93 protein-coding genes, 2 tRNA genes and 1 pseudogene (1 of these 96 running past the window's edge) are annotated in these 115,343 nt (G+C 70.6%); 27 read left to right on the forward strand and 69 right to left on the reverse strand.

Going from position 1 to position 115,343, the window contains the following annotated elements:
- The 31 genes from AC5P1B_RS20885 to AC5P1B_RS21035 form a co-directional block, all read right to left on the reverse strand.
- The coding region (locus AC5P1B_RS20885) for a biotin carboxylase N-terminal domain-containing protein (RefSeq protein ID WP_493888841.1) at positions 1-209 on the reverse strand (209 nt) is incomplete at its 3' end.
- 594 nt (positions 210-803) lie between these two features.
- Positions 804-1,028 (reverse strand): acyl-CoA carboxylase subunit epsilon, encoded by a 225-nt coding sequence (locus AC5P1B_RS20890; protein WP_493888842.1) that lies wholly within the window; start codon positions 1,026-1,028, stop codon positions 804-806.
- Positions 1,028-2,635 carry an acyl-CoA carboxylase subunit beta gene (locus AC5P1B_RS20895; protein ID WP_493888843.1) on the reverse strand — a complete coding sequence of 536 codons (1,608 nt, stop codon included), beginning with the start codon at positions 2,633-2,635 and terminating at the stop codon, positions 1,028-1,030. The genes AC5P1B_RS20890 and AC5P1B_RS20895 overlap by 1 nt, the downstream gene beginning before the upstream one ends.
- Before the next feature lie 29 nt (positions 2,636-2,664).
- Positions 2,665-3,723, reverse strand: coding sequence for an ACP S-malonyltransferase (fabD, locus tag AC5P1B_RS20900; protein WP_493888844.1), 1,059 nt, complete (start codon positions 3,721-3,723; stop codon positions 2,665-2,667).
- An 11-nt stretch (positions 3,724-3,734) separates the two neighbouring features.
- The gene (locus AC5P1B_RS20905; RefSeq protein WP_493888845.1) at positions 3,735-5,309 is read right to left on the reverse strand and encodes an MFS transporter; all 1,575 of its coding nucleotides are present in this window, start codon (positions 5,307-5,309) and stop codon (positions 3,735-3,737) included.
- Between the two features lie 23 nt (positions 5,310-5,332).
- Complete coding sequence (locus AC5P1B_RS20910; protein ID WP_493888846.1) at positions 5,333-6,115, reverse strand: alpha/beta fold hydrolase; 783 nt, start codon at positions 6,113-6,115, stop codon at positions 5,333-5,335.
- A gap of 26 nt (positions 6,116-6,141) precedes the next feature.
- Positions 6,142-7,206, reverse strand: coding sequence for a beta-ketoacyl synthase N-terminal-like domain-containing protein (locus tag AC5P1B_RS20915; RefSeq protein ID WP_493888847.1), 1,065 nt, complete (start codon positions 7,204-7,206; stop codon positions 6,142-6,144).
- A complete protein-coding gene (locus tag AC5P1B_RS20920; protein WP_493888848.1) occupies positions 7,203-8,417 on the reverse strand; it encodes a beta-ketoacyl-[acyl-carrier-protein] synthase family protein in 1,215 nt (404 codons plus the stop codon). The genes AC5P1B_RS20915 and AC5P1B_RS20920 overlap by 4 nt, the downstream gene beginning before the upstream one ends.
- A 5-nt stretch (positions 8,418-8,422) precedes the next feature.
- Complete coding sequence (locus AC5P1B_RS20925; protein WP_493888849.1) at positions 8,423-8,899, reverse strand: 3-hydroxyacyl-ACP dehydratase FabZ family protein; 477 nt, start codon at positions 8,897-8,899, stop codon at positions 8,423-8,425.
- Complete coding sequence (locus tag AC5P1B_RS20930) at positions 8,869-9,348, reverse strand: 3-hydroxyacyl-ACP dehydratase FabZ family protein (protein WP_493888850.1); 480 nt, start codon at positions 9,346-9,348, stop codon at positions 8,869-8,871. Before AC5P1B_RS20930 ends, AC5P1B_RS20925 begins: the two co-directional genes overlap by 31 nt.
- Entirely contained in the window at positions 9,345-10,127 is a 783-nt protein-coding gene (fabG, locus tag AC5P1B_RS20935; RefSeq protein WP_493888851.1) for a 3-oxoacyl-[acyl-carrier-protein] reductase, read from the reverse strand. Before fabG ends, AC5P1B_RS20930 begins: the two co-directional genes overlap by 4 nt.
- Before the next feature lie 85 nt (positions 10,128-10,212).
- Complete coding sequence (locus tag AC5P1B_RS20940) at positions 10,213-10,395, reverse strand: hypothetical protein (protein WP_493888852.1); 183 nt, start codon at positions 10,393-10,395, stop codon at positions 10,213-10,215.
- A 14-nt stretch (positions 10,396-10,409) separates the two neighbouring features.
- Positions 10,410-11,048: a 2-hydroxychromene-2-carboxylate isomerase gene (locus AC5P1B_RS20945; protein ID WP_493888853.1), complete on the reverse strand. Its 639-nt coding sequence runs from the start codon at positions 11,046-11,048 to the stop codon at positions 10,410-10,412.
- Entirely contained in the window at positions 11,045-12,817 is a 1,773-nt protein-coding gene (locus tag AC5P1B_RS20950) for an alpha/beta fold hydrolase (RefSeq protein WP_493888854.1), read from the reverse strand. The genes AC5P1B_RS20945 and AC5P1B_RS20950 overlap by 4 nt, the downstream gene beginning before the upstream one ends.
- Positions 12,814-13,749, reverse strand: coding sequence for a beta-ketoacyl synthase N-terminal-like domain-containing protein (locus AC5P1B_RS20955; RefSeq protein ID WP_493888855.1), 936 nt, complete (start codon positions 13,747-13,749; stop codon positions 12,814-12,816). Before AC5P1B_RS20955 ends, AC5P1B_RS20950 begins: the two co-directional genes overlap by 4 nt.
- Positions 13,739-14,860 (reverse strand): beta-ketoacyl synthase N-terminal-like domain-containing protein, encoded by a 1,122-nt coding sequence (locus AC5P1B_RS20960; protein ID WP_493888856.1) that lies wholly within the window; start codon positions 14,858-14,860, stop codon positions 13,739-13,741. Before AC5P1B_RS20960 ends, AC5P1B_RS20955 begins: the two co-directional genes overlap by 11 nt.
- Entirely contained in the window at positions 14,844-16,028 is a 1,185-nt protein-coding gene (locus AC5P1B_RS20965) for a beta-ketoacyl synthase N-terminal-like domain-containing protein (protein WP_493888857.1), read from the reverse strand. Before AC5P1B_RS20965 ends, AC5P1B_RS20960 begins: the two co-directional genes overlap by 17 nt.
- Positions 16,025-17,236, reverse strand: a complete 1,212-nt coding sequence (locus AC5P1B_RS20970; protein WP_493888858.1) for a beta-ketoacyl-[acyl-carrier-protein] synthase family protein — start codon at positions 17,234-17,236, stop codon at positions 16,025-16,027. The genes AC5P1B_RS20965 and AC5P1B_RS20970 overlap by 4 nt, the downstream gene beginning before the upstream one ends.
- A 5-nt stretch (positions 17,237-17,241) precedes the next feature.
- Positions 17,242-17,502 carry an acyl carrier protein gene (locus tag AC5P1B_RS20975; protein ID WP_383705785.1) on the reverse strand — a complete coding sequence of 87 codons (261 nt, stop codon included), beginning with the start codon at positions 17,500-17,502 and terminating at the stop codon, positions 17,242-17,244.
- A 366-nt stretch (positions 17,503-17,868) separates the two neighbouring features.
- Complete coding sequence (locus AC5P1B_RS20980; protein ID WP_493888859.1) at positions 17,869-18,813, reverse strand: ApeI family dehydratase; 945 nt, start codon at positions 18,811-18,813, stop codon at positions 17,869-17,871.
- The gene (locus AC5P1B_RS20985) at positions 18,813-19,406 is read right to left on the reverse strand and encodes a 3-hydroxyacyl-ACP dehydratase FabZ family protein (RefSeq protein ID WP_493888860.1); all 594 of its coding nucleotides are present in this window, start codon (positions 19,404-19,406) and stop codon (positions 18,813-18,815) included. The genes AC5P1B_RS20980 and AC5P1B_RS20985 overlap by 1 nt, the downstream gene beginning before the upstream one ends.
- Positions 19,403-19,795: a hypothetical protein gene (locus tag AC5P1B_RS20990; protein ID WP_493888861.1), complete on the reverse strand. Its 393-nt coding sequence runs from the start codon at positions 19,793-19,795 to the stop codon at positions 19,403-19,405. The genes AC5P1B_RS20985 and AC5P1B_RS20990 overlap by 4 nt, the downstream gene beginning before the upstream one ends.
- Positions 19,795-20,208: a hypothetical protein gene (locus AC5P1B_RS20995; protein WP_493888862.1), complete on the reverse strand. Its 414-nt coding sequence runs from the start codon at positions 20,206-20,208 to the stop codon at positions 19,795-19,797. Before AC5P1B_RS20995 ends, AC5P1B_RS20990 begins: the two co-directional genes overlap by 1 nt.
- On the reverse strand, positions 20,208-20,522 hold the full coding sequence (locus AC5P1B_RS21000) for a DsrE family protein (RefSeq protein WP_493888863.1): 315 nt from the start codon (positions 20,520-20,522) through the stop codon (positions 20,208-20,210). Before AC5P1B_RS21000 ends, AC5P1B_RS20995 begins: the two co-directional genes overlap by 1 nt.
- Positions 20,523-20,549: 27 nt before the next feature.
- On the reverse strand, positions 20,550-21,089 hold the full coding sequence (locus AC5P1B_RS21005; protein ID WP_493888864.1) for a hypothetical protein: 540 nt from the start codon (positions 21,087-21,089) through the stop codon (positions 20,550-20,552).
- Between the two features lie 8 nt (positions 21,090-21,097).
- Positions 21,098-21,475, reverse strand: coding sequence for an ApeI family dehydratase (locus tag AC5P1B_RS21010; RefSeq protein ID WP_493888865.1), 378 nt, complete (start codon positions 21,473-21,475; stop codon positions 21,098-21,100).
- Positions 21,476-21,727, reverse strand: a complete 252-nt coding sequence (locus AC5P1B_RS21015) for an acyl carrier protein (RefSeq protein ID WP_493888866.1) — start codon at positions 21,725-21,727, stop codon at positions 21,476-21,478. It lies immediately after the preceding gene.
- Between the two features lie 200 nt (positions 21,728-21,927).
- Positions 21,928-23,043 (reverse strand): hypothetical protein, encoded by a 1,116-nt coding sequence (locus AC5P1B_RS21020; protein WP_493888867.1) that lies wholly within the window; start codon positions 23,041-23,043, stop codon positions 21,928-21,930.
- Positions 23,040-24,197 (reverse strand): beta-ketoacyl-[acyl-carrier-protein] synthase family protein, encoded by a 1,158-nt coding sequence (locus tag AC5P1B_RS21025; RefSeq protein ID WP_493888868.1) that lies wholly within the window; start codon positions 24,195-24,197, stop codon positions 23,040-23,042. The genes AC5P1B_RS21020 and AC5P1B_RS21025 overlap by 4 nt, the downstream gene beginning before the upstream one ends.
- Before the next feature lie 196 nt (positions 24,198-24,393).
- A complete protein-coding gene (locus tag AC5P1B_RS21030; RefSeq protein WP_493888869.1) occupies positions 24,394-25,272 on the reverse strand; it encodes a recombinase family protein in 879 nt (292 codons plus the stop codon).
- A 559-nt stretch (positions 25,273-25,831) separates the two neighbouring features.
- Positions 25,832-26,653, reverse strand: coding sequence for a helix-turn-helix transcriptional regulator (locus AC5P1B_RS21035; RefSeq protein ID WP_493888870.1), 822 nt, complete (start codon positions 26,651-26,653; stop codon positions 25,832-25,834).
- A gap of 802 nt (positions 26,654-27,455) precedes the next feature.
- Here AC5P1B_RS21035 and AC5P1B_RS21040 point away from each other — a divergent pair.
- A complete protein-coding gene (locus tag AC5P1B_RS21040; RefSeq protein WP_493888871.1) occupies positions 27,456-28,010 on the forward strand; it encodes a GNAT family N-acetyltransferase in 555 nt (184 codons plus the stop codon).
- Positions 28,011-28,037: 27 nt separating this feature from the next.
- On the opposite strand, the gene AC5P1B_RS21045 is transcribed toward AC5P1B_RS21040, so the two are convergent.
- Positions 28,038-30,281: an alpha-N-acetylglucosaminidase gene (locus tag AC5P1B_RS21045; RefSeq protein WP_493888872.1), complete on the reverse strand. Its 2,244-nt coding sequence runs from the start codon at positions 30,279-30,281 to the stop codon at positions 28,038-28,040.
- A gap of 730 nt (positions 30,282-31,011) precedes the next feature.
- Here AC5P1B_RS21045 and AC5P1B_RS21050 point away from each other — a divergent pair.
- Entirely contained in the window at positions 31,012-33,894 is a 2,883-nt protein-coding gene (locus AC5P1B_RS21050; protein WP_493888873.1) for an ATP-binding SpoIIE family protein phosphatase, read from the forward strand.
- A 67-nt stretch (positions 33,895-33,961) separates the two neighbouring features.
- On the opposite strand, the gene AC5P1B_RS21055 is transcribed toward AC5P1B_RS21050, so the two are convergent.
- The 12 genes from AC5P1B_RS21055 to bldG form a co-directional block, all read right to left on the reverse strand.
- The gene (locus tag AC5P1B_RS21055) at positions 33,962-34,555 is read right to left on the reverse strand and encodes a GNAT family N-acetyltransferase (protein WP_493888874.1); all 594 of its coding nucleotides are present in this window, start codon (positions 34,553-34,555) and stop codon (positions 33,962-33,964) included.
- A 343-nt stretch (positions 34,556-34,898) separates the two neighbouring features.
- Positions 34,899-34,972, reverse strand: a tRNA-Thr gene (locus AC5P1B_RS21060).
- 97 nt (positions 34,973-35,069) lie between these two features.
- The gene (locus tag AC5P1B_RS21065) at positions 35,070-36,701 is read right to left on the reverse strand and encodes an alpha/beta hydrolase (protein ID WP_493888875.1); all 1,632 of its coding nucleotides are present in this window, start codon (positions 36,699-36,701) and stop codon (positions 35,070-35,072) included.
- Positions 36,702-36,929: 228 nt separating this feature from the next.
- Positions 36,930-38,294, reverse strand: coding sequence for a DNA polymerase III subunit delta' (locus tag AC5P1B_RS21070; RefSeq protein ID WP_493888876.1), 1,365 nt, complete (start codon positions 38,292-38,294; stop codon positions 36,930-36,932).
- A gap of 376 nt (positions 38,295-38,670) precedes the next feature.
- Complete coding sequence (tmk, locus tag AC5P1B_RS21075) at positions 38,671-42,423, reverse strand: dTMP kinase (RefSeq protein ID WP_493888877.1); 3,753 nt, start codon at positions 42,421-42,423, stop codon at positions 38,671-38,673.
- Between the two features lie 791 nt (positions 42,424-43,214).
- Complete coding sequence (gene topA, locus AC5P1B_RS21080; protein ID WP_493888878.1) at positions 43,215-46,088, reverse strand: type I DNA topoisomerase; 2,874 nt, start codon at positions 46,086-46,088, stop codon at positions 43,215-43,217.
- Between the two features lie 262 nt (positions 46,089-46,350).
- The gene (locus AC5P1B_RS21085; protein ID WP_493888879.1) at positions 46,351-46,548 is read right to left on the reverse strand and encodes a hypothetical protein; all 198 of its coding nucleotides are present in this window, start codon (positions 46,546-46,548) and stop codon (positions 46,351-46,353) included.
- Positions 46,549-46,923: 375 nt separating this feature from the next.
- Entirely contained in the window at positions 46,924-48,636 is a 1,713-nt protein-coding gene (locus tag AC5P1B_RS21090) for a DUF7059 domain-containing protein (protein ID WP_493888999.1), read from the reverse strand.
- Between the two features lie 463 nt (positions 48,637-49,099).
- Positions 49,100-49,693, reverse strand: coding sequence for a small secreted protein (locus AC5P1B_RS21095; RefSeq protein WP_493888880.1), 594 nt, complete (start codon positions 49,691-49,693; stop codon positions 49,100-49,102).
- Between the two features lie 476 nt (positions 49,694-50,169).
- Positions 50,170-52,578, reverse strand: coding sequence for a sodium-translocating pyrophosphatase (locus tag AC5P1B_RS21100; RefSeq protein WP_493888881.1), 2,409 nt, complete (start codon positions 52,576-52,578; stop codon positions 50,170-50,172).
- An 825-nt stretch (positions 52,579-53,403) separates the two neighbouring features.
- Entirely contained in the window at positions 53,404-53,856 is a 453-nt protein-coding gene (locus AC5P1B_RS21105; protein ID WP_493889000.1) for an ATP-binding protein, read from the reverse strand.
- A 141-nt stretch (positions 53,857-53,997) separates the two neighbouring features.
- Entirely contained in the window at positions 53,998-54,339 is a 342-nt protein-coding gene (gene bldG, locus AC5P1B_RS21110; protein ID WP_030392670.1) for an anti-sigma factor antagonist BldG, read from the reverse strand.
- 54 nt (positions 54,340-54,393) lie between these two features.
- Here bldG and AC5P1B_RS21115 point away from each other — a divergent pair, with 54 nt between their 5' ends.
- Positions 54,394-56,937, forward strand: a complete 2,544-nt coding sequence (locus AC5P1B_RS21115; RefSeq protein ID WP_493888882.1) for a DEAD/DEAH box helicase — start codon at positions 54,394-54,396, stop codon at positions 56,935-56,937.
- A 147-nt stretch (positions 56,938-57,084) separates the two neighbouring features.
- Here the strand turns inward: AC5P1B_RS21115 and AC5P1B_RS21120 are convergent, their stop codons facing one another.
- The 7 genes from AC5P1B_RS21120 to ssd form a co-directional block, all read right to left on the reverse strand.
- The gene (locus AC5P1B_RS21120) at positions 57,085-57,468 is read right to left on the reverse strand and encodes an Rv3654c family TadE-like protein (protein WP_493888883.1); all 384 of its coding nucleotides are present in this window, start codon (positions 57,466-57,468) and stop codon (positions 57,085-57,087) included.
- A gap of 103 nt (positions 57,469-57,571) precedes the next feature.
- Positions 57,572-57,961 carry a TadE family type IV pilus minor pilin gene (locus AC5P1B_RS21125; RefSeq protein WP_493889001.1) on the reverse strand — a complete coding sequence of 130 codons (390 nt, stop codon included), beginning with the start codon at positions 57,959-57,961 and terminating at the stop codon, positions 57,572-57,574.
- Positions 57,962-58,022: 61 nt separating this feature from the next.
- A complete protein-coding gene (locus AC5P1B_RS21130; RefSeq protein ID WP_493888884.1) occupies positions 58,023-58,232 on the reverse strand; it encodes a DUF4244 domain-containing protein in 210 nt (69 codons plus the stop codon).
- Positions 58,233-58,475: 243 nt separating this feature from the next.
- On the reverse strand, positions 58,476-58,997 hold the full coding sequence (locus AC5P1B_RS21135; RefSeq protein ID WP_493888885.1) for a type II secretion system F family protein: 522 nt from the start codon (positions 58,995-58,997) through the stop codon (positions 58,476-58,478).
- A gap of 401 nt (positions 58,998-59,398) precedes the next feature.
- Complete coding sequence (locus AC5P1B_RS21140; protein WP_493888886.1) at positions 59,399-60,517, reverse strand: type II secretion system F family protein; 1,119 nt, start codon at positions 60,515-60,517, stop codon at positions 59,399-59,401.
- The gene (locus tag AC5P1B_RS21145; RefSeq protein WP_493888887.1) at positions 60,514-61,671 is read right to left on the reverse strand and encodes a TadA family conjugal transfer-associated ATPase; all 1,158 of its coding nucleotides are present in this window, start codon (positions 61,669-61,671) and stop codon (positions 60,514-60,516) included. The genes AC5P1B_RS21140 and AC5P1B_RS21145 overlap by 4 nt, the downstream gene beginning before the upstream one ends.
- Entirely contained in the window at positions 61,668-62,774 is a 1,107-nt protein-coding gene (gene ssd / locus AC5P1B_RS21150; protein WP_493888888.1) for a septum site-determining protein Ssd, read from the reverse strand. The genes AC5P1B_RS21145 and ssd overlap by 4 nt, the downstream gene beginning before the upstream one ends.
- A gap of 452 nt (positions 62,775-63,226) precedes the next feature.
- Here ssd and AC5P1B_RS21155 point away from each other — a divergent pair, with 452 nt between their 5' ends.
- Positions 63,227-64,096, forward strand: coding sequence for an HAD family hydrolase (locus AC5P1B_RS21155; RefSeq protein WP_493888889.1), 870 nt, complete (start codon positions 63,227-63,229; stop codon positions 64,094-64,096).
- 441 nt (positions 64,097-64,537) lie between these two features.
- Here AC5P1B_RS21155 and AC5P1B_RS21160 read toward each other — a convergent pair whose 3' ends face one another.
- Positions 64,538-65,383: a Fic family protein gene (locus tag AC5P1B_RS21160; RefSeq protein WP_493888890.1), complete on the reverse strand. Its 846-nt coding sequence runs from the start codon at positions 65,381-65,383 to the stop codon at positions 64,538-64,540.
- A gap of 101 nt (positions 65,384-65,484) precedes the next feature.
- Here AC5P1B_RS21160 and AC5P1B_RS21165 point away from each other — a divergent pair, with 101 nt between their 5' ends.
- Entirely contained in the window at positions 65,485-66,474 is a 990-nt protein-coding gene (locus AC5P1B_RS21165) for an ATP-binding protein (protein WP_493888891.1), read from the forward strand.
- On the opposite strand, the gene AC5P1B_RS21170 is transcribed toward AC5P1B_RS21165, so the two are convergent.
- Positions 66,455-67,792: a polysaccharide deacetylase family protein gene (locus AC5P1B_RS21170; RefSeq protein ID WP_493888892.1), complete on the reverse strand. Its 1,338-nt coding sequence runs from the start codon at positions 67,790-67,792 to the stop codon at positions 66,455-66,457. The genes AC5P1B_RS21165 and AC5P1B_RS21170 overlap by 20 nt on opposite strands.
- Positions 67,793-68,275: 483 nt before the next feature.
- Between AC5P1B_RS21170 and AC5P1B_RS21175 the strand changes: the two genes are divergently transcribed.
- From AC5P1B_RS21175 to AC5P1B_RS21200, 6 genes are all read left to right on the forward strand, one after another.
- Entirely contained in the window at positions 68,276-70,975 is a 2,700-nt protein-coding gene (locus AC5P1B_RS21175; protein ID WP_493888893.1) for a SulP family inorganic anion transporter, read from the forward strand.
- A gap of 101 nt (positions 70,976-71,076) precedes the next feature.
- Positions 71,077-73,038 (forward strand): acetate--CoA ligase, encoded by a 1,962-nt coding sequence (acs, locus tag AC5P1B_RS21180; protein ID WP_493888894.1) that lies wholly within the window; start codon positions 71,077-71,079, stop codon positions 73,036-73,038.
- A gap of 580 nt (positions 73,039-73,618) precedes the next feature.
- Entirely contained in the window at positions 73,619-75,013 is a 1,395-nt protein-coding gene (gene nhaA, locus AC5P1B_RS21185) for a Na+/H+ antiporter NhaA (RefSeq protein WP_493888895.1), read from the forward strand.
- Positions 75,014-75,114: 101 nt separating this feature from the next.
- Positions 75,115-75,579, forward strand: coding sequence for a phage holin family protein (locus tag AC5P1B_RS21190; protein WP_493888896.1), 465 nt, complete (start codon positions 75,115-75,117; stop codon positions 75,577-75,579).
- Positions 75,576-76,511: an alpha/beta fold hydrolase gene (locus AC5P1B_RS21195; protein ID WP_493888897.1), complete on the forward strand. Its 936-nt coding sequence runs from the start codon at positions 75,576-75,578 to the stop codon at positions 76,509-76,511. The genes AC5P1B_RS21190 and AC5P1B_RS21195 overlap by 4 nt, the downstream gene beginning before the upstream one ends.
- 222 nt (positions 76,512-76,733) lie before the next feature.
- Positions 76,734-76,919 (forward strand): hypothetical protein, encoded by a 186-nt coding sequence (locus AC5P1B_RS21200; RefSeq protein ID WP_493888898.1) that lies wholly within the window; start codon positions 76,734-76,736, stop codon positions 76,917-76,919.
- 580 nt (positions 76,920-77,499) lie between these two features.
- On the opposite strand, the gene AC5P1B_RS21205 is transcribed toward AC5P1B_RS21200, so the two are convergent.
- From AC5P1B_RS21205 to nth, 3 genes are all read right to left on the reverse strand, one after another.
- Complete coding sequence (locus AC5P1B_RS21205) at positions 77,500-78,699, reverse strand: MarP family serine protease (protein ID WP_493888899.1); 1,200 nt, start codon at positions 78,697-78,699, stop codon at positions 77,500-77,502.
- A 12-nt stretch (positions 78,700-78,711) separates the two neighbouring features.
- Positions 78,712-79,416 carry an NUDIX hydrolase gene (locus AC5P1B_RS21210; RefSeq protein WP_493889002.1) on the reverse strand — a complete coding sequence of 235 codons (705 nt, stop codon included), beginning with the start codon at positions 79,414-79,416 and terminating at the stop codon, positions 78,712-78,714.
- Between the two features lie 347 nt (positions 79,417-79,763).
- Positions 79,764-80,561 carry an endonuclease III gene (gene nth / locus AC5P1B_RS21215; RefSeq protein WP_493888900.1) on the reverse strand — a complete coding sequence of 266 codons (798 nt, stop codon included), beginning with the start codon at positions 80,559-80,561 and terminating at the stop codon, positions 79,764-79,766.
- A 301-nt stretch (positions 80,562-80,862) separates the two neighbouring features.
- Here nth and AC5P1B_RS21220 point away from each other — a divergent pair, with 301 nt between their 5' ends.
- Positions 80,863-81,537: a Crp/Fnr family transcriptional regulator gene (locus AC5P1B_RS21220; protein WP_389412860.1), complete on the forward strand. Its 675-nt coding sequence runs from the start codon at positions 80,863-80,865 to the stop codon at positions 81,535-81,537.
- A gap of 263 nt (positions 81,538-81,800) precedes the next feature.
- Here AC5P1B_RS21220 and AC5P1B_RS21225 read toward each other — a convergent pair whose 3' ends face one another.
- From AC5P1B_RS21225 to sp36, 4 genes are all read right to left on the reverse strand, one after another.
- Positions 81,801-82,631, reverse strand: a complete 831-nt coding sequence (locus AC5P1B_RS21225) for an MBL fold metallo-hydrolase (RefSeq protein WP_493888901.1) — start codon at positions 82,629-82,631, stop codon at positions 81,801-81,803.
- Positions 82,628-83,635, reverse strand: coding sequence for an NUDIX hydrolase (locus AC5P1B_RS21230; protein WP_493889003.1), 1,008 nt, complete (start codon positions 83,633-83,635; stop codon positions 82,628-82,630). Before AC5P1B_RS21230 ends, AC5P1B_RS21225 begins: the two co-directional genes overlap by 4 nt.
- A 413-nt stretch (positions 83,636-84,048) precedes the next feature.
- Positions 84,049-84,516 (reverse strand): RidA family protein, encoded by a 468-nt coding sequence (locus AC5P1B_RS21235; protein WP_493888902.1) that lies wholly within the window; start codon positions 84,514-84,516, stop codon positions 84,049-84,051.
- Positions 84,513-84,674, reverse strand: a complete 162-nt coding sequence (gene sp36, locus AC5P1B_RS21240; RefSeq protein ID WP_093601778.1) for a Sp36 family protein — start codon at positions 84,672-84,674, stop codon at positions 84,513-84,515. Before sp36 ends, AC5P1B_RS21235 begins: the two co-directional genes overlap by 4 nt.
- 72 nt (positions 84,675-84,746) lie before the next feature.
- On the opposite strand from sp36, the gene bagA reads away from it, so the two are divergent.
- Together bagA and bagB are read left to right on the forward strand one after the other, a co-directional pair.
- Positions 84,747-85,724, forward strand: a complete 978-nt coding sequence (bagA, locus tag AC5P1B_RS21245; RefSeq protein WP_493888903.1) for an ATPase BagA — start codon at positions 84,747-84,749, stop codon at positions 85,722-85,724.
- Between the two features lie 190 nt (positions 85,725-85,914).
- Positions 85,915-87,495, forward strand: a complete 1,581-nt coding sequence (gene bagB, locus AC5P1B_RS21250) for an ATPase BagB (protein WP_493889004.1) — start codon at positions 85,915-85,917, stop codon at positions 87,493-87,495.
- A gap of 699 nt (positions 87,496-88,194) precedes the next feature.
- Here the strand turns inward: bagB and AC5P1B_RS21255 are convergent.
- The gene (locus tag AC5P1B_RS21255; RefSeq protein ID WP_493888904.1) at positions 88,195-88,539 is read right to left on the reverse strand and encodes a WhiB family transcriptional regulator; all 345 of its coding nucleotides are present in this window, start codon (positions 88,537-88,539) and stop codon (positions 88,195-88,197) included.
- A 385-nt stretch (positions 88,540-88,924) separates the two neighbouring features.
- Here AC5P1B_RS21255 and AC5P1B_RS21260 point away from each other — a divergent pair, with 385 nt between their 5' ends.
- Positions 88,925-91,150, forward strand: coding sequence for a transglycosylase domain-containing protein (locus AC5P1B_RS21260; RefSeq protein WP_493888905.1), 2,226 nt, complete (start codon positions 88,925-88,927; stop codon positions 91,148-91,150).
- 282 nt (positions 91,151-91,432) lie between these two features.
- Here AC5P1B_RS21260 and AC5P1B_RS21265 read toward each other — a convergent pair whose 3' ends face one another.
- The gene (locus AC5P1B_RS21265) at positions 91,433-91,897 is read right to left on the reverse strand and encodes a GatB/YqeY domain-containing protein (protein ID WP_493888906.1); all 465 of its coding nucleotides are present in this window, start codon (positions 91,895-91,897) and stop codon (positions 91,433-91,435) included.
- A gap of 78 nt (positions 91,898-91,975) precedes the next feature.
- Here AC5P1B_RS21265 and AC5P1B_RS21270 point away from each other — a divergent pair, with 78 nt between their 5' ends.
- The 3 genes from AC5P1B_RS21270 (at position 91,976) to AC5P1B_RS21280 (ending at position 95,358) form a co-directional block, all read left to right on the forward strand.
- Positions 91,976-92,917, forward strand: coding sequence for a metallophosphoesterase (locus tag AC5P1B_RS21270; RefSeq protein WP_493888907.1), 942 nt, complete (start codon positions 91,976-91,978; stop codon positions 92,915-92,917).
- 227 nt (positions 92,918-93,144) lie between these two features.
- Positions 93,145-93,218: transfer RNA gene (locus AC5P1B_RS21275), tRNA-Pro, on the forward strand.
- Positions 93,219-94,788: 1,570 nt separating this feature from the next.
- Complete coding sequence (locus tag AC5P1B_RS21280; RefSeq protein ID WP_493888908.1) at positions 94,789-95,358, forward strand: hypothetical protein; 570 nt, start codon at positions 94,789-94,791, stop codon at positions 95,356-95,358.
- An 85-nt stretch (positions 95,359-95,443) separates the two neighbouring features.
- Here the strand turns inward: AC5P1B_RS21280 and AC5P1B_RS21285 are convergent, their stop codons facing one another.
- Together AC5P1B_RS21285 and AC5P1B_RS21290 are read right to left on the reverse strand one after the other, a co-directional pair.
- Positions 95,444-95,914 (reverse strand): DUF5615 family PIN-like protein, encoded by a 471-nt coding sequence (locus tag AC5P1B_RS21285; protein WP_493888909.1) that lies wholly within the window; start codon positions 95,912-95,914, stop codon positions 95,444-95,446.
- Entirely contained in the window at positions 95,911-96,555 is a 645-nt protein-coding gene (locus AC5P1B_RS21290; RefSeq protein ID WP_493888910.1) for a DUF433 domain-containing protein, read from the reverse strand. Before AC5P1B_RS21290 ends, AC5P1B_RS21285 begins: the two co-directional genes overlap by 4 nt.
- A 233-nt stretch (positions 96,556-96,788) precedes the next feature.
- Between AC5P1B_RS21290 and AC5P1B_RS21295 the strand changes: the two genes are divergently transcribed.
- Genes AC5P1B_RS21295 through AC5P1B_RS21310 form a run of 4 tightly spaced genes read left to right on the forward strand, consistent with a single transcriptional unit; the run spans position 96,789 to position 105,236 of the window.
- Entirely contained in the window at positions 96,789-98,411 is a 1,623-nt protein-coding gene (locus AC5P1B_RS21295; RefSeq protein WP_493888911.1) for a TIGR02677 family protein, read from the forward strand.
- Complete coding sequence (locus AC5P1B_RS21300) at positions 98,408-99,733, forward strand: TIGR02678 family protein (RefSeq protein ID WP_493888912.1); 1,326 nt, start codon at positions 98,408-98,410, stop codon at positions 99,731-99,733. The genes AC5P1B_RS21295 and AC5P1B_RS21300 overlap by 4 nt, the downstream gene beginning before the upstream one ends.
- Entirely contained in the window at positions 99,730-103,968 is a 4,239-nt protein-coding gene (locus tag AC5P1B_RS21305) for a TIGR02680 family protein (protein ID WP_493888913.1), read from the forward strand. Before AC5P1B_RS21300 ends, AC5P1B_RS21305 begins: the two co-directional genes overlap by 4 nt.
- A complete protein-coding gene (locus AC5P1B_RS21310; protein WP_493888914.1) occupies positions 103,965-105,236 on the forward strand; it encodes a TIGR02679 family protein in 1,272 nt (423 codons plus the stop codon). Before AC5P1B_RS21305 ends, AC5P1B_RS21310 begins: the two co-directional genes overlap by 4 nt.
- Before the next feature lie 267 nt (positions 105,237-105,503).
- Here the strand turns inward: AC5P1B_RS21310 and AC5P1B_RS21315 are convergent, their stop codons facing one another.
- A complete protein-coding gene (locus AC5P1B_RS21315) occupies positions 105,504-105,947 on the reverse strand; it encodes a hypothetical protein (RefSeq protein WP_493888915.1) in 444 nt (147 codons plus the stop codon).
- Between AC5P1B_RS21315 and AC5P1B_RS21320 the strand changes: the two are divergent.
- Positions 105,910-106,770 (forward strand): annotated as a pseudogene (locus AC5P1B_RS21320) (aminotransferase-like domain-containing protein); the annotation flags it as partial. The gene AC5P1B_RS21315 and the pseudogene AC5P1B_RS21320 sit on opposite strands and share 38 nt — an antisense overlap.
- 235 nt (positions 106,771-107,005) lie before the next feature.
- Here the strand turns inward: AC5P1B_RS21320 and AC5P1B_RS21325 are convergent.
- On the reverse strand, positions 107,006-107,956 hold the full coding sequence (locus AC5P1B_RS21325) for a M56 family metallopeptidase (protein WP_493888916.1): 951 nt from the start codon (positions 107,954-107,956) through the stop codon (positions 107,006-107,008).
- A gap of 4 nt (positions 107,957-107,960) precedes the next feature.
- Positions 107,961-108,365 carry a BlaI/MecI/CopY family transcriptional regulator gene (locus AC5P1B_RS21330; protein WP_493888917.1) on the reverse strand — a complete coding sequence of 135 codons (405 nt, stop codon included), beginning with the start codon at positions 108,363-108,365 and terminating at the stop codon, positions 107,961-107,963.
- Between the two features lie 145 nt (positions 108,366-108,510).
- Here AC5P1B_RS21330 and AC5P1B_RS21335 point away from each other — a divergent pair, with 145 nt between their 5' ends.
- From AC5P1B_RS21335 to AC5P1B_RS21345, 3 genes are all read left to right on the forward strand, one after another.
- On the forward strand, positions 108,511-109,086 hold the full coding sequence (locus tag AC5P1B_RS21335; protein WP_493888918.1) for a TerD family protein: 576 nt from the start codon (positions 108,511-108,513) through the stop codon (positions 109,084-109,086).
- 558 nt (positions 109,087-109,644) lie between these two features.
- Positions 109,645-110,226 (forward strand): TerD family protein, encoded by a 582-nt coding sequence (locus tag AC5P1B_RS21340; protein ID WP_493888919.1) that lies wholly within the window; start codon positions 109,645-109,647, stop codon positions 110,224-110,226.
- Between the two features lie 191 nt (positions 110,227-110,417).
- Positions 110,418-111,743: a wax ester/triacylglycerol synthase domain-containing protein gene (locus tag AC5P1B_RS21345; RefSeq protein ID WP_493888920.1), complete on the forward strand. Its 1,326-nt coding sequence runs from the start codon at positions 110,418-110,420 to the stop codon at positions 111,741-111,743.
- Positions 111,744-111,933: 190 nt separating this feature from the next.
- On the opposite strand, the gene AC5P1B_RS21350 is transcribed toward AC5P1B_RS21345, so the two are convergent.
- Both AC5P1B_RS21350 and AC5P1B_RS21355 read right to left on the reverse strand, forming a co-directional pair.
- Positions 111,934-114,141: a nuclease-related domain-containing DEAD/DEAH box helicase gene (locus AC5P1B_RS21350; protein ID WP_493888921.1), complete on the reverse strand. Its 2,208-nt coding sequence runs from the start codon at positions 114,139-114,141 to the stop codon at positions 111,934-111,936.
- 202 nt (positions 114,142-114,343) lie between these two features.
- A complete protein-coding gene (locus tag AC5P1B_RS21355) occupies positions 114,344-115,195 on the reverse strand; it encodes a class I SAM-dependent methyltransferase (RefSeq protein WP_493888922.1) in 852 nt (283 codons plus the stop codon).
- Positions 115,196-115,266: 71 nt separating this feature from the next.
- Here AC5P1B_RS21355 and AC5P1B_RS21360 point away from each other — a divergent pair, with 71 nt between their 5' ends.
- A protein-coding gene (locus AC5P1B_RS21360; RefSeq protein ID WP_493888923.1) for a S9 family peptidase crosses the window boundary here: on the forward strand, positions 115,267-115,343 show its beginning. 1,966 nt of this gene lie beyond the right edge of the window; only the first 77 of its 2,043 coding nucleotides appear in the window; the start codon lies at positions 115,267-115,269; the stop codon falls past the right edge of the window.

Consider the following 115,343-nt stretch of genomic DNA (forward strand, 5'->3'; position numbering starts at 1 on the left):
GCCGCCGCGGCGAGCACCTTGCCCATATCCAGATAACTGGACGCGGGCGTGTCACCACCCAAGGCATATGCCTCGTCGGCTGTGCGGGTGTGGGGGGCGTCGCGGTCGGGGGCGGCGTATACGGCTACGCTCGCCAGTCCGGCGTCTTTGCAGGCGCGGGCCACGCGGATGGCTATTTCGCCGCGGTTGGCGATGAGCACTTTGTGCATGTGTCTACTGTTCCTTTCCCGTGTGGGCGCCTGCGGCGGGCTTTCTTCCCCACCCCGCCCCTTCCCTGAACTGGGGCCCAGCCCCAGGCCCCGTCCCCCCAGACTTGGTCCGGGGGACCCCTGTCCTCAAACGCCGGACGGGCTGACGTGTGTCCTCAAGCGCCGGACGGGCTTGGTTGTGTCCTCAAGCGCCGGACGGGCTTGGTTGTGTCCTCAAGCGCCGGACGGGCTTGAGATTGAGGGCCAGGCCGAGCCCATGGGATGGCCTGGCGCCGGACGGGCTGACGTGTGTCCTCAAGCGCCGGATGGGCTTGAGGTTGAGCGCGAGGCCGGGCCAATGGGGTTGGCCTCGCGCCGGGCTGGGTTGGTGTTGTCCTCAAACGCCGGACGGGCTGGTATTGGCCGGGACGAGCTGGACAGGCCGCTGAGCCGAGCTAGCAAGGCCCTCAAGCCCAGCCGGGGATGTCCTCGAACGCCGGACGGGCTTGAGATGGGCCAAGACTGGCTTGAGGTCGGCCCGGGCGGGCCTCAAGTCGGGCTCAGGGCCCGAGGCGGTTCGGAGTCGTTGGCCGATGGCCGACGGCCATGAGATGTTCATGATGTCCAGGCGCCTGGGGCCTGGTAGTTGGGGGCGGGGCTGGGGTGGAGTGGGCGGGCCCAGGCTGCTCGGGGGTGGGTGCGGGGTTCGGTGGGGTGGCGGGGTGTGTTGTGGGCCAGGGCCGCGAATACCGCGGTCAGGGCGGCGAGCTCTTCGGCGCGTGGGGTGCCGCGGACCACGCGCAGGCCCGCGGCCCCGGGGGCCGTGCTGTGCGCGCCCATCACACCGGCGGGTTTCCGTGCTTACGCGACGGCAGGTTCGCGTGCTTGGTGCGGAGCATCGCCAGCGAGGCGATCAGTGCGGAACGGGTCTCGCGCGGGTCGATCACGTCGTCGACCAGGCCGCGTTCGGCGGCGTAGTAAGGGTGCATCAGCTCGCTCTGGTATTCCTTGATCTTCTGCTGGCGCACCGCGTCCGGGTCGTCGGCGGCGGTGATCTCGCGGCGGAAGATGACGTTGGCCGCGCCCTCGGCGCCCATCACCGCGATCTCGTTGCTCGGCCAGGCCAGCGACACGTCCACGCCGATGGACCGGGAGTCCATGACGATGTAGGCGCCGCCGTACGCCTTGCGCAGGATGACCTGCACGCGGGGGACGGTGGCGTTGCAGTACGCGTACAGCAGCTTGGCGCCGTGCCGGATGATGCCTCCGTGCTCCTGGTCCACGCCCGGCAGGAAGCCGGGCACGTCCACCAGGCTGACCAGCGGGATGTTGAACGCGTCGCAGGTCTGCACGAAGCGGGCCGCTTTTTCACTCGCGTGGATGTCGAGTACGCCCGCCATCGAGGCGGGCTGGTTGGCGACGATGCCCACCACGTGGCCGTCCAGCCGGGCCAGCGCGCAGACGATGTTGGTCGCCCAGGTCGGGTGGACCTCGAAGACGTCGTGGTCGTCCACGATCTCCTCGATGACCCGGCGCATGTCGTAAGACCGGTTGGGGTCGCTGGGCACCAGGTCGAGCAAGGTGTCCACGCTGCGGTCGGCGGGGTCCTCGGTCTCCTCGCGCGGCGGGTTCTCCCGGTTGTTCTGCGGGAGCATCGACAGCAGGTAGCGCACCTCTTCGAGGCAGCTTTCCTCGTCGTCGTAGGCGAAGGCGGCGACACCCGAGACGGAGGCGTGCACATCGGCGCCGCCGAGGCCGTTCTGGGTGATCTCCTCGCCGGTGACCGCGCGGACCACGTCAGGGCCCGTGATGAACATCTGCGAGGTCTCACGGACCATGAACACGAAGTCGGTGAGGGCCGGGGAGTACGCGGCGCCGCCCGCGCACGGGCCGAGCATCACCGAGATCTGCGGGATGACGCCGGAGCAGCGGGTGTTGCGCTGGAAGATGCCGCCGTAACCGGCGAGCGCGGTGACGCCTTCCTGGATACGGGCGCCCGCGCCGTCGTTGAGGGACACCAGCGGGGCGCCTGCCGACTCGGCGAGGTCCATCAGCTTGTGGATCTTCGCGGCGTGGGCCTCGCCGAGGGCGCCGCCGAAGATCCGGAAGTCGTGCGCGTAGACGAAGACGGTGCGGCCGTGGACGGTGCCCCAGCCGGTGATCACCCCGTCGGAGTGGGGTTTCTTCTTCTCCAGGCCGAAGCCGGTGGCCCGGTGGCGGCGCAGCGTCTCGATCTCGTGGAAGGACCCCTCGTCCAGCAGCAGCGCGATGCGCTCGCGTGCGGTGAGTTTGCCCTTGGCGTGCTGGCGCTCGGTGGCCTGCTCGTCGCCCGCGTAGACGGACTCCTTGAGTGCGAGCAGGGTCAGCAGTTGTTCGGGCAGGCCCCCGGTTCCCGGGTCTTCCGGGAGGTCGTCGGTGGTGACCCGGCGATCGTCGGTGATGCTCATGTTCCACGCTCCCCCTGGCGTTGGTGGTTTCAGGCGGCCGCGGCGGCGGTCGCTGCTTCGGGTGTGACGGCGTCGAGGGTCTTGGCCAGCCGCCGCTCGTCGTTGGTGGTCCACGCGGACAGGTCGGGCACGATGCGGCGGCACAGCCCGCTGAGCACCTTGCCGGGGCCGACCTCGACGAAGTCGGTGACGCCCGAGCCGGCCATCAGCCGCACCGATCCTGTCCACCTGACCCGGCCGGCGAGCTGGCGGCGCAGGCTGCCGGTGATCTCGGCGGCGCTGGTCACGTACTCGGCGGTGACGCCCGAGACCACGGGCAGCCGCGGCTCGCGGAAGGTCACCCGGTCCAGCTCGGCCGCGAACTCCTCCTCGATGCCGCGCATCAGGCCGCAGTGGAACGGGGCGCCCACGGGGAGCGCGATGGCCTTGACGGCCCCGGCCTCCTGGGCCGCGGCCCGTACCCGTTCGATGGCCTCCGCCTGTCCCGAGACCACGGACTGGCCCGGCTCGTTGTCGTTGGCGACCTCGGCGACCTGGCCGGTCTCGGCGGCGACGGTCGCGCAGATCTCTTCGACGGTGGCCAGGTCGAGGCCGAGTACGGCCGCCATGGCGCCCGGCACCTGCTCGTTGACGCCCGCCATCAGCTCACCCCTGCGGCGGACCAGGCGCAGCGCGTCCTGCCAGTCCAGGACCCCGGCGGCGACCAGCGCCGTGTACTCGCCCAGGCTGTGGCCCGCGACGACATCGGGGCGCACGCCGTGTTCGCGCAGCACGTCGAGGGTGACCAGGCTGGTCAGGAAGACGGCGGGCTGGGTGATCGCGGTGTCCCGCAGCGCTTCCTCGGGGCCCTCCCAGCACAGCGTGGAGAGCGGGATGCCGAGGATGTCGTCGGCGGCGCGGTAGTAGGTGTCGGCGAGGTCGGGGCGGGCGGCGAGGAGGTACTGGCCCATGCCGACCTTCTGGGAGCCCTGGCCGGGGAAGAGGAACGCGGTCCTGGGCGCCCCGTCTCCGCCAGTGGCCTGCGGCTCCGCGCTTGTACCCGTGCTCGCGCCGGTGGTGCCGCCCGTGTTTCCGCGGGGGTTCGTCATCGCGTCCTCCATCAGGCGCTGGGCAGCTTGCTGAGCCGCATCGTGTCGTTGGCGCCCGGCGTCGGAGCGGCGTGCGCGCCGGTGGGCTTCTTGTCGCGTACGAAGAGCACCACGAGGACGGCGGCGAGCAGCGTGACGGCCGCCGCGTACCAGGCGCCGCTCTCCAGGCCCTCGGTGACGGCCTTCTGCTGGAGTGCCTCGGCGGTGGCCGCCGTGGCCTTGCCCTCGCGCTGGAGTGCGGCCAGGTCGTCCATGGCGGTGTCGGTGCTGTTGCTCATCAGCGCGCCCATGATGGCGATGCCGACGGCGTTGCCGACCTGGCGGACCATGGTGCCCGCGCTGGCGGCGACGCCCACCTGGTCCTGCGGCGCGGAGGAGATGGTCAGCTCGGAGGCGACCGGCATCGCGATGCCCATGGCCAGACCGGTCAGCAGCATGCCGGGCAGGAGCAGCGTCCAGGAGCCGGAGTCGCCCTTGGGGTCGGCCAGCGTGTACAGGGCGATGCCGACGGTCATCAGGCTCATGGCGAGGATGAGCGCCTTGCGCACACCCGCCTTGGCGACGATCCGGCCGCCGAGCGGCGCGCCGACCATCAGCATCAGGGTCAGCGGCAGCAGCCGTACGCCGGTCTCCTGGGCGGAGAGGCCGAGACCGGTCTGAAGGTAGATCGACAGGTAGAAGATGACCGAGAACATCCCGGCGCCCATGAGGAACGACGTCGTGATGCTGCCGCCGAAGGACGGCCTGCGGAACCAGCTCAGGTCCATGATGGGCGCCTTCGAGCGGGACTCCACGGCGAGGAACCCGGCCATGAGCAGCACACCGCCCGCGAACAGCGCGAACACCTTGCCGGACGTCCAGCCCCACGAGTTGCCGTTGATCAGCGCCAGGTTGACGCACAGCAGCGAGGCGCTGAGCAGGACCAGGCCGGGCAGGTCGACGGAGTTGCCGCCCGCGCTAGCGGACCGCCGGTCGGGGGCCATGCCGGCCAGCGCGGCGAAGATGACGACGGCGCCGATGGGCACGTTGATCAGGAAGATCCACTCCCAGCCCGCGTGGTCGACCAGCAGGCCGCCGATGAGCGGGCCGAGCGCGGTGGCGAGGCCGCCGACGGCGCCCCACAGCATGATGCCTTTGGCGCGCTTCTCCCCCTCGAACGAGGAGTAGACGATGGCGAGCGTCAGCGGCAGCACGACGGCCCCGCCGACGCCCTGCACCACGCGGCCGATGTGCAGGGTGGTGATGTGGTCGAAGCCGAAGAGGGTCAGCTCCCCGGCGGCCGCGCACAGCCCCGAGCCGGCGAGGAAGACGACCACGCCGATGACGTAGATCACGCGCTGCCCGAAGATGTCGCCGAGCCTGCCCGCGGTGACGATGAGGACGGCGAGGGCCAGCATGTACGCGTTGGCGACCCATTCCAGGTCGTCGAAGGTCGCGTGCAGGTCGGAGCCGATGGTCGGCATCGCCACGGTGACGACGGTGACGTCGAGCAGCGCGATGAACAGGCCGAGCAGCGCGGCGAGCAGCGTCAGTCCTGGTTTGTTGCGTGGTGGCAGCGCCCTGAGGTGCATGGTGTTCCCGGACATGGCGGGGTCCTCCCGTTTCGGTGTCAGTCCGCCTGTTGGCGGTCTACGAACGCGATGATCAGATCCGCCACTTCCGCCGCCTGTTCGACATGGCAGAAGTGGCTGAAGCGGGGGTCAAGGCGCAGTTCTGCGCTTGGCATGTCCGCTCGCAGCGCATCGGCACGATCGCCAAGCAGCCCCGCGTCGTGGGGGCTGCCGATCACCAGCGTGGGAACCGATACGTGAGACAGCGCCAGGCTGGAGGCGGCGCTGTATTGGTCGAAGAGGGCCAGGAACGCCTGCGGGCCCATCTTTTCCAGCATCTTCCGCACCATCGTGTTGAAGACGTCCGGGTCCATGGTGTGCGCCCGGGCGCCGAGGCGGGTCTGGAGGCCCGCCGTCATCACGGCGGCGAACTGGTCGCGGAAGCCGTCGAAGACCGCCCAGTCCACCGGCTGGGTGGGCGACCAGTAGAACGGTGAGAGCAGGATCAGGGCGTCCAGTTTCGGGTTGGCGCCCGAGGCGAGCCACTGGAGCACGGAGTTGGCGCCCATCGAGTGGGCCACCAGGACGGACACCGGCTCCGGCACCATCTGGAGGCCGCCCTCAAGCCACTGCCCGCTGGTCGCCCGGGAGCGCCACCGGTACGTTCCGCCGGACCGCCACGGCATGTCCAGCGGGAAGCTGCGGAACCTGCTGGACAGCAACTGGCTCAGCTTCGTGTAGCTGCCCCAGTCGTCTTCCAGGCCGTGCACGAGCGCCGCGGCGGGCAGCTCAGCGAACCGGTGTACGGCGAGCTCCTCGCCGTACAGCAGTGACTCGCTCACCGGAGTCGATGCCACGCTGCGGGCCATCACCGGTCTCCGGCGGCCGTGAAGCGCAGCAGGACGAGGTTGCCCTGCGGTCCCATGGCACCGAACACCGCGCTGCCGGTCAGGCCGCGGGCGAGCTGCTGCCCGAGGGCGAGGGCGCTGGTGACGGTGGACTGCGGGGCGCCGCGTACGACGGTGACCTCGGTGCCCGCGCCGCGCCGCGCGGCGTAGTCCCGCACCGCGTCGGCCACGCGCGCGCCGCCGTCGTCGTAGGGCGGCAGGCACAGGTGGATCTGGCCGGGGGCGTCGCCGAGCCGGTCGAGCGCTGAGGCGACCAGCCGGGCCGCGTGGTGCGGCTCGCCGGGCAGCATGCGGCGCGTGCCGCCGGTCAGCAGCGCGTACGGCCGGGCCGCGCGCTCCTGCGCCGCCCGCTCGCTCTCCAGGTGGAACAGGCACGCGCCGAACGCGTCGGCCCGCGGCCCGGTGACGGACTGCGCCGCGGCGGGCGGGCGGCCTTCGAGTGACCCGGCGAGCACGCTGGAGGCGCGGCCTGCGGCCAGCGCCAGCGCCCCGGTGAGCAGCGCCTCGTAGCCGGCGGTGAGCAGGTCGACCAGGGTGACGTTGAACGCCTTGAAGCCTCCGGCGATGGCCAGTTGCCCGGCGGGCACGTTGACAGCGAAGTTGGGGCATTCGACGGGGCTGATGCCAGGGATGCCCTCGGCCTTCAGCGCGTAGTCGATGCGGTCGACGATGGCGTCGACGGCGAAGTTGGTCCCGATGACCACACCGGTGCGCTCGTTGGCCCGCGTCTCCCGCGGGTCGCACTCCTGCCGCTGTTCGCGTGCCGCGTCGGTGAGGGCGAGCCGGACGGCGGCCAGGGCGGCGCGGGTCGGCGCGGGGAAGAACTTCCAGCCACGCTTGCCCAGGAAGTCGGCGGGGAAGAAGTTGCCGACCTCGGTGATCTCCAGGTCCCGCGCCGGGTGGTCCTGCGCCTCGTCCGGGATGCCGAACCCGGCCACCTCGGCCAGCTCCTTGACCCCGATGGCCGGGCGGCTGACCGGCCCTATGCCGGTGATCGCGGCGAGTGCCGTCTCCTTGGTCGTCATGCTGTCTCCCCCGAGGTGGTGTGGTGTGGCTGCTGTGCTGCTCCGATCGCGACAGTGATGTTGTTGCCGCCGAACGCGTAGGCGTTGACCAGTACGGCGTCGCCCGCGGCCGCTTCCGGGGCCCCGCGCACGAGCCGCAGCTCGCATTCGGGGTCGGTCTGGCGCAGCGTCCCCACCGGAGGGACGATGCCGTGCCGGGTGACGAGTGCGGCGGTGACGCAGGAGAACGCGCCGGACGCGCCTCCGCTGTGGCCGAGCGACGCCTTGACGGCGGCGACGGGCACGTCGGGGGTCCGCTCGGCGAGCAGCCGCGCCGTGGTCCGGCTCTCGGTGCTGTCGTTGGCGGGCGTTCCGGTGCCGTGGCTGAGGATCGCGCCGATGCCGTGCCGGTCGATCCCGCCGCGTTCCATCGCCTCCTGGGCGGCGCGTACGGCCTGATCGCCCTTGGGGTCGGGCGCGGTGACGTGACTCGCGTCGCAGCTCCAGCCCGCGCCGAGCACCTTGGCGTAGGGCTGCCGGCCGCGCGCCGCGGCGTGGTCGGCGGACTCCAGGACGAGGAAGGCGGCGCCCTCCCCGTAGACCGTGCCGCCGCGCTCGGCGTCGAACGGACGGCAGTGCAGCGGATCGACGGCGCCCAGCCGCAGGAAGGCGCCCATCGCGGGCCTGGAGACGGCCTCGGCGCCGCCGACGAGGACGATGTCGGCCTCCCCCGAGGTGATCATCTCGGCGCCGAGGGAGACGGCGTACGCACCGGCGGCGCAGGCGGTGGACACGGTGAACCCGGGGCCGTGCAGGCTGAGTTCGCGCGCGAGGACGCCCGCGACGCCGAACGGGAACCACTGCACACCCGTCAGGTCCCTGATGCCGTCCCGCTCCGCCTCGCGCAGGTCGCTGTCGCCGTTCCCCGTGCCCACACAGACACCGACGTTGTCGAGGACGTCCTGCCCGGCCGCGTCGAGCCCCGCGTCGGCCAGCGCCGACCGCGCCGCGGCGACCGCGAACCCGCTCGACCTGCCGTTGTCCGCACCGCCTTCGGGCGCGTTGTCGACGACGTAGGTGAGCGATCCGTGGACCGGGGTGCCGGGGTAGTCCAGCGGGCGGACCGGCGCGTCGCCGCGCAGCAGCCCTGACCAGAAGCTCTCCAGGTCGTGACCCAGCGGGGAGACCACGCCGAGCCCGGTGATGACGACATCCGTCGTGGACTGTGCCATGGAGTTCACGCCTCCCACGAAACGTTCTCTGAGGGGCGCATGACCGCCATGGCGTACCCGACGGTCGCCACGAGATCGTCCCCGGAGTAGGACTCGCCGCTGAGGATGACGTTGTCCCCGACGTACTGGTCGACGCGCACCTCGTGCCGCAGCGTGTCGCCCGGGTAGACCGGCCGGTGCAGCCGCACGTCGCGGGTCGCGGCGAGGATCAGCGCCCCGCTGCGTTCCCGGCGCTGCGCCTTGACGCGCTCCATCCACAGCACCGCGCCGCCCTGGCCCCAGGACTCCATCAGCAGCGAGGGCGGATAGGCGAAGGCGCGGGTCTCCAGGTCGGGGGCGAGCCCGGCGTAGCAGGGCTCACTGCCGCTGATGGTCTTGGTGGTCACGATCCGGTCGTACGGGTCCATCTCCAGGACCCGGTCGACGAGCAGGATCGGGTGGGCGTGCGGTATCAGGCGCCGGATCGCCGCGTAGTCGAGCATCTTTCCCCCGTTGTGGCTGTGTCGATCAGCCGGTAACGCATCTTCAGCAGGGCTGCCTTGGCGTCGCCTGTGGTGCAGCGCGCCACGACCGCCAGGGTCTGGCCGTCCTCTTCCAGCCGGCACTCGCACGCCGCCCGCAGCTCGTCGCCGGGGCGCAGGGCGGTGGTGAAGCGCACGGAGTCCAAGGCGGACAGTTCCGCCTCGACGCCGGGGCCACGGGTCTCCTGGACCAGGTGGATCACCGCCTGGTAGGCGGTCTCGATCAGGAAGACACCCGGGTAGACGGTCATCTCCGGGTAATGACCCTCCAGATAGGGGTCATCGGCCCGGATCAGCTTGGTCGCGACGACCTCGGTGTCCGAGAGCACGGACACCGTGTCGACCGGGTTGACCGGCGCCGCCCGGCGCTTGGGCCCGTCCACGGCGACCTCCCGCTGGGCGGTGGTCACAGCGAGACGCCGCCGTCGATCTCGATGACCTCGCCGGTGATGTACCGGGCGCGGTCGGAGACCAGGAAGGACACCAGGTCGGCGACCTCGTCGGCGCCGCCGTAGCGCTTCATCGGGATCGACTTCAGCGCCTGCTCGCGGATCTTCTCCGGCAGGGCCTCGGTCATGTCCGTCTCGATGAAGCCGGGAGCGACCACGTTGACGCGGATGCCGTACCCGGCGACCTCCTTGGCCAGCGAGGCGCTCATGCCCTGGATACCGGCCTTGGAGGCCGAGTAGTTGGACTGGGTGGCGTGGCCGTACACACCGGAGATGGAGGACATGTTGACGATCACGCCCTCCTTCTTCTTCATGAAGTCGAAGACCACGGAGCGGCAGAAGTTGAACGTGCCGTTCAGGTTGGTCTCGATGACGGCCCGCCAGTCCTCCTCCGGCATGAGCACCATCGGGTTGTCCTTGACGATGCCCGCGGAGTTGACGAGGACGCCGATCGGGCCGAGCGCGGCCTTGGCGGCCTTGACGAACGCCTGTACCGCCTCGTAGTCGGACACGTCACACGGGGCGTGGTAGACCTGCGCGCCCTTCTCACGGATGAGCTTCTCGGTCTCGGCGGCCGCCTCGGTACCGCTGCGGTAGCAGAACGCGATGTCGAAGCCGTCGGCTGCCAGCTGCACGGCGGTGGCCCGGCCGATGCCGCGCGAGCCGCCGGTGACGATGGCCATCGGGCGCTCTGGCTCGTTCTCGGACTCGGACTCGGCCTGGGACTGGGACTGCGTCATTGGGGTTCCGTCCTCTCTTCTCTGGACTGCTCTGGGCTGCTCTGGGCTGCTCTGGGCTGCTCTGCGGCAGGTGCGGGCCGCGGCGTCAGCCGCAGCCGCCCGCGGTGTCGTGGTCCATCGCGCCGTGCCGGTCGATCAGCTCGGCGGGGATGCCGGACAGCGGGGCAGGGCCCCACGCGGCGTCGACCAGCGGGAAGCCACCGGCCGCTGCCCGCGTCGTCTCGGCGGTCATCTCCGCGGTCATTTCGATGGTCAGCTCTGCGGTCATCTGTCAGCTCTCCTTCACGCCTTGCTCGCGGCAGTGGCCAGCGCTTCTTCGAGCGTGGCCAGGAAGTCGTCGAGCCGGTCCAGGCCCCAGAAGCGGTGCCGGCCGACCTTGAAGTACGGGACGCCGAAGACGTCGTCCTCGTAGATCTGCATGAGGGCCTTCACACCCGCCTCGCGGATGTGCGGCTCCTCGGGAGCGCCGGTCAGCGTCTCCGCGTCGAGACCGGCGTCGGAGCAGACCCGGCGCAGCGTGTCGCGGTCGCAGATGTCCTCGCCGCGCTCCCAGCGGGCGGCCATCGCCGCGCGGTAGTACTCGCGGTGTACGCCGAGCTCCTTGGCCTTGATCCAGGCCAGGTGCGGCAGCTCCCACCATTCGTCGCCCTTGTCGATCGGCCACTTCATCGGGTAGCCGAACTTCTGGGACAGCCGCTTGGTGTCGTTGAGGATGTAGAGGTGCTTGGCCTTGCTCATCGCGACGTAGTGGAACTCGCCGCCCTGCTCTTCGAGCGCGGCGCTGCTGATCGCGTCGGGCTCGAAGAACGGGATGTACTCGATGAGCTGGTCGGCGTCGGGGAAGCGCTCCTCCAGCTGCCGCACGGCCATCCAGCTGAACGGCGAGCGGAGCGAGAAGTACAGGCGCGGCGGCTTCCTCATGCGGCACCGCCGAGCAGCGTCGCCTGGGTGGCCGGGTCGAGGATGGCGACCGTACCGGCCTTCTCGCCCCTGCTGATGGCGTAGCCGTGCATGATCGTGCCGGTCGCCGCCAGCTCAAGGCTGTCGCCACGGCGGACGTAGCAGTCCATCCGCGCGGTGTACATGGTGTCCTTGAGGATGTCCTCGACCTTGAAGACGGTGTGCACCGTCTCCTCCATGTAGATGTCGGAGACCATCTGCACCCGGGCCCGGGACACGACGGGAATCCAGCCGCGCTCGTCCAGCAGCGTGCCGACGGCCAGGCCGCGGTCGGCCAGGAAGCGGTCGACGACCTCCTCCATGGTCCTGATGTACGCGGAGTGCTGGAGGCGGTCGGAGAAGTGGCAGTAGTAGTACGGGGCGCGCCAGTCCCACAGGTACGCGCCGGAGCCCTCGGGCGCCAGCACGTCCTGGACGCTCTGGCCCTCGGCGATGGGCAGGCTCGCCTTGGCCGAGTTGGTCAGGGCGGCGACGTCCGGCACGACGTACGGTTCGAGGATGGCGGGCACCGGCTCGCTGCCCGAGCCGTCCTTGACGGAGACCAGCGCGACCCTGACCTTGCCCTTGAGGGTGGTGACGGTCTGGCCGTCGCGCTCCACCGTCAGCGTCACGTTGAACGGGGCGCCCTGGCCCGGCTTCGGCTTGGCGGAGACGATGGTGGCGTACACCCGCTCCTCGGCCTCAAGGGCCACCGGCAGTTGCACCGAGGAGTCCACGATCTCCAGGCCGAGGCCGTAGCGGTGGTAGATGTCACGGGCGCCGACGCCACGGTCGCGGAAGTACTGGAGCACCCCCTCCTCGACCAGGTACATGAAGTGCTTGAACCCGATCCACGTACGGATGTTGGCGCCCTCGTAGCGCGGGGAACCGACGTAGCTGGTCGGCTGACCATCGAGAAGTTCGGTCACGGTCGCTCCTCCTTCAGGAGAGTCGGCGGCGGACGGGTCGCGGAGGAACTCGGCGACCTCAGCGCCTAGTTCGGCGGCCCGCTCCATGTGCGGGAAGTGGCCGTACGGCGGCCGGATGCGGGTGGTCGCCGCGGGCATCGCCCGGTCCAGGGCGGCGGCGCGCATCGGGGTCAGGCCCTCGTCCTCGGGGCCGACGACGAGAAGCGTCGGCACGCTGATGCCGGTGAGGTCCCAGTGGCCCGACTGCTCGAACGCCCGGTAGAAGACGGGGAATCCGGCGGGCACGGCCCGGTCGATGAGCTTGCGCTCCATCAGGGACAGGATCTCCCCGTCCATCCGGGACGCCTTCGGCCCCAGGGAGACCCGCAGCCCGTCCATCAGCACCCGCCGGAACGCGGCGAGCGAGCGCTGGCGCAGCTGGTCGGAGAGCGGGAAGTCGGCGGGCCGGTAGAACGGCGCGGCGAGCACGACGGCGTCGAGTCCCGGGTCCCCCTCCAGGGTGGCGAGGTGTTCCAGGATGGCGGTCGCGCCGAACGAGTGGCCGAGCAGCACCTTCGGCCGCTCGGGGACCAGCGCCAGGGCGCGGCGCAGCCAGTCGGCCGCACCGCCCTCGGCGGGCCACTCGTACGCGTTGCCGCCGTGCCAGGGCAGTTGCAGGCAGTACGGGGTGTAGCCGGAGATCAAGCCGGTGACCTCGCGCCAGCTCTTCCAGCCGTCCTCGATTCCGTGCGCGGTCACCAGCGGCGGCCCCTCGCCGGGGCCGCGCCAGACCTGCGCGGGGCCGTCCGAGGCGATCAGCGTCCAGCCGTCGTTCGCGCTCATGCCACGGCCTCCGCACGGTCGCGGGAGCGCGCGGCGACCGACACGTCCAGGCTCAGCCAGCCGTCGTCCGCGTCGCCGCAGCCGACGGTCAGCGCGGTTCCGCCGGCGCCCGCGGCGAGCCGGGCGGCGGCAGCGGCGAGCCGCACCACCCCGGTCGCCCCGTACAGCTCACCGGTCACGCGGGCCGTGCCCGACTGGTCGGTTCCGTCCGTACGTCCAGCCTGTTCGGTCTGGTCCGTCCGGCCCGTCCGGTGCCGTACGACGGGGCCGCACTCGACGCCCGTCGCCTGCGGCCAGGCGCCCGGCAGCCCGAGCAGGACACAACCGGCGGCGGCGGTCAGCTCACCCGGCGCGCCCGGGCGCAGCGCGGCGAGGCCGCGGGCGACGGGGTCGGCGGGTTCGACGCCCACCACGACGGCCCGCTGGGCGCGTCCGGAGAGCAGCAGCAGCCGGGCCAGCCGCACCGCGTCGAGACCGGCGGTGGCGCCGGAGCACACGGCGAGGTTCGGCCCGTTGAAGCCGTAGCGGATGGCGACGCTGGAGGCGATGACGTTGCTGGACGCGTTGGGGGCGTCCATCGGGCTGACGACGTTGCCGCCGCGCGCCCGCATGTCGTCGAGGACCGTGCAGACGGTTTCGGCGTTGCCGAGGTTGGAGGCGGCGACGACGGCGGTCCCGGCCGCGTACGGCAGGGGCTCTGCCAGTTTGCCGGGCGGCAGGCCGAGCGCCCGGTGGACGGCGCACAGCGCCAGCCGCGTGGACGGCTCCTTGCCCAGCAGGCCCTTGCGGCCCAGCACGTCCTTGGCCAGCTCGGGCGGGCACGCCGCGTCCTCGGGCGAACCCGGCAGGTCGGCGGCGGACAGACCGGGCAGGTGCACGGCCCAGCCCTCGATGGCGAGCCGCTGGTCGGCGGCACGGGTGTCAGTCGGCATCGGTGGCCTCCACGATCGTCACGGCGTTGACCCCGCCGAAGCCGAACGCGTTGACCTGCGCCAGCCTCGGCCGCGCGGCCAGCGGTTCGCCGGTCACCAGGGCCAGCTTCTCGGCCTCGGGGATCGCGGTCCGCAGCCCGGTGACGGGCGGCACGGCGGCTGTGCGCATCGCCTGGCAGGCGACGAGCACGCTCATCAGCGCGGCGCCGCCCGAGGTGTGCCCGATGGCGCCCTTGATGGCGGTGACCGGCGGTCCTTCGGGGCCGAAGACCTCCAGCAGCGCGGTGGCCTCGGTCGGGTCGTTCAGCGCGGTGGACGTGCCGTGCGCGACGACCAGGCCGATGTCCTCGGGGCTGACGCCGCCGCGCTCGTGGGCGTCGCGCATCGTCGCGACGATGCCGTCCGGGTCGGGCGCCGTCTCGTGGAACGCGTCGCAGCCGATGCCGACGGACCGGATCAGGCCCAGGGCGGGCTTGCTGGAGGGCGGTTCGAGGACGACGGCCGCGGCGCCCTCGCCGAGCAGCACCCCGTCCCGTTCGGTGTCGAAGGGCCGTACGGTGTCGGCCGTGGTGGTGCCCACCCGGCCGATCATGGTGAGCATGGACTCGGTCATGGTGTCGCAGCCCGCGGCCACCACCGCGTCGGCCTCGCCGAGTTCGAGCATGTCGGCGGCGAGCGCGAGGGCGTAGCCGGACGCCGCGCAAGCGTTGGCGATCGTGTGCACCTCGGTCACCTCTGGGGCCACCGACCGCACCGCTTCGTTGAAGTGCAGCTGGGCCAGCCGCAGCCCGGCGCCGTCGCCGTGCCACTGCTCCACGGCGCGCAGCTCCCGCAGCCCGGTGCCGACGATGACGGCGACCCGGATGGTGGCCGGATCGACGCCCGCGTCGGCGAGCGCCTGCTGTACGGTCTGCGCCAGCCAGCGGCCCGCGAGCCGCAGCCCGGTCTCGTCCGGCGCGCCGTCCCCGATGCCGTACCCGTGGGTGACGTTCAGCTTGGCGGGGTCGCCCAGGCGCAGCGGGGAAACCCCGCTGCGCCCGGCGACCAGCGCGTCGAACGTGGCGTCGAGATCGCCGAGGCAGCTCACCATGGAGCTACCCGTGATCGCCACCGGCACGACTCCACCCCCTGACGACGGCCGCTCCGGCCGCGCCCTCGGCGGACCGTGTGGTGATCAGCGACAGTTCGCCGTCGCGGGCCGGTTCGGCCCGGTGCCTGGCGAGCAGCGCGGCGAGCTGGAAGGCGCCGGAGGCGCTGAACGCCTCACCGGTGACCTCCTTGACCCGCAGCCGCGGAGTCCCCGCACCGAGGACGGCGTTGATCGCCTTCTCCTCGACCTCGTCGAGGACGGTCATGCCGTTGGCGGCGGTCGCCACCGTGGCGATGTCGGCCGCGGTGACCCCGGCCCGCTCCAGCGCGCGGCTGACGCACAGCGCGAGGCCCTGGGAGAACTCCTCGTCAGGGCCCTTCGGGTCGAAGACGCCGACCTCGACGGCCAGCACCTCCGCGTCCGGGGTGCGCCCCGCGGACCGTACGGCCTCGGCGCTCTCCACGACGAAGACCGCCGCGCCCTCACCGGGCGGCAGGGTGCCACCGGCGACGGACTGCCCGTAGTGCACGGCCCACGACTGGTGCGGACTGAACTCCTCGACCGCCCCGGCGAGCAGGGCGTCCGCGTAACCGCAGTTGATGAGGTTGCGGGTGTAGCGCAGCACGTTCAGCATCGCCATCGGGCCACCGGCGATGGTGGCGTTCGGCCCCTGGAGGCCGAACTTGATGCCGGACTGGCCCGCCGCGCAGTTCATCACGGCGTTGGGGAACAGCAGCGGGTTCACCAGGTAAGGCCGGTCCTGGATGAAGGTGTCCTTGCTGTAGTCGCTGGTGGACTTGGCGCTGCCCGCCGTGGTGCCGAGCGTGAGCCCGATCCGGGCCCTGTTGTCGTCGTCCACCTCAAGGTCCGTGTCGGCCAGGGCCTCCTTGCAGGCGACCATGCCGAGCGAGGTGGAGCGGTCGAAGAACGAGGTGCCCTTGCGGCCGAGGTGGTCGCGGACCCGGAAGTCCACGAGGGCGTACGCGTCGTTACGCGGCAGCTCCTCGTCCTCGAACATCTCGCTGACGTCGGCCGGTGCGCCGGGGGCGGTCAGCGCCGCCGCCAGCGCCTCGGGGCCGATCCCGGCGCCGGAGAGGACTCCGAAGCCGGTGATGGCCAGCGCCTTGGACCCGGTCGCCCGGCTGTCGGGCGCCTGACTGTCGCGCGCCTTCTCGGGAGCGGTCGTCACGAGGGCCTCCCCAGCATGACGATGGCGTTGTTGCCGCCGAACGCGAAGCCGTTGACCTGCGCGATCCGCACATCAGCGGGGCGCGCCTTGTTCGGTACGGGGTCGATCTTGGGCATGTCCGGGTCCGGAGTGTTGAAGTTGATGGTGGGCGGCAGGAACGAGCCCGCGATGCCGAGCACCGAGGCGATGGCCCCGAGACCGGAGGCGGCGCCCATGGTGTGGCCGAGCATCGACTTGGTCGAGCTGATCGGCGGCGGACTGTCGCCGAAGACATCCACGACGGCGCCGGCCTCGACGAAGTCGTTCGCCGGGGTGCCGGTGCCGTGAGCGCAGATGTAGTCCACCTCTTCGGCCTTGACGCCCGCGTTGGCGTGCGCCAGGCGCATGCACTCGGCGATGCTGTCCCGGTTCGGGGCGACCATGTGGTTGGCGTCGCAGTTGAGCCCGTAGCCGAGGACTTCGGCGTGGACGCGGGCGCCGCGCGCCTGCGCCGACTCCAGCGACTCCAGGAACATCGCCGCGCCGCCCTCGCCGGTGATGATGCCCGAGCGGTCCTTGTCGAACGGCGAGCACGCCTTCTCGGTGAGTGCGCCCAGCCGGTAGAAGCCCGCGTGGGACCAGCGGCCGACGGAGTCGGCGCCACCGGCGATCATGTAGTCGGCTTCGCCCGTCCTGATCAGGTCGTAGGCGTAGCCGAGTGCGTAGTTGCTGGCGGAACAGGCGGTGGACAGCGTCACGGCGTCGCCAGTCAGCCGCAGTTCGCGGTTGACCGCCTGCGACAGGCGTGCGCTGGAGACCTGGCTGACCAGCCCGGCGTCGAGACCGCCGTACCCGGCGGTCAGCGAGTCCTGGGTGAGCTTTTCGAGCACCTGCGACTCGCCGCCGGTGGTGCCCATGCTCGATCCGGCCCGGGAGGCCGCCAGTTCGTCTTCGTCGATCCCGGCGTCCGCGACCGCGAGGCGGGCCGCGGACGCCGCGAAGAGGCTCGTACGCCCCCATGCATCGACAGACAGCCGCCGGACCATGGTCTCTGGCCGGAAGGCGTGGACTTCGCCGGCCATGATGTAGGGGAATCCAGTGGGGTCGAAGCAGGCGATCGGCGAGACGCCGTTGACGCCTTCCCGCAGCCCCTCGCCGTAGGCGGACGCCCCGATCCCGATGCTCGACACAGGCCCCAGGCCGGTGATGACTACCCGTCGGAGTGACATGTGGCTCAGCCCTGCCAGCCAGCGTGCTCGGCCAGGACGTTGTAGACCTCAGTCAGGTTGATCATCTTGGGGAGCTCCGACTGCGGGATCTCGACCTTGTACTTCTTCTCCAGGCGGGCGAGGATCTCGATCGCGCGCAGCGAGTCGGCCTCGTGCTCCTCGATGAAGTGGCTGGTCTCGCTGATCTCCTCAGGCTCAAGTTCCAGCACCTCCGCGACAATCTCGCGGATCTCGTCGAGCTGCTCCTGCTTGGTGGCAGTCGTCATTTACGGTCACCTTTCTAAGGGAATTTGGAACTGCGATCTCTCGCGTTCCGACACTTCGATATTAGGCAGTAGCCGACTCCGGAAGCCAGCAATGATGGGCGTTCACAGATAGCCCGCACCGCGCTTACGCGGGAAACTCGCCGAAGAGTTGGGGCGCCATTACTGTGCCATTACCCCTAAGGGAAAGGGGATTTCGCCAGTCGTTACCCGGCAAGAACAAAGCCGGTGCTTTTGTTACGGGGCGCGGACAATCCGGTGTCGCGGACACCCCGTCACGCAGGTGTACGGCGACGACGCCGTTACGCGCCTTTGCGGCAACGCGCGCCTTTGCCGGCGATCTCAGCGTTGCCGGCGATCTCAGCGCGGTCAGCGCGGGGCCCGCACCACCGAGCTGGGCCTGTTCACCGCGATCAGGGAGTCGACGACGGCGACACAGCGATCGGCCGCCCAGATCTCCCCGGACAGGAAGGCGTTGCCCGACACGAGCTGTTCCAGCCGTACGACGTGCCGCAGCACCTCGCCCGGCCGTACCCCGCCCGTGAAGCGGCAGCCGCGGATGGCCGCCAGCATCAGCACGCCGTCGGGACCGCCCGCCTCGGCGGTCGCCAGCCACAGCAGCGCGGCGGTCTGGCCGAAGGACTCGAAGGCCAGTGCCCGCGGGAACATATACCGGTCGCCGGGCAGCCCGTCTGGCAGCCCCTGGAAGCAGAGTTCGCCACCGGTGACCGCCTTCACCCCGGAGATCTCCTGGCCGGGGACGACCGAGACCACCTGGTCCACCAGGAGCATCGGATGCCGTACGGGCAGCAGTTCCCTGATCCGCGCGTGGTCGAGCACGGGCGGGCCCGGCACCGGCGGCGGGGCGACGAGCGGTCCGGAGGCACCGGTCAGCGCCCGCTCCTCGCCCGGCACCCCGACGACCACCTTCAGCCGCGCCACGGCGGTGCCGTCCTGCCGGGAGCAGCGCGCGTCCAGCGACCAGCGGCGCTCGCCGTCGCGGGTCACCAGCGCGTCCACGGTAATCTCGTCGCCGCCGAGCATGGGTGCCTGAAGCCGCGCGGAGCGGACCTCAAGCAGCTCCGGCGGGTCGGTCAGCCCGAACGCCTCGGCCACCGCCTGCCGCACGCCTTCCAGCAGGAAGACGGCGGGCAGCATGGTCAGGCCGGGGAAATGACCGGCCATGTACGGGTCGTCCGCGCTCACCACCTTGGTGGTCCGCAGCCGCAGCCCGGACTCGGCGTCCGTCAGGGCGACCTGGTCCACAGCGCGCAGCGGAGACGCGAACGACAGCTTGTCCCCTACCGTCACCATCAGACCGCGGCCCCCTCGGTGACCGGCTCCGCCTCGGGGGCGAGCACCGAACTGGGCCGCAGCGCGGTCATCACGGAGTCCACGCGCAGGATCTCGGCATCATCGACGGTCGTGGCGCCCTCGAAGAACCACGTGCCCTCGAAGGCGCGGCTGATCCGCACCTCGTGCCGCAGCACATCGCCCGGCATCGCCCGGCCAAGGACCTCGATGCCGGACATCCCGCCGAACAGCGCGACCTGGCCCTCCACCTCCTCGGGCGGCTGGTCCCAGGCGGCGAGCAGCGCGGCGCTCTGGCACCAGGACTCGATGAGCAGCGCCAGCGGGTAGGCGTAGCCCTCATCCCCGGTGCTGTCAGGCAGGTCCTGGTACCAGGGCTCGTTGACCGTCACGGCCTTCACCGCGACGATCCGCTCCCCCGGTACGACCTCGGCGACCCGGTCGACCAGGAGGATCGGGAACCGGTGCGGGATCAGCGACTTGAGCTTGCTGATCCCAGCGGGGCCGGTCCGGGCCGGGTCCGGGAGGGTGGTCGGGGCGGCGGTCGGGTCGGCGGCCCGGTCGGTGTCCTGGGCAGCCGACTGGGTGCCGGTCACACGAACCACACCCCGTCGTACTCGTGCCAGCGGGCCGCGAGCTCGTTGGTGTCCAGGCACTCGACGCCCGGGATGAGGTCCGAGGGCTCGAAGCCGAGGGCGCGCAGATCGGGCTCGTCCACCATGACGGGGATGCCCTCGGCGATCAGGTCGCGCACCGACTGGCGGTAGTTGGGCAGCGTGTCCACCCGTACCGGACCGAACTCCACCACCGGCTTGTAGACGTCCTCGTCCACAGCGACGGTCACCACGGGCCCGCGCAGGGCCAGCGCGGCGGCGCCCAGCTGGGGCTTGAAGTCGAGCAGGCCGTAGATCGCGTCGAAGAACTGGGCTTCGACAGCGCCTCGGTAACCGCGGTCGATCACGCCAAGCACGCGGTAGTCGGACATCAGGCACCCCCGATGTAGATGGTGCGGTCGGCGGACTGGATGGTGGAGACGAAGCGCATCGGCGACCGGTACCTGACCTCGGCGATGTGGTCGACGGCGCCGCGCTCCGCGCTGCACGCGGTGCACGCGATCCAGCCGAACTTGCCGGGGTTGGCGTCCAGCATCCGCCGGATGATGTTCACGCTGGAGGGGTAGAAGCCCTCGGGGTCGCGGGTATTGATCGGCTTGGTGTCGCCGTGCCCGTTCTGCGTGAGCATGTTCGCGTAGCCGCAGGCCCACATCCGGACCGACTTGCCCTGGTCCAGGGTCGCCTGGGCCAGCCGCAGGGCAGAGGTGACGACGTCGCTGGAGTGCGGCGCCGCGGTGACCACGAGCAGCAGGTCCCAGCGCCGCTGGACGATCTTCGCCGCCATCAGTGCCACACCGCCTTGCAGCCCTCGGACATCAGCAGCTCGGCCACCGAGTCCATGCCCACGACCTTGACGTGCGGGGACAACGAGCGGGCCGGAAGGGCGCGCTGCGCGGTCGAGAAGTCGTCCACCCACACCTGGGCGCCGAGCCCGGCGAGCTTCTCGATCTCCGGGGTCGTGTCGTTCACCGCGGCGAACACCCCGTCCTGCACCAGGAACACCGACACCTCGTGGCCCTCACGGGCGAGCACGGAGGCGTCACCGAGGAAACGTCCGGCGTTCGGGCCCGCCCAGTTCCCCTGGCTTTCGATCAACAAGTAACGCGATGGTTTGTCTGCCACCGGCTATCCATCCCCCTCTTCCGTACGGGCCGCCGCGACGTCACGCTCGGCCAGCGCCTTCAGTGTCTGTAGTTGTTTGCGCATCATCAGCAGGTCGCCCAGCGCCAGCGCCTCGCCCAGCGGGCGGCTGAGCCCGGTGCGTGCCGCGGTGTTCAGCCGGACCACGTAGCGGCTGGCGCCGGTCCCGCGCGGGACCACCTGGTAGGTGACGGCCATCAGCCCGAACTTGTGCCGTGCGGCCGGGTGCGTCACCCCGGTCAGATGGTCGTTCTCCGCGAAATCCACCAGGTCGAACACCAGGAAGCGCTGTCCGGTGGCGAGCTGGTCCGCCTCCGGCGTGAGGGTGCGGCTGCTGCGATGCTGCCGGCCGTAGGTGTACTCGGCGGTCTTGAGCTGGCACAGCCAGCGGAACGCGAGCGGCACCGGTGCCGCGACGTCGATGGCGCGGTGGTGACTCTCGTACGGCTGTGGAATGTGCTGGTCACATGGGTAGCTCGCGGCCCGTTCGGCCTCGGTCGCGCCCCAGGACCGGTGGTTCGGCATGGTGTTCCTCACCCGGCGTCGCGGTACCGCAACCGCAGCGTCGCGGTCTTGCCGCGGGCGGTCGCACAGCGGACCTTCACGTCCCTGACGCCCGCGGCGGTCTTGATCTCGCACTCCACGGTGAGTACGTCCCCGGGGAAGACCGGCGAGGCGAAGCGGACCGAGCGGATCTCCGCCAGCCGCGTCGCCACGCCGCCCTGCCGCTCGGCGTGCAGACGCACGGCCTCGTCCACGGCGTCGAGGGTGAAGGCCCCCGGGAGCAGGGGGAATCCGGGGTAGTGCCCGGCGAAGACGGGCGCCGCCGGATCGACGGTGACCTGGATGGCGATGGCGTCCTCGGTGAGGCGCACCACCTCGGCGCCTGGGAGCAGCGTGACCGCGCTCATTCAGCCGGCCAGCTTGCGCATCAGGAGGTTGTACACGTCGGGAAGCCGCTTGATCTCCCCGATTTCCTTCTCGTCGATCTTCACCTCGTAGCGGCGCTCCAGGATGACCGACATCTCCAGCGCGACCAGCGAGTCGACCTGAAGGTCCTCGATGAAACGTGCGTCATCGGTGAGTGACTCGGGCTCGACGTCAACCGCGTCGGCGACCAGTTCCCGGAGTTCGTCAAGCCGCACATCAGCCTGCGTTGGCATCAATTCTTCCTTTCCCAGTGTTCTTGCCTACGGCGCGTACGCACCGCGCTCGCGACAGGTTCGCGGCGTTCGCAGTCGTCCGCAGTGGATACCCCGGCGGTTACCAGGTGGATAACCGCCGGATGGCGAGGGGTGCGCGGCAGACGCACGGCGCATTTCTCCTGCCGTAGGCATCCGTGACGCGTCCCGCGTTTCAAACGCTACGCGAGAGCTTCGCCAAAACCCTGTTTCGCATGGGTGTTGGGAAATGCGGAATCCACGGTATTTCCGAGCACCGCCGTGAGGTGGCCGTCAGCCGACGCGCCGACCACCAGCCACGGACCCGGCTCGCGCAGCATCGCGCCGAGTCCCAGAAGCCCCGACACCGTGCCGAAGCGGGCGTCGGACCCGACCACGGACACCTGATCGACCTGCCTGCCGTCGGCGGCGAGTGCCTTACGCAACGCCTCGTCGGCGGGGGCCGCCGAGGCCGGGCCGCAGAACGCGTACCGCAACACCGCACCAGGAACGCCGGCTTCGGCGCCGGTCCCCGCTTCCCCGCCCGCCACCATCCGTGCGACCCGCCGCGCCGCCGACGCCAGCGCCGACGGCTGCCAGCCGCCGTCGGCGGCGACGGGCACGAACCGGGAGACGCCACCGGCGATGGTCCCCAGCGGCGCGTCGGCGCGCGCGTCCAGTACCAGGGCGGCGGCGCCGCCGAGCGTGCCGCCGCCCACCGGTGCTTCCTCGGTCGCCGTGGCCAGCACCCGGTCGGCCCGGCCCGCGCCGAGCCCGGACGCCGCGAACAGCACGGCCTCGAGACCGGCGACCACCGGGTTGGTCAGGGTCACCGAGAAGGCGCGGCAGCGCAGCGAGATCGCGAGCTGGCTGGCGGGCATGTTGACCGAGAAGCCGGGGAGTTCGGCCGGGCTGAGTCCGCTCGGGCCCTCCTCGCGGGCGATCCGGTCGAGCCGGTGGTGCAGCGCGCTGATGCCGTGGTGCGTGCCGGTGGTGACCGCGACCCGGTCGGCGTCATGGCCGTCGGCGGGCGCGTCGCCGTGCCGTGTGCCCAGGGCCTCGTTGGCCGCCGCCAGCAGGTAGCGGGTCGCGGGGGTGAAGTACTTCCAGCCCCGCTTGCCGAGGAAGGGCACCGGGTCGAACCAGTCACCGGCTCCCCCGGCCTGCCCGGCCCCGGCCCCGGCCCCGGCCCCGGCCTCGGTGTCGGTGTCGGCGGCTGAGGCGTCGGTGTCGGCGGCGGCTGAGGCGTCGGCGTAGAGGTCGTCCGGCGAGCGCACCCCCGGGGCCACCAGCCCCAGGCCGGTGATGAAGACGTTCACGAGGCGGCTCCCAGCACGAGCGCGGCGTTGTTTCCACCGAAGCCGGTAGCGCTGACCAGCACACGTGGCCGGGTCAGCGGGGCAGGACCGGCCACGGGCACGGTCAGTGGGCAGTCGGGGTCGAGCGTCGTGACGTGCGCGTTGGGCGGCACGGTCCGGTGGCGCAGGATCAGCGCGGCGGCCACACAGCCGAACACCCCGGCGGCGCCCGCCGTATGCCCGATGACGGCCTTGATGCCGTACGCGGGTACCTCGCCCACCGCGTCCCCCAGCGCGGCCGCGATGACCTCGCTCTCCGCCACGTCGTTCACGGCGATGCCCGCACGGTGCAGGACGGCGGCGCCGGGAAGCCCGCCCGCCCCCGCGAGCGCGGCGCCCACCGCGCGGCTCAGCTGCTCGCCGCCGGGCTCGGGAGCGGTGGGGTGGTAGCCGTCGCAGCTCCACCCGACGCTCTCCAGCGCCGCGTACGCGGTCGCGCCGCGCCGCTGTGCGTGCTCCGCCGACTCCAGCACCACGGCGGCGGCGCCGTCACCGGTCACCATGCCCTGGCGGTCGGCGTCGAAGGGCCTGCACAGCTCCTTGTCGAGCAGCCCGAACCGGTCGAGAGAGGCGAGCGCCACCCGCGAGTAGCCGTCCGTGCCGCAGGCGATGACGACGTCGGCCTGCCCGCTGGTGATCAGCTCGGCCGCCCAGCTCACCGCGTAGACCCCGGCGGAACACGCCGTGCTCAGGCTCTGGTTGGGGCCGCCGAGGCCGTACGTCCCGGCCACGGCGGCCGACACCCGGTAGACCCGGTCGGTCCGGTCGCGCTCATCCGCCCGGCCCTCCTCGGCCAGGTCGATGTCGCCCAGCGTGGTCCCGACGGTCAGGCCCGCTTCGGCCAGCACCTCCGGTGTCAGCCCCGCGTCGGCGACGGCCTCCCCCACGGCGGTGCACGCCATGCGGCTGGCCCGGCCGGGGAAACGCCCGTCCGCGTCGGTCTCCAGCCGCTCGGCGTGCGCGACGTGGTAGACGTTCGGCGACGCCGCGAGCCCGCAGTCGGCGGGCGCCGGTACGGGACGCTGCTCGGCGCGCAGCAGCCCGCCCCACAACCGCTCCACCGTGTCACCCAGGCAACTCACGGCCCCAAGGCCGGTGATCACCACCTGGCTCATCCGTCCGTCCCCCGCCGTCCGTCCACCACTGTTCCCCTCATCCGGACGCACTCGGACTCACCCGGCCTCACCTGGACGCCTCCCTGCCGGGCGGCCGGCTCGTGCTCACGCCAGTCGCCAGGACCGCCTGCACGCCCGCCGCCCGGACCGCCCTCATGCCCCGCCCGCTCACCGGCCGGCGCGCCGCCGCGTCCGCTCACAGCGGCAGGTCGCCGCGCAGCACGGTCCCCGAGGGGCCCGCGGCGGCCTTCACCCGCAGCAGCCGCTCACTGTCGTCGTAGACCATGCGCAGCTCCATCGCGCGGAAGGCGTCCAGTTGCGACCGCCCCGCCACTCCCCGCAGGTTCGGCAGCCGCCAGTACGGGGCGGCCGCCGACCGCAGCCAGGAGGTGAGCGGCCCGATGACCGTCTGCTCGCGCAGATAGACATTGCGCGGGTGCTCGATCTGGTTGGCGGTGGCGTACTCCGCCGGGAAGCGGCACCGGTAGTACGGCTCCGCGTTGTTCCAGGTGCCCTGCATCAGCCGGTTGCAGCGGGCGCAGCGGACCATGCCCCGCAGGGCGTACTGGCGGTCCGCCGCCGGGCCCGCCGTGTGCTCCGGTTTTGCCCTGCGGGCGTCGAAACGCCCCCTGACCTGCTCGAAGACCTCGGTAGGCAGCACTGGCCCACACACGGCTGCCCCGTTGTCGCAGCCGTTCGCCGACGGCTGACCGGCATAGCGAGGGTTCACGAGGATCGCCCGCACCGCGCTCTTGGACCAGGCGGCCGTGCCGTGACCGGTGCGCGGGCCGTGCGAGCCGGGGCTCGGCACCTCATCCGCCGTCAGGCCCTCGGCGATGAGCTGGAGTCCGCGGTCGGCCAGGTACTCGTTGAAGATCCGCCGTACGACAGGGGCGGTCGCCTCGTCGGGGACCAGCCGCAGCCCCGTCCCCTCAGGACCCGCGACCGCGCGGTAACCGTACGGCGGCCGCCCCCAGATGCGCGTCTTATGATGCCCCGGCTGCCGACCGCTCTGCTGTCCGGCCTGCTGGCCCGCCTTGTACCGCGTGTCGGCACGGCCTGCGACGGCGCCCACGGTGGGGCGCTGCGGTGGTTTTCGGTCATGGGTTGGCGACGACATATGCATGAAAATCCCCCGTCGATCATGTGTGCCGTACGGACCGAACGACGCATCAGCGCCCCCGCCGGGCGCGACTCGGTTCGGTACCGCCCCATCGCAGGCCGCGTCATCGCGGCAGGTTCGGGCGGATTCGGCAGCTCGCTGTGCGACCCCGGTGAGCAGCCCCAGAGGGGTCTGAGCCCGTCGGCTATCGACCACCGAGGTGACTTCAAGCTAGGTCGGTTACCGAGGGCAACACAATCTGGAGTCCACAACATGCCATTCCGGAAAGACGGTTGCGCTTACGCGTCGATAAGCGGTGGCACCTTGTTGTCTAAGGGCTCCCTCTATGGAGCAGGACGCACCGCAAAAACCCGCGAGTAACCTTTTCACGAACGATACAGGCTGCCCCATAACGCTGGCACAACCTGCCCCACAAGTGAGGGGCAATCCGTTCCACAGAGAACAATGGGCGTAGACCAGAGGGCTGGAGCGGTCCTTGCCTCCAACCCTCGGACACCGCGGGGAAGCGGGGTTAAAGCAGCCCCATCCGCAGCGCGAAAACTCCCGCCTGGAAACGCGAAGTAGCACCGAGCGCCCGCATGATCTCCGCCACACGGCGCCTGTACGTGCGGACCGATACCGCCAATTCACGCGCTGCGGCCTCATCGGTGTATCCGTCATACAGAAAGCGCAGTATCTCGGCTACCGGGCCGTCCCGCAGGCTCTCGCCGATCTGCTGGTAATCGGTAAGCGGGATGGCCCGGCGCCAGTTGCCCATAAACATGCCCTGGAGCGTCTTGACGACCACGGGCGCCCTGACCATCGACGCCTGGCTGTCCCCCGCGTCGGGATCGGACCGCACCAGCGCGACCTGGCTGTCGATGATCACGACGCCACGCTGCTTCTCGCTCGTCAGTCTGACCTGCACCCCGCCGCCGTCAGGCGCCGACCGCTGGAGCGCGCCGAGCCCGTGCCGCGTGGCCACATCGGGAGAGCAGATCAGCCGTACCCGCACCGCGCTGCTCCACCGGCCGGCCAGCCCCTCAAGCGCCCGCCTCAGCACCGCGAGCGCCGACGGGTTCGTCGGAACGAGGACGGAGACGGTGTGCTTGGCCTGGCCGAGCAGCCGGTCCAGCGCGTGGACGGCGGTGTCACTGTCCTCGGTCGTCACCAGCAGCGACTGGTCAAGAGTCCTGACCTGGTGGCGCGTGACGACGCCCTCGATGAGCGACCGCATGTGCCGCAAAGCGTCCTCGACGTCCTCGGCAATGCCGGTGTTCGCCGTCGGTACCTCGTGCAGCGATCGTCGGCCGGGTGGGTCAGGGACCGCAGCGATGGCGCCAGAACTCGACATATTCACCCCGTTGAACAGCTGTGAACACTCACCCACTGAGCGACAGCACTCGGCTACAGGTGGGCCCCAGGGTAAATTAATAATCAATACTTGCCATCACAACCGCAATGTCGCGATGCCCCCGTGGCCGCCACACAATAGGCCGTCAACTTACCTGGTGAATATTTGTCACGTCAACATAACCAATCTCCTGCAACATTCAACTTGACCGGCGTGAATGGCCACCTCCGGAGCCCCACTAGCCGACCGTGCTGATCCCCCTACCGGCCCGTTGAGAAGTGGGCGGCAACCATTGGGCCATTGTCCGTGCCGAAATATGGGCCACTCGGCGGAACACCGGAGACCGCCTTCCGTTTCGACCCGGGCGAGGCAGCGGGGCTCTACCACCGACGGGGCCCCGCCCACCACGCGTGACCATGGCCCTCGCCCGCGCCGCCGCCAGGCGGGCCCGGACGGTCCCGTATCCCCGCCGCCCGTTCCGTGTCCCCGTCCACCACGCGTCACTGGGTGCTCAACAACCCCGGCCGCCCCGCACTCCGGTCCGCATCGCGCTCCCGGCGCCCCGTCTTCCGGCCGCCGACTACTCGGCGGAAAACCGCCTTACGCGGACCCCGCTCACGGCGCCCGCCCTCATGGTTCCACTGCCGACCCGCTCCGGGTGTTTCCCCCACGCGAAGGCGCTGTCACGATATTGGTCTTCACGTAGCTCATCTGCGGCATTGCCGACAGTTCCGCGGCAGCCCGGATGGCGGCCTGGTACGACTAAGGCCCACAAACGCGTGACACGGGTGGGGAGGAATGCGTGACAGAGGTGTTCCTACGACGGCTGACCAGGTGGCAGGCCGAGCAGCAGCGCGAGGCCATCGCCGACCTCTACGTCATGTCGTACCGGGACGGGCCCGGCGAGGGTGGCCGGCAAGACCGCCAGGACTTTCTCAGCCGGTTCGCCGACCACGTCGGCGAACCGGGCTTCGACATGATGATCGCCAGTGCGCCCACCCTCGTCGGCTGCGCCTACGGCTTCCCGGCCGACCGCGCCCGCGCATGGCGCCATGGCTTCCGCGACGGCATCCCGCCGGACATCGACGAGCTCACCTTCTCCAGTCCGGTCTTCACGGTCACGGAAACGATGGTGCTGCCCAGCCGCCGCCGCGACCACATCGCGACCCGCCTCCTCGAACAACTCCTCGCGCGCGCCACAGGACCACTCGCCACCGTCGTCCTGGACGCGGCGAACCTCCCGGCGGCGAAGGCGTTCGAGGCATGGGGCTGGACCATGACGGGCGAGCTGCTCCCCTCCCCCACCGACCCGGCCGACACGTCCCGTACGGCCTGGAGCAAGCGGCTGAAACCGTGAGGACCACCGTCGCGGTCGCGGCGAACCTCAGCGCCGCAGCGCGTCCCGCACCCGGCGGGCCTCCACGACGGGATCGCCGTGCGGGCGCGTGGCGTAGGCGTCACGCCGCTTGTTCCACGCGTTCTCGACGGCGAACCAGTCGATGGCGGTGGGCGTCTTTCCCGACTTCAGCGCCCGCTGCAGACTGCTGAGGTACCTGCCCCAGCGCTTCGCGTAGAAGCGGGAGACCAGACCGGCCCACTCCCGGTTGGCGTAGTCGTGCAGCCTCCCGGTCTCGCTGCTGTCGCGGTGGCCCCAGGTGGTGAGGAGGGAGCGGGCGTCGAACTCGTAGGCCGCCCGCTCGGCAGCGCTCGTACCCCACGATCTGGCGGACTTCAGCCAGGGCCCGAGCAGGAACCGGCTGTCGGTGCTGAGCAACCGGTCCAGCCGCCGCAGATCGCGCCTCCACGTGGCCGACAGCTCGCGGAACCGTGCCAGGTCCTTGTTCTTGTACGCGGCGTTGAGCCGCGGCAGCAGCGTACGGCTGCGGTTGGTCAGCGCCTGCCGTGCCACATCCACCAGGTCGAACCGGTAGGCGTCGCTGCGCCGCAGCCTCGGAGCGACCCTGAGGAGCTCGCCGAGCGCCCGCTGGACAGTCCTGGCGTCGTAGCGCATTCCGCGCGGGCTGAAACTCGCGGCCGAGGTGGCGGTGAGGCTGGGGCGCGCGGTGAACAGGCTGTCCTGCGGCTCGCTCCATCTCCCGGCGGACATGCTGTACGGGCCCGTCCGCAGCAGCTCCCACGCCTTGGCGGCGTGCGGGTCGGCCTTGCCGTAGCGCCGGGCCGCGTAGCCGGCGAACCAGGCCCAGTGGTTGACGGGTCCGGCGCGCCAGGCCAGCTCGGTGAACAGCTCGTACGCGGCGGGATTGCCACCGGTGCCTTCCGGCATGTAGGCGATGCCCTTCAGCGCGCTGCCCGGCTTGCGCCGCCACTGGTCGAACCGGGTGGCCCAGACGGCGGTATTGGCGCCCATGCTGGTGTGCCCGCCGAAATTGGGGATGGTGCCGAACGCGTACGGCGTGCCGCGCCAGGTGGCCTCGCGGTCCAGGCCGTTGTAGCGGTCGGACAGCCCGTCCACGATGAACAGCTTCCTCTTGTCCACCGCTGTGATGATCTCGGGGGAAGGGTTCTTCTGCCAGCCGAGCAGCACCCACGTAGCCCCTGGGCGGGCGGCCTGCAGCGCCTTCATCACGGCCTTGGCCGCGTCCCCGACGGGTACGTCCCCCGCGCTGCCGCCCTCGTGCAGCAGATCCATCTTGTACCGGGACGACGTGCCGACCAGCTTGCGCTGCTGGTGGTAGAACTCCTCGGCGACCTTGCCGAACATCCTGTTGCGCGGGTCGAGCCAGTCCGGCCGGGGGAAACCGGCCCATCTGCCCTGCGGGATGACCCGTGCCCCCGGGTTCCTGGCGACGAACTCCGGGGGAACCGTGCCGTAGTAGCCGGGGAGCACCGAGGTCATGCCCAGCTCGCGCAGCCGGTCGGTGATCTTGCGGCCGAGCGCGGCGCGCCGCTTGATCAGCCGCTCGGTGACCGGTCCGCCGAACGAGGACATGTTCTGCATCAGCCACCAGGGCTGGTGCGCGGCGCCGGGAATCCACGCCGCGAGTTCGTCCTTGCCGTAGCCGAACTGCCGGAACGTCTCGTAGTACGCGGCGTCCGCGCCCATCTGGACGGAGACCTCATTGACGCCGTGCAGCGCGAGCATGTCGATCTGCTTCTCGAACGACGCCCAGTTCCGGTAGGGCCCGGAGTAACCGTCGTCGGTGTCGTTGAGGGCGAACCGGTGTCGCACGGAAGCGGACCGCTTGGTGGCGCGCTTGGGTGCGGGCAGCGTGGCCGGGAGCTTGGAAGTGCTCGTGCCCGGCCAGTTGAGGTCCACCTTGGCCATGTGCTTCAGATACCAGTTGGCGCCGCTGAGCAGGACGGCAGGGCTGGTGCCCCTGACACGGATGCGTCCTGCGGTACCGGAGATGGTGAAGTAGTCCCCCGAAGCGGGCCTCGCCACCGGTTCCAGGGTGAACTGCCGGGCATGGCGTGGCAGCAGCCTGGCCAGCGCCGCCTTGGCCGGCTGAGGCGTGAAGGCGGCCCGGCCCGCCGACCGGACCACCGAGGAGGAGCTGGCTGACGTGGCCGAGGCAGGGGCGGGGGCCGCCAGCAGGGTGGCCAGCACACCGAGAGCGGCGAGGGCGCTGGTCCCACCGAGGGCAGCCCAGGAGTGAACACTTCTCACGAGGGGTGCTATGTCCGGTAGTCAGGCGTTCGTAACGGGCTGGTCAGACAGGCAGGACAGGTCCGTTAGAGGTGGCGGCCGCACAAAATCGATGGCCGCGCCGCCGGACCGGGCCCCACGCTTGACTCGCATGGAGCAACCGAAGTCCGCGATCCGCGCCCACCATACGGCGGAAACGGTCACCGCATGTCAGGCGTACAACCCGGCCATCGGCCTCGCGGCGGCCCGTACCGGCCGCTTTCCGGCCGCCTGGAAGCGGACCTCACGACGTGGACCAAGCCGTCGTTCCCACCGGCAGGCCCCCGCCACAGAGAGCGGGGCCGGGAGCTGGGGGCAGCCGCCCCTCAGCCGACCGGGGGCTGCGGCTGACCGGCGCGGCCCCCTCCCCCACCCATCCGGACAGCCCCTCTCCGAGTGCCGCGTCACGGCGTTGCGCATAGCGTGGACGGGCACGGCCAGCCCATACCCACGACACCCACGACACCCACGACGACGACCACAACCACGGCCACGGCACGGTCGCGGCCACGACGATGACCCGCCGCCGCACCCGGCACGCCGGCGGTGCCGTGACCGGCGCCCGCCGATCGCCCCTTCCCGCGCGCCGGGCCCCCGGCGCCCGGCCGGGGCCGACACGCCCGCCGGGCGGGCACGGGCGGCTTGGATCGGGCCCCGGCCGGGCAGGAGACGGTGGCGAACGCGAGCGGGGCACCGGACGGGATGGGTTCGTATGCGAGGCGAAGACGGCGGAACCATCAACGAGGACATGGGCTCCCCGCTCGGCGAGCCCGCTGGGGTGATCCTGGACGCCCGGGGGCACGTGCTGGCCTGGACGGCGGAAGCGGAGTCGCTGACGGGTCTCCGAGCGGAGGACATCTGCGGCCGATCGGCCCGCGAGCTGCTGGCCGACCCCGCCAACTGGGAACAGGTACTCGCCCAGCGGGCGAGCGGCACGCTACGGCCATCGACCGGCACAGGAAGCCCAGCGGCCGCGGACCATCCAGCGCCAGCACCGGCCGGCGGACCGGAGGACACAAAGAAGAACGACGCCGACCCACCTGGCAGCTCACAAGGACCACAGGAAACACGAGGACCACAGGAAACACGAGGTTCACGGGACACACAAGGCCCGGCGAAAACGCCCGGCTCACTGAGCTGGCTTTCCGCACAGACCTCGTGGGAGGGGCGGGCCGTGCTCCGCCACCAGGACGGCCACGAGCTGGAGGTGGCGTTCCGGGTCCAGCCGCTGGACGACGACCGGCGGCACGATCCACGCTCGCCCCACTATCTGCTGCTCAGCTGCCCATCCACCGCCATCGACCGGTGGAGCCAGGACATCGCGTTCGCGTACGAACTCTTCTTCCAGGACCGCGTCGGGCTCGTCCTCTTCGACCCGGACCTGCGTCTGCTGCGCAGCAACATGCACATCCTCTCCTACACCGGCATCCCGGCCGAGCTGAGCGGCGTCCGGCTAGGGGACTTCCTTGAGGCAGAGGACGCCCAGGTGATCGAGGAGCGGCTGGCGGAGGCGCTGCGCACCGGCGAACCGCAGCTGGGCCTGGAGCTGTGGGTGCGGACCCTGGACGACCCCAGGGGCGGGCGGTACATGTCGATCTCGGCATACCGCCTGCAAGCCCCGCACAACGGCCGCCTCATGGGAGTCGCCGTGTTCTTCAGCGACATCACCGAACACCATCGCGCCCGGGAACGGCTCGACCTGCTGCACCGGGCCACGGCCGTCCTCGGGCAGTCGCTCTCCATCGGCCGGGCCAGCGACGACCTGGCGGGCGTACTCGTCCCCACGATGGCGGACATCGGGGCCGTCGACCTGGCCGAGCCGGTGCTCATCGGCGAGGTGCCCGCCCACGACGGGCAGCACTTCTTCGAGCTGCGCCGGATGGCCGTGGCAGGCACGCACGACCAACCGCTCCCGACCGGCCCGATGCCCTTCGGCAAAGCGGCCGGACAACGAGAGCCCGCCGGATGGGCGCGCTCGCCCGACACCGCGGAGCGCCCCGACCACCCCACTGGCGCTGACCGGTCCGCCGAGCCCGACTGGTTCGACCCCGCGGCCAACGCACCCGACTGGCCCACCAACCCGCCCGACGCCACCGCGTACCCCGACGATCGCCCCCTCGACCGCGCCAGCCCGCAGCGAGGCAGCATCATCGCCAGCCTCCACTCCGCACCCCCCACCCCCAAGTCCCCGCCCACCAGCACACCGAACGCACGGGACACATCCCACGCGTCCGAAGCCGAGGAGGCGCTGGGGTGGGCGCGGGCGGTCCCGGGCGCGCACTCGGTCATCAGCGCACCGCTGCACGCGCGCGGCATCCTGCTGGGCCGGGTCACTCTGTGGCGTACGGGGAAGCGCGCCCCGTTCGACAAGGGCGACCTGTCGTTGCTTGAGGAAGTCGCCGCCCGCGCCGGACTGGCCGTGGACAACGCGCGCTGCTACACGCGCGAACGCCGCGCGGCGGTCGGCCTCCAGCGCAGCCTGCTGCCCCCCTCGGTCGCGGACGTCGTCGCCGCGGAAACCGCCAGCGTCTATCTGCCCACGGACGTCACGCGCGGCGTGGGCGGCGACTGGTTCGACGTCATCCCGCTGTCATCGGCGCGGGTCGCCTTCGTCGTGGGCGATGTCGTCGGCCACGGGCTCCAGGCCACGGCGACCATGGGGCGGCTGCGCACGGCCGTACGGACCCTCGCCGATCTCGACGTCGACCCTCAGGAGCTGCTGACCCACCTCGACGACCTGGTGCTCCAGCTCACCGTGGAAGCCGACAGCAACCGGCCTGGTGCGGGTGAGGAGGGCGGGACGCAGAACACGCGCGAGTCGATCGGCGCGTCCTGTCTGTACGTCACGTACAACCCGGTCACACGCCACTGCGTGATGGCCAGTGCCGGTCACCCGCCGCCCGTGCTGATCAGGGCCGATGGCACCGCCGAGTACGTCCGTGTCGCCCCCGGCCCGCCGCTGGGCGTGAGCAGCCTGCCGTTCGAGCTGACGGACATCGACCTCCCGGAGGGCAGCGTCCTGGCGCTGTACACCGATGGCCTGGTGGAAGGAGGAGGCGACATCGGGGCCGGCATGACCGAACTCCGCGACCGCCTCCTGGAAGCCGACACCCTCAACCGCCCGCTGACCGACCTGCCGCGCGAGATCGTGGACGGACTGACCCCTCGCCGCATGCCGGACGACGTCACCCTGCTGCTGGCCCGTACGCGCGTCATCCCCACCAAGGACACCGCCTCCTGGGTCCTGGGCACCGACCCCTCGGGCGTCTCCCGGGCCCGCGACCTGGTGGCGCACCAGCTCGCCGACTGGGGCCTGGACGAACTGGCCTTCACCACGGAACTGGTGGTCAGCGAACTGGTCACGAACGCCATCCGCTACGCGGGCGGCCCCGTCGAAGTCAGACTCATCCAGGCGGGCACCCTGATCTGCGAGGTCTCCGACCCCAGCGGCACCCAGCCCCGCATGCGCCGGGCCCGCGCCACCGACGAAGGCGGCCGCGGCCTCTACCTGGTGGCGCAACTCACCAGCCGCTGGGGCAGCCGCTACACCCAGCGCGGCAAAACCATCTGGACGGAACAGCCACTGCCGGACTGACGCCGACCGACACGCACCTCCCCATGACGAGCCCGCCGTGATCATGCCGGACGGTGCCGCCGATCGATCAGCCGATCAGCCGGTGCCAGTTCCCGTTTTCCGCTTCAGAACGCGCTGACGGCCGTCCGCGCTGGACCAGCTCGTACTCGACTTCGCCGTGCTCGGTGCCCGGGAGCGGGTCGTCGAAGTGCACATGGAAGGTCCGCACATAGGTCAGGCCGGCCTTCTCCATCACTCGGCGGGAGGCCGTGTTGACCGCCATGGTCTGGGCCCATACCCGCCGCACACCGAGCTCGGTGAACGCCTCGCGGATCAGCGCGCGTGACCCCTCGGTGGCGTGTCCCCGGCCCCATACCGATGCCTTCAGGCGGTAACCGAGTTCCACTTCCTCGACGCTGCCGTCCTCCGGCGGCTGGAGAGCGAGCCAGCCCACGAACTCACCGGTGGATCGTTCAACGGCGGCCCACCGGCCCGCCCGGCTGCGCCGGTAGTCAGCCAGGATCTTGGGAAGGACCTCGTCCTCGATCTCAGCGCGCGGCGTGGGCTCGCCGGTGAGGAAACGCATGACCTGGGGATCACTGTCCAGCTCCACCAAGTCGTCCACATCGGCCTCGGTGAACCGACGCAGCACCAGCCGATCCGTCTCCAGGAAGACCTGCACAGTGGGGCCTCTCTCAAGGGGGCGTGACCAACCGCCATCCTGTCCGGCACCGACCCCGGCCGTCCAAGGCTTATTCGACCTCCGCGAACACACTGCCGCGCACGCCGACCGGGCTGTCATCAGAGCCGCCCCCGACGACTCCCCTGCGCCTGATGTGCCAGAAGGGGCTGCTGCCGCCCGACGCCCCGGCACGCGCCCCCGCCGCACAAGCTCCGCACTTATGCACTCCCCGTGTACACCCAGCGGACGCGGCAGAACGAACCGGGAATCCTTCGGCGGCCGCCGTGCAGCCCAAAAAGCAAAAGCCCCAGGTCACGGCGAGTGAGTCCTGAGGCTTCTACCGAGCCGCCTTCGGGATTCGAACCCGAGACCTACGCATTACGAGTGCGTTGCTCTGGCCAACTGAGCTAAGGCGGCAGGCTGCGCTTGCCAGACCGGCGGCGACAGCGGGGCCAAGTCTACACAGTTTCCGGGGGTGCTCCGTACGAGGCCGTGGTGGGGGCTTCTGTGCAGGTCAGGAGCACTTCTTGGCGGGGGCGGGGGGCTTGCCTTTGAGGAGGTAGGTGTTGATCGCACGGTCCACGCAGTCGCTGCCTCGACCGTACGCCGTGTGGCCGTCGCCCTCGTAGGTGAGGAGGCGGCCCGAGGACAGCTGGCGGGCGAGGGACTGGGACCAGGCGTACGGGGTGGCCGGGTCGCGGGTGGTGCCTACGACGAGGATCGGGCCCGCGCCCTCGGCTTCGATGCGGTGGGGCTCGCCCGTGGCCGGGACGGGCCAGCTTCCGCAGTTCAGGGCCGCCCACGCCAGGCCGTCGCCGAAGAGGGGGGACGCCTTCCTGAAGGTGGGGAGGGAGCGCCGTACGTCGGCCGCGTCGTGGAAGGCGGGGGGCAGGTCGAGGCAGTTCACGGCCTGGTTCGCCGCCATCAGGTTGCTGTATTTCCCGTCGTCACCGCGCTCGTAGTACGCGTCGGCGAGCTCGAGCAGCTCCGTACCGTCACCGTCGACGGCGGCCGCGAGCGCCGAGCGGAGGATGGACCACGCGCTCTCGTCGTACATCGCGGAGATCACTGCCGTGGTGGCGAGCGATTCGGTCAGCGCGCGCCGTTCCTTGGTGCGCAGGGGCTTGGCGTCGATGCGGCGGAACAGGTCGCGCAGGTTGTCGGCGGCCCGGGCCGGGCCCCCGGTGCCGAGGGGGCAGGTCTGGCGCCGCACGCAGTCCTTCGCGAACGCGGTGAACGCGGTCTCGAAGCCGCCGGTCTGGTCGAGGCTCATGCGCTCGGCGCCCATCGACGGGTCCATGGCGCCGTCGAGCACCAGGCGGCCCGCGCGGCTCGGAAACAGCCCCGCGTACGTAGCGCCCAGGAACGTTCCGTACGACGCCCCGACGAACGACAGCTTCTCGTCACCGAGCGCCGCCCGCAGTACGTCCATGTCGCGCGCCGCCTCGACGGTCGACACGTGCCCGAGCAGCTTCCCGGAACGTCGCTCACAGCCGCGCGCGAGCTTCCTGTGCGAGCTCACGAGCAGGTCCACCTCAGCCTGACTGTCCGGGGTCTGATCCGTCTGGACATGGGCGTCCATCTCGCGCCCTGACAGGCAGGACACCGGCTCGCTGCGGGCCACTCCGCGGGGGTCGACCGCCACCATGTCGTACCGCGCCCGCACGAGGGACGGGTAGCCGACGCCCGCGTACGTCTGCAGGTATCCGACCGCGGAGCCGCCCGGGCCACCAGGGTTCACCAGGAGTGAGCCCAGTCGCCTGGTGTTGTCGGTGGCCTTCTTACGGGAGACGGTGAGCTTCAGGTCCTCGCTGGCGGTCGGCTTCGCGTAGTCGAGGGGCGCCAGCATGGTGGCGCACTCGAAGCCCTTCGGCCCGCAGCCGTGCCAGCGCAATGTCTGCCCGTAGTAGCGCTCCAGCTCGGCCGGGATGGCCTTCGGCGAGGGGTGCAGGGGCCTGGCTCTCCTGTCCACGCCGTCGTGTGCGGCAGCGGGGGCGTTCGCCGTGCCGGTGTTTGACCGCTGTGATTCCGCTGAGGCTCCCGTGGTGGAGAAGGGGTGGCTCGCTGAACAGCCGGAGATCAGGAGCACGGCAGCCACGACCACGGCGCCCGAGGCCCGGAGCAGGCGGCTGGTGGGCAGGTCCATCTGTCGACCCCTCAGTTGAACGCGTCAGTCCGACGCGTCGGTCCCGCACGTCGGAACCCGGAGGGTACCGGCAGCTACACGGGTCAACGCCAGTCGTCAACCTCGTTTGGGTGAGCGCCCGGGGAGCGCCCGGTGCGACCTCGGGGAGGGCTCGGGGAGGGCCCGGCGCGCGTGCCCGGTGCGTGGCTGGCGCGTGCGGGCAGAGGGTGGGGAGCGGGCAGGTGGCCGTCAGCCCGCTCGCAAAGCCATGGTCATCGCTTCCACGGCCAGCAACGGGGCCACGTTGCGGTCCAGTGCCGTGCGGCAGGCGGAGATCGCCTCTATGCGCCGCAAGGTCCCCTCGGGTCTGGAGTTCGCCGCGACGCGCTCCAGCGCCTCTCGCTGCTCGACGTTGGCTATGGCCACCTGGGAACCGAACTGCAAGGCCAGGACATCGCGGTAGAAGCCTGTCAGGTCGGTGAGCGCCAGGTCGAGGGTGTCGCGCTGGGTACGGGTCGAGCGGCGTTTCTGGCGGTCCTGGAGGTCCTTCATGGCTCCGGCCGTGCCGCGCGGCAGCCTGCTGCCCGTGCCCGACGCGCCCAGCGCCGCGCGCATCTCCTCGGTCTCTTTGCCGTCGACCTCGTCCGCCAGCTGCTTCGCGTCCTCAGTCGCGGCGTCCACCAGTTCCTGCGCGGCCTTGAGGCAGCCACCGATATCGTCCACCCGCATCGGCAGCGCCAGCACCGCGGCACGCCGGGCGCGTGCGCGGTCGTCGGTGGCGAGCCGGCGGGCCCGGCCGATGTGCCCCTGCGTGGCTCGGGCGACGGAGGCGGCGGTCGCGGGGTCGATGCCGTCGCGTCGTACGAGAACGTCGGCCACGGCGTCCACCGGCGGAGTGCGGAGGATGAGGTGGCGGCAGCGGGAACGGATCGTCGGCAGGACGTCTTCCAAGGATGGCGCGCACAGCAACCACACCGTGCGGGGCGCGGGCTCCTCGATGGCCTTCAGCAGGACGTTGCCCGCGCCCTCGGTCAGCCGGTCGGCGTTCTCCAGAACGAGCACCTGCCAGCGGCCGCCCGCCGGGGACAGCTGCGCGCGGCGCACCAGGTCCCGGGTCTCCTTCACGCCGATGCTGAGTCCGTCCGTACGCACCACTTCGACATCGGCGTGCGTGCCGACGAGAGACGTATGGCACCCGTCGCAGAAACCGCAACCGGGAATGCCACCCAGCGCCCGGTCCGGACTGACGCACTGCAACGCTGAGGCGAAGGCACGAGCCGCCGTGGAACGCCCGGAACCAGGCGGCCCGGTGAACAGCCAGGCGTGGGTCATCTTCGAGCCCGCCGTCCGGCGAGCGCCCCACCTCCTGGCCTCGGTCCCGGCCCCGGCGCCGGTCCCCGCCTCAGCCTCGGCCGCTGCCGGGACGTCGGCCGGAGCGCCGACTGCGGCATCGGCTGGGGCAACGGCCGAAGGAGCGGCGGTGGACGCTCGTGCGCCAGCACCCCGCGAGGTCCGCTGAGACGCGGCGGTGACCAGGGTGTCCGCGTCGCGCGCCGCAGCCGCCAGCTGCTCCGCCACCCGGTCCTGACCGACCAGGTCGTCCCACACCGCCATGCTGTGCCTCCGCGCCTTCCCTGTCTGTCTCGCCCGGTCCCGTCCGGTCCGCCCGGTTCTGCCGCTCGTCCCGTCCCGTCGCGTCCTGCTGCTGCCGTGCCGTGCTTGCGCTTCGTGACGCGGACCGCCGCGAGCCGCGCCACATCCCCATGGAGTCCGCCGTGTACGGGGCATCCGCCAGCTGGGCATCCGCGTCCGTGTCCCGGCTACGGCGGCACATCCCCACACCGCATCATTGTGCGGCACGGCTCTGACAATCGGGACAAGCCGACGGTCCGGGTCTCGACAGCAGCCACGAGACGCCCACCAGACACCCACGAGACGCCCACGAGACGCCCACGGGAAACCTCCCCGACCTGGCGATCCGCTGGCCGCCTCAGCGGCCCTGGCCGCCCCGGCCGTCGTGCCCGCCGCGTCCGTCGTAGTCGCCGCCGCGTCCGCCGGGGTCACCGTGCGAGCCATAGCCACCGTGGTGATCGTGCTGGCTGTGCCGGCCGTGGTCGCCTTGGCCACCTTGGCCACCTTGGTGGCCCAGGTCGGTCTCGTGCGGGCCGAGCAGTTCGTCCGCGAGCGTGGGGAGATCGTCCAGCGGTGTCTCCTCAGCCCACTCGGGGCGCCGCCGCTTACGGTCGCGGCGCGACGCTTCCGCCTGGCCCGCGCCACCGCCATGCCCCTCCCCGTAGCCCTGCGCCTGCCCCGTGGGCGGGGGCTGGGACGGGTCGTGCGGCTGGGACGGGTCGTACTGCGGAAGCTCACGCGTACGTTCGTTGGGCGACTCAGGAGCGGCCTGCCGCTCCTCGTCATCCTCCGGCCGGAACAGCCACGGCGGAACACGGTCCGCCGGATCGCCGGGGCGCTCGGCCGGTGGCCGGTTTCCCCCGGGCTGCACAGAGGGCAGCACGGCCGTCTCGTCCATCGCACCGCCCGAAGGCGCCGCGGACGCGGGCGGGGCAGGCGGGACGGGTGGGGCGGGCGGCGCGGGAGGCGTCGGCGGCGGTGACTGCGGCAGGACCGCGGTCTCTTCCGGGTCCTCCGGGTCCTGCGGCGCCGACGGGCTGTCCTGGCGTACGCGCGGGAGCACTGCCGTCTCGTCGGAGGACGCCGTTCCGCCTCCCCGGGGGACGCGCGGGTCCACCCGGGGCGTCTGAACCGTCTCCGTCGTGTCCGCCGCGTGCCTCGTGGCCGCTGCGTTCGCCGCGTCCGCCGTATCCGCCTCGTCGGCCGGTGCGGGCCTCCGAGGAGTGGCGGTCTTGGCCGACGCCGCGGGCTTGGCCGACGCCGCGGGCTTGGCCGTGGTCGTGACCGTCGGCGTCTCCACGGTCGGGGCCTCGTCGGCCGGGTCGCGCGTCGGAACGGCGCCCTCGCCATGCCCCGCAGTGCCCTCCGCACGACCAGCCGCAGCCTCCCGCGCGGCCTGCTCAGCCCGCGCGGCCTGCTCGGCCCGCTCCGCCTGCTCGGCCCGCTCCGCCTGCTCCGCCCGCTCGGCCTCCGCCGCCGCGGCGCCTGCCGCCGCCGCGTCCGCCGCCAGCCGGGCCTCCTCGGCGCGGAGCAGCGCCTCCTCCGCCTTGCGCTGCTTCTCCAGCCGCCGCTCCTCGGCCTCGGCCCGCAACCGGGCCTCTTCCTCGGCCTGGCGGCGGATGCGCTCTTCCTCAGCCGCCCGGGCTCGCTCCTCGGCCTCGCGGCGCTGACGCTCCTCCTCGGCGAGGCGGCGCGCCTCCTCGGCCCGCAGCCGGGCCTCCTCCGCCTGGCGGGCGGCCTCAAGGCGCTTGGCCTCTTCGAGTTCGCGCCGCTTGCGCTCTTCTTCCTCGGCGCGCAGCTTGGCCAGCTGAGCCTGGCGTTCGCGCTCGATCCGCTCTTCCTCGGCCTTGCGGGCGGCTTCTTCCTCCGCCTTGCGCCTGGCCTCTTCCTCCGCCGCCTTCCGGGCCTCTTCGCGTGCCTTGATCTCCGCTTCCGACAACGGAAGCATCTGGTCGAGGCGGTGCCGTACGACGGTGGTCACCGCCTCGGGCTCCTGGCCCGCGTCGACCACGAGGTAGCGCGCCGGGTCGGCGGCGGCGAGGGTGAGGAATCCGGCCCGTACCCGCTGGTGGAACTCCGAGGGCTCCGACTCCAGCCGGTCCGGGGCCTCCGTGAAACGCTCCCGCGCGGTCTCGGGGGACACGTCGAGCAGCACCGTCAGATGCGGTACGAGTCCATCCGTCGCCCAGCGCGAGATGCGGGCGATCTCCGTCGGCGACAGGTCGCGTCCTGCGCCCTGGTAGGCGACGGACGAGTCGATGTAGCGGTCGGAGATGACGACGGCGCCGCGGTCCAGGGCGGGCCGTAGGACCGAGTCGACGTGTTCGGCGCGGTCCGCCGCGTACAGCAGGGCCTCCGCGCGGTGCGAAAGGCCCGCGCTCGACACGTCGAGCAGGATCGACCGCAGCCGCTTGCCGATGGCGGTCGCACCCGGCTCCCGGGTCACCACCACCTCGTGGCCCTTGCTGCGAATCCACGCCGCGAGCGCCTCCACCTGGGTGGACTTGCCCGCGCCGTCGCCGCCCTCCAGGGCGATGAAGAAACCGCTCGCGGCCGGGGCCTGGGCGGGCTCGCCGCCGCGCAGCGCGTCGCGCAGGTCGCGGCGCAGCGGTACGCCCTGCCGGTCGTCGGTTTTGCCGAGCACGAGTGCGGCCACCGGCAGCAGCAGCGCGCCCACGAGCATCAGGGTGAACGCGGCGCCGCCGTGTGCGAAGACGAAGTCGCCGTTCTCCAGCCGGTGCGGCCCGATCGCGGCGGCCACCAGCGGCGCGCCGACGGCGCCGAGGGCGAGGGAGACGCGGACGACAGCGTGCAGGTGCTCGGTCGTACGGGCCTGCCGGGGCTCCTCGGTCTCCTGATCGAGGAGGGTGTGGCCGATGTTCGCGGCGACACCGGCAGCCGTACCGGCCAGCAGCACGAGCAGCAGCACCGTCGTCGGGTCCGGCACAAGGCCGGTGGCGAGCAGCCCGAGGCCGGTGACCGCGATGGACAGGGCGAGCAGGCGGCGGCGTGACAGGGCGGGCAGCAACCGGGGCGCGCAGCGGACGCCGATGACGGGGCCGCTGCTGAGCGCCAGCACGAACAGCGAGAAGCCGACCGGCCCACCACCCAGGTCGGCGGCCTGCAGGGCGGCGACGCCGAACGTCGCCGCTATGGCGCCGGCGACGGCCGCGCACGCGAGAACGAGCAGCGGGATGGCGCCTGTCCGGCCCTTGTCGGGCACGCTGGCGCGCGGCCCGCCCTTGGCCGGCACGGTCGCCGCAGCCCCGCCCGCGGGGACCTTGGGGCGGCGCAGTCCCTCCAGCGGGGAGCGCGTACGCGTGGCCTCCGCGCTGGGGAGCTCTACGAAGTAGAGGACGGACACGGACGCCGCGAACAGCCCAGCCGCCACATACGAACCCAGAGCGGGCTGGTGTGTGTGGAACCAGTCGATGCCGGAGCCCAGCAGGTTGCTGACCAGGGTGACGGCGATCATTCCCGCGGCGGCGATCGGCAGCGTCACCGCGGTCGTACGCAGGGACAGCCGGCGGAGCGCGTCGAGATGGTCGGGCAGCGGCCGTATGGCGGCGCCCTCCAGCGGCGGTGCCGGAAGCAACGCGGGCGCCGCCCCGTCCTTGGCCACCGTCCAGAACCGTTCGGCGACGCCGAGGACGAACGCGGTGACGAGCAGTGAGGCGATGGCGTCGTCGGGCATCCAGTCGATCCACAGCGGCGCGATGACGAGCAGCGCGAGGCGCACACCGTCCGCCCCGATCATGGTCCAGCGCCGGTCCAGTGGTCCCGACGGGCCGATCAGCGCGGCGAGCGGGCCGAGCAGCACGGCGCCGAACAGCAGCGTCGCCAGCAGCCGGGCCCCGAAGACCGCAGCGATCGCGAACGCCACACCTCGGTATCCACCGCCGAAGGAGCCTGCCTCGACCGCTGCCTGGAACGACAGTGCCAGCAGGACCAGGGCGGCGAGGGCGTCACCGATACCTCCGACGAGCTGGGCGCTCCACAGCCGCCTGAGCGGCGGGAAGCGGAGCAACGCCCGTACGGCGCGCTCGCGGGAATCCGCAGCGAGAGCGCCGGTTGTGGGGGTGACGACCGTTGGCTGCTCGGTTCGCGTCATCCTGCCAGCCTATCGGGATCACACGAATCCCCGTGCCTCCGCCCGAACATACGACCGCGGAGCGCCCGCAGACACGGGTCCAGCACGAGGACAAGCCGGACGGAGCGGGGCGAACCGAGGCTTGGCGACCCGTTGATGAGACCGGGCAGGAGCAGGTGGAAAGGGCGGCCGCGCGATCGTGCGGGACCTCGGCCGCAGCGAGCCGAGGGCTGAATCCAGCCAAAGATCACCACGAGCCCGGCCGCCTCTCTCCGCGTCCGCAAGCGGATACGACCGAACGCACCGGATGCGACCGGATGCGACCGGATGCGACCGAAGACAATCGGGCCGACCGGATGCGACGCGAAAGCCCGGCCCAGCGCCCGGCACCGAAGTCTCGTTGCTTCGGGGGCCGGGCGCTGGGGCCGGGCTGCGGCGCGGAACGCCGATCACTGGTGGGCGGCCGGTGCTGCCTCGGGAGCACCGGAAACCGCACGGGGAGCACGGGTGGTGGCTGTCCGGGTGCCGATGGGCGCCTGGAGCACGGTCGCTGAGCCGAGTGAGGCACGTGAGCCAGGTGAGTCGGTGAGTCGGTGACCAGAGAATCGTTGATCACCGAAAACCGACCCCGACCTACCGACACACTGACCTACCGATGCACCGGCCTACCGACGCACCGGGGATGCACCGGCCTACCGGATTTCCCGACTGCCGGGACAACCGGAGCTGCCGGGAGCTCCCGGCAGCCCGTCACCCCAGCCGCGTCCCGCCTCCGGGCCCGCGTCCGGGACTCCGTTACTCCCCGGGTCCCGTTACTCCCCCGGCTCCGCCGTCGCGGTCGCCGAGGCCGCCTTGGACGACGCCGTCGTCTTCTTGGCGGCCGTCTTCTTCGCGCTCGCGGCCGTTGTCTTCTTCGCGGCCGTCTTCTTCGCCGCCGTCGTCTTCGTTGCGGCTGCCTTCTTCGCCGGGGCCTTCTTCGCCGGGGCCTTCTTCTTGACCGGGCCCTTGGCGCGCTTCTCCGCCAGCAGCTCGTAACCGCGCTCCGGCGTGATCGTCTCGACCTCGTCGTCGCGCCGCAGCGTCGCGTTGGTCTCGCCATCGGTGACGTACGGACCGAACCGCCCGTCCTTGACGACGACCGGCTTCTCGCTGACGGGGTCCGTGCCCAGCTCCTTCAGCGGCGGCTTGGCCGCGGCCCGGCCACGCTGCTTGGGCTGCGCGTAGATCGCCTGCGCCTCCTCCAGCGTGATCGTGAAGAGCTGGTCCTCCGACTCGATCGAGCGCGAGTCGGTGCCCTTCTTCAGATACGGGCCATAGCGGCCGTTCTGAGCGGTGATCTCGGTGCCGGTCTCCGGGTCGACGCCCACGACGCGCGGCAGCGACATCAGCTTGAGCGCGTCCTCCAGCGTGACCGTGTCCAGCGACATCGACTTGAAGAGAGACGCCGTCCGCGGCTTGACCGCGTTCTTGCCGGTCTTCGGGGTGCCCTCGGGCAGGACCTCGGTGACGTACGGACCGTAGCGGCCGTCCTTGGCGATGATCTGCCGCCCGGTGTGCGGGTCCGTGCCCAGCTCGAAGTCGCCGCTGGGCTTGGCCAGCAGCTCCTCCGCGTACTCAACGGTCAGCTCGTCCGGCGGCAGGTCGTCGGGGACGTCGGTGCGCTGGCCCGGCTCGCCCTCGACCTCGGACGCCCGCTCCACGTACGGGCCGTAGCGGCCCACCCGCAGCACGATGCCGTTGCCGACGGGGAACGAGGACACCTCGCGGGCGTCGATCGCGCTGAGGTCGGTGACCAGTTCCTTCAGCCCGCCGAGGTGGTCGCCTTGAGGGCCTGTCCCGGCGCTGGCGGCCGCCGCGCTCGCGACGGCCTCCGGGGACCCGCTCTGGGCACCGAAGTAGAAGCGGCGCAGCCACGGCACAGCCTGGGCCTGACCCGCCGCGATGCGGTCGAGGTCGTCTTCCATCTTCGCGGTGAAGTCGTAGTCGACGAGGCGGCCGAAGTGCTTCTCCAGCAGGCCGACGACGGCGAAACTCAGGAAGGACGGCACCAGTGCCGTGCCCTTCTTGAACACATAGCCACGGTCGAGGATGGTCCCGATGATCGAGGCGTACGTGGACGGGCGCCCGATCTCGCGCTCTTCCAGCTCCTTGACCAGGGACGCCTCGGTGTAGCGAGCCGGAGGCTTCGTCGCGTGACCGTCGACGGAGATCTCCTGTGCGGAGAGCGGGTCGCCCTCGCTGACCTGGGGCAGACGGCGCTCCCGGTCGTCGAGCTCGGCGTTGGGGTCGTCCGCGCCTTCGACGTACGCCTTCATGAAGCCGTGGAAGGTGATCGTCTTGCCGGAGGCGGTGAACTCCGCGTCCCGGCCGTCGCTGGCGAACCCGCCGATACGCACGGTCACGGAGTTACCGACCGCGTCCTTCATCTGGGAAGCGACCGTCCGCTTCCAGATCAGCTCGTACAGCCGGAACTGGTCGCCCGTCAGACCGGTCTCGGCGGGCGTGCGAAAACGATCCCCCGACGGACGGATCGCCTCGTGCGCCTCCTGCGCGTTCTTCACCTTGCCGGCGTAGGTACGCGGCTTGTCCGGCAGGTAGTCGGCCCCGTACAGCTGGGTGACCTGCGCACGGGCGGCACTCACCGCCGTTCCGGAGAGCGTGGTGGAGTCCGTACGCATATAGGTGATGAAGCCGTTCTCGTACAGCTTCTGAGCCACCTGCATCGTGGACTTGGCACCGAAGCCGAGCTTGCGGCTCGCCTCCTGCTGGAGCGTGGTCGTACGGAACGGCGCGTACGGCGAGCGGCGGTACGGCTTGGACTCGACCGACCGCACCGCGAAGCTGGTGTCCGCCAGGGCGGCGGCGAGCGCACGGGCCTGCGCCTCGTCGAGGTGCAGGACGGCCGCGCTGTCCTTGAGCTGTCCTACGGAGCTGAAGTCACGGCCTTGCGCGACGCGGCGGCCGTCGACCGAGGCCAGGCGCGCGGACAGGGTGCTCGGGTCGCTGGCGTCGCCGCTCCGGCCGGTGGTGAAGGTGCCGGCCAGGTCCCAGTACTCGGCGGAGCGGAACGCGATGCGCTCGCGCTCCCGCTCGACCACGAGACGGGTGGCCACCGACTGCACGCGCCCGGCGGACAGCCGAGGCATGACCTTCTTCCACAGCACCGGCGAGACCTCGTAGCCGTAGAGACGGTCGAGGATTCGACGGGTCTCCTGGGCGTCGACGAGGCGCTGGTTCAGCTCGCGCGGATTGGCGACGGCTTCCCGGATGGCGTCCTTGGTGATCTCGTGGAAGACCATCCGCCGGACCGGCACCTTGGGCTTGAGGACTTCCTGCAAGTGCCAGGCGATGGCCTCGCCCTCGCGGTCCTCATCGGTGGCGAGGAAGAGTTCGTCGGACTCGGCAAGCAGCTCCTTGAGCTTCTTGACCTGGTCCTTCTTGTCGTGGTTCACGACATAGATGGGCTGGAAGTCGGCGTCGACGTTCACGCCGAGGCGGGCCCACGGCTCACCCTTGTACTTCGCCGGGACCTCGGCCGCGCCGTTCGGCAGGTCACGGATGTGCCCGACGCTGGCCTCGACCACGTATCCAGGGCCGAGGTAGCCCTTGATCGTCTTCGCTTTGGCAGGCGACTCGACAATGACGAGTCGGCGGCCGCCCTTCGCGGTCTCGCTGGTCGGGGACAACTTCGCTCTTCTCTCCGGTCGGCTCTCGGTGAAACACCACCACGCCGACAGTGCTCGCGGTGGCAATACGGTGACGCTGCGGAGTGTGACGGTACCTCCCGCCCCGGTGTCAAACGGAAAAAGCCCGCAACGCCACTCGAAGGGTAAGCCGATGGTCGCCTAAACACTCCTTTTGCCGCGCACCGCCTAGGCGCTGTCACGGTAACCCGACAAGCGTGCTGTCTGCCGCACGGACCGGCTCTCCGGCCGGTCGACTGCCCGGTCAGAGGGTGCTGAGGCACCAGATTCCGCCGATGAGGGCGGCGGTGCCGAGAAGCGCGGAGACGGCGGTGGCGACGGCCGGGCTGGCCGTGTGCAGGACGGGCTGACGCTGCCGCGTCCGGGCCACCGTCCAGAGCAGCAGCGCGACGCCGAACAGCGCGAATGCCGTACCAGCGAAGGCAGCGGGCCCACTCTCCATGAGGGGAGAGTGGCACGTACGGGCAGCTTCTGGGCGAACGCCACGTGAACGTGCTCACACATCACCCACCATGGCCATCGCGAGCGCCACCCGCTCATTTTCAGCCGAGCATGGCGCATGTCCGCTTCTCACGCGCCCCACATGCGGTTACTACGCGCCCACGCGGTGTCGATACCCGCACGGAGGCGGCTATCTCACACCGCGCTCACCCCGTGCCGCGCGGAAGCGGCTGCCTCCGCGCCATGCGCCCAGCCACTTGCCGCCGGGCCCGAGGCCCCTGGTCCCCGCATCCCTGGCCGCATGGTGCACGCGGTGCCTGTGGTGCCCGTGGCTCCTGAGCCGCTCGCTACCCGCCGTCGGCGCCCGGTCCGGTGCTCATTCGGTGACCGGCTCCAGGAAACCCTGCTCCACCAGCAGGCGGATGGACTCCGGGGTCCGGTCGCGCAGCGTCACCGGGTCCTCCCCCAGCAGCTGGGCGATCGCGTCCAGAATGCGGCCCGCGCTGAGCGATCCGTCACAGGCGCCCGCGAAGCCCGCGCCGACCGTGTCCACCTTCGTCGCGCGCCGCATGCCCCGGTTCTGCCGGAGCACCACATGCTCCGGGTCCTCCGCTCCAGGCAGCCCGACCTGCTCCTGCAGCACCTCATCCGCCAGCCGGAAGCGGGAGACGAGCAGTCCCGCGTCATCCGTCGCCCGGAGGAAGTCCTGGCGGGCGAAGTGCTCCTCCACGCAGCTACCGAGCGGCTGCTCCACGGGGTGCGGCCACTCCTCGACGGTGATGGACGGACTTTCCGCACCGGACTTACGCAGAGTGATCCAGCCGAAGCCGACCGACTTGGTCTTACGCGCCTCGAACTCGTCCAGCCAGGCGTCATAAAGGGCCGCGTACGCCACCGGGTCCCCCTGGTGGTCGCCGCTGTCGCGAAGCCACAGCTCCGCGTACTGCGTGATGTCCTGCACCTCGCGCTGCACGATCCACGCGTCGCAGCCACGGGGCACCCACGACGCGAGCCGGTCGCGCCAGTCCTCGCCGTCGACGTGCTGCCAGTTGGCGAGCAGCTGGCAGTACCCACCGGCGGTGAGGTGATCGGCGGCCTGCTCGACCAGCGTCCGGCACAGATCGTCGCCGCCCATACCGCCGTCGCGGTAGGTGAACCGGGCGCCCGGGGAGATCACGAACGGCGGGTTGGAGACGATCAGGTCGTACGTCTCGTCCCCGAGCGGCTCGAAGAGCGAGCCCTCTCGCGTTTCCGGCTCCGCCTCCCCGGAGAGGGCCAGGGTGAGCCGCGCGATGTGCAGGGCGCGCGGGTTGCGGTCGGTCACGGTGACGCTGGTGGCGTGCCGGGCGGCGTGCAGCGCCTGGATGCCGGAGCCGGTGCCGAGGTCGAGCGCCCGGGCGACGGGCTTGCGGACGGTGATCCCGGCGAGCGTGGTGGAGGCGCCGCCCACGCCGAGGACGAGCTCCGCCCGGTCGACGCCTGCCGCACCCGGACCCGCGCCGCCGCCCGCCGGCCCGCCTGACTCGCGACCCGTATCCCCATCCCGGCCCGCGTCCCGATCCCGTTCCGTCTCCCCGTACGCATCCCGCGCGGCGGCCCCCTGTTCGCCCGCCGCTTCCCCGGACGGCCCCTGCCCGGCGGGGCCTCGCGCGGTGACCGGGGAGCCCCCGGCGATGCCTGCCGCGCCACCGACCGCGCAGCCGAGGTCGGAGACGATCCACCAGTCCTGCCCATCGGGGCCCCCGTATGGGCGCACGTCCACGCTCGCCCGCACCGCGTCATCGCCCGTGCCCGCGTCCGGCCCGGGCACGAGCCAGCCGTCCGCCAGGCAGTCGTCGACCGGAAGCGCCGCCGCGGCCGCCTCGTACGAAACGGGACGCTGCAACAGGAAGAGCCGGGTCAGCGTCTCCAGCGGGCTGTCCCCACGGGTCGCGCGCAGGGCGGGGACGCTCTCGCTGCGGCCGAGGGCGGCGTAGGCGGGCGCGCCGAGCAGTTCGAGCAGGCCGTCGGCGGTGAAGTCGGCGGCCAGCAGCGCGGCACGGAGGCGGTCGGCGCGCGCGGACTCGGCGGTTGGCAGTCGATGCGTCATCACGTTCCCCATTGTCGGGGCAACCACTGACAATCGGCGAAGACCCGGCGCGGCGCCATCTCTGGCGCCGCGCCGGGCCCTCCATACCGCTCAAGCACGGCCCTCGCACCGCGCGCTCGCGGAATCCGCGTCCCGCGCCCCTCCTGCCTCTGTCATCCCGGCACGCGACCGCCGTCACAACGGTCACGGCCCCGCCGTGCGACACCCGGCGGAAAGGACCGGTCGGGGAAAACCCCCGACCAGGCAACCGGACCAGCCAAACACCTGCCTGGACGGAAACCGGCATCAGGACACGGCGTCAGCCGGGACGCGGCGTCAGAACGACGTGGTATGCCGCACCGGCGACCGGGGCGGCGAGGACCACGTCAGCGCCGGGGCGGCGTACGCGAGCCGCCGCCCCCGCGCCAGGACGGCGCCGACGGCTCGCCCCGGCGCCGGACGCCTGTCGGACACGACGTCAGGACTACGAACCCTTCGGCGGTTTCGACACGGACGGAGCGGAAGCGTCGCCCGAGGGCTTCTGGCAGCCCTTCTCCTTCGACATCGCGTCGCCCACCTTGCCGTCCTGGAGCTTGTCCAGGGCCTTGTCACCGTTTTGGCTCAGCCTCTTGAGCTGTTCGGCGATGCCGTTGAGACCCTCGGCGAACTTCGACTTGTTCTTGGTGTCCAGCTTGTCGGCGGTGGTCTTCAGGTCCGCGTACGCCTTCGACGTGGCGTTGAGCTCCTTGACCGCCTCGCTCTGGGTCGTCTCCCCGTCATCGACGGGTGGGGCCCCCGCGTCGTCCACCGACTTGGCGAGCGCCTTGTACGCCTCGGAGATCTGCTGGAAGGCCTTCGAGTCCGTGCGCTGGAGCTTCTTGGAATCAGGCTCGTCCGCGGCCTCCTGGATCGAGGCGTTGGCGTCCTGAATCTTCTTCAGCTGTGGCTGTGCGCCGTCACAGACCTTCTTGGCCCAGTCATCGACCTTCTTGTCCCCATCGTCGTCACCGCCGCAGCCGGTCAGCGCCAGTACGAGTGCCGCACCGCCGGACAGTGCCGCCACAAGCTTCTTGTTCACCGGATTGGTCCCTTCCATGGCCTTCGGCCCCGGAACTTACACGCCCAAAGAGCGAGAGCTACGAGTCGAGCATCCCTTATATGCCCTATTGCGGCTATTTGCACCGGACTGGGCGTGGCGTTCGCCTCGCCATACGGACAGCGATCCGGCCTGCGCCACCGGTCCGGCCCAAGGCCCGCGCGGACCCGAAGGCCAACCGCGCGACCGGACCGACACCCCTGTACGGCCTAACGGTTGGACCCGTACGGCCCTGTCGCAGACCACGCGAACGGCACTCCAGACGGGGCGTCAGGGCTGCGCCTCCGGCGTGGGGGGCGCACGAAAGGCGGGCAGCGTGCCAACGCACGCTGCCCGCCCAATCGTTCCTGCCTGTGCATCCGCACCTGGTCCGGCCTCGGCCCCCTTCCACCGTCAGTGCCGGGCGGCTGCCCGCCACGGCCGAGGCCAGGTGCCGACGACGGCCTGTGCGGCCGGGGTCAGGAGACCACCGCTGGATCGACGCCCGGATCGACGCTCTTCGCCACTGGCGCGGAGTCGTCGCCCTCCTCACCCACGGCGATCCCGCGCCGCTTGGACAGGTAAACCGAACCAACGATGATCAAAATGGCCAGCACCGCGATCACGGCCCGCAGACCCGGACTCGCGTCGTCGCCGTAGCTGAACTTCACCACCGCGGGCGCGATGAGCAGCGCCACCAGGTTCATCACCTTCAGCAGCGGGTTGATCGCCGGGCCCGCGGTGTCCTTGAACGGGTCGCCGACGGTGTCACCGATGACCGTCGCCGCGTGCGCCTCGCTGCCCTTGCCGCCGTGATGCCCGTCCTCCACGAGCTTCTTCGCGTTGTCCCAGGCGCCTCCGGAGTTGGCGAGGAAGACGGCCATCAGGGTGCCGGTGCCGATCGCACCCGCCAGGAACGAGCCGAGCGCGCCGACGCCGAGCGAGAACCCGACAGCGATAGGGGCCAGGACCGCGAGCAGGCCGGGTGTGGCCAGCTCACGCAGCGCGTCCTTGGTGCAGATGTCCACCACACGCCCGTAGTCCGGCTTCTCGGTGTAGTCCATGATCCCGGGCTTCTCACGGAACTGCCGCCGGACCTCGTAGACCACCGAGCCCGCCGACCGCGACACCGCGTTGATCGCCAGCCCCGAGAAGAGGAAGACGACAGCGGCTCCGAGGATGAGGCCGACGAGGTTGTTCGGCTGGGAGATGTCCATGCTGAGGTTCATCTCGCCGGCCTTCGCGTTCACCTCGTCGACCGCTTCGGCGATGGCGTCCCGGTACGAGCCGAACAGCGCTGCCGCGGCCAGTACGGCCGTCGCGATGGCGATGCCCTTGGTGATGGCCTTCGTCGTGTTGCCGACCGCGTCCAGGTCGGTGAGCACCTGCGCGCCCTCGCCTCGCACATCACCCGACATCTCGGCGATGCCCTGCGCGTTGTCGGAGACAGGACCGAAGGTGTCCATGGCGACGATCACGCCGACGGTGGTGAGCAGCCCCGTACCGGCCAGGGCCACCGCGAACAGCGCCAGCATGATGGACGTGCCGCCCAGCAGGAAGGCGCCGTACACGCTCAGCCCGATGAGCACCGCCGAGTAGACCGCCGACTCCAGTCCGAGCGACATGCCGGACAGGATGACGGTCGCCGGACCGGTCAGCGATGTCTTGCCGACATCCTGTACCGGCCGCCGGCTCGTCTCGGTGAAGTACCCCGTGAGCTGCTGGATGAGCGCCGCCAGCACGATACCGATGGCGACAGCGACGAGCGCGAGGAACCGCGGGTCGCCGCCGTGGCTCAGGATGTCCTCGTCCGTCACGCCGTCCAGGTCCGCGTAGGACGACGGCAGGTAGGCGAAGACCGCACCCGCCACCAGCACCAGCGAGATCGCCGCGGAGATGAAGAAGCCGCGGTTGATCGCCGTCATGCCGCTGCGGTCGGACCGCCGTGGCGCGACCGCGAAGATCCCGATCATCGCGGTGACCACCCCGATGGCCGGGACCAGCAGCGGGAACGCCAGTCCCGAGTCCCCGAACGCGACCTTGCCGAGGATCAGCGCGGCCACCAGGGTCACGGCGTACGACTCGAAGAGGTCAGCGGCCATGCCCGCGCAGTCACCGACGTTGTCGCCCACGTTGTCCGCGATGGTCGCCGCGTTCCGTGGATCGTCCTCCGGGATGCCCTGCTCGACCTTGCCGACGAGGTCGGCTCCGACGTCGGCCGCCTTGGTGAAGATGCCGCCGCCGACTCGCATGAACATCGCGATCAACGCCGCGCCGAGTCCGAAGCCCTCAAGCACCTTGGGCGCGTCGGCCGCGTACACGAGCACCACACAGGACGCGCCCAGGAGCCCGAGCCCCACGGTGAACATGCCGACCACACCGCCCGTGCGGAAAGCGATCTTCATGGCCGTATGCGAAACGTCGGTGAGATCCTTACGCGGCGCGCCTTCTTCCGGCGTCGCCTCCCGAGCGGCGGCCGCGACCCGCACATTGCTGCGCACCGCGAGCCACATGCCGATATACCCGGTCGCCGCGGAGAATCCAGCGCCGATCAAGAAGAACAGCGAACGCCCGACGCGCTGTGTCCAGTTGTCCGCCGGCAACAGCATGAGCAGGAAGAACACGACAGCGGCGAATACGCCGAGGGTGCGCAACTGCCGGGCCAGATAGGCATTCGCGCCTTCCTGTACCGCCGCGGCGATCTCCTTCATGCGCTCGGTGCCTTCGCCCGCGGCGAGCACTTGACGCACCAGCACCATTGCTACGGCGAGCGCTGCCACCGCTACAGCGGCGATCACCAGGACGATCAATCGGTTGCTGTCGGTCAGCTCGGCAGCGGCCAGGGTTGGGGATAGGTGTAGCTGATGAGGGGTAGAAGGCCCCGCCATTCGTCCTCCTTGACGTTTGGCACATGGGCGTGCGGCAGTTTCGCGACCGCGAAACAGCCGCCACGCTCAGGCGTCCTGAGCTCAAGATGTGGACGGATTGTAGGTATCAGCACTAGATCAAAACAGTGCGCCTCAAAGGGATTTCGCCTGCACCAGCGGTGATCGAATGGAACGGGCCCCGATATTTCCCTCAGAAGGATGAGAGCTGTCATTCCGGTGACGACTGCTAAATGATCTAAGAGTCTTACGAACGCCCCTGTTCAGGGCTTTACGGCGCACCCAGGGGGCACCTTCGAACAGTTTTAGGGCATTACGGAGAACAGGGCTGCTCGGCGGCCCGTACGAGGCGAGGACGCGGGCGCCGAAGACCGAGAAGCGCCAGACAACACAACCGGACACGCACCAGCCACTGAGCCGTGCCCCGCCCAGCTCACGTCACCCCGCCGCATCGAGCGCCAGAACCAGTCGCGCCGCCGGCGGCTCCCGACCAGGCCGACGACGAGACGCAAGCGAACGCCACCCGGGCGTGGCGGACCGTCCACGAACCGGTCCGCGACACGCCGGAGCGACCGAGCCTCGGCTCCGCTCAGCACACCAGGGTCCGGCAAACGGCAACGCATAACGGCAAGGCCACCATGCAGGACAGGGCCCACAAACGGGGCAGTGCAGGGCAAGTGCGGCAAGGCGCGGGCACGGCACCGCACGTGAACGGTGCTCAGTAGCCGCGCAGGCAACAGCACGGCAATGGCCACGCCAGCGACGCGGCCGCAGCGCGGCACAGGCTGGCAGACGGCCAGGAGACGGTGGCCCCGGGGCCCGACGCCCTCAGGTCACAACGGGTGCGGGGGCGGTCGGCCAGCTCATCCGGATCAGGCCGCCCGACTCGCTGGACGACACCTCGACGTCATCGACGAGCCCGCTGATCACAGCGAGGCCCATCTCGTCATCCCCCTCGGCACCGGCGTCCTCACCTGTGCCGTTGGCTTCGGCACCAGCCCCGGCATCCGCCGACCGACTGGCGACGGCGCGCGGCGCCTCATCACCGACCTCGATGGAGAACTTCTTCTCCTCCTCGATCAGCACAACCTGAATAGGGGCCTTCACGCCATGGCTGACATGGAGTCCGACGGCACGCGAGCACGCCTCACCGACGGCCAGCCTCACCTCGTCCAGCACAGCCTCATCGACTCCGGCCCGGCGCGCCACAGCCGCCGCCACCAGGCGGGCGGTGCGGACGTGCTCCGGAAGGGCACTGAAACGAAGTTCGACGGTGGCCATGCCATCCCCCTCGGTCATACGTGCCTTATCCCTCTCTGCCGGGACAAGGCGAACTCGCGGAGGGGCCGGGCAGTCAGCCCGGAACCCCCCGCCACGACGATCTTCCACCCCGGGCCATTGGCATGGGGCACCCCGGCACCGTCAGTCGGTGGCCTGGACGGCGTCTTCGACCGAGGTGTGGATGGGGAACACCTTGGTCAGGCCGGTGATACGGAAGATCTTCAAAATGCGCTCCTGGTTGCAGACCAAGCGCAGCGAGCCCTCATGGGCACGCACCCGCTTGAGCCCGCCAACCAGCACGCCGAGCCCGGTGGAGTCGAGAAAGTCGACGCCCTCCATGTCAACGACCAGGTGGTAGCTACCGTCGTTGACAAGCTCGACCAGCTGCTCCCGCAGCTTGGGCGCGGTGTATACATCAATCTCGCCACCGACCTCGACGACCGTGCGGTCGCCTACGGTCCGGGTCGACAGGGACAGGTCCACGGATCCTCCAGCACCTTGCATCGAGCGGTCGCCCCCCATGGATCGGCAGCCGCGATGGCATTCAATCACTTACCAGTAGGCGCGCACGACGCCTTGAGCCCATTGTCCGCCACGCCAGTGACAGACTCTGGGTCAATGGCCCACAATCAACTCCCGCCACCCGCTGGGATACGTGACTCCCCGCGAGCCGTGCTCGGTCAGCTCACCACAGGAACAGACCGGGCGGCGCGCATCACTCATACGGAGCACCTGCCCCCACGTGCGGGCATGCATGCCGACTGGCCTTCACAGATCCGGCCGGAAGTGATCGACGCCATCGCCGCGACCGGCATCGACCGTCCGTGGAGCCACCAGGCCCGTGCGGCGGAGCACGCGCTGCGCGGCGAGTCCGTCATCGTCGCCACCGGCACCGCGTCGGGCAAGTCCCTGGCCTACCTCGCTCCCGTGCTCAGCGCCCTGCTGGACGGCTCCGAGCCGCCCAGTGGGGCGAGCGCCGCCCGCCCGGGCGCGGCCGGGGCGCGCCCGGGCGGTGCCGCCACGCCCCGAGCGGGAGCCCGGGGCGCCACCGCGCTGTACCTCGCCCCGACCAAGGCGCTCGCCGCTGACCAGCGCCGCGCTGTCTCCGCCCTCGCCCAGCCGCTCGGCTCCCGCATCCGTACGGCGGTCTACGACGGGGACACCCCCGTCGAGGAACGCGAATGGATTCGCGGCCACGCGAACTACGTCCTCACCAACCCCGACATGCTCCACCGCGGCATCCTGCCCGGGCACCCCCGCTGGTCCTCCTTCCTGCGCGCACTGCGCTACATCGTCATCGACGAGTGCCACACCTACCGGGGCGTCTTCGGCTCCCACGTCGCCCAGGTGCTGCGCCGGCTGCGCCGTGTCTGTGCCCGCTACGGCGCGGACCCCGTCTTCCTCCTCGCCTCGGCGACCTCCGCTGACCCCGCCCGCTCAGCCGCCCGCCTGACCGGCGTCACCCCCATCGAGATCACCGAGGACGGCTCGCCCCGAGGCGAACTCGTCTTCGCCCTGTGGGAACCGCCGCTGACCGCACTGCACGGGGAGCGCGGCGCGCCCGTACGCAGGACCGCCACGGCGGAAACCGCCGACCTCCTGACCGCCTTGGCCATCCAGGGCACCCGGACCGTCGCCTTCGTCCGCTCCCGGCGCGGTGCTGAGCTCGTCGCCCTGATCGCCCAGGACCGTCTCTCCGAGGTGTCCCGCTCACTGCGCGGCCGGGTCGCCGCGTACCGGGGCGGCTATCTGCCCGAGGAGCGGCGAGCCCTGGAACGCGCCCTGCACAGCGGCGAACTCCTCGGCCTCGCCGCCACCTCCGCCCTCGAACTCGGTGTCGACGTCGCGGGCCTGGACGCCGTGCTCCTCGCCGGATATCCCGGCACCAGAGCCTCCCTGTGGCAGCAGGCGGGCCGAGCAGGACGCGCGGGCCAGGGCGCGCTGGCGATCCTCATCGCCCGGGACGACCCGCTGGACACCTATCTCGTCCACCACCCCGAGGCGCTGTTCCAGCAGCCCGTCGAGTCCACCGTGCTCGACCCGGACAATCCGTACGTCCTGGCACCGCACCTCTGCGCGGCCGCCGCCGAACTTCCGCTGACCGACGCCGACCTTGACCTGTTCGGCCCAGCGGCCGGCGACCTGATCCCGCAGCTCGTGCAACGCAAACTGCTCCGCCGCCGCGCCACCGCCTGGCACTGGACCCGCCGTGAGCGCGCGGCGGACCTGACCGACATCCGGGGCGAGGGCGGAAAGCCGGTCCAGGTGGTGGAAGCCTCCACCGGTCGGCTGCTGGGCACGGTGGACGCCGCCGCCGCCCACACCACCGTGCACGACGGCGCGGTCCACCTCCACCAGGGCCGCACGTACCTCGTCAGCCACCTCGACCTGGAGGACTCCGCAGCGCTCGTCGAAGAGGCCGACCCTCCCTACTCGACGACGGCCCGCGACACCACCGGCATCGCGATCCTGGAGACCAGCTCGGAAATCCCCTGGGGCGACGCCCGCTTGTGCTTCGGCTCAGTCGAGGTCACCAACCAGGTTGTCTCCTTCCTGCGTCGGAAACTGATCACCGGTGAGGTCCTGGGCGAGACCAGACTGGACCTGCCGCCCCGCACTCTTCGCACCCGCGCCATCTGGTGGACAGTCACCGAGGACCAGCTGGAACGCGCCCAGGTCAGCCCCGAGGCGCTGGGCGGCGCCCTGCATGCCGCCGAGCACGCGTCGATCGGCATGCTGCCCCTCTTCGCCACCTGCGACCGCTGGGATATCGGCGGCGTGTCTATCCCGCTGCACCCCGACACCCTGCTGCCCACCGTCTTCGTCTACGACGGCCACTCCGGCGGCGCGGGGTTCGCTGAACGGGCCTTCCACACAGCCGCCCGCTGGCTCACTGCGACGCGCGAGGCGATCGCGTCTTGCGAGTGCGACTCCGGCTGCCCGTCCTGCATCCAGTCCCCCAAGTGCGGCAACGGCAACGACCCGCTGGACAAGAAGGCCGCCGTCCGCCTCCTCACCGAACTCCTCACCCAAGCCACACCTCCGCCTCCCTCTTCGCCCAGCTCTCCAGAACCCCACTGATCCCGCCGACCCCACCCCGCCCGACTCACCCGCGATGGCACGTCGGCGACCCGACCGCGCGGCGCTCCCGACCTCCACGCCTTCCACGCCACCATGTCTCCACAACGCCGCGCCGCCGCGCCTCTGCCCGACTCAGTGCCTGCCGTGTCACCGCGTCACCGATATGGCTGGTCCCGCCCTGGAGCGGACCTGAGGACTGAACGCCCTGGCGGCTCCAGAAGGCAGCAGCGCGGAGGACGTTCCAGCGGCCGATACCTCGGCTGTGATGTCCGCGAACTCCCCTCGCACCACGCACCGCACCACCCGCGCGCCCTGCGCCCGGGCGACCCGCCCTGCCTCGTCACAGGCCACACGTTGGCCCGCCATGGCATGGTCGGCGGCCGCGAGCGCCGCCAAGTCGGCCGCGCCCCCGGCCCTGTGCCGCGCCACGACGACGGACCCCATCGTCAGCACCACCGCGAACACCACACACAGCGCCGACGCGGCCACCGCCACCCAGACGGTCGCTATCCCGTCGTCGCGCCCCCGCACACCGCCCCTGCGAGGCCTCCGCACCAATCCTGCTGCCTCGCTTTCTCCCACCACCCCGTCCGACGAAGCCACCGAGCCATCGCGTGGGTGCCTCGCCCGCGTCTCATTCCGGTACGCCGATGTCCTCCGCAAGAGCCACCGCCTCCCCTCGTAGCCGCATCGCCAGCGGCCCCGGCCCGGCGGCTCGGGTCTCGACCCGTACGCGTACGAGGTCTCCTTCGCGCCCGACCTTGATCTCCGAACCACGCGGCGCGGCTGACCGGGCGGCGGCGACCGCATCCGCCGCCGGTTCCGACCGCGCCACGGCGCGAGCACCGGCTCGCGCCGCGTCCACACACTGGATCTGCGCTGCCGCCGCCATCAAGCCCCAGATCAGCGACAGGGCGAACAGCGCCAGCGTCGGCAGAGCCACCGCCGCCTCCGCGGTGACATACCCCCGGTCGTCGCGCCGACCGCGCACCCCACCGCGACGCCCACCCTGGGCGCCACACACCCGGAGATCAGCCTCCGGGCCCTCCGGCCCCCGCGCTCGGCCCGCTCCCCCAAGCCCCCGGTCAGAACTGCGCATCGAGCGCCTTCCCAATGACTGACTGAAGCGCGCTGCTCACGGTGCCGCCGGTCACCACCTTGTACAGGACGGCCGCGAAGGCACACCCCGCGATCGTCCCCACCGCGTACTCAGCCGTCACCATGCCGGCCTCGTACTTGTTCCTGGCGGCCCGCCTCACCACCGCACACCGCTGTCCGCACCACTGAAGAACCATGACGCCCCCTCTTCTCTTCTTCCTTGTTCGTTCCACTGCCCTGCGCGTTCTCGTCTGCCGTCCTCGCTGCCGCCGTCGGCTCCACCCCCTCCGTCGGCTCCACCCCCTCCGTTCCGTTCCGACCCACCGCATCCACGCTCCACGCCGCCGCCGAGCTGCTGGGCTGAGCTGCCCGCTTCCCTCGGGACACGGTCCTCGCGGCACCGGGAGGCCCCGCACTGGCCATCCCGCTGCGTGGTGGCGTCAGCTGCCGGCCAGCAGCCCGTTCGCAAGCCCGATCACCACGGGCGCCACGCCGATCAGCAGGAACGCGGGCAAAAAACACAGGCCCAGGGGGGCGGTGGCCACAACTCCCGCGCGTCTGGCGCGGGCCCCGGCAGCTCGGCCGCGGTCGGCCCGGCAGTCGGCCGCCAGCCGGGAGACCGGCTCGACCGCGGGCGCTCCCGTGGTGCCCGCCCGCTCCAGGGCCCGCGCCAGTCCTTCTGCGCCTGGGAGGACGCCCACGCGGCCCCAGGCGACGGTTGGTTCGCCGCCGAGCCGCAGTTCAGCCGCCGCTTGGGAGAGCCGCTCACCCACCGGACCACCCAGCGAACTTCCCACCGCTGCCGCCGCCTCGCGTGGCCCCGCACCGGCGGCCAGGCAGGCAGCCAGCAGGTCGGCGGCCAACGGCAGTTGCTCTGCCGCGAGACGGCCCTCGCCCGCCGCTCGCAGCGCACCCGCTTCCTGCCACTCATGCGCACCACGCATCCCATGGGCCGCGCTCACACGACCCGCACCAGCCGCGCCTCCTCCGTCACCGGCCACGGTCGCTGCGGGCACCGCCGTACGTCTGCGCTGCCATCGCCAGGTCCCGTACGCCACGGCGAGCCCCCCGGCATACCCTGGCCAGCCGTCGAGGAGGATGGGACCAAGGCACCCGCAACCGGCGGCGACCAGCCATCCCCGTACCCCCGGCGCCCAGACCCCGCCCCGCCGACCAGCGGACGCCCAGCGACTGAACCCATCCACCGCCTCGCGTCTGGTTCCCTGCCCGCGGCCTGGCAACAGATGAACCCGTCGTCTACCCGCGATCCGGTCGCGCCGCATCCCGCTGATCACGAGGGTGGCGCCCACGACAAGGCACGCCAGAGCGATGACCATCCCCATCCTGTGGATAACTTGCACGGTCACCACACCATCACCCCATTGGCCGCTTTTGTGTTGTTTTGCCCCGCAGTCCCGGACGCTTGCGCCCGTTCCGCTGCTCTGCCTGTCCCCGTCGCCTTCCTCGCTCCCGCGCCCTCCATCACCCCCGGCGCCTCGCGCACCGCACCCGTAGCGACCTTCTCCACTTCCGGCCCGGCCGCGTTCCGCACGACCCGGGCGATCCACGCCAGCCCGGCCCACTCCAGCAATCCGCCCGTCACCAGGCAGCCAAGACCAGCGGGAGTATGCAGAAGGACCCGTAGCGGATCGGCACCCAAGGCACTGCCCAACAGCAGGCCGAAGGCGGGCAGCAGGGCGAGCATCACCGCCGTTGACCTCGTACCGGCCAACTGAGCCCGCAACTCTTCGCGTTGGTCGCGCTCCGCGCGTAACGCAGCCGCTACGCGCTCCAGTCCGATGGCGAGACCCGCTCCGCCGTCGACGGCCACCTGCCAGCACGCGGCCGCGCCCGTCAGCCCTTCCGCGCCGGGCTTACCGGCGGCCTGGCGCAGCGCTCCGGGAACATCACCGCCGAACCGGGCCGCCGCCGTGACCGCCGCCCACCTCTCGACGCGCTCCACCGGGCCGACAGCCAGCAGCGCGTCCCCCGGCTGCCGCCCGGCGCGCAGCTCACCGGCCACCGCGCCACACAAACCGATCACCGCGGCGGCCCGGTGGTCCCGTTCCTGTCGGCGCCGCCGGGCGAGCAACCAGCGGCGAGTGAGCGGCGCGGCCACGAGCGCGCCGAGCAAAGGCAACACTGATCCCCCCAGCACCGCGAGCACGCCCCCAGCGGGAAAGCACCACAGCTCACGCCCGGGCCGGTGCCGCCGCAGCCGTGCGCACCAACGCCACCGGCCGTGCGCGAGCAGCGCCGTACGCAGCCACGGCTCCCACACCGGGCCGCCTCGCGCCCAGACCGACGGCGCGACCAGCCCCCGCGCCGAGGCGGCTCCGGCGCCCCCGGAACCGGAACCGGCGAAGACCAGCTTGGCGCGCCATAGCTGAGGGTCAGGGCCGAAGCCACACCAGACAGCGGCCGCCACGCACAGCAGCGCCACACACGCCGCCATCGGGTCAAACACCACACCGCTCGTCACGCGACCTCACCGCCTCGTGTACACAGCCGGTCCAGCCGCGCCCAGCCCCGCACGCGCTCGAAGCCGTTGCCGCCCCAGACGGCGGCGGGCACGGTGGTGACCAGCCCGGTCCTGTCGCGTTCCAGCACGTGCAGTTCGGCGAGACGTCGCCGCCCGGCGCGGTCCCGCACCAGGTGGAGCACGACGGACAGTGCGGCGGCCAGCTGGCTGTGCAGAGCTGCCCGGTCCAGCCCGGCGGTCGATCCAAGGGCTTCCAGCCTGGCGGGCACATCGCCCGCGGCGTTTGCATGGACCGTCCCGGAACCACCCTCATGTCCCGTATTGAGCGCCGCGAGCAGGTCGGTCACCTCCGCCCCGCGCACCTCACCGACGACAAGCCGGTCCGGGCGCATGCGCAGCGCCTGCCGCACCAGGTCGCGCAAGGTGACCAGGCCCCGGCCTTCCTGGTTGGCAGGCCGCGTCTCCAGTCGTACGACGTGGGGGTGATCGGGCCGGAGCTCCGCGGAGTCCTCGGCCAGCACGATCCGCTCATCCGGGCTGACCAGGCCGAGCAGCGTACTCAGCAGCGTGGTCTTGCCCGAGCCGGTGCCGCCGCTGATCACATACGACAGCCGCGCGTCGAGCATCGCTCTGAGCAGTCCTTCGCCTCCGGGCGGCACGGTCCCCGCCGCCGTCAGCTCGGCGAGGCTGAATGCCCTGGAGCGGACTACTCGTAAGGACAGGCAGGTCGTCCCGACGGCCACTGGCGGGAGGACGGCGTGCAGCCGTGTTCCGTCCGGCAGCCGGGCGTCCACCCAGGGTCTGGCGTCGTCCAGCCGCCGCCCGGCCACCGCGGCGAGTCGCTGCGCCAGCCTGCGCACGGCGGCCGCGTCGGTGAAGCTGACGGTGGTCCGCTCCAGTCCGGCCCCTCGGTCGATCCACACCTGGTCCGGCGCGGTGACCAGGACGTCCGTGACATCCGGCATCGCGAGCAGCGGCTCAAGCGGCCCGGTGCCGACCAGCTCCGAGCGGAGTGCCGTCACGACTCCGAGTACTTCGGTGTCGCCCAGCAGCCGCCCCTCCTCCCGTAACGCGGCGGCCACCCTCGCGGGTGTCGGGTCGGCACCGCTGCCCGCGAGCCGGGACCGCACCGCGTCCAGCAGCACGTCACTCATGCGGCGACACCTCCTCCGCTGGGCAGCGCCCGCGCCCAGAACTCGGCGCAGAACCGGGCGAGCGGCCCGCGCTCGCTGGCGCCCGGCGGGTCTCCGGCATCGAGCGACGCCAGCAGCTCCGGCTCGGGCGGGAGCTCGCCGGCGAGCGGCAGCGCCAGCAGCCGAGCGATCTCCTCGTCGTCCAGCCCCGGCGCCGAGGGCCCGCGCACCACCAAGCGCAGATCGCGCAGCACCATCCGCACCCGCGACGCCACACGGTGAGCCGAGGCGACGGATCGCAGCTCGGCGGGGACGAGGATCAGGCCGACGTCCAGCTGCGCGAGCACTTCCGCGGCTCCCTCATCGACGCGCCGTGGCAGGTCCACCACCACGACTCCGCCTCTGCGGCGGGCGGCCGCGAGCACCGAGCGGACGGCCGTCGGGGCGATGGCCACCGAGCCGCCCCTGTCCCAGCTGAGCAGTCGTAAGGAATGCAGCTCGGGCAGGGACTCCTCCAGGGCGCTCGCGGCGACCCTGCCACGCGACTCGGCGAAGGCGGGCCACCTGAGGCCCGCCGAGCCTTCACCGCCCAGCAGGACATCCAGGCCACCCCCGAGCGGGTCGCCGTCGATGAGCATCGTGCGCGTTCCCGAGCGGGCGGCCGACACCGCGAGCGCGCAGGCCAGCGTGCTCGCGCCGGCTCCGCCCCGGCCGCCGATGACGCCGACGGTGACCGCCGGCTCGCCGACGCCTTCGGCGACGTCCGCCATGCGGTCCACGAGCCAGGTCTCGGCGTCGGGCAGGAACAGCACATGCTCCGCCCCGAGAGCGATGCCTCTCCTCCAGATGCCGGGGTCGTCAAGATCCCGGCCGATCAGCAGCACTCCTTGCCTGCGGGCGACACCGGGCAGCCTGGCCGAGCAGTCATCGCCGACAAGGATCAGGGGCGACTCATCCCAGCCGACACCCGTGAGACTGCCGTGAGCCACTTCGGGCCCCGCACCCGCTGCGGCGCACAACCGCAACAGGTCATCAAGAAGCTCTTCGTCTTCCGTCACGATCAGCGGTCTACGACGTTGTTCCTCACCAGTCTCCAGCCGACCGCAGGCGTTAGATCCAGCCACAGTCCCCTCCCCATCTCGCTACACACTTCCGGGTCCGCGAACATCGCGGGAATCCACCGTGCAGCGATCCGGAAAATCTCGGGGATCTTGGTCCAAAACTGTGGACAACTCATGAGTTGTGAATATCCCCGTCACCTATACCAGCGACTTCCGGAGCGCACCCTAGCGATTACTCACGGTTACATGGGAGGCTCGTAACGAAAGCACGCCGAGCGGGTTCCGAGGGAGAGAAGGTGATCACGGATCAAGTGCCAAAAGGCATCCGGACATGCGACGACCCCCGCCGGGGGGGAGAGCGGGGGTCGTCCCCACGGCCGACTCGGGGGGGGAGGAGTCGGACCGGGTTAGCACGGTCGCGAACGATCCGTGACTTCCATGGTGTACCCGAGAGCCTTCTCAGGCAAACCCACGCGCCTCAGCTTACGCCGAATGGTGGGCCCTATGCTCGCCTTGTGGAAAACCACTCCTTGCCGCGCACAGCCGCCTTCTTTGACCTGGACAAGACGGTCATTGCGAAGTCGAGCACTCTCACGTTCAGCAAGTCCTTCTACCAGGGCGGTCTGATCAACCGCCGCGCCGTACTACGCACCGCGTATGCCCAGTTCGTGTTCCTCGCAGGAGGCGCGGACCACGACCAGATGGAGCGGATGCGGGAATACCTTTCCGCGCTCTGCCGTGGCTGGAACGTACAACAGGTGCGAGAGATCGTGGCCGAGACTCTGCATGACCTGATTGACCCGATCATCTACGACGAGGCCGCCTCCCTCATTGAAGAGCACCACATAGCCGGTCGCGATGTCGTGATCGTCAGCACGTCGGGAGCGGAGGTCGTCGAGCCCATCGGCGCGCTCCTCGGCGCGGACCGGGTGATCGCCACTCGCATGGTCGTCGACGACGGCCGCTTCACGGGCGAAGTGGAGTACTACGCCTATGGCCCCACCAAGGCTGAGGCCATCGCCAAGTTGGCCATGTCGGAGGGGTACGACCTGGCACGGTGCTACGCGTACAGCGACTCGGCGACGGACATCCCCATGCTGGAGTCGGTCGGCCATCCGCACGCGGTCAACCCGGACCGCGCGCTGCGCCGCGAGGCGATCAGCCGCGACTGGCCGGTCCTCAGCTTCAACCGGCCGGTCAGGCTGAAGCAGCGGCTCCCTACGCTGTCCATGCCGCCCCGCCCGGTCCTCGCGGTAGCCGCCGCGGTCAGCGCCGCAGCCGCCACCGCGGGCCTCGTCTGGTACGCGAGCCGCCGCATGCCCAGGCAGACCTCCTCCGGCGCCGTCTCCGCTTTGCGGTATGTCCGAGTTTGCAGTCAAACGTAAATATCCGCATCGGGGGTTCCACTTGCCCCCGGACAGGAGTAGAAAGGAGTTAACGGCCCGCGAGACCAGGGACATCCGGGAGGATCTCCCCGACGAATCAAGGCCCACGGACCGAGCACAGAAGCTAGGCACCCACGCGACGCCGACCCGTCGATTACGGGCCAGCCGCACCAGGACTCAGGCGAAGATTCCTGACCTGATGGGCATACATCGAGCACGCATGGTAACCAAGCGGATGTGCCAGCGGCGGTACCAATCTCCATCTGGTGCCGCCGCAACCCTGTCCGGCCGCCCGCCACTTGCGCCGCCCGGCGCCGCCCGCGACCGCCCTCCAAGGCAGCCGCCTCGCGCACGGCCCCCGTCCCCGCGCCGCCTATGCCCCCGCCGCCACCAGCCGTGGACGGGCGCACAGACGGGCAGCTCGGGCGACCGCGCGCGGGCTCAGGCGGCTCCGCGCTGCAGCGCCTCGCAAACCGCCGTGGTCTCCCGCGCACCCAGCTCGACTGCCCGGCCGCAGTGCGCGATCCACGCGGCTACGCCATCCGGCGTTCCGGAGGTGTAGCCCTCCAGCGCCCCGGCGTACGCGGCGCGCCCCAGTTCGGCGTGGCCTACCTCGGCCGGGCAGATCGACTTCGGGTCGAGCCCGCTGCCGACGAGCACGATACGTTCGGCGGCGCGTGCGACGAGCCCGTTGTGCGAGCCGAAGGGCCGCAGTGCCAGCAGTTCCCCGTGCACCACGGCCGCCGTCACCAGCGCCGGGGCCTTGCTGTCCGCGAGGATCAGCCGGGCCAGGCCGTCCAGCCGCCCCGCGACCTCGTCCGCGTCGGGCAGCGGCAGTTCGATCAGCGGCTCATCGACCGTCTCACCCGCCAGCCGTGGCCGCCCCACCACATCCGGCCCGGTGCTCGCGGCCTGACCCTCCGGAGCACCTCCCGAGGCCACGAGATGCAGCCTCGCCAGGACTCGTAGCGGGGACTGCCGCCACACGCTGAGCAGCTGCCCCGCCTCGGCGGTCAGCCGCAGCGCGGCGCCCACCGTGCGCGGCTCGCCTTCGGTGCCGAAGTCCGTACGGCGGCGTACTTCCTCCAGCGCCCAGTCGGCGCCGGAGAGCGCGGCCGAGCCACGCGCGCCGCGCAGCGCCGCCTCGGAGGTGACCTCCTGGCTGCGGCGGCGCATGACCCGGTGGCCATAGGCCCGGTCCACGGCCTTCCGTACAGCGTTGACGGAGTCGGCCACGCCGGGCAGGTCGGCCAGAGCGGCGAGCGGATCAGCTGTCGTACTACTCATGGGTACGACCCTACGCACTCGTTGTCCGAACCCCTCGTTGGAGTGGTCTTCTTCACCCATGACCGCCTTTCTTACCGGTCGCTCACCTAGGCTAGGTGAACATGAAGATCGCTTTCGTAGGGAAGGGCGGCAGCGGCAAGACGACGCTGTCCTCACTCTTCATCCGCCACCTCGCCGCCTCTCGCGCCACAGTCGTCGCCATCGACGCCGACATCAACCAGCACCTGGGCGCCGCACTCGGCCTCAGCGAAGACGAGCACGACGCGCTGCCCGCCATGGGTGCCCAACTGCCGCTGATCAAGGACTATCTGCGCGGCGCCAACCCGCGCATCGCCTCCGCCGAAACCATGATCAAGACAACGCCTCCCGGCGAAGGCTCTCGCCTGCTGCGCGTCGGCGACGACAACCCGGTCTTCGAGGCGTGCGCCCGCAGCGTCCGCCTGGACGACGGCGAGGTGCGGCTGATGGCGACGGGACCGTTCACCGAGTCCGACCTGGGCGTGGCCTGCTATCACTCCAAGGTCGGCGCCGTGGAACTGTGCCTGAACCATCTCATCGACGGGCGCGAGGAGTTCGTCGTCGTCGACATGACGGCGGGCAGTGACTCCTTCGCATCAGGCATGTTCACCCGCTTCGACATGACGTTCCTCGTGGCCGAGCCGACGCGGAAGGGGATCGCCGTATACCGCCAGTACAAGGAGTACGCCCGGGACTTCGACGTGGCGCTGCGCGTCGTGGGCAACAAGGTGCAGGGGCCGGACGACCTCGCCTTCCTGCGCGACGAGGTCGGCGACGACCTGCTGGTCACGGTCGGCCACTCGGACTGGGTCCGTGCGATGGAGAAAGGCCGACCGCCCCGCTTCGAGACGCTGGAGGAGCCAAACCGGCGGGCGCTGCGCACCCTGCAGGAGACCGCCGACGCCGCGTACGAACGACGCGACTGGGGGCGCTACACCCGCCAGATGGTCCATTTCCACCTGAAGAACGCGGAGAGCTGGGGGAACGAGCGCACCGGCGCGGACCTGGCGGCCCAGGTGGACCCCGCGTTCGTTCTAGGGGAGCAGGCGGAGGCTATTCGGCAGCCGGCCTGAGCGGCCCTGCGGCTTCCGGAGCGGGCGGCTTCTTCTTGGCGGACCGCTCCGCCGGGGCCTGCTTGCCCTTGCCGGAGGGCCCTGAAGCGGCGGACTGGGTTCCGAGGTAGGACGCCCAGCCGCCCTTCGGCCGCTCGCCCACGTCCAGTTTCCGCAGCTTGGCGAGGACCTTCGGGTCCTGCTCGTCCAGCCAGTCGACGAGTTGCTTGAAGGACACGCAGCGCACGCCCTCGCGCGGGCAGACCGACTTGATCGTCTCCTCGACGGCGCGCATGTATGTTCCGCCGTTCCATGATTCGAAGTGGTTGCCGATGAACAGCGGCGCGCGGTTGCCCTTGTAGGCGCGTTTGAAGGCCTTCAGCAGCCCCTTGCGCATCTGGTCGCCCCACGCATCGTGTTTCGAGCGGGCGCCCTTCGTCGTACCGGACTGGTTGACCAGGAAGTTGTAGTCCATCGACAGCGTCTCGAAGTCGCGTCCCGGCACCGGCACCTCCTGGAGCGGGAGGTCCCAGATGCCGCCCTTCTTGCCCGGCCAGACCTGACGGCCGCCCGAGGCGCTGGCGTCATACCGGAAGCCCATGGAGCGGGCGGCGGGTATGAGGTTGCGCTGGCCCTCCAGACAGGGGGCCCGGCCGCCGACGAGTTCCTCGCTGTAGTCGAACGGCAGGGGAGCCTCATCGCGCAGGCCGCTGTTGGTCTTCCACTTCCTCACGAGCTTCTCTGCCTGGCGTATCTCACTCCGCCAGTCCTTCACCGACCAGGTGCCCACGCCTCTGTCGGGACCGCAGAAGTGGCCGTTGAAGTGCGTGCCTATCTCGTTGCCGTCCCACCACGCCCCCGCGAGCTGCGCCACGGTGGCCTTGATGCCCTTGACGTCGTTGAACCCGATGTCTGAGGCGCCGGCGGCGTGCCGGGGCGGGCGGTAGACGTCCTTCTTCGCGCCGGGGAGCATGTAGACCCCGCTGAGGAAGTACGTCATCGTCGCGTCGTGCCGCTTGCCGACCTTGCGGAAGTGGGAGAAGAGCCGCTGGCTGTCCTCGCCGGCGCCGTCCCAGGAGAAGACGACGAACTGCGGCGGCCGATCGCCCGGCCGCAGGGCTCTGGGGACCGGCTGGTGGGGCTGAGCGCCGGTGTCAGCGGTCGACCCGTCGCCTATGAGCCGCAGGACCTTAGCGCCGTGCTTGGCCGACTTCGGCACCGACTGGCCCTTCTCCTCGGCGCCCGTGTCCGACTCTCCTGAGCCGCCCGAACAGCCCGCCACACCGGCGATGACGACAGTCAGGACGATCCCTGCTGTCGTCCTGGATATGGACTCCATCTGCACGTACCTCGTTTCCTGACCCGTGCGTGCCGGCCGATCGCGGACAAAAGCCACATGGGTCAGTAAATAGGTAAGTAATGACGAGGCAGTTCAAACGAACAGTCACTCGATAGATGGAATGAATGGCGCGGATGCCCGAAGGTCCTTCTCTGCGCCTTTACCTGGCATTACGATTCGTTTACCGAAGCGTGGAGTGACGACCCGAACACTTACCGTTACGCCGCAGGCGGACTCGCCCCTTCATCTGCCACACCTGCCTGGCCGAGTCCCCACCGTGCCCCCATGGCCACCACACCCCTGTCGGCCATCCCCCACACCCACGTCCGCCGACCACCGCGCCCACACCGCCCCGGCCCGACGACGCCCACTACCGCTGTACGCCATGCCAGGGGCCCGCCCAGCCCCAGCAGCCCACCGCAGTACGCCGTGACCCACGGCCGCGTCCCTGTTCGCGACCGCGCAGCCCCGGAGGAGACGGGAATGTTGCAGCACTGGAATCAGACCGACCGAGCCACCTGGCGCCGAGATCTCTCCGCCTCGATCGTCATCTTCCTCATCGCCATCCCGCTGTCCCTCGGCCTGGCCCTGGCGACTGGCGCGCCGCTGCAAGCCGGTCTGGTCGCCGCCGCGGTCGGCGGAATCGTGGCGGGGCTGCTCGGCGGCGCGCCCCTCCAGGTCAGCGGCGCCGCCACCGGTCTCGTCGTCGTCACCGCCGACCTGGTCCAGCGCTACGGCTGGCGCGCCACCTGCGCCATCACCGTGCTCGCCGGGCTCGCCCAACTCGCCCTGGGCGGGCTCCGGGTGGCCCGTGCCGCGCTCGCCGTCAGCCCGGCCATCGTGCACGGGATGCTGGCAGGCATCGGCGTCGTCATCGCCATCGGCCAACTGCGCGTGGTCCTTGGTGACAGACCTGGCAGCTCGGCCATCGGCAACCTGACGGCGCTGCCCGCCGACCTGGCTCGCCCCCATGCCACAGCCCTGCTGGTGGGTACTCTCACCGTCGCCGTCCTCCTGGCCTGGCCCCGGATGCCAGGGCGGGCTGGGCAGCTGGCGCGCGCCATCCCCGCGCCGCTCGCCGCTGTGGCCACCGCGACCGCAGTGAGCGCCGGTCTCTCACTGCCCCGGGTCGAGCTGCCCGCCTTGCGGCTCCAAGCCCTGCCGACCGCGCCGGACGGGCCGGTTCTCGGGGTGATCGCCGCCGTCCTCACCGTGACTCTGGTGGCCAGCATGGAGTCCCTGCTGTCCGCGGTCGCCGTCGACCGCATGCAGGCGGCCCAGCCCGGCTCGCGGGCCACACCGACCAAGCTCGACCGGGAGCTCACCGGGCAGGGCGCGGCGAACGTGGCCTCGGGCATCCTCGGCGGGCTGCCCATCGCCGGTGGCGCCATGCGCGGCTCGGCGAACGTCAAGGCCGGGGCAGCGGGACGGCGTTCGACCGTACTGCACGGAGCGTGGGTGCTGCTGTGCGCCGGACTGCTCGCCGGAGTGCTGGAGCTGATCCCACTCGCCGCACTCGCCGCGCTCGTGATGATGGTAGGGGTGCAGATGGTGAACTTCGCGCACATCAAGCACGTACGGCGGCACCGCGAATTCCCCGTGTACGCGGCGACGTTGGGCGCGGTCGTCGCCTTCGGGGTACTGCAAGGAGTGGCCGTTGGAGGCGCCGTCGCCGTCGTCATCGCACTGCGCCGCCTCACCCACACGCGGATCACGGTGAGCGGCGAAGCCGACTGCCACCGGGTGCGGGTCAACGGCCAGCTGACATTCCTCGCCGTGCCCCGGCTGACCCGGGCGCTGTCCCAACTGCCGCCTCGCAGCAGCGTGGTCGTCGAGCTGGGCGGCTCGTTCATGGACCACGCCGCGTACGACGCGTTGCAGTCCTGGGCGCACGGTTACCGGGCTGGCGGCGGATGGGTCACGCTCGGCGGCCGCGCGGGCCGCCTGCTCGCCGAACCGGCCAGTGCTCACGCCCATGCCCACGCCTGCCGCCCGTGGACCCCGTGGCGTAACCACCACTGCACCCGGCCGGCCGAGGCGGTGCAGCCGGGCGAGCCGCGTGGCAGCCAGCTGCTCGGCGGGGTCAGCGCCTTCCAGCGGCACACCGCCCCGATGGTCCGGGAGGAGCTGGCCCGCCTGGCGCGCGAGGGGCAGCGGCCCAGCCAGCTCTTCCTGACCTGTGCGGACTCCCGGCTGGTGACGAGCATGATCACCTCAAGTGGCCCGGGCGATCTCTTCACCGTGCGCAATGTCGGGAATCTGACGCCACCGCCAGGCAGCGAAGCCTCCTGCGACTCGGTGGCCGCCGCGATCGAGTACGCGGTGGAGGTGCTGAAGGTCAGCTCGCTCACCGTCTGCGGGCACTCCGGGTGCGGCGCGATGCAGGCGTTGCTGGGTGCCGCGCGGGAGCCCGCCACCGACACCTCGCTGTCCCGGTGGCTGCGGCACGGCCGTCCGAGCCTGGACCGCATGGAGCGGGACAAGCTGCGGGCAGACAGGGAGGGCGGTAGCGAGGCCACGCTGAGCTGCAGGCCAGTGGCCGATGATGTGGAGCGACTGGCGCTGATCAATGTGCGGCAGCAGCTTGAGCACTTGATGGCACACGCGTGCGTGGCGCGGCGAGTAGCCGAAGGCGCCCTCACGCTGCACGGCATGTACTTCCATGTGGGGGAGGCTCAGGCCTACGTCCTGGACACAGCCTCGGGAGTGTTCTCCGCTGTCGGGCCGGAGAACGCCGTATGCCCGGACAACCGGCGGTCTGACGACACGGGGCAGCCCGGAAGCGAGGGACGGCCGCTCCCGGCAGGGTGGTCGAAGGGTGCCGATCGGGCGTGCCCGGCCGGACAGCCCCGCTCCACGCGGCCGGAGCCGGCAACATACGCCGACGTCACGAGCCCGCCCTATGACCCCGCGCGGCCAGACGTCAGCGCTACTTCCCCCGCCCACACACGGATGGGTCCCGTCGGGCCGACCCAGCCCCACGCTCAGCCCGGCCCCGCCCGCCCGCTCAGGGTCGGCAGCGCTGAGCAGTTGGCGGACGACAGCGGGCAGGGGGGCGGTCGCGGCCGGGGGGCCGGCGCGCGGTGGGGAGCGGGTGGTGAGGCATGGGCAGGAGCGCGCCGCGTGCTCGAACGCGCTGTCCAGAAGCCGACAGGAGGCCGCCTGCGGAACAGCATCAGATAGAGGTCTAAACCAATCTTTGCCAAGAGCCCTTGTCAGGGCGTGCCACAGGCTGATGAGCTATGAGCTGGGACACATCGGGCACCCTGGGAATGGGAGAAGTCGTGAGCAACGAAAGCCTCGCCAACCTGCTTCGGGAAGAGCGGCGTTTCGCGCCGCCCGCCGACTTGGCAGCGAACGCCAACGTCACCGCACAGGCATATGAGCAGGCGAAGGCTGATCGGCTGGGCTTCTGGGCCGATCAGGCCCGGCGTCTGAGCTGGGACACCGCACCGACCGAGACGCTGGACTGGTCGAACCCACCGTTCGCGAAGTGGTTCGCCGACGGCAAGCTGAACGTCGCGTACAACTGCGTCGACCGGCACGTGGAGAACGGGCTCGGTGACCGCGTAGCCCTCCACTTCGAAGGTGAGCCCGGCGACACACGCGCCATCACCTACGCCGAACTCCAGCGGGAGGTCTCACAGGCCGCCAACGCGCTGACCGAGCTGGGAGTAGCGGCTGGTGACCGGGTGGCCATCTATCTGCCGATGATCCCCGAAGCGGTCGTCGCGATGCTGGCCTGCGCCCGCATCGGCGCGCCCCACTCGCTCGTCTTCGGTGGCTTCTCAGCCGATGCGCTGGCGACGCGGATCAACGACGCCGACGCCCGGGTCATCATCACCGCGGACGGTGGTTACCGGCGTGGCAAGCCGTCCGCGCTCAAGCCCGCCGTCGATGAGGCGCTGACCCGCCCCGGCACGGAGAACGTGCGCAGCGTGGTCGTCGTCCGGCGCACCGGCCAGGACACGGCGTGGACCGAGGGCCGGGACTTGTGGTGGCACGAGGTGGTCGGCCGCCAGCCGGACCAGCACACCCCGGAGGCGTTCGAGGCGGAGCACCCGCTGTTCATCCTCTACACGTCCGGCACGACAGGTAAGCCCAAGGGCATCCTGCACACCACCGGCGGCTATCTGACGCAGGTCGCGTACACACACAACGCCGTCTTCGACCTCAAGCCGGAGACCGACGTCTACTGGTGCACGGCGGACGTCGGCTGGGTCACCGGTCACTCGTACATCGTCTACGGGCCGCTCGCCAACGGCGCGACGCAGGTGCTGTACGAGGGCACGCCGGACTCCCCGCACCAGGGGCGCTGGTGGGAGATCGTCCAGAAGTACGGCGTCACGATCCTCTACACCGCCCCCACCGCGATCCGCGCCTGTATGAAGTGGGGCGACGACATCCCGGCGAAGTTCGACCTGTCGTCGCTGCGCGTCCTGGGATCGGTGGGCGAGCCCATCAACCCGGAGGCCTGGATGTGGTACCGCAAGCACATCGGCGCCGACCGCACGCCAGTCGTGGACACCTGGTGGCAGACGGAGACCGGCGGCATGATGATCAGCCCGCTGCCGGGCGTCACCGCGACCAAGCCGGGATCGGCGCAGGTACCGCTCCCCGGCATCGCCGCGACGGTGATCGATGACGACGGGAACGAGGTGCCGAACGGTTCCGGCGGCTACCTGGTCCTGACCGAGCCGTGGCCGTCCATGCTCCGTACGATCTGGGGCGACGACCAGCGCTACCTGGACACCTACTGGTCCCGCTTCGCCAACCGCTACTTCGCGGGCGACGGAGCGAAGAAGGACGAGGACGGCGACATCTGGCTGCTCGGCCGGGTGGACGACGTCATGCTCGTCTCCGGCCACAACATCTCCACGACCGAGGTGGAGTCGGCGCTCGTCTCCCACCCCAAGGTCGCCGAGGCCGCGGTCGTCGGGGCGACCGACCCGCAGACCACTCAGGCCATCTGCGCCTTTGTGATCCTTCGCGGCAGCGCGACAGAGGACGAGGGCCTGGTCGACGAGTTGCGGGCGCATGTCGCCAAGGCTCTGGGCCCGATCGCCAAGCCCAAGCGCATCCTGCCGGTGGCGGAGCTGCCCAAGACCCGTTCCGGGAAGATCATGCGGCGGCTGCTCCGCGACGTCGCCGAGAACCGGGCCCTGGGTGACGTCACCACGCTGACCGACTCCTCCGTCATGGGCCTCATCCAGTCGCAGTTGCCGGGAGCCGCCAGCGAGGACTGAGCAGTAGCGGCCTGCCCGCTGGACCAGCGGCGGGCAGGCCGCCCCCATGGGGGCCATCGTCGGCACGGGTGCGGATGCGGGGTGCGGGTGCGGCTTGGCGGATCGGGTCTCCACCAGCCGCTGAACAGATCATGGCCGAGCCACCACCGGCACTGGCTCGGCCGATGCTGCCCGCGGCCGCGGCCCGCCCCCGCCCGCGGTCCACCGCCCGCGGTCCACCGGCCCCCATCCACCGGTCGCAGCCAGTGCGCGCAGCCCACCACTCGCAGCAGCAGCCGCAGCGACCCGCCCCGACGGCGCCCCGGTCGGCGCCCCCGGCGGAGCACGGTCGGTCTTGCCGCCCACGGAGAGTGTGATGCTTCCCTCTGAGCGAGGACGACAAAAGGCCAGCCCAGCAGTGCGCACAACCGCGTGGCCCGCAGGCATGGCCCCAGGACGCCAGAGCGCGCCCCTCGGCCATTGCGGTTAAGGTAGGTGCCGTCGCGTTAAATTGGCGATAAAAATACAGGGCGCGCCGGGAAGTCTGGTCGGCATACGGAACACGTGTATCCGCTGCCAGCTCTCAGGAGGTCCACTCACCGTGGCCGCGCCCAGCAACAACCGCAAATTTCTTGGACGCCTCTCCCTCCCTGAGCGGACCTACGTCGCGGACGCGCTGCGCGCGGAGACTGTGGGCGGCGTACTCCTCCTCGTCGCCGCCATCGCGGCACTGATCTTCGCGAACACCCCGCTCAGCGGCACGTACGACGACGTCAGGAACTACTCCCTCGGTCCCAGCTCGCTCCACCTGAATCTGACGGTCGGTGCCTGGGCGCAGGACGGCCTGCTCACCATCTTCTTCTTCGTCGCCGGCATCGAATTGAAGCGCGAACTCGTCGCGGGCGAGCTGCGTGACCCCAAGGCAGCCGCACTGCCGGTGGTCGCCGCGATATGCGGCATGGCCGTACCCGCCCTCGTCTACATCGTCGTCTCCCAGACCGGCGGCGGCAGCCTCGACGGATGGGCGGTGCCCACGGCCACCGACATCGCGTTCGCCCTCGCCGTGCTCGCCGTCATCGGCACCGCACTGCCCGCCGCGCTGCGCGCCTTCCTGCTCACCCTCGCCGTCGTCGACGACCTCTTCGCGATCCTGATCATCGCGGTCTTCTTCACGACAGACATCAACTTCGGCGCACTCGCCCTGTCCGTCGTCGGCCTGGCCGTGTTCTGGACGCTGCACCGCAAGGGCGTGCGCGGCTGGTACATCTACGTTCCCCTCGCCTTCGTGATTTGGGCCCTCATGCACGCCAGCGGGGTGCACGCCACCGTCGCCGGTGTTGCGATGGGGCTGATGCTGCGCTGCACCGTACGAGAGGGCGAGGAGCACTCCCCCGCCGAGCACATCGAGCACCGGGTGCGCCCGCTGTCGGCCGGCTTGGCCGTGCCACTCTTCGCCCTCTTCGCGGCCGGCGTCTCCATCTCGGGCAAAGCGGTCGCCGACGTGTTCACCAAGCCGGAGACGCTCGGCGTCGTCCTCGGCCTCGTCGTCGGCAAGACCGTCGGGGTCTTCTGCGGCTCCTGGCTCGCCGCCCGGTTCACCAAGGCCGAGCTGAACGAGGAACTGGCGTGGGCGGACGTTCTGGCCGTCGCCTCGCTCGCGGGCATCGGGTTCACCGTGTCCCTCCTCATCGGTGAACTCGCCTTCCCCGAAGACCCCGTACTCGCCGATGAGGTCAAGGCGGCGGTGCTGATCGGTTCGCTGCTCGCCGCGGTCTGCGCTTCCGTCCTGCTCAAGCTGCGCAACGACAAGTACAGGAGGCTGTGCGAGGAGGAAGAGCGAGACGAGGACGAGGACGGCATCCCGGACATCTACGAGATGGACCAGCCGGAATACCACCTCCGAATGGCCGCGATCCATGAAAAGAAGGCCGCTGAGCACCGCAGACTTGCGGAAATGGCGTCCTCCCAGGGCACCGACAGCGAGGGTCCGGCATGATCTGAGAGGCTTCAGGTCCGCAGTAGCCCGAAGAAGCTCCGCAGCACGTCCGTACGCGGCCCGCAGCGGGCCGGCAGAAGAGAAGACGAGGGAGATAGGCGATGAGCGCAGCCGACGACGGCGGAAACCGCAGCCTCGGGCAACTGGTGGCCACGGCCACCAGTGAACTGTCCGCACTGGTACACGACGAGATCGCCCTGGCCAAGGCGGAACTGCGGGAGGACGCCAAGCGCGTCGCGTTCGGCAGCACCGCCGCGATCGTGGCCGGAGTCCTGCTGCTCTTCTCCTTGCCGGTGCTCAGCTTCGCCCTCGCGTACGGCTTCCACGCGTGGACCGATCTTGGTCTGGCCTGGTGCTTCCTGATCGTGGGCGGGATCTACTGGTTCGTGGCGCTGCTGCTCGGCGCCATGGCCCTGCTGAAGTTCAAGAAGGTCAAGCCGCCGGAGAAGTCCATCGCCTCGGCCAAGGAGACCGCCGCCGTACTCGGCAACGCGAAGCCGCACCCGCGCGCGTCGGTCGGCCTCTCCCCCTCTGGCGCCCATGTTGTGACACGCTCGTCTGTATGACGGCCCCCGATTCCCCCGCTCGGCTTTCCTCCGGCGTACGACTCGACGGCCCGTGGACACACCGGCATGTCGCGGCGAACGGCGCGAGGTTCCATATCGCCGAGATGGGGGACGGCCCACTCGTTCTCCTGCTGCATGGCTTTCCGCAGTTCTGGTGGGCCTGGCGGCACCAGCTGCCGCGGCTCGCCGAGGCAGGTTTCCGCGCGGTCGCGATGGACCTGCGCGGAGTGGGCGGCAGCGACCGCACGCCCCGGGGCTACGATCCCGCCAACCTCGCCCTCGACGTCACCGGCGTGATCCGCTCGCTGGGCGAGCCGGATGCCGCGCTCGTCGGCCATGACCTGGGCGGTTACCTGGCGTGGACGGCGGCGGTGATGCGTCCGAAGCTCGTACGGCGGCTCGCCGTGTGCTCGATGCCGCATCCGCGCCGCTGGCGTTCGGCCATGCTGACCGACGCCAAGCAGAGCCGGGCGAGCAGCCACGTCTGGAACTTCCAGCGGCCCTGGCTGCCGGAGCGGCAGCTGGTCGCTGACGACGGAGCCCTGGTGGGAGGGCTGATGCGGAACTGGTCCGGGCCCCGCCAGCCGGACGACGCCTCGGTTGAGATCTACCAGCAGGCGATGAGCATTCCCTCGACCGCGCACTGCTCCATCGAGCCCTACCGGTGGATGATCCGCTCCCTCGCCCGACCGGACGGCGTCCAGTTCTACCGACGGATGAAGCGGCCGGTGCGCGTACCCACCTTGCACCTGCACGGCTCGCTCGACCCGGTGACGCGTGTGCGCAGCGCGGCGGGGTCCGGCGAGTACGTCGAGGCGCCATACCGTTGGCGGCTCTTCGACGGGCTGGGACACTTCCCTCCTGAGGAGGACCCGCTCGCCTTCTCGGCGGAGCTCGTCAACTGGCTGAAGGACCCCGAACCCGACCGGTGAGACCAGTCGCCGCGCGCGACATGCGAGGACGGCACAAGCCCGCTCGGGAGCGGCCGGAGCCCTCGGAGATACGCCTGTACGGGGCGAAACGGCCGAGCGGCGGCGCGTACCAGCGGGTCGATTCAGGCACACGTTCGACGAACTGCCAATTGCCCCTCGCATAGGCCAATTGACGGACCCCCGGGCGATTACCGACCTTGGGGCACGGGCAGAGTGCCGGGTATGGGCTGGACGCACGACTACCGTGACGCAGCGAACGACCGCGGCCCCGACGCCGCGCTAACCGTCTCCGATCGGGGCGGTCCCGGACATCCGCCGGGCCATGATCCCCGCATCGGCATTCCGCGTATCATCCGCCGCCGCGCCCGATGGGTGTCGGCGCGGCTGCGCCATCCGCGCAGCCGCTAGCACCGCCGCTAGGCAACGCTTCACCCATCACAGCGTTCCCCTCACCCGCCGCCATACGCGCGCACGCCGCGCGCTGTGGCGCGGGCACGAGGGGCACGTGATGCGCTCGGATGCCCGGCGCGCGGCGCACTCGCGAGGGTGCGCGCTGCGCCGCGCGTGCCTGCGGTCGCGCGCCGGGTGTGTGCGCCGGTGTGGCATGCCCGCGTGCGGGCGTACGCACCACCACGCGCCACATCCGTGCCCGACGCCCGGTGTCCGTTCCGTGGGCAACGGGTGGGCGCCGCGTCGGTGTGCTGGCGTGCGCCGAACACGGGTGGAGTGGGGTGCCGGCGCGTGTGCCGCGCCCGTGATCCGTACCGCCGGCGCGCGGAACGTCCACGGGCGCTGAGGCGTGCGCCCAGTGGCTGGCTCTTGCTGAGCATGGTGTGCGCCCAGCGCGCCCGTGGTTGCCCGGGCCCGGCTACCGCTGTGTGCTACCCCTGTGTGGCGTGCGCCCGGCCTGTGACGTGCGCCCGGCCAAGGGCGCGCCCGCCTGCGTGCGCCTCGCGCCCTCTCAGCCGGGCCCGTGCCGGGCACGGGCTCAGAGGGCGCAGCCTTCTGTGTCCACCTGTTCGTCGGCCGAGCGCCCCTTCGTGATGTCCTCGCGCACTTCGCTCGCCGTCAACGCGTATCCGGTCTTCGTGTCATCGAGGGAGCGGGCGAAGACAACGCCGTAGACGCGGCCCTGCGGGGTCAGCAGGGGGCCGCCTGAGTTGCCCTGCCGCACGGTCGTGTAGAGCGAGTAGACGTCGCGGTGAACGGTGCCCCGGTGGTAGATGTCGGGGCCGTTTGCCTGGATGCGGCCGCGGACGCGGGCGGCGCGCACGTCGAAGTCGCCGTTCTCCGGGAAACCGGCGACGATCGCGCCGTCACCACTGCCCGCGTCGCCCTCGGCGAACGTCAGCGCGGGCGCCCGCAGCGCGGGCACGTCGAGGACGGCGATGTCGCGCTTCCAGTCGTAGAGGACGACCTCAGCGTCGTACAGCTTGCCTTCGCCACCGATCTGGACGGTCGGCTCGTCGACGCCGCCGACGACATGGGCGTTGGTCATCACCCGGTGCGGCGAGAAGACGAATCCGGTGCCTTCGAGGACCTTGCCGCAGCCAGGGGCGGTGCCCACGACCTTCACGATGCTCTTCTGCGCGCGGGCGGCCACAGGGCTCCGGGCGAGCTTCGGATCGGGCGCAGGCACCGCGGTGATGGGTTCGTTGGCGAACGGCGAGAACACCTGTGGAAAACGGTTCTGCGAGAGGACCGAGCTGAAGTCGGCGAACCAGGTGTTGGCTTGCTCCGGCACCACGCGGGCCACACCGAGCAGCACCTTGGAGTTACGGACCTCCTTGCCCAGGGTGGGCAGCGAGGTCCCGGCGATGGCGGAGCCGATCAGCCAGGCGACGAGCAGCATCGCCACCACGTTGACGAGGGCGCCGCCCGTGGCGTCGATGGCGCGTGCTGGAGACCATGTGATGTACCGGCGGAGCTTGTTGCCGAGGTGGGTCGTGCACGCCTGCCCGATGGAGGCACAGACGATCACGATCACGACTGCCGAGACCGCGCCGAACGAACCCGGCGTGGCGTTGTCGGTCGTCTGGTCCCAGATCACGGGCAGCAGATACACGGCGACCAAGCCGCCGCCGAGGAACCCGATGACGGACAGCACGCCGACAACGAAGCCTTGGCGGTACCCGACGACCGCGAACCAGACGGCGGCGAGGAGCAGCAGAATGTCCAGCACGTTCACTGGGCCACCGTCTCACGCACGCCAGTCGAGCGGGACGTGCCGATCACGATCCCACGGCCGTTCCCAGCCGGCGTAGTGCAGGATGCGGTCGATGACCCCGGCGGTGAACCCCCAGACGAGGGCGCCGCCGACGAAGAACGCCGGTCCCTGGTGACCGCTCGGATGGACGGCGACGGCCCGGTTGGCCGGGTCCGTCAGCTCCACCACCGGCACGGTGAACACCCGGGCGGTTTCCGCCGAGTCGACCGGCGCGACCGGGCTGGGCCGCCGCCACCAGCCGAGGACCGGCGTCACGACGAACTCGCTGACCGGGATGTACAGCCGGGGCAGTACGGCGAACAACTGCACGCCGGACGGATCGAGCCCGGTCTCTTCCTCGGCTTCACGCAGCGCCGCGCGCAGCGGCCCCTCACCGGCCGGATCGCCGTCTTCGGGGTCGAGCGCGCCACCAGGGAAGGACGGCTGGCCCGGATGCGACCGCAAGGTCCCCGCACGCTCCATGAGCAGCAGCTCGGGCCCGGCACCCGCCCCGGCCGCGCCCTCCGCGCCGTCTCCGTCCCCGCCGTCCGCACCGGCCCCGAAGAGCACGAGCACGGCCGACTGCCGCCCGGCGCCGCTCGCCGGCGGCAGGAAGCGGCTGAGCTGGAGCGGCTCGATCGTCTCCGCCGCGCGCGCTACGGGCATCAGCCACTCGGGCAGTCCACGCCCGCTGACGATGACCTCGCTGTGGCGGGCGCCAGCCGGGCCCCGCGGGCCCCCCGCGCCACTGCTACCGCCCCGGCCGCCGTCACCGCGGCCGATATCACCGCGCCCGCCATCACCCCGGCCGTTGTCTCTGCGCTCGATGTCACCGCGGTCGGTGTCACTGCGGTCGGTGTCACTGCGGTCGGTGTCTCCGCTGCGGCCCTGCCGCGCGCCGTAGGAGCCTGCCGCGCCGCCTGGAGAGCTCGCGGCGGCCGTTTCGTACGAGGCGCCCGGGTCGTAGGAGCGTCCTGTTCCGTACGAACCGCCACTGCTGTACGAACCGTCACTGCCGTGCGAGCTGCCGCCGTCGTAGGTGCCCGTCACTCGGCCCCCAGCGGCGGAGCGGGCTGGCCGGGGAATCCAGCCGGAGGTCGCAACCGCTGACCCGGCTGGCCACCCATCTCGTACTTGAGCAGCTTCCGCGCCTTCTCGGGGTCGGTCTCTCCCTCGCCGTAGGACGGGCAAAGGGGAGCTATCGGGCAGGCGCCGCACGCGGGCTTGCGCGCATGGCAGATCCGGCGGCCGTGAAAGATGATCCGGTGCGAGAGCATCGTCCACTCACCCTTCGGGAAGAGCGCGCAGACCTCGGCCTCGACCTTCTCCGGGTCTTCCTGCGCGGTCCACTTCCAGCGCCGCACCAGCCGCCCGAAGTGTGTGTCCACGGTGACCCCCGGCACGCCGAAAGCATTCCCCAGCACCACATTCGCCGTCTTGCGCCCTACGCCCGGCAGACTCACCAGGTCTTCAAGCCGCCCCGGCACCTCGCCGCCGAAGCGGTCGCGGATCGCGGCTGACAGGCCCAGCAGCGACCGCGCCTTGGCCCGGAAGAAGCCCGTCGGGCGGATCAGCTGCTCCAGTGCGTCCGGGTCGGCGGCGGCCATGTCCTCCGGCGTCGGATAGGCCGTGAACAGGGCCGGGGTTGTCTGATTCACCCGCAGATCAGTGGTCTGGGCGGACAGCACCGTCGCCACCAGCAGCTGAAACGGGTCCTCGAAGTCCAGCTCAGGGTGCGCGTACGGGTACACCTCGGCCAGTTCTCGGTTGATCCGCCGCGCGCGGCGGACGAGCGCGAGCCGCGACTCTGGTTTGTTCGGTTTGTTACCCTTAGCGGCTTTCATGGTCTCGGCAGGAGGCTGTTCGCCCACAGCGGAATTACCGGACCCGGCCGCCTTCCCCCTGCTTCCGTCGGAGGGCCCCGCGGGCCCCTTGCCCTGTGCTCTCACCGGCGTATTGGACACTCGGCCAGCGTAAGGCCAGGCACCGACATCCGCCCCGACCGCAAGAAAACCACTGCCCAATCGCACCCCTGCCGTAGGGTCCTTGATGCCGGTGCGTCAAACTTGTGATTGATCGCACTGTTTTACCGTCCGGCATCATGGGGACCACGGTCCCCTGTGCATGTCGACAAGGAGAGATCTCGTGGACGACGTTCTGCGGCGCGCCCCGCTCTTCGCGGCGCTCGATGACGAGCAGGCCGCTGAGCTGCGCGCCTCCATGGGGGAGGCCACCCTCGCGCGGGGTGACGCGCTCTTCCACGAAGGGGACCCTGGCGACCGCCTGTACGTGGTCACGGAGGGCAAGGTGAAGCTGCACCGCACCTCCCCCGACGGCCGCGAGAACATGCTGGCCGTCCTCGGCCCCGGCGAGCTGATCGGCGAGCTGTCGCTGTTCGACCCCGGACCGCGCACCGCTACAGCTACGGCCCTCACAGAGGTAAAGCTGCTCGGCCTGGGTCACGGCGATCTTCAGCCCTGGCTCAACGCCCGGCCAGAAGTGGCCACCGCACTGCTGCGTGCCGTCGCACGCCGCTTGCGCAAGACCAATGACCAGATGTCCGACCTGGTCTTCTCCGACGTTCCGGGCCGCGTCGCCCGGGCACTCCTCGACCTGTCACGCCGCTTCGGTGTGCAGTCGGAAGAGGGCATCCACGTCGTGCACGACCTGACACAGGAGGAGCTGGCCCAGTTGGTCGGCGCCTCTCGCGAGACCGTCAACAAGGCGCTCGCCGACTTCGCAGGCCGCGGCTGGCTGCGCCTGGAGGCGCGCGCGGTCATCCTGCTCGACGTCGAGCGGCTGGCGAAGCGCAGCCGCTGACGGCGCGGCGGCCAGCGGCACGGACACCTGTCCACGCAGCCCACGCGCACGGACGCGCACACGCGTGAGTACACCGTGGCGGCGCGGGGACGGGGACAGTTCAAGACAGCACAAGAAGTGAAGAAGTAAAAGCAGTAGAAGCGGTAAGGGGCACCCGTCAATGGCGGGTGCCCCTTACCGCGCTCTCGTTACCGTGCGCTCGCGCACGGACACGCCTCCAGCGCGTCATCGCGGCGTCGGCGCGCCATGACGGCGCCGGTGGGTCAGATCAGGCCGTGCTCGCCGAGGTAGGCGAGCTGGGCGCGTACGGACAGCTCGGCGGCGGGCCACAGCGAGCGGTCCACATTCGCGTAGACGTGGGCGACGACCTCGGGGACCGACCGGAAACCGTTCTCGACGGCCGTCTCCACCTGGGCGAGCCGGTTGGCCCGGTGCGCCAGGTAGTACTCGATGGCTCCTCGCGCGTCGGCGAGCACCGGCCCGTGCCCGGGCAGCACCGTACTGACGCCGTCGTCCACCGCGAGCGAGCGCAGCCGCCGCAGCGAGTCGAGGTAGTCACCGAGCCGCCCGTCAGGATGGGCGACCATGGTCGTGCCCCGGCCGAGCACCGTGTCCCCGGTGAGCACCGCGCCGTCGGCCGGCAGATGGAAGGACAGCGAGTCCGCCGTGTGCCCCGGAGTGGGGACCACCCGCAGCTCCAGGCCGCCGGTGGTGACCACGTCGCCCGCCTCCAGCCCCTCGTCGCCGAGCCGCAGCGCCGGGTCCAGGGCCCTCACGTGCGTACGCGTCAGCTCGGCGAACCGCGCCGCTCCCTCCGCGTGATCCGGGTGGCCGTGGGTCAGCAGCGTCAGCGCGACGCGCTTGCCCGCACGCTCGGCAGTGGCGATGACGTTGGCGAGATGGCCGTCGTCCAACGGGCCGGGGTCGATGACAACGGCGAGGTCGGAGTCCGGTTCGGCGATGATCCAGGTGTTGGTGCCGTCCAGCGTCATGGCGGAGGGGTTCGGGGCCAGAACGCACACGGCCCGCTCGGTGGCAGGGCCGCCGATGACGCCACCGCGCGGCTGGCCGGGGAGTGCGGCTGCGTAGGTCATGCGCTGGCTCCGTCAGAGGCAGAGGGCGGGACAGGGGCGCCAGGGCCGTCAGAGGCACCTGAGGCGGGTGCAGCGGGCTCTGCACGACCCAAGGCGGCAGGAGGACCGGAGTTCGGAGCGTCAGGAGAGGCGGAAGCGCCAGCAGGGACGCCAGAGTCAGTAGAGGGGGAAGAGGCCGAGGAAGCAGGTGGGGCGGTCGGGACGTGGCGGGTGAACTCCTCATGCCCCGGCCAGCTCAGCTCGATCTCGCCATCGCGCAGTACCGCCCGCGCGAGCACAGGCGTGAGATCGCGGTTCGCCCCGGCGGCCAGCGCCTCGGCGGCCGTCTCGTACGCCTCCAGACGCCGCAGCGTCGAGATGGTCGGCGGCATCATCAGCAGTTCGCCCCGGTCGTAACCGGCGGCCGCCTCCCGTGGCCGAATCCAGACCGTACGGTCCGCCTCCGTCGAGGCGTTCCTGGTCCGCTGGCCAGCGGGGAGCGCGGCGACGAAGAACCAGGTGTCGTAGCGGCGCGGCTCGAACTCCGGGGTGATCCAGCGCGCCCAGGCAGCCAGCAGATCCGAGCGGAGCACCAGGGAGCGGCGGGCGAGGAAGTCGGCGAAGGACAGGTCATGGGCGACGAGCGCGGCGCGATCCGCCTCCCAGTCCTCGCCGGTGATGTCGGCGACGACGGTGTCCGCGCTCGGCCCCGCCAGCAACACCCCGGCCTCTTCGAAGGTCTCGCGGACCGCCGCGCACACAATGGCCTGCGCCGTCGTCTCGTCAGTCCCCAGCCGTGCTGCCCAGTCCGCGCGGGAAGGACCGGCCCAGCGGGTGTCGCGCTGTTCGTCACGCACGTCCACTGACCCGCCCGGATAGGCGTACGCGCCTCCGGCGAAGGCCATGGAGGCGCGTCGGCGCAGCATGTAGACGGCGGGGCCCGTGTCGGCGTCCCGCAGCAGGAGCACGGTCGCCGCCTGGCGCGGAGCGGCGGGCTGGAGCTCACCGCTCGCGAGCGCCCGGATGCGCTCCGGCCACTCCGGCGGATACCAGGCCGCAGCCTGCGTGGCCCCGGCCTCGGTCTCAGCCTCGGCCCTGGCCTCTGCCTTGGCCTTAGCCTTAGCCTTCGGCATGGACGATCCCAGACCATTCGTAGTGGACATGGCCGGATGCTATGCGCTGGTGCGCGGATGTTCGAGAGGGAGCCGTTAAGGCCGGATGCACCCTCACCCCGGCGTCCGTACTCCCGTCACCGCCTCGCGCACCGGGCAGCGGCCGTGAGCCAGCGCAGCTCACAGCCGCACCAGCGGCGGCGCCCCATCCGTTCACCAGGCATCGAGTCGAGCGTCGTGTCAGCGCTCGCTGGTTCAGCTGGTTCAGCCGGTTCAGGAGTGCCGTGTCAGCGGTCGCCGGTCCCGGTGCCGTGTCAGTGGTCGCGTCAGGCGTCGACGACCTCGACCTGGAGCTCGATCTCGACCGGCGCGTCCAGCGGCAGCACCGTTACCCCCACAGCGCTACGCGCGTGCACGCCCGCGTCGCCGAGCACCTCGTGCAGCAGCTCGCTCGCGCCGTTGATGACACCGGGCTGCCCGGTGAAGTCCGTCGCCGAGGCGACGAAACCCACGACCTTCACCACGCGCGCGACCCGGTCCAGATCACCGATCTGCGACTTGACGGCGGCGAGCGCGTTGAGCGCGCAGATCCGGGCCAGCTCCTTGGCCTCTTCCGCGGTGACCTCGGCGCCGACCTTGCCGGTCAGCGTCAGCTTCCCTTCGACCATCGGAAGCTGGCCCGCCGTGTAGACGTAAGGGCCGGTCCGGACGGCCGGGACATACGCGGCGATCGGCGCGACGACCTCGGGCAGGGTCAGACCCAGCCCGGCGATCTTCTGCTCGACAGCGCTCATGCTGTCTTCTCCCGCTTGAGGTAGGCCACCAACTGCTCAGGGTTGTTCGGTCCCGGTACGACCTGGACGAGCTCCCAGCCGTCCTCGCCCCAGGTGTCCAGGATCTGCTTAGTCGCATGCACGAGCAGCGGCACGGTCGCGTATTCCCACTTGGTCATGGTGCCGACTGTAATGCCTCTCTCCGGGAGCCTCATGCGTAGCCCGGGAGGGGACTGGTTAGGCTCACTTACGTGAGCAGGCTCCATGTCGTTAGTGGCAAGGGCGGCACCGGCAAGACCACGGTCGCCGCGGCACTCGCGCTGGCTCTCGCCGCTGAGGGCAAGCGCACCCTGTTGGTCGAGGTTGAGGGCCGACAGGGCATCGCCCAACTCTTCGAGACGGAGGCGCTGCCGTATGCAGAACGCAAGATCGCCGTCGCTCCGGGCGGCGGCGAGGTACACGCCCTGGCGATCGATCCCGAGCTCGCCCTCCTCGACTACCTCCAGATGTTCTACAAACTGGGCGGTGCCGGGCGGGCGCTGAAAAAGCTCGGCGCCATCGACTTCGCCACGACGGTCGCGCCCGGTCTGCGGGACGTCCTGCTGACCGGCAAGGCGTGCGAGGCGGTACGGCGCAAGGGCAAGGACGGCCGGTACGCGTACGACTCCATCATCATGGACGCACCCCCGACGGGCCGGATCACCCGCTTCCTCAACGTCAACGACGAGGTCGCCGGGCTGGCCAAGATGGGCCCGATACACAACCAGGCGCAGGCTGTGATGCGCGTCCTCAAGTCCCCGGAAACGGCCGTGCACTTGGTGACGCTGCTGGAGGAGATGCCTGTCCAGGAGACGATGGACGGCATAGCTGAGCTGCGCGCCGAGGGCCTTCCGGTCGGCGGGATAGTCATCAACATGGTGCGGCCCGCGATCCTCGACGCGACGACCGTGGACACGGCCGGCGCCGAGCAGCGGGGGGAGATCGCGCAGGTACTCTCCCGCGTCGGCCTCGGCTCGGCGCGGTCGGGCGGCCGCGCCGAGCGGCTGGTCGAGCCGCTGCTGGAGCAGGCACGCGAACACGCGGAACGGGTGACGCTGGAGCGCGACCAGCGTGCCGAACTGGCGGATCTCGCTCTGCCTACCCATGAGTTGGAGCTGCTGACCGACGGCGTGGACCTGGCCGGTCTCTACCAGCTGGCGGCGGATCTACGGAAGCAGTGGGCGGCGTGAGCGGTCCCGCGCACGCCGTGGGCCGCGCGGGCGCGACACACCCGGCGGCGGCGCGCCCCACCGCCGCGGCCGCGGCCCCTGACAGGCACACGCACACGCACACGTGCGGGCGTGGGCACCGGCACGGGCACAGCAGGCACGAGCGCGTTGACGGCTACGAGCACGGGTACGGGCAGGAGGCGGCATGACCATGGACGCGGCGCCACGGCTGGAAGCCGACGCGGTGCTGGACGACCCGGGGACGCGCATCGTGGTGTGCTGCGGTTCCGGCGGTGTCGGCAAGACCACGACGGCGGCGGCGCTCGGCGTACGGGCGGCCGAACGGGGCCGGAAGGTCGTCGTCCTCACCATCGACCCGGCACGACGGCTGGCGCAGTCGATGGGCATCGACTCACTCGACAACGTGCCACGCCAGGTCAAGGGCATCGATGGTGCGGCGGGCGGCGAGCTGCACGCCATGATGCTGGACATGAAGCGCACCTTCGACGAATTCGTCGAGGCGCATGCCGACGCCGAGCGGGCCAACGCGATTCTGCGGAATCCCTTCTACCAGTCCCTGTCGGCTGGTTTCGCGGGCACGCAGGAGTACATGGCCATGGAGAAACTCGGCCAGCTCCGCGCCCGCGACGAGTGGGACCTGATCATTGTCGACACCCCGCCGAGCCGGTCAGCACTGGACTTCCTCGACGCGCCCAAGCGGCTCGGCTCATTTCTCGACGGCAAGTTCATCAAACTGCTGATGGCTCCGGCGAAGGTCGGCGGCCGGGCGGGGATGAAGTTCCTGAACGTCGGGATGTCCATGATGACGGGGACCGTCAGCAAGCTGCTCGGCGGCCAACTGCTGCGGGACGTGCAGACTTTCGCGGCGGCGATGGACACCATGTTCGGCGGCTTCCGGACGCGCGCTGACGCCACGTATCAGCTGCTCCAGGCGCCCGGAACGGCCTTCCTGGTGGTCGCCGCCCCCGAGCGGGACGCCCTGCGCGAAGCGGCGTACTTCATCGAGCGGCTCGACGCTGAGCACATGCCGCTCGCGGGGCTCGTGCTGAACCGGGTGCACGACAGTGGCGCGGCACAGCTTTCGGCGGAAAGGGCACTGGCCGCCGCAGAGAGCCTGCTGACGGCCGCAGCGGAGGACGCGGACGGGAACGGGAACGGGAAAAAAGCTGCGGTCAACTCAACAGAAAATCTTCCCGGCGGTCGCATTGTGGATCACGAGACCGGGCAAGTACGAGAAGGCCCCTCCAAACCCTTGGCACACCCTCCACACGACTCAGCAGGACCTATCGCAGACACAGTCGCACCGCCCTCCGACGACGGCCCTCACGCCGCGATCCACACCGAAAGCCGCACCACCGCCGCCACAGAATCGGCAGCTCGCCCGGCCGCTCCTGACGCCGAGGTCGTCTCTCTCCCGGAGACCACGGCGGAGACAGCGACCGGGTCCGCAGCCAACATCAGCGCAGCCACCATCAGCGACGAGCCCGGCGACGAACCCAGCGATGAGCTCGTTCCTGGCGACGCCCCCGACGCCGGACAGAGCGAGCTGCGGAGCACCGCTGCCGGTGCGGCTGGCGCAGAGCAGCTCACCGCGGCTCTGCTGCGCCTGCATGCCGAGCGCATGTCGGTGCTGGCCCGCGAGCGGCGCACGCGGGATCGTTTCACCGCGATGCACCCCGAGGTCCCGGTGGCCGAGGTCACGGCGCTGCCGGGCGATGTGCACGACTTGGCGGGGCTGCGGACCGTAGGCGAGCGCCTAGCCGCGCAGTAGCGGCACGGCAACGGTAACGACGGCGACGGCGACGGCGCAAGCCTGGCAGCCTGTGCCGCGCACACGGCTGCACGAACGGCGGAATCGCTGGAAGATTACGCCGCAGAACCGACCAGCCAGCCGCTCAAGCAGCCAGCAGCCGATCAGCCAGGGCCAGCGAACCGACCGGTACCAACGGCGCGCGGGCGCGACCCGATTCAGCCAGACACCAGCTCCCCGAGCCGCCCTACCCGGAAACCGTCATGTTCACGACTTCGTGCTCGTCCACCGTTCACGACTCTCGTGGCTCTCGCGTCTCTCGTTCTCGTCCACGACTCTCACGCTCGTCGTGCCTTCCGGTGGCTTCATTACCCGAATTACCCGAGTCGCAGGGGGGAGGTTCGCAAACGGGGCAACACGCCGGGCGCGCACAACAATGCGCTGCGCAGAGATCCGGCCAGAGAAAGCCACAGAAACAAGACGGTGTAACCCAACTGCGCGACTGCACAGGGCGCACGTCGGCTGTAACGCGCTGCCAAATACCGCACAGGACTCTGCCGGGCGAGCACTGGCCCAGCAGTGATCACCGCACGTCGGCTGACGGACTGTCGCGTCAAGCGGCGAGTTGCGGAGTCGCTGGCGGTCGGCCTGCGGTCAGCTGGCTAGCCGGACTGGCAGGCGCGATGCCCTCGCGATGAGCTGTTGGAGTGTCTGCTGCCGCTAACCAACGGCGGCGTAGTCGTTGTCGTACTCCTCCTCTTCGATGCAGACGGGCAGGATGCCCGCGCCGCGCTCGTATTCGGTGCGGGCGGTCTCCAGGAGTCTCCGCCAAGAGGTGACCGTCGGGCGGCGGCGTAGCAATGCTCTCCGCTCACGCTCGGTCATACCGCCCCACACGCCGAATTCAACGCGGTTGTCCAGCGCGTCAGCAAGGCACTCCGTACGCACCGGACACCCGGTGCAGACAGCTTTTGCCCTGTTTTGTGCCGCGCCTTGAACGAATAGTTCATCCGGATCGGTAGTGCGGCAGGCTGCCTGCGCACTCCAGTCGGTTACCCAGCCCATGCTGGCGCCGTCCTCTCCCGAATTGAGGCTCCCCCACGGCGACAAACGGCATATTCACCGTCGCCAGTTGAGGACGTTACGGAAGGTGGGCAGGGCGCAACACCCCCTGCGGGCCCAATCTTGGATGGCCCGAACGGACTATGCGTACGCGGCAGATCACCCAACGGAGTGAGCTGGCGACATAGGCGACCAACCCGGCAATTCGGGATAGTCTGCCCAGTCAGCGGGGGATACCTCAGGACACATGTCAGTAATACGGACAGGTCTCATCACTCACTGGAGTGACACGAGAGGTGTTGCGACAGCGTACGACTGGGGCTGGCGTGAAACAGCGTATGCGAACACCTGGGCGCCTGTCCGGCGAATGAGAACGTAGGCTGCGTTCATGGGAAAGAAGCGCTCCGGCGGAGGTCTCACCACGACCCAGCAGGCCGCGAAGTTCCTCGGCGTCAGCGTCCTCTCCGGAGCGGTGCTGGCAGGGCTCGCGCTGCCGGCGGCAGGCATGCTCGGCCTCGCCGCCAAGGGTTCCGTCGAAGGTTTCGACGAAATACCAGCCAACCTCAAGACGCCTCCGCTGAGCGAGCGGACCACGATCCTCGACGCCAAGGGCGGCGAGATCGCGAAGGTCTACTCCCGCGACCGCACCGTGGTGAAGCTGAAGGACATCTCGCCGTACATGCGGAAGGCGATCGTCGCCATCGAGGACGCCCGCTTCTACGAGCACGGCGCGATCGACCTCAAGGGCGTGCTGCGCGCGCTCAACAAGAACGCCCGGTCCGGCGGCGTGTCCGAGGGCGCCTCGACTCTGACGCAGCAGTACGTGAAGAACGTGTTCGTCGAGGAAGCGGGTGACGACCGCGACAAGGTCGCCGCGGCCACCCAGCAGACCATCGGCCGCAAGATCAAAGAACTGAAATACGCGATCCAGGTCGAACAAGAGCTGGGCAAGCAGCGCATCCTGCAGAACTACCTGAACATCACCTTCTTCGGGCAGCAGGCGTACGGCGTGGAAGCCGCCGCCCAGCGGTACTTCAGCAAGAGCGCCAAGGACCTGAACCTGGAACAGTCCGCGCTGCTCGCCGGGATCGTCCAGTCACCGAGCCGGTACGACCCGGTCAACGACACCGAAGAGGCGACCAAGCGGCGTAACACGGTGATCCAGCGCATGGCCCAGGTGAAGGACATCAGCGCGGCACAGTCCAGGGCCGCGCAGAGGAAGCCGCTCGGCCTGAAGATCAGCAAGCCCAAGAACGGCTGCATCACCGCGGTCGACGGCGCCGGTTTCTTCTGTGACTACGTGCGCGAGGTCTTCCTCAAGGACCCGGTCTTCGGCAAGTCCCGCGAGGAACGGGTCAAGCGCTGGAACCAGGGCGGCCTGACGATCCGTACGACGCTCGACCCGCAGGCACAGAAATCGGTGCAGCAGTCGATAAGCGATCACGTGTACCAGTCGGACCCGGTCGCCACCGCCGTCTCCCTCATCGAGCCGGGCAGCGGCAAGGTGCTGGGGATGGGCCAGTCCAGGCCGTACGGCTTCGGCGAGAACCAGACCCAGATCAACTTGTCGGCCGACAAGAAGATGGGCGGCTCGAACTACGGTTTCCAGACCGGCTCGACGTTCAAGCCGATCACCGCGGCGGCGGCCCTGGAGCAGGGCACGTCCCCGAACCAGAGCTATTCCTCCCCGTACGAGATGGAATACCCGAGCCCGGTGTCCACCTGCGACGGCACCTGGCGAAACGCCGGCGAGACGGTCGCGAACGAGAACCGCAGCGAGGTCGGCCCGTACCGGATGAAGGAAGCGACCGCGAAGTCGGTCAACACCTACTTCGTCCAGCTGATCAGCGACATCGGCGTCTGCCCGGTCACCGAGCTGGCCGACAAGATCGGCGTGCGGCCCGCGAGCGGCGGGAAGCTCGACCAGGTCCCGTCGATCACACTCGGCACCTCCGGGATGTCCCCGCTGGTCATGGCCAACGCCTACGCGACCTTCGCCAACCGGGGCATCTACTGCACCCCGGTCTTCATCGAGTCGATCACCAGCGCCAGCGGGAAACCGATGAAGGTCCCGCAGTCGACGTGCTCCCGGGCCATGTCCGAGAAGACCGCCGACACCATCAACACCCTCCTGCGTGGTGTCGTCGAGGACGGCACCGGCAAGAAGGCAGGTCTGAGCAGCCGGGCAAGCGCCGGTAAGACGGGCACGACGGACGAGCGGAAGGCCGCCTGGTTCGTCGGCTACACCCCGAACCTGGCGGGTGCGGTCTGGGTGGGCGGCCCCGGCGAGAGGGGCGTCGAGATGGAGAACATCACCATCGGCGGCGTGTACCACGACAAGGTCTACGGGGCGGACACACCCGGCCCGATCTGGAAGGACGCCATGAGCGGCGCCCTCAACGGCAAGGCCGCGCCGGACTTCGTCACGGTACCCATCGCCGACCCCGACAAGGGCAAACACGACGACGACCGCGAGGACGGCGACGACCAAGGCAACGACAAGCCCGGCGGCCCTGGCGGCGGCGGTGGCAACGGCGGGGACGACCCGTGGCCGGACATCAGCATCCCGCCGGACATCATCGGCGGCGGCGACGGATGGCCTGACCTGCGCTGACGCCGACCCCAACAGCGGTACAAGCGCTACCAGCGCTATGAGCGATATAGAGGAACAGCGACAGCTCAGCGTGGAGGGGCGCCCCGAAGTCTCCGGGGCGCCCCTCCACGTATCAAAACAACCGAACCAAGCCGCCGACCGACCGCTTTCCAGCCGCCTGGCCCGCGTCGTCCCTGGTCAGCGCATCAGCGCAGCCAGGACAGAAGCCCAGCGGTCACCAGCGGCCCGCAGCCCGGTGTCCCCACAGCGCGGCAGCCCCGCAGCCCGGCGGCGGGCAGTCGCTCAGCCCGCCAGCAGTCGCTTGACCACGGCGGCCACCCGACCGCCCTCGGCGCGGCCGGCGACCTTCGGGTTCACGATCTTCATCACGGCGCCCATCGCGCGCGGTCCCTCAGCACCGTTCGCCGCGGCTTCCGCGACCGCCTCGGCGACGAGCGCGTTCAGCTCCTCGTCCGAAAGCTGCTTGGGCAGATACTCGGCGAGCACCTCGCCCTCGGCCCGCTCCCGCGCCGCCGACTCCGCACGACCGCCGTCCGAGAACGCCTCGGCCGCCTCGCGCCGCTTCTTGGCCTCTCGCGCGATGATCTTCTCGACCTCGGCGTCGGACAGCTCACGAGCGCTCTCGCCCGCGACCTCCTCCTTGCTGATGGCCGTGATGGTGAGCCGGAGGGTGGACGAACGCAACTCATCGCGAGCCCTGATCGCCGCGGTGAGATCGTCCTGAAGCCTGGTCTTGAGCGTGGTCATACCGTCGAGTCTGCCAGTACACGGCACGGAACGCCGCGTGATTTCGTGGTGGTCCGTGTTACTGCGACGATGGGACGTATGCGCGCGCAATACGGAGTACCCCTGGGAATGGCCGCTGGACTCACGGCAGTCGGGGCGGCCGGGCTGGCCTACGCCGCCGGCTTCGAAGCTCGCTCGTTCCGCCTCCGACGGGTCAGCGTGCCCGTACTGCCACCTGGCATGGAGTCGCTGCGGGTCCTCCAGGTCTCCGACATCCACATGGTGTGCGGGCAGCGCAAGAAGCAGCGCTGGCTCCAGAAGCTCGCCGGGCTCCGGCCCGACTTCGTCGTCAACACGGGCGACAACCTCTCCGACCCGGAAGCGGTCCCCGAGGTGCTCGACGCGCTCGGGCCGCTGATGGACTTCCCCGGCGCGTACGTCTTCGGCTCGAACGACTACTACGGCCCCAAGCTGCGCAACCCCGCCCGCTACCTGATGGAGAAGGCCAGCGGGCGGCACGGCCTCAATGGGAATGCCCCGGTCGTCGGCGCCATCCACAACCCGTGGGAAGAGCTGCGGGACACCTTCGACGCGGCGGGCTGGGTCGGCCTCTCCAATACCCGGGGCCGCCTGAAGCTGGACGGTATCGAGATCGCGCTGACGGGACTGGACGACCCGCACATCAAGCGCGACCGGTACGCGGAGGTCGCCGGTGGCCCGGACCCGGACGCGGACCTCTCCCTCGCCATCGTCCACGCCCCGTATCTGCGCTCCCTCGACGCCTTCGCCGCCGACGGCTACCCGCTGATCCTCGCCGGGCACACCCACGGCGGCCAGCTCTGCATCCCCTTTTACGGCGCCCTGGTCACCAACTGCGACCTGGACACCGACCGCGTCAAGGGCCTCTCCACCCACCGCGCCGGCGGCCACCGCTCCTACCTGCACGTATCGGCAGGCTGCGGCACCAACCGCTTCACCCCGATCCGCTTCGCCTGCCCCCCAGAGGCCACCCTGCTGACCCTCACCGCCCGCGAAGCCTGACCCTTCCGGGCAGATCCCTCTGCTGCCTGCCTTTCTGCGTCCTGCCTTCCTGCGGTCCGCTGCTTCCGTGCGCTCCCGGCGCCCGGAAGCAGCGGACCGCAGCGCGCCTCCGCCACTGCGGGCGCCCGCACCGCCATCGCTCCGGCCCAGGTCAGCCCCGCCTGCGAGGGGCCGATAACCGGATTTCGTCTACGGCGAGAGGTCCGCTAAAGTAGAGCTCGTTGCTTCGGGGTGTAGCGCAGCTTGGCAGCGCGCTTCGTTCGGGACGAAGAGGTCGTGGGTTCAAATCCCGCCACCCCGACAGAGTAAGACCAGGTCAGGGGCCTGATCCGCAGTGCGGGTCGGGCCCCTGAGTGGTTTCCTGGGTTCCTTGGGAGCCGTTTGGGAGCGGGATTCGGAATCCGGCTCCCAAAACATCCCCCTCACAAGCAGCACCAGGTCCATCATGCGGAGGCGGTCGATCACACGCGCGACTGCGGTGTACTACAGCGCGAAGCGGCTGCTGACACGAACGGCCCGTGCAGGCACCTTCCTCTCCTGCCACCATCTGCCGACCAGAGCCGGGCCGCCCCCGACGCCCCGGCCTCCGAGTTCGGGGGCCTTCTCCCCGCAGGCGGCCGAGCAGGACCTCGGCCGAGTTGGCCTTGCCTTCCCAGCGCGACGGCGTTTACCTCATTGAATCCGATGGGACCGCTCACGACCGACTCCACGGAATGGGGCGCGCGCAGGACGGTGCTCGCGCGCCCCATCACGACCAGGACAGCTCCGAGCCGCCCGCCAAGGGAACAGACCTTGCCAGTGATCACCGCGGTGTGCCCCTTGATTAGGTCATGACGCCGGAGGCCGACGTGCAGGATGCAGGCACCCCGGGCGTCGTCGCGTCTGCAATTAGCAGATGAGTACGCATCTTGTGTCCTAAATCCGGGATTGGGAGGCGAATTTGATGGTCAGTCATGTGTTCGGCCACCTTCCTTGCTTGGGTGCATTGTGTAGCAAGGCACCTGTCTGTGAAGGAAGTTATCCTTGAGCCTCACTGTCGACTCGTCGGGCCTCTTCTTCTCCTCCAGCCGCTGATCCGCGTTGCGCGAGTCCTCCCGCCAGCGTGCCACCCGCCTCCCAGCGGCGCTCCACCGCTCGCCGTTCGGCCCCCTCCAGCGCGTGGATGTCCCCACATCGCCCCCAGCGATGGTGTCCCAACCCGCTCTACTTCCATGGCATCAGACCGGACAATCCACAGGTAGGGCGCGACTCGGCCAGGGCCCCGCAGACCAGCCAGGTGCCGAATCAGCCAGGGGTATCACTTCCCGTGGCGCCTACACCTGGGAGCGTGACCAGTCGTAGCGCTGGGTCACAGACACCTGCAAGCCCCAGTTCAGGGCCGGTCACGGACTGGCAAGATTGGCCCTTGCGTCGTGTGTCCTGTCGTTCGTGCCTGTTGCAGAGCGCCGGGCCAACTCCGTAAGGCTCGACGGAGGAGTCTCGTCGACGGCACAAGATGGACTCACTGACGGTGTATCACGTCAGCAGCCTCCGACAGACGACAACAGTCACCTGGAGACCGCTTGCGGTCCAAGTCCGGTCAAAGGGCGTCATCCGGCGCGCGGGTAGACGACACAAGGGGCGGCCACGCCAGCATGGATTCCGCGGTCGTGCATGAGAACGCGGTGCAGCGGAAGGTGAAACCCATGCCCAAGCTCACGGAGGAGCAGAAGCGGCAACGAGCGGCCAAGCGTGCTCTGCGCTCAGCCCTCGACGCCGAAGCGGATGACCAGCGGCGCCGCGAGCGGGTTGAGCGGTGGAAACGAGAAGGTACACGCCTCAGCTGGGCGGAGTACGTGGCCGGTGAGCCATGTCGGGGTTGCGGTCAGCCCATGACGGACGAGCTGGGGAGCTGGTCGCCCCTCATGAAGTTGTCCGAGGCGGAGAAGCGTGAGTACGAGGAAGCCGACCGGACGTTCCGCGAGCGGCACGCCGACTGCAGGGGTGGTCGGTGGAGCATCAGCGGTTCTCGGGTGACGCATTGCAGCTTCTGTTGCCCGCCACCGCCGATGGGGCCGCAGCAGACGGAGAAGCTCGCCAGGCTGTTCGCTTCGTGGCCCTCACGAGAGGAACGCAAGAAGGAGCTCGATACTTGGGACCTCACTCTCCGTTGCGACCATGTGGTGCCACACATTCAGCATCGCGAGCACAGCTACGTTTCCACCCGCGTCGTCGATTGCCCAGAGTGCGGGGAGCGTCGCGGCATAGTGAGCAGTGAGCGGGTAGGGCCCGCGTACCGCGATGACGGGACCGTCCGTGAGCGGGCGGCAGCCGATCGAGAGAGGCTCGCCCGGGAACTGGCAGCCGCCGAGGCGAAGCTGACCCGTCAGCAGAAGAACGCGGCGGCAACCCAACGGCGCATCGCCGAGCTCCAGGAAGAACTCGGCAGTGAGCCCTCATGAGACGAAGCGCAGTCAGCGACACCGGGTCATGTCCCGGCCTCTCTTGCAATGGGTTGCCGACCGGGAGCCCTGGTGTATCGAGGCGTCAGGACTCAGAGGCCGGATCACGCCCCGGCCAGTGCTTCGGCGGGGCGACGGCCGGGTCCGTGATCTGGAGGCGCTTCTGCCGGGTCGGGTCGATCGACGTCAGAGAGACGAGACGCTGGCCGTCAGCTGTTTCGAGTTCGGACAGGGCGTGAGGAAGGGCCGCGCAGACAGTGGCGATCGCCGTGCCCAGGCCCACCAGACCACCGTGCTTGTTGTTCTGGCGGTACTCGATGCGGTGCAGGCCTGACTGTGCGATGGCCGCCACTTCGAGTGGCCGGCTGAGCTGCTTGGTGTCGTTGGTGATGACGACCTCGAAGCCGTCGGCCTTGGCCTTGGCGTACAGCTCGATGTCCTTCGTGCCCGTCCAGCCCTTGAGCTCGTGGACGTGGACGACTTCATGTGCCTTCAGCAGGATGTGCACGATCTCGGCCATGGGGCGGGGCACGTTCTCGTCGAGCAGCAGTTTCAAGCGACGACCTGCCGGGGCTCGCTGCTGCCATAGCTGTCGACGTACTCGCTGAAGTCGGCGGCGTCCCGGGCGGCCTCGGCCGTCACGCCTGGGTAGAACTCACCGATCTGGTCCGGCGGGATGCCGTCTCTTACGAGGGCAGCGACATCTGACGCTGGGATCCTGGTGCCTTGGATGACCGGTTCGCCGCCGCGGACCGACTCATCGACCGCGACGTGCTCACGGGGGGCGAGCAGAGCGGGAATGCTGCGGCCGTCCTTATAGAAGGGCGCGAGAACATCCACCATCTGGTGGATGACCACATTGCCCCCCTTGATCAGGTCTACCGCGTGGTCGGGTTCAGCCAGATAGATCGTGTCCGGGCCCGCGACGAGTTTGTACGAGGAGAGGTACTCCCACTCGCCGAGGTCTTCCCGGAGCGTGTTCAGCGCACGGCGGATCTTCTGCAACGAAGCCTCTTCGCGCAGCTGCACACAGATACGGAGTGCAACAACGTCGCGGAACGAGTAGAGGATCGGCCTCTCGCTGGAGATCTCGGGCACGAGCACGGCGCCCTTGGGCCCGGAGGCTCGGCGCCAGTGGGACAGCTGGCGCAGCGTCGCGCCGGAAAGAGCCGCGGCGAGTTTGGGTTCGTACGACACCGCGTGCCTCCTTCCGTCTTCCGCCCCCATCGATATCGGCCTGAACGTACCCCATTCTCCTAGAGGCCACTCAGCACAGAAACCGAAGGGCCCATTCAGGGTGAGCCGGGGACGCCGGACGCCCGCATGCCGCATACGCCGCTGCCACAGTAATCGCCACAGGCCAGCACACATCCATGGCATTTTCGGCCGCCCACCGGCGGCGCCCGGATGCGCCGCGTAACCTCACGGGTATGGAGGTTTCCGCATCCGGCGCAGCTCACGACGCCGACGAGGAGGCGCGTCGGCGACTGGACGCGTACACGTACCTCAGCGCGCCGGAGCGGCTGGAACACGTCGCGATCATGCGGATCTTCTGCGGAACGCTGCTGGCGGATCTCGCCGTCCCGGACATCATGGCGAAGCTGCGCCAGGCTGATGGTTCCGCCTCAGGGCTCGACGCCGACACCCTCACGGTCCGGCTGGAACAGCTGGTGCAGTGGGGAAATCTGCTGCGCAGCAGCCACACGGTAAAGGCGTCCAGCATCAGCGAGTACCAGCGTTCCCGCGCGCGCTACCAGCTGTCGAAACTGGGCGAACGCATCCAGCGAGACGCCGACGGGGTCCTGGCCGAGGCCGACGCCGCCCGCGAGGTGAGCAACGAACTTCTGGCACTGGTCGAGCGCGGACTGCGGGAGCTGGCCGACCTCGTGACCGCGCCGGGCGGCATCGAGCCACAGAACGGGCTGGAGCGGATCAGCACGCTGTTCGTGCAGTTCACCGAGTTCGCGGACTCCATACGCGACTTCTACGCCTACCTCGGCCAGGTGCTGTCCCGCTACGACCTGGACAGTGCCGAGTACCAGGGCTTCAAGGAACTCCTCCTGGACTACGTCGAGGCGATCACGGAGGACGTGGCGTTCCGCGCGCCCCGTATCTCGGGGGCTTTGGACACCCTGTGGCCGCACATCCCGGCCCTGCTGGACCGACTGGACACCCATGCCCAGGGACTTGCCGGGCTGTCTCCGCAGGGCGAGAACCGCATGGAGATCCGGGTCCAGCGCAGCCGGGGCCGCGAGCTCGCGGACTGGGAGGGCCTGCGCGGCTGGTTCAGGGACACCGACGGTCAGGGCAGCCAGGTCGACCAGCTGCGGGACGCCACGCTGCGCGCGTTGCAGTCGCTGCTCGCCAATGCCAAGCGGATGCTGCGGTCGGCCACCGGGGAGATGTCCCGGCGCAAGGATCTGCTGCGGCTGGCCCGCTGGTTCGACGAAGCGGCGCCGCAGGACGCACACGACATCGCCGTCGCTGCCTTCGGACTGTACGGCGCCCGCCATCTGGGCATACCTCCGGCCACCGACGAGGTGGTGCCCGCCTATACGAGTTGGTGGACAGGGCCGGTGGTCGAGGTACCGGTGGCCCTGCGTGAGAGGGGCAGCCGCGCCCAGCGGGGCCGGGCGTCCGCGGTGGAGGACCACTCCGCGCAGAAGCAGCGACTGCGGGAGGCCGCCCGTCAGCGGGCGGCGGCCAGAGCAGCGGCGGCGGACGAACTGCGCAGCGCGTCCGGCAGGTTCGCTGAGGTACGCCTCACCTCGGCGGCGCTCGGCCTGCTCCTGGAGCTGCTGGCCACGGCACTCGGAAACGCGCGGCTCAGCAGGCACGTCAGCACGGACGGGGAGAGGACAGCGGGGTTCGACCTCGACTCGGCCAGCAGCGAAGAAGCCGAACTGCGTATCCGGCTCACCGTGCGCCGGACGCCGGGCACGCGGACGGTGCTGTACTCGGCCGACGGTGACCTGTTGCTGGACGACCTGGAGCTGGACATCGGTCGTATCTCCGCCACGGTCGACGGCGAAGCGGAGGCGAGCGTGTCATGACCCTTCCCTCGTCTCACGACGTGGCCCTGGCGGCCGAGCGCCGTACCGCCGCCCGGCTACTGCTCGCCCACCCCCTGGTCGCGTCGGACGGCCCCCACGCCGACCTCTTCCCGCTCATCCGCAGGCACGCCGACTGGCTGGGCAAACGGTTCCAGCAGGTGCTCGGCTACCGCCTGCTGGTCGACAGCTCCTACGCCCGGCTGTTCAAGGCGGGGCTGGGGGCGGGCTCGGGACACCGGCTGGAGCGCTCCACCGGCACCCCCTTCGCCCCACACACGTACGCCTGCCTCGCCCTGGCCCTGTCCGTGCTGGTGACCGCGCCCGAGCAGATGCTGCTGTCGCAGCTGGTCGCCGACATCAGGGCCGCCGCGGCCGACGCGGGGATCGAGCTGGCGGAGACGGGCCGGGTGGCCGGGAAACGGACCCTGGTCGCGGCTCTGCGCCAGTTGGTCGATTGGGGCGTGCTCATCGAGACCGAGGGCCATGTGGCCGCGATCGCGCAGGACGCGGGCGGAGAGGCCCTGATCACGGTGGATCGGGAGCTGGCACGCGTGGTCGTCGCCGGCCCGCTCGCACAGGCCCGGGACGGCGCCGACCTGGTCCGGCGGGCAGCGGACCCGGGGTTCGGCGGACCTCGCACCTATGTGCGTCGGATGCTCGTCGAGACGCCCATCGTCCACCTCGACGAGCTGACCGACGCCGAGCGCGACTGGCTGCGCACCCGGCAGCGCCGGGAAGCCCAGGCTCTCTCCGAACTCCTGGGCCTGGAGATGGAGATCCGTGCCGAGGGCGTGGCGCTGGTGGACCCCGAGGAGGAGCTGACGGATCTGCACCTGCCGGGCACCGGGACCGTCGCACAGGCCGCGCTGCTGCTGGCGGAACGGCTCGTGGAACAGCTTCGGCCGCAGGAGCCGGGGCACCCGGCGACCGGCGGGACGCTCGTCATCGGGGTGGCTGTCCCGGACGGCTTGGTGGATGAGGTGCTGGCCGGGCTGATCGCCGAGTACGGGCAGCGCAGCAACTGGCAACGCGGCTACCTGGAGGACCTTCCCTCCTTGCGAGAGGCCGTATTGGACCTGCTGGTCCGGATGCGGCTGATGACCCGCACCGGGCGGCTGCGCGCAGAGGGAGAAGGGCTGCCGGAGGGATACGTCGAAGAGGCGCCGGAAGGACGCACGGTGACCGATGTCCATGGCGCACGGCCCGGCGGTAACGGCTGGGTGCTGCTGGCCGCAGCCGCCCGCTACGCCACCCACGTCACCGTGCGCCTGGCCACCGCAGCCGGCAAAGGCACGGACGTACAAGAGGAGTTGCCGCTATGACCACCGACGCGCGTGGCCTCGTTCCACTGCCGCGTTCTGGCCCCGCGATGACCACCGGCGCCCGCTTCCGGCTGCACCGGGCGGGCATTCAGAACGTCTGGCAGTACGACGAGCAGGAGTTCTCCCTCGGCGACGGACGGCTGCTGCTGCGCGGCAAGAACGGCGCGGGCAAGTCCAAGGCCCTGGAGATGCTGCTCCCGTATCTTCTGGACGGCGACTCCCGGGCACTGGACGCGACAGGCACCGGCCGCACAACGCTCGCCTGGCTGATGCTGGACGGTTTCGAGCAGACCAACCGTCTCGGGTACCTGTGGGTGGAGTTCCGGGGCACGGCCGACGACGGCGGCCATCGCCACCTGACGCTCGGTGCCGCCATCCGTGCTTCGAAGTCGACGCAGAAGGCGCTGCCGACGTTCTTCGTCACCCCGCTGCGGATCGGTGAGGACCTGCACCTGGTCGAGGCCGGTAAGCCGCTGCCGGTCGACCGGCTCAAGGAGATCGTCGGCTCCGACAACGCGACCGAACGTGCGGTCCTGCATCGCTCCCGTGTGGCCCGGGAACTGTTCGGCATCACCGACGCGACGCGCTACCGCAACCTCACCCAGCTCCTCCACCGGCTGCGGCGCCCGACGGTCGGGGACCGCATCGAACACGGGGGCCTGGCCGCCCTGCTCAGCGAGACCCTGCCGGGGCTCGACGAGGACGTGGTCGAGAAGGTGGCGCGCAACCTCCACGACCTCGATGCCGTACGGGACGAACTCGGCCGCCTGGAACGCACCGACGCGGCCTTGCGCACGTTCCTCACCAGTTACCGCGGGTACCTGGCCGGAGTCCTGCGCACCTCCGCGCAGAGAGTGAGCCACGAGCTGGGCGTCCTCGCACAGCGGCGCCGGGCGGCCGGAGGCGCCGCACAGCGGACGAGCGACCTGAGGACGCAGGAGGAGGAGTCGGAGGGCCGACTGGAGACCCTGCGCGAGGAGGAACAGGCCGCCCGGACCGACCTGGCCGCCCTGCATGCCAGTCACGCCTACCGCAGCCTGCGCGAACTGTCGGAGCGCCGCGGCACGGTGGAGGCGCTGCACACCGCCGCCGTGGCCGCGTTCACCACCCTGCGGAACGCACACGCCGCGGAGGAGAGCTCGGCGGAGCGGCTGGCCGAAGGTGTCGAACACCTCGGAAGCCGGCTGGCCGAGCTGGGAACCGAACACCGGGAGCTGCTGACGCAGGCGGAGAGGGCCGGGCTTCCCACCGGCCATCTCGGTGAGGCGGTGGCCCTGCCGCGCACGGTTCTCGCCCCGGCCACCGAGACTGAGCTGACGACTCCGGACGGGGAGACGCGCACCGTACGGCACCGGTCGGTGGCCCACGTGGACACGGCCGCGACCCGGGAAGGGCTGCGGTCCTGGCAGAACCAGTTGGAGGACGCCGAGGCGGTCGCGAGAAACCGGGCCCGGATGGTTCAGGAGGTGACCCGCCTCATCTCACGATCGGACGAGGCCCGGACCGGGGCGGCGCAGGCCGATGCCGAGCGGGAACGGGTGGAGGGCGAGGCGGAAGAGGCTGCCGGCCATCTCGACGGCAGTCGTCACAAGGTCGCTGAGGAGAGCGGCGCCTACGCCCGCCATGTCGCCGAGTGGGCGGCGCACACGCGGACCGCGCTGGGTCCCGACTGCCCGACACTGAACGCCGTCCACGCCTCGGTCGGCTGCGAGACCTCCGCCGACGCGCTGTTCGCGGACCGCACGCTTCCACCCGACATCGACAGCCAGGCGTGGCGGACCGCTCAGGCCGCGTTGGAGCCGTACGGCGAGGAACTCACCGGATGCCGGGACGCCCTGGCACTCGGCGTCAGCCAGCTCGGCGAGGAACTCGACCGCCTGGCGGAGCAGAAGCGGGACTGGGAGCAACGTACCGACCCTGAGCCAACGGCCCCGCGTCATCGCGTCGCCGAGCGGACGCCGGGCAGCGGAGCGCCCTTCTACCGGCTCGTGGACTTCGCGGACGACCTGGTTCCGGCCGACCGGGCCGGTCTGGAAGGGGCGCTGGAGGCGAGTGGGATCCTGGACGCGTGGGTGGGTGCGCACGGCGTCCTTCTCGATCCGCGCACCCGGGACACACTTCTCCAGCCGGGTCCCGTGCTCTCCGAGGGGCCGACTCTCGCCTCGGCCCTGCGCCCGGCCCCCGAACCGGATTGCGGCGTCACGTCCGAGCAGGTGGGGCATCTACTGGCCACCATCGCACTCGCACCGGCACAGGAGACCTCCGCCCACAACGCGGTGTCCTACGACGGCGGTTGGCGTCTGGGCGTGCTCAGCGGCCGTCACGACAAGGGCGAGACCGAGTACGTGGGGGCCGCCGTACGCGCCGAGACCCGGCGACGCATCCTCGCCGAGCTGGAGGAGCGGATCGCACAGACGAAACAGCGGCTGGCCGACGTCCGCAAGGAACTCGCCGTAGCCGATGCCATGCGTCGGGCTCTCACGCTCGCGGAACGGGACTTCCCCAGAGCACGGAGTCTCGCGGACGCGTGGAGCAGGACCGAATCAGCAGAGAGGACGCTGCGTGACCTGACCGCCAAGGCGACCCGGGTGGCACGGCTGGCCGAGGAGGCCCGCGCTCTCGCGGTATCGGCGCGTGCCGAGGCGGACGCCACCGCGACCGCCCACGACCTGCCCGGCGATCCCGTCACCCTGGACCGCGTACGCACCGCGCTGGCTGCCCTGCTCAGCGGTATCGGGCATCTACGCCGGGCCGTCGGCGGCACGGGCGAGAGGCTTGGCGCGAACCAGGCCGATGCCGACCGGTACGGACGCGCCCGAGAGGATCGCCTGGCCGCGGACGAGAGCTACCGGCTCCACCTCGCCGGACTGCGCACCGCTGAGCAGGACCTGCGCACCCGCGAGGAGGCCATCGGGGCGTCCGAGGAGGAGATCCTCACCCGCGAGCAGGAGACCAAGCAGCGCATCGCGAACGCCGTCCACGCCCTCCCCGCGGCACAACGAGCCCGCGACGAACTCCATGACCTGCGCGTGCGCGCGGAAGAGGACGAGAAGCGCCTGCGCGGGAACCTGGTGGACCAGGAGGCGGCGGTCATCGACACCGGCAACGCCCTTCGCGGTGCTCTCAGCCGACCCGAGGTGGTACGCGGCGCCGGGCTGGACCGGTCCTCGCTGCCCGAGTACATGGCGGACGATCCCGGCACGGACGTCCGCAGCCGTCTGCGAGCACTGCGGGCACTCGCCGACGCCGTGGAACAGGCCCTCGGCCGCCCGAAGGACGAGGTATCGGACAGCACTCTGCTCAACCGCCACACCGAGCTGCGCGACCAGCTGGCCGGCGGATTCGACGCACAGCTGGAGGAGCGCGACGGGATCAAGGTGTGCCGCCTGGTCGACGACCACGGGTCCCATGACGTCGCGGCCGTGGGCGAGCGGATCGCGGTCCAGGCAGCGGAGGCCCGGGGACGGCTCACCGAGCGCGAACCTGAGGTCTTCCAGCGATTCCTGACCGGCGAGCTCGGCGACCACCTCTCGGCGCAGGTCATCACCGCGGCGAACCTGGTCGCGGCTCTCAACGACACCCTGCGGACCGTACGAACATCCCACGGTCTCGGCGTCGAGCTGCTGTGGAAGCTGGACGAGGACGTGGACGCGGACGTGCGGGCAGCCGTCGACCTGCTGCGCAGTCCGTCGAGCCTCAGGACGCGCGAGCAGACCGAGCAGCTCCGCGAGGTACTGCAACGCCGGATCGAGGACGCCCGTCGTGCCGACCCGTCAGCCGGTTACGCCGCCCATCTGCGGACCGCGCTGGACTACCGCGACTGGTTCCGCTTCCACACCTTCGTGGTCGAGGACGCGGCCCCAGGCCGCCGTCGGAAACTGACCGGCCGGACCGGTCTCAGCCAGGGCGAACAGCGGGTGCTCTCCTACCTCGTGCTCTTTGCCGCGGCTGCCGCCCACTTCACCAGCCTCGCCGAGTCGGCACCGCACGCGCCGCGGCTGATCCTCCTGGACGACGCCTTCGCAAAGGTCGACGAACCCACCCATGGCCGGTTGGGCCGTATTCTCGTCGACCTCGATCTCGACTTCGTCCTCACCAGCGAGCGGCTCATGGGCAACTGGCCCGAGGTTCCGTCCCTGCACATCTACGAGTGCCTCCGTGATCCCCATGTGCGCGGGGTAGCCACGCTGCACTACACCTGGAACGGTCGGCACCGGCGTCTGGTGTCCGTGTGAGCGGGCTGCCCTCCGCGACGCGCGACTGGCTGGCGGGCCCTGGGCTCACCCGGCTCTGGGAGGGGGTACGTACACGCCTGGAGAGTAACGGCGTGCAGGCCACGGGTTCGCTCCGGCTGACCGCGATGAACGCCCAGGAACGCAACGACCTGTCTCTCCTGCTGGGCAAACCCCTCACAGGTACCACCGTGACCGTACGACTCGACATGCTCGACGCACGGCTACGCGCCTCGGCTGCCGGGCTCGGCCTCAGACAGACCCTGGAGGAACTCGGCCCGCCACTCACCGACCGCCGTGCCGCCCGCGCGGACGCGGCGGCACGGCGGGAGCAGGTGTGGTCGTCCCTCTCTTCGTCACTGGACGCCTCCTCACTCGCCGACCAGGAGTGGCCCCGGCAGTGGTACGACCTGTTGCGCCGTGCCGGCGTTCCGAGAGGAGTGGCGCCCGAAACGGCGATATGGACACTCCAGCAGGCGGTCCAAGTCCTCACCGCTCTCCTTGGACCCGAGCGGGGCGGCGCACTCGGCCGAGGAGAACTCGCCGCCATGGCGACCGGCTCCGCGCACGGCCTGGACGACGGCACCTGGCTCGCACGCCTGGTCCAACGCGGTGTCGCCCTCGCCCATGGCACCGAGTTCCCCGACGACGCGGCCGGTCGACGCGCTCTGTGGCGACTGGTGTCCGTCACACCGGATGAGGTCTCCAGCACGGTGCTGACCTACGGGCTATGCCCAGAAGGCGAGGACTGGCAGGAGCGTGGCCTACGGGAACGGGCCGAGCATCACGCCGAGGCCCACCTCACACCGCGCGACCTGCACACTCTGCGGCTGCAACTCCCCGCTGGCACGCTCATCCACATCTGTGAGAACCCGCGCGTGGTGGAAGCCGCGGCAGACGCGGCCTGCGCACAGCCCCTGGTCTGCACGTCCGGCAGCGCCGCCACGGTGGTCTTCACGCTTCTCGACACCCTCGCCGCCACGGGCTGCCGCTTCACGTACCACGGCGACTTCGACTGGCCGGGGATCGCTCTGGCCAACCGGGTCATCCGCCGCTACGAAGCCCTGCCGTGGCGCATGGGCACCGCGGACTACGAACACCTGGCCGCTCGCAGTCAGGCTGAGGGCATCCCTCAACTGGCGCTCGACGGCCAGCCGGTCAGCGCGGACTGGGACCCGGATCTCGCTCCTGCCATGGCCGCCCTCGGCGTCGCGCTCCATGAGGAGGCGACCCTTGAACTCCTGGTGGATGACCTGTCACACCGGATGTAGCCATCCGCCTCGCTGTAGCCGCGCTCGGTCGGCCCATGCCCGCCTTCGACCTCGCTCTGCGCCGCTACTGGGAGCACAACCGCCCTGGCGAATCCATCGAGGATCGAGGACTACCTGCGCCGGGGCGGACTGCTGAGCCGCTTCAGCGCCGCTGCCGCCCTGCCCCAGCAGATGCAGTCCGCCCTCAGTGACGTCGCCCAAGCCCTGCTCCTGCCCGGCACCGTCGGGGGCGCGCTCGGCCATGGGGCCGGAGCACTCATCAAGGCGTTACGCGAGCGGAGCCAGTCTGTGCACGCTCTCGCGACTGCTCCCGCCTGGCCGACTCTCGACTGGCTCGCCGACGACGCGTTCCAGTACGCAGGAGACTCCATAGGGGAACCGCTGGCACTCTCCGCCGCCGATGACACGTCGTCGGACGGCCTGCGGACTGCTGCGGATGCCCTGGTGGAAACACTCAGCGCCATCGCTCGTCGCCAGCACGAACACCGTGAACGCAGAGCCGATCGACCCTCGGCCGTCCTTGCCTCGGAGCCGCTCCCCGATGGCCTGGTCGAACTGGCCACGTACTACCTGGCGAAGGCCCAGCCAGTTCTCGGACTGACCGACGATTCGCGTCGCGGCGTGCAGCGCGTCGCCTCCGCCGGCGGTCGGCTCGCCTTCGCCGCTCGACGCGGCCTGGCCCGGCAGCCCGGTCCTGGTGGAGTCCCCCACCTATCCCCGGGCCCCGGCCGCCGCCCGCGCCGCAGGGCTGCGGCCAGTCCCCGTCCCCCTCGACGCCGACGGCCTGCGGCCCGACATGCTGGCCGACGCGTTCGCGATGACCGGCGCGCGACTGCTGTACTGCCAGCCGGCCTTCCAGAACCCGACCGGCACCGTGCTGGCGCCCGAACGGCGCCGCCAGATCCTCGATGTGGCGCGCGCCTCGGGCGCGTTCGTGCTTGAGGACGACTTCGCGCGGCACCTGGGACACGGCGGCACCGTGCCGCGGCCGCTGGTCGCCGACGACCGCGACGGCACAGTCGTCCACGTCACCTCACTCACCAAACCCGCCTCACCGAGCCTGCGGATCGGGGCGCTGGTAGCCCGCGGACCGGTCATGGAGCGCATGCGGTCGGTGCGTCTGGTCGACGACCTCTTCGTCACCCGCCCGCTCCAGGAAGCCGCGCTGGAGGTGCTCAGCTCCCCGTCCTGGGACCGGCACGTCCGCTCTCTCGGTACGGCCCTGCGGGAGCGGTGCGCCGTGCTGGCCGCCGCAGTCGCCCGGGAGATCCCCGGCGCGAGCTTGGCGGGGCTGCCTGCGGGCGGACTGCACCTGTGGATTCGTCTGCCGTCCGGGGTGGACGACACCGTCCTCACCAGCGCCGCCCGGCAACGCGGCGTCGCGGTGAGCGCCGGCAGCCGCTACTTCGCCACCGAGCCGCCGGCGGCTCACCTGCGTATCGGGTTCGCCGCGACGACCGATCACACCGAGCTGACCGAAGGCGCACGTCGGCTGGGAGCCGCGCTCGCGGACCTCGGCCCGAGGGAGGCGTAAGGCGTGCGGCGTGCGGTGTGCGGCGCGTATCTGTCGATCGCCGCAGAACTGGTCGGCGTGTTCTCAGGCATGGACACAACACCACTCAGAGCCCTGGCCGTTGCCTTGTCCGGCCGCCCGCCACCACGGTCACTGGGCGGTCTACCGGGCGATCTACGGGGCGGTCTACGGGGCGGTCTACGGGCGAAACGCACCGCCTGGGCGGTGCAACCCCCGCCGCCTCGGCTGCCCCGCCTCACAGCGGGGTCGCGGCGTGCAGGACGACGATCAGGGCGACGGCGGCGTTCGCTGAGGAGAGGGCGGAGGCGGTGGCTCCCGCGGCGGCGATCCACGCGGCCACGCCCGCTGTCGTACGGGCCGGGGGCCAGCTCCGAGCGGGTGGCGTCGGGCCTAGCAGGGCCTTGACCCGGCGGGGGACGGGGCCCGGGGTCGCGAAGCCGGCCAGTGTCGTGGCGGGGGCGGCGAGGGTGCCCGGCGCGCCCGGGGTGAGCAGGGCGGCCTTGCCTACAGCGCGGGCCATCACACGGCGGTCTCCTATCGCGCCCGCCGCCTCCTCGTCGGCCCAGCGTTCCGCGCCGTACGCCACGGCGGTGCGCAGCGGGCGCAACAAGGGGTGAGCGCGCGCGGCGAGTTGCGCCGCCAGCAGATAGCGGTGATGCCGCGCGGTGAGGTGGACGCGCTCATGGGCGATCAGGGCCTCGCGCTCGCGGGTGCCGAGACGGGACAGCATCGCCGTGGACACGACGACGCGGCCCGAGCGGCGGCCGGGCAGCGCGTAGGCGTAGGGCGTGTCGTCGGGCAGCACCGTCAGCCCCGCGTCGGGGAGACCTGTGAGCGCCGTCTCCGCGCGCCGCCGCACCCGGTAGTGCTGCCACACCGCAGCCGCGCAGGCCACGGCCACCGCGGTGAGCCCCGGAATCGCGGCCTTGCCGGCGACCTCGTCGTACGGGACGGCTGCGCGTACTTCCGGGTCGGACCAGCCATCGGGCAGCGGGTTGCCCGGCAGCTGGGCCGTACCGACCACCATGATCAGTCCCAGACACAGGGTGCTGCACACGGCCAGGACGGCACCCACCGCCGTCAGCAGCCGGGTGGCGCTGCGCGGGTGCAGATGCTGTTCGGCGAGGCGCGCTATCGGCCATGCCGTCAGCGGCAGTACGAGGGGGAGGAAGACGAAGACACCCACGGGCTCAGCCCTCCGGCTCGCCGTCGGCCGCTTCGCCAAGCAGCTCGCGCAGCAGGTGCTCGTCGTCGGGGGACAGCGCCGTCACGAAGCTCGCCAGCACCGCCTCCCGGTCCGCTTCACCGTCCAGGACCCGGCGCATGCGCAGCGCGGCAAGCCCCGCCTCGTCCGAAGCCGCCGTCCATACGAAAGAACGGCCGGCCCGTTCCCGCGTTACGGCCTTCTTGGCGAGCAGACGGGAGAGGATAGTCATCACTGTGGTGTAGGCGAGATCACCGCCGAGTCGTTCCTGTACCCACGTGGCGGTGGCCGGGCCGGGCGCCTGACGCAAGGCGGTCAGCACCTGGGCCTCAAGCTCGCCTTGGCCACGGCGACGTGTAGGCGAACCCCCGCTCAGGCCGTCTGTGTCCATCACCCCGTCTCCCTTCGCCCGTACCGTTCAGCACCGTGGGGCAACGGCACATCGTACTGAGGGACGATGGGTCCACTATCCGTAGTATCTACAGTGTTGTAGATTTTTACTTCCCTTCGCACCACCGAACAAACAGGAGGAGATCGTGGGAGTTTCCCTGTCAAAGGGCGGCAACGTATCGCTGAGCAAGGAGGCCCCGGGCCTTACCGCCGTTCTCGTCGGTCTCGGCTGGGACGCGCGCAGCACCACCGGCACCGACTTCGACCTCGATGCCAGCGCACTGCTGGTCAACACCAGCGGCAAGGTGCTCTCCGACCAGCACTTCATCTTCTACAACAACCTCAAGAGCCCCGACGGTTCCGTCGAGCACACCGGCGACAACCTCACCGGTGAGGGCGAAGGCGACGACGAGTCCGTGAAGGTCAACCTCGCGGGTGTCCCCGCCGAGGTCGACAAGATCGTCTTCCCGGTCTCCATCCACGACGCCGGGTCGCGCGGGCAGAGCTTCGGCCAGGTGCGGAACGCCTTCATCCGCGTGGTCAACCAGGACGGCGGCGCCGAGCTCGCGCGCTACGACCTGACCGAGGACGCCTCCACCGAGACCGCGATGGTCTTCGGTGAGCTCTACCGAAACGGCGCGGAGTGGAAGTTCCGCGCGGTCGGCCAGGGCTACGCCTCCGGTCTCGCGGGCATCGCCACCGACTTCGGCGTCAACGTGTGACCTGCTCGCATCGTTGACCCCGGCCGACCTGTCCGCTCTGGCTCTCTTTCCACACTCTGACCACCCCGCTCGCCTTGCCTGGCACGTCTGACCGTTTGACTGGTCTGGCTGGTCTGGCTGGTCTGGCTGGGCAGCGGCGGTGCGGGAGGCGCGGAATGAGGCATAAGACACCGGCCGGAAGGAACGGCGGGCGTGGGCGGCTGCCCACGCCCGCCGTTCCCGGTACGGGCCCGGTTCGGCCCGGTCCGTTCCCGTTCGGTCCGTTCCCGTTCGGTCCGGTCTGATTCGGTCCCGTTCGGTCCGCGGTCTGGTTCGGTCCGACGCCAGTCCGTTCCGTATCGGACCGGGCCAGTCCGGCTCCACGGTCCGCCACAGCTTCTGTGTTGTACGAGCCGTACTCCACAGCCACCGCGTACTCCTGGTATCCCTTGGTACTCCTGTGCGATACAGGCCCCACGCACCCACAGCCCCACACGCACACCCCCGCCATGCCGCACTATCCGCACTATCCATACGTCACGCGCTTCACACCGTTCGATGCCACAGAGAGGGCAGCGCATGAGTATCAACCTGTCAAAGGGCCAGCAGATCAGCCTGAGCAAGTCCGACGGAGGCGCGCTCAGCGTCGTGCGGATGGGGTTGGGCTGGCAGTCCGCGCCCCGTAAAGGGTTCCTCGCCAGGCTGACCGCGCGCGAGATCGACCTGGACGCCTCTGCCGTCCTCTTCGCGGACAAGAAGCCCACGGACGTGGTCTTCTTCCAGCACCTTGTCAGCGATGACGGGTCGGTCCGGCACACCGGTGACAACCTCGTCGGCGGCACGGGCCACGGCACCGACGACGAATCGATCATCGTCGACCTTCAGCGCGTTCCCGTCCACATCGACCAGATCGTCTTCACCGTGAACTCCTTCACGGGGCAGACCTTCGCCGAGGTGCAGAACGCCTTCTGCCGCCTGGTCGATGAGACCACCGGCCAGGAACTGGCCCGCTACACCCTCACCGGCGGTGGCACCGCCACCGCGCAGGTCATGGCGAAGGTCTACCGGGCGAACAACGGCTGGCAGATGGCCGCCATCGGCGAACCGGCGACCGGTCGCACCTTCCAGGACCTCATGCCGGCCATCTCCTCCCACCTGTAAGCCGCCCCGAGCCGCGGACTCCGCTTCCCCCCGCTCGCCCTGCTTCGCTGCGTGGCCTGCGTTCGCCGCGTGCACCGCTTGCCCTGCGTGCCCTGCGGTTCGCTGCGTAGCCTGCGTAGCCTGGTTCGCTGCGAGGTTTGCGTACGCTGCGTGCCCTGCTCGATCAGTTCGTTTCCGGCGAAAGGTCGTAGATGAAAGCTTCACCCGGCTACGGAATCGGGCCGATCGAGCAGGGCTTTCTGTCACTGTCCCGGCAGCACCAGCCGACCACGGGATTCTTCCTCGACTTCCGCGGCCCCGCCCCCGAGCCGGGAGAACTGGCGGCCAGAATCCTCGCGCGAGCCGTCGCCCTGCCCGCGTTGAACCTGCTCGCTCCCGCCGGGAGGCGGCGGCGGTGGCGGCCGCGCGAGGAGAGCCTCGACGCCGCTGTCCACGTCCGGCACCGCACGGGGCTGGCCGGGCAGCGGGAACTCGCCGCCGCGACCGATGAGTTGCTGCACCACGCGCTGCCGTCCGGAGAGCACCCCATGTGGGACATCTGGCTGCTCGCGGAACGCTCCTCCGACCGGTTCCGGCTCTGCTTCCGGATTCACCACGCGCTGCAGGACGGCGTAGGCGCCGCGTACTCCGTGCTCGCGCTCCTGGGCGATACGGACGTCGACGGTCCCCGTCTGTACCCGGCGCTACGCCCCTCCGCGGCGGGCGTGGCGCGGATCGGCTCCGACGTACTGCGGTCGTTGCGTCGCGACCGGGCATGGCCCGAACTCCGCCCAGCCCCATCCCGGCCCTCCCGCCCCTTCCGTCCGCCCTCCCCCTCCCCTTCCTCCCGTCGCTCCTCCTGGGCCTTCGAGGACGTCGGAGAGTCCCGGCTGCGCGAGCTGGCCGACAGCCGGGGAGCCAGCGCCAGCGCCAGCGTCAATGACGTATGCCTGGCCGCGCTCGCCCAGGCGTTCCGCACATGGCGCCGCGAACACCACCCGGGCGCGCCCCTGTGTCCAGACCTGCCCGTCCTCGTCGCCATGTCGACACGGCAGCCCGGCCAGCGGCACGCGCCGGGCAATCACGTCGTCGGCTACCGGCTGACCCTCCCCTGCTCCACGGACCGGCTCGATCTCGCCATCGCCCGTCTGCGCCGCCAGACCACCGCCGTCCGGCAGAGCCGGACACGCGACACGCGCCGCATCGCCATGAAGGCGGCACCGTACCGGTCGGCGGAATACCTGATGCGGACCCAGAACGACGCGTTCCCGGTCGCCGCCAGCACTGTCGCCTTCCCCGCGGAGATGACATGCCTCGGGGCACCGCTCACGGCGGCATCCATGTTCTACGACGTACACGAAGGGCTTCTCGCGTACGTGTCGTTCACGCGGGCGGCAGGCACCGTGCGCTGCGCCGTGGTGTACGACGAAGGGCTGCCCCACCTCGCTGAACTCCCGCACTACTGGCGAGAAGCCCTCGTCGCGTCGTCGATGGCTGACCCTGCCGCCGCCACTCCGGAGGCCGTGGCGAGTTCCTGACGCGGGGAGAACGCGGGAAGAACGAGTCGTACGGCGAGAGGCACGCGTCGTCGTAGGGCGAGGCGGACACCACAGTTCGGTACATCCGCAGGTGCATCCGTTCGGTGCATCCGTTCGGTGTCCGTTCGGTGTCCGTTCGGTGTCCGTTCGGTTCGGTACATCCGCCGGTGGTGCGATGACAGTCCGTGCGTCACCCCGCAGGTGCCGATGGCAAGGAAGCCGGAGGCGGGGACCCAGCCGACTGCTGCGCGGGCGGCTGCTGCGCGGGCGGCTGCTGTGCTGACGGCTGCGGCGCGGGCGGCGGGGCTGTTGACGACGCGGGGGCCGGCGGCCGTGGCGCGGAATGGACGCTGCCCAGCCAGAGCACATCGCGAGCTCGGGTCATGGCCACGAACAACTGGCTGCGGGCCAGCTCCTCGCGTTCGCGGGCGGTCTCGGAGGCGCCCGGGTCGTGTGCCACGGTCGCGTCGTGTTGCGGCAGGTAGACACGCTTGAACTCAAGGCCCTTGGCGCGGCGGTAGCTGCCGAGTTTGACAGCCTCGACGGGGCGTCCGTCGTAGTGCTCAAGCGGACACACCGCGATGCCCGCCTGCGCAAGGAGGCGCTGGTAGTGGCCGATGGCGCGCATGGAAGGGCACAGCACCGCCGCGCCTGCCCGATCCTCCGCGGGCAGCGCGCGGAGAGCCGCTATGAGCGCTTGGTCGTGTTCGGCCACGGTGGGCCTCGCCGCCCGGATCACCTGGCCGTCGTGGTACGTGAGGTCCACCTCGCGCCGACCGGACGTACGGACTCCGTCGATGTCCTCGAAGGCGTCCTCAGCGACGACGGCGAGAGCCGCCCGCAGGATCTCCTCGGAATTGCGGTAATTGGCACGGAGCACCTGCCCGCGGTCGCCGCGGATGTCGATTCCGGCGTCGGCCATCCGGAACCCGCCGGGGTAGACGGCCTGCTGGCCGTCCCCGATGAGGAGCAAGCCGTTGCGGGCGTCACCGACCAGGGCATGGAGCAGCCGCATCCCGACGAGCGTCAGGTCCTGGACCTCGTCCACGATGACGGCCGCGTAGGGCGACTGCCCGGGTTTCCCGCTCAGCTCCGCCAGCGCGAGGGTGAGGATGTCGTTGAAGTCGTGGACGCCGCGTTCGGTGCGGTTCGCCTCGTACGCCTCGTACAGACCCCACACCGCCTGCCGGTGCGTCCGGCGCAGACCGGCTCGGCGGCGGCGCCTGGGGACGGCCGCGTACTCCTCGAACGACGTGATGCCGCGCCCCTTGATGACGTAGTCGATCTCCTCGCGCCAGTAGCGCGGGGCGGGGTCGATCTCAGCCAGGCAGCTGTCGCGTCCGACGTGTTTCCAGGCGAGGCTGAAGGCCGTCTCCGCCTTGTCGCCGTGCAGGCGGGTGGCGACGCCTCGGCTGTGCAGGAATTCCTGGGCCCAGGCGTGCAGGCTGCGGAAGTCGACGCGGTCCGCCACGGCCGGGGACATGGTCTTGAGGAAGGTGCCCTGCACGCGAGGCAGGTTGTTGGCGAAGGTGACGTAGAGGATTCGCTGGCTGGAGCGCTGTGCCAGGTACGCGGCGCGGTGCAGGCCGACGACTGTCTTGCCGGTGCCGGCCGGTCCGCTGATCCGGGCGGGTCCTGCCCAGTTACGGCGGACGAGAACCACCTGGTCGGGGTCGAGGAAGGTCATCCACTGCTCGATCGGCGCCTGCCGCGCTTCCTCGATGGCCGCCTCACGCAGCCCGTCGAGGTCGAACAACCCACCGCTTACGGCCGTTGGGGGGCTCGGCGGCCGTGTCGGCTCGTGGACGGCCGATCCCTCGTACTCGGGGAAGACCCGCTCAAGGTGGTCGGCTATGGCGCGGACCATTTCCGGGCTGACCCGGCGGCGTTCCGCCAGCAGCGCCGGTCCGACCTCGTGCTCGCCCAGCAAACGGACTCTGCCGAGGCTGGTGTTGACGCGCTGGCCCGCGAAGACCATGAGTGGCTGAACGGCCACCGGGGAGAGGCCCAGGGAAGCCACCGCGAGCTCGGCGGTCTTCGTCACGGCCGCCAGCTTCCTCACGTCGTCGTCGCGCGGCACGCCCGCGGCGCGGAGCTTCCCGTCGCAGGCCTCGGGAGCGGCACGCCAGTTCTTCACATCGATGACGAAGACACCGCCAGGCCCGACCAGCAGCATGTCCACGTTGGCCGAGCGCGTGCCCGGCCAGCGCCGGTCCACGAGGAGCCGCCACCCGCGTGCGGTGAGGACAAGCAGTTGAGCGGCGACCTGGCGCTCCCCCTCGCTCGCCGCCTCCCACCTGCGCGCTTCGCTACTGGCGGCCTGCCACTGCTCGCGTAACAGCCGCTCTTGCCGCCGTGCCTCCTGCGCCCGCCGCGACGCCGAACCGCCTGCCGCCATTTCGCCCCCTCGAACACGGAGTAACGATCATAGGACGGTACGCGACCGCACGGCAGGCGATAGCGGCATCAGCTCTGGGCTCTGGGCTCTGGGCTCTCGGCCGGAGCGGAGGGCAAGCCCGGGTGATTGCCCGCCCACTCCCCTGTCCGCCTCCGCCGAGCACCGTCCGCCGAGCGGGGGACTCAGCACGCGGCCCGGGCGGTCAGTCAGCGGCAGCGGCGACAGCAGCGGGCTTCGACGCGCGCAGGGAGTACATCAGCGGGATACGGGGCTGCCCGGCCGGGAGGCGGTAGTAGCCGTCCCCGCGCTCCAGGGAGGCGAAGCGCTGGAAGAGCGTCATGTCGTGCTCGTGCAGGAAGTCGATGCGCAGCCCGGCCGTAGCGAGGGCCGTGACGACCGCGCCGAGCGTGTGCTGCCACTCCACGCGGCGGTTGCTGACCGTCGGAGCGCTGAGGTCCGTATACGTGCCGGGGGTCTCGTCGATCCATGGGTCGCGGCTGAAGTAGTCGTGCGCGATGCGCGACGCGCTCTCGTCGTCCAAGGCGTCCGTCAACGGGTGGAACTCGGAGAGATGGAGGAAGCCACCGGGCGCGACGAGGGAGGCGACGGTCTCCGCCCAGCGCTCGATGTCGGGCAGCCAGCACAGGGCGCCGATCCCCGTATAGACGATGTCGTACGAGGAGTCCGGCACGGCCTCGACGGCGTCGTACACATCGGCTGTGACGAAGGCGGCCCGGTCCGGGCCGAAGCCGAGGTCGTCTGCGAGTTCGCGCGCGGCGTCGATGGCGGGCTCGGAGAAGTCGAGACCGACGACGTGGGAAGCGCCGCGCCGGGCGAAGGAGAGCGTGTCCAGACCGATGTGGCACTGGAGGTGCAGCACGCTCCGGCCGGTGACATCGCCCACCTCATCGGCCTGGAAGTCGCAGAGGGAGTCTTTGCCGGCGCGGAATGCTTCAAGGTCGTAGAAGTCGCTGGCGATGTGTATCGGTACGCGCTCGTCCCACATGGCGCGGTTGGCTTCTCGCCAGTCGGGGGCGGCGGGTGGCTGGAGCATGTTTTCGAGGTTATCCACAGGCTTGGGGGCTTGCCATCGAGTTATTGGCCGGGCGGCGCAGAATAGGGGGCATGACTGAGAGCGGTGGAGCGGTTCCGGACGGCAGAGCGAGCGGTGGGGTTGGGGGAGCCGATGGGGCGGGGCCTGT

The organism is Streptomyces sp. A01 (genome assembly GCF_059026195.1).

Excerpts from the sequence above, each read along its gene's own strand:
- AC5P1B_RS20890 (WP_493888842.1), bottom strand. The coding sequence starts at position 1,028 with ATGGGCGCGCACAGCACGGCCCCCGGGGCCGCGGGCCTGCGCGTGGTC.
- AC5P1B_RS20895 (WP_493888843.1), bottom strand. The coding sequence starts at position 2,635 with ATGAGCATCACCGACGATCGCCGGGTCACCACCGACGACCTCCCGGAA.
- fabD (WP_493888844.1), bottom strand. The coding sequence starts at position 3,723 with ATGACGAACCCCCGCGGAAACACGGGCGGCACCACCGGCGCGAGCACG.
- AC5P1B_RS20905 (WP_493888845.1), bottom strand. The coding sequence starts at position 5,309 with ATGTCCGGGAACACCATGCACCTCAGGGCGCTGCCACCACGCAACAAA.
- AC5P1B_RS20915 (WP_493888847.1), bottom strand. The coding sequence starts at position 7,206 with ATGACGACCAAGGAGACGGCACTCGCCGCGATCACCGGCATAGGGCCG.
- AC5P1B_RS20920 (WP_493888848.1), bottom strand. The coding sequence starts at position 8,417 with ATGGCACAGTCCACGACGGATGTCGTCATCACCGGGCTCGGCGTGGTC.
- AC5P1B_RS20925 (WP_493888849.1), bottom strand. The coding sequence starts at position 8,899 with ATGCTCGACTACGCGGCGATCCGGCGCCTGATACCGCACGCCCACCCG.
- fabG (WP_493888851.1), bottom strand. The coding sequence starts at position 10,127 with ATGACGCAGTCCCAGTCCCAGGCCGAGTCCGAGTCCGAGAACGAGCCA.
- AC5P1B_RS20940 (WP_493888852.1), bottom strand. The coding sequence starts at position 10,395 with ATGACCGCAGAGCTGACCATCGAAATGACCGCGGAGATGACCGCCGAG.
- AC5P1B_RS20945 (WP_493888853.1), bottom strand. The coding sequence starts at position 11,048 with ATGAGGAAGCCGCCGCGCCTGTACTTCTCGCTCCGCTCGCCGTTCAGC.
- AC5P1B_RS20950 (WP_493888854.1), bottom strand. The coding sequence starts at position 12,817 with ATGAGCGCGAACGACGGCTGGACGCTGATCGCCTCGGACGGCCCCGCG.
- AC5P1B_RS20955 (WP_493888855.1), bottom strand. The coding sequence starts at position 13,749 with ATGCCGACTGACACCCGTGCCGCCGACCAGCGGCTCGCCATCGAGGGC.
- AC5P1B_RS20970 (WP_493888858.1), bottom strand. The coding sequence starts at position 17,236 with ATGTCACTCCGACGGGTAGTCATCACCGGCCTGGGGCCTGTGTCGAGC.
- AC5P1B_RS20975 (WP_383705785.1), bottom strand. The coding sequence starts at position 17,502 with ATGACGACTGCCACCAAGCAGGAGCAGCTCGACGAGATCCGCGAGATT.
- AC5P1B_RS20980 (WP_493888859.1), bottom strand. The coding sequence starts at position 18,813 with ATGGTGACGGTAGGGGACAAGCTGTCGTTCGCGTCTCCGCTGCGCGCT.
- AC5P1B_RS20990 (WP_493888861.1), bottom strand. The coding sequence starts at position 19,795 with ATGTCCGACTACCGCGTGCTTGGCGTGATCGACCGCGGTTACCGAGGC.
- AC5P1B_RS20995 (WP_493888862.1), bottom strand. The coding sequence starts at position 20,208 with ATGGCGGCGAAGATCGTCCAGCGGCGCTGGGACCTGCTGCTCGTGGTC.
- AC5P1B_RS21005 (WP_493888864.1), bottom strand. The coding sequence starts at position 21,089 with ATGCCGAACCACCGGTCCTGGGGCGCGACCGAGGCCGAACGGGCCGCG.
- AC5P1B_RS21010 (WP_493888865.1), bottom strand. The coding sequence starts at position 21,475 with ATGAGCGCGGTCACGCTGCTCCCAGGCGCCGAGGTGGTGCGCCTCACC.
- AC5P1B_RS21015 (WP_493888866.1), bottom strand. The coding sequence starts at position 21,727 with ATGCCAACGCAGGCTGATGTGCGGCTTGACGAACTCCGGGAACTGGTC.
- AC5P1B_RS21025 (WP_493888868.1), bottom strand. The coding sequence starts at position 24,197 with ATGAGCCAGGTGGTGATCACCGGCCTTGGGGCCGTGAGTTGCCTGGGT.
- AC5P1B_RS21035 (WP_493888870.1), bottom strand. The coding sequence starts at position 26,653 with ATGTCGAGTTCTGGCGCCATCGCTGCGGTCCCTGACCCACCCGGCCGA.
- AC5P1B_RS21050 (WP_493888873.1), top strand. The coding sequence starts at position 31,012 with ATGCGAGGCGAAGACGGCGGAACCATCAACGAGGACATGGGCTCCCCG.
- AC5P1B_RS21065 (WP_493888875.1), bottom strand. The coding sequence starts at position 36,701 with ATGGACCTGCCCACCAGCCGCCTGCTCCGGGCCTCGGGCGCCGTGGTC.
- AC5P1B_RS21070 (WP_493888876.1), bottom strand. The coding sequence starts at position 38,294 with ATGGCGGTGTGGGACGACCTGGTCGGTCAGGACCGGGTGGCGGAGCAG.
- tmk (WP_493888877.1), bottom strand. The coding sequence starts at position 42,423 with ATGACGCGAACCGAGCAGCCAACGGTCGTCACCCCCACAACCGGCGCT.
- AC5P1B_RS21085 (WP_493888879.1), bottom strand. The coding sequence starts at position 46,548 with ATGGAGAGTGGGCCCGCTGCCTTCGCTGGTACGGCATTCGCGCTGTTC.
- AC5P1B_RS21090 (WP_493888999.1), bottom strand. The coding sequence starts at position 48,636 with ATGACGCATCGACTGCCAACCGCCGAGTCCGCGCGCGCCGACCGCCTC.
- AC5P1B_RS21100 (WP_493888881.1), bottom strand. The coding sequence starts at position 52,578 with ATGGCGGGGCCTTCTACCCCTCATCAGCTACACCTATCCCCAACCCTG.
- AC5P1B_RS21105 (WP_493889000.1), bottom strand. The coding sequence starts at position 53,856 with ATGGCCACCGTCGAACTTCGTTTCAGTGCCCTTCCGGAGCACGTCCGC.
- AC5P1B_RS21115 (WP_493888882.1), top strand. The coding sequence starts at position 54,394 with ATGGCATTCAATCACTTACCAGTAGGCGCGCACGACGCCTTGAGCCCA.
- AC5P1B_RS21130 (WP_493888884.1), bottom strand. The coding sequence starts at position 58,232 with ATGGTTCTTCAGTGGTGCGGACAGCGGTGTGCGGTGGTGAGGCGGGCC.
- AC5P1B_RS21145 (WP_493888887.1), bottom strand. The coding sequence starts at position 61,671 with ATGAGTGACGTGCTGCTGGACGCGGTGCGGTCCCGGCTCGCGGGCAGC.
- AC5P1B_RS21160 (WP_493888890.1), bottom strand. The coding sequence starts at position 65,383 with ATGAGTAGTACGACAGCTGATCCGCTCGCCGCTCTGGCCGACCTGCCC.
- AC5P1B_RS21165 (WP_493888891.1), top strand. The coding sequence starts at position 65,485 with ATGAAGATCGCTTTCGTAGGGAAGGGCGGCAGCGGCAAGACGACGCTG.
- AC5P1B_RS21170 (WP_493888892.1), bottom strand. The coding sequence starts at position 67,792 with ATGGAGTCCATATCCAGGACGACAGCAGGGATCGTCCTGACTGTCGTC.
- AC5P1B_RS21175 (WP_493888893.1), top strand. The coding sequence starts at position 68,276 with ATGTTGCAGCACTGGAATCAGACCGACCGAGCCACCTGGCGCCGAGAT.
- AC5P1B_RS21190 (WP_493888896.1), top strand. The coding sequence starts at position 75,115 with ATGAGCGCAGCCGACGACGGCGGAAACCGCAGCCTCGGGCAACTGGTG.
- AC5P1B_RS21195 (WP_493888897.1), top strand. The coding sequence starts at position 75,576 with ATGACGGCCCCCGATTCCCCCGCTCGGCTTTCCTCCGGCGTACGACTC.
- AC5P1B_RS21200 (WP_493888898.1), top strand. The coding sequence starts at position 76,734 with ATGGGCTGGACGCACGACTACCGTGACGCAGCGAACGACCGCGGCCCC.
- nth (WP_493888900.1), bottom strand. The coding sequence starts at position 80,561 with ATGAAAGCCGCTAAGGGTAACAAACCGAACAAACCAGAGTCGCGGCTC.
- AC5P1B_RS21225 (WP_493888901.1), bottom strand. The coding sequence starts at position 82,631 with ATGACCTACGCAGCCGCACTCCCCGGCCAGCCGCGCGGTGGCGTCATC.
- AC5P1B_RS21235 (WP_493888902.1), bottom strand. The coding sequence starts at position 84,516 with ATGAGCGCTGTCGAGCAGAAGATCGCCGGGCTGGGTCTGACCCTGCCC.
- sp36 (WP_093601778.1), bottom strand. The coding sequence starts at position 84,674 with ATGACCAAGTGGGAATACGCGACCGTGCCGCTGCTCGTGCATGCGACT.
- bagB (WP_493889004.1), top strand. The coding sequence starts at position 85,915 with ATGGACGCGGCGCCACGGCTGGAAGCCGACGCGGTGCTGGACGACCCG.
- AC5P1B_RS21255 (WP_493888904.1), bottom strand. The coding sequence starts at position 88,539 with ATGGGCTGGGTAACCGACTGGAGTGCGCAGGCAGCCTGCCGCACTACC.
- AC5P1B_RS21260 (WP_493888905.1), top strand. The coding sequence starts at position 88,925 with ATGGGAAAGAAGCGCTCCGGCGGAGGTCTCACCACGACCCAGCAGGCC.
- AC5P1B_RS21265 (WP_493888906.1), bottom strand. The coding sequence starts at position 91,897 with ATGACCACGCTCAAGACCAGGCTTCAGGACGATCTCACCGCGGCGATC.
- AC5P1B_RS21270 (WP_493888907.1), top strand. The coding sequence starts at position 91,976 with ATGCGCGCGCAATACGGAGTACCCCTGGGAATGGCCGCTGGACTCACG.
- AC5P1B_RS21280 (WP_493888908.1), top strand. The coding sequence starts at position 94,789 with ATGACGGACGAGCTGGGGAGCTGGTCGCCCCTCATGAAGTTGTCCGAG.
- AC5P1B_RS21295 (WP_493888911.1), top strand. The coding sequence starts at position 96,789 with ATGGAGGTTTCCGCATCCGGCGCAGCTCACGACGCCGACGAGGAGGCG.
- AC5P1B_RS21300 (WP_493888912.1), top strand. The coding sequence starts at position 98,408 with ATGACCCTTCCCTCGTCTCACGACGTGGCCCTGGCGGCCGAGCGCCGT.
- AC5P1B_RS21305 (WP_493888913.1), top strand. The coding sequence starts at position 99,730 with ATGACCACCGACGCGCGTGGCCTCGTTCCACTGCCGCGTTCTGGCCCC.
- AC5P1B_RS21330 (WP_493888917.1), bottom strand. The coding sequence starts at position 108,365 with ATGGACACAGACGGCCTGAGCGGGGGTTCGCCTACACGTCGCCGTGGC.
- AC5P1B_RS21340 (WP_493888919.1), top strand. The coding sequence starts at position 109,645 with ATGAGTATCAACCTGTCAAAGGGCCAGCAGATCAGCCTGAGCAAGTCC.
- AC5P1B_RS21345 (WP_493888920.1), top strand. The coding sequence starts at position 110,418 with ATGAAAGCTTCACCCGGCTACGGAATCGGGCCGATCGAGCAGGGCTTT.
- AC5P1B_RS21350 (WP_493888921.1), bottom strand. The coding sequence starts at position 114,141 with ATGGCGGCAGGCGGTTCGGCGTCGCGGCGGGCGCAGGAGGCACGGCGG.
- AC5P1B_RS21355 (WP_493888922.1), bottom strand. The coding sequence starts at position 115,195 with ATGCTCCAGCCACCCGCCGCCCCCGACTGGCGAGAAGCCAACCGCGCC.